Annotated in this window: 82 protein-coding genes and 1 pseudogene (2 of these 83 cut by a window edge); 43 read left to right on the forward strand and 40 right to left on the reverse strand. The window is 45.5% G+C overall.

Going from position 1 to position 115,343, the window contains the following annotated elements; genetic code table 11:
- The 8 genes from rplE to rnr form a co-directional block, all read right to left on the reverse strand.
- A protein-coding gene (rplE, locus tag F0261_RS05280) for a 50S ribosomal protein L5 (RefSeq protein ID WP_014950911.1) crosses the window boundary here: on the reverse strand, positions 1-428 show its 5' portion. It extends 112 nt beyond the left edge of the window; 428 of the gene's 540 nt are visible here — the first part of the coding sequence; the start codon lies at positions 426-428; the stop codon falls past the left edge of the window.
- Between the two features lie 17 nt (positions 429-445).
- Positions 446-760 (reverse strand): 50S ribosomal protein L24, encoded by a 315-nt coding sequence (rplX, locus tag F0261_RS05285; protein ID WP_014950912.1) that lies wholly within the window; start codon positions 758-760, stop codon positions 446-448.
- A gap of 12 nt (positions 761-772) precedes the next feature.
- Positions 773-1,141 (reverse strand): 50S ribosomal protein L14, encoded by a 369-nt coding sequence (rplN, locus tag F0261_RS05290; RefSeq protein WP_012519228.1) that lies wholly within the window; start codon positions 1,139-1,141, stop codon positions 773-775.
- A 221-nt stretch (positions 1,142-1,362) separates the two neighbouring features.
- Positions 1,363-3,471: a GAF domain-containing hybrid sensor histidine kinase/response regulator gene (locus F0261_RS05295; protein ID WP_171337398.1), complete on the reverse strand. Its 2,109-nt coding sequence runs from the start codon at positions 3,469-3,471 to the stop codon at positions 1,363-1,365.
- Positions 3,472-3,603: 132 nt separating this feature from the next.
- The gene (locus tag F0261_RS05300) at positions 3,604-4,998 is read right to left on the reverse strand and encodes a DUF4397 domain-containing protein (protein ID WP_171337399.1); all 1,395 of its coding nucleotides are present in this window, start codon (positions 4,996-4,998) and stop codon (positions 3,604-3,606) included.
- A 373-nt stretch (positions 4,999-5,371) separates the two neighbouring features.
- Positions 5,372-7,042 (reverse strand): S8 family serine peptidase, encoded by a 1,671-nt coding sequence (locus F0261_RS05305; protein WP_014999710.1) that lies wholly within the window; start codon positions 7,040-7,042, stop codon positions 5,372-5,374.
- A 515-nt stretch (positions 7,043-7,557) separates the two neighbouring features.
- Positions 7,558-8,298 carry a 23S rRNA (guanosine(2251)-2'-O)-methyltransferase RlmB gene (rlmB, locus tag F0261_RS05310; RefSeq protein WP_014950916.1) on the reverse strand — a complete coding sequence of 247 codons (741 nt, stop codon included), beginning with the start codon at positions 8,296-8,298 and terminating at the stop codon, positions 7,558-7,560.
- The gene (gene rnr, locus F0261_RS05315) at positions 8,299-10,716 is read right to left on the reverse strand and encodes a ribonuclease R (RefSeq protein WP_171337400.1); all 2,418 of its coding nucleotides are present in this window, start codon (positions 10,714-10,716) and stop codon (positions 8,299-8,301) included. It abuts the gene before it with no gap.
- 307 nt (positions 10,717-11,023) lie between these two features.
- Between rnr and F0261_RS05320 the strand changes: the two genes are divergently transcribed.
- Positions 11,024-12,742, forward strand: a complete 1,719-nt coding sequence (locus F0261_RS05320; protein WP_171337401.1) for an alkaline phosphatase — start codon at positions 11,024-11,026, stop codon at positions 12,740-12,742.
- A 121-nt stretch (positions 12,743-12,863) separates the two neighbouring features.
- Here the strand turns inward: F0261_RS05320 and F0261_RS05325 are convergent, their stop codons facing one another.
- On the reverse strand, positions 12,864-15,227 hold the full coding sequence (locus F0261_RS05325) for a TonB-dependent receptor (protein ID WP_171337402.1): 2,364 nt from the start codon (positions 15,225-15,227) through the stop codon (positions 12,864-12,866).
- A 318-nt stretch (positions 15,228-15,545) separates the two neighbouring features.
- Here F0261_RS05325 and F0261_RS05330 point away from each other — a divergent pair, with 318 nt between their 5' ends.
- Positions 15,546-15,827: a PepSY domain-containing protein gene (locus tag F0261_RS05330; protein WP_014950922.1), complete on the forward strand. Its 282-nt coding sequence runs from the start codon at positions 15,546-15,548 to the stop codon at positions 15,825-15,827.
- Positions 15,828-15,928: 101 nt separating this feature from the next.
- Positions 15,929-16,492 (forward strand): cytochrome b/b6 domain-containing protein, encoded by a 564-nt coding sequence (locus tag F0261_RS05335; RefSeq protein ID WP_014980447.1) that lies wholly within the window; start codon positions 15,929-15,931, stop codon positions 16,490-16,492.
- Positions 16,493-16,629: 137 nt separating this feature from the next.
- Here the strand turns inward: F0261_RS05335 and F0261_RS05340 are convergent, their stop codons facing one another.
- Positions 16,630-17,274 (reverse strand): tetratricopeptide repeat protein, encoded by a 645-nt coding sequence (locus tag F0261_RS05340; protein ID WP_014950924.1) that lies wholly within the window; start codon positions 17,272-17,274, stop codon positions 16,630-16,632.
- A 178-nt stretch (positions 17,275-17,452) separates the two neighbouring features.
- The gene (locus F0261_RS05345; RefSeq protein WP_014950925.1) at positions 17,453-17,704 is read right to left on the reverse strand and encodes a TIGR02647 family protein; all 252 of its coding nucleotides are present in this window, start codon (positions 17,702-17,704) and stop codon (positions 17,453-17,455) included.
- A 294-nt stretch (positions 17,705-17,998) separates the two neighbouring features.
- On the opposite strand from F0261_RS05345, the gene ubiD reads away from it, so the two are divergent.
- From ubiD to F0261_RS05365, 4 genes are all read left to right on the forward strand, one after another.
- Positions 17,999-19,465 carry a 4-hydroxy-3-polyprenylbenzoate decarboxylase gene (gene ubiD / locus F0261_RS05350; protein ID WP_014950926.1) on the forward strand — a complete coding sequence of 489 codons (1,467 nt, stop codon included), beginning with the start codon at positions 17,999-18,001 and terminating at the stop codon, positions 19,463-19,465.
- 98 nt (positions 19,466-19,563) lie between these two features.
- Positions 19,564-20,259, forward strand: coding sequence for an NAD(P)H-flavin reductase (gene fre, locus F0261_RS05355; protein ID WP_014977536.1), 696 nt, complete (start codon positions 19,564-19,566; stop codon positions 20,257-20,259).
- A 197-nt stretch (positions 20,260-20,456) separates the two neighbouring features.
- Positions 20,457-21,875, forward strand: a complete 1,419-nt coding sequence (locus F0261_RS05360; protein WP_171337403.1) for a M28 family metallopeptidase — start codon at positions 20,457-20,459, stop codon at positions 21,873-21,875.
- 255 nt (positions 21,876-22,130) lie between these two features.
- Complete coding sequence (locus F0261_RS05365; protein ID WP_075177825.1) at positions 22,131-23,156, forward strand: ABC transporter substrate-binding protein; 1,026 nt, start codon at positions 22,131-22,133, stop codon at positions 23,154-23,156.
- Positions 23,157-23,390: 234 nt separating this feature from the next.
- Here the strand turns inward: F0261_RS05365 and F0261_RS05370 are convergent, their stop codons facing one another.
- From F0261_RS05370 to F0261_RS05380, 3 genes are all read right to left on the reverse strand, one after another.
- Positions 23,391-26,117: an ATP-binding protein gene (locus F0261_RS05370; protein WP_171337404.1), complete on the reverse strand. Its 2,727-nt coding sequence runs from the start codon at positions 26,115-26,117 to the stop codon at positions 23,391-23,393.
- Between the two features lie 181 nt (positions 26,118-26,298).
- The gene (locus tag F0261_RS05375; protein ID WP_171337405.1) at positions 26,299-27,069 is read right to left on the reverse strand and encodes an outer membrane beta-barrel protein; all 771 of its coding nucleotides are present in this window, start codon (positions 27,067-27,069) and stop codon (positions 26,299-26,301) included.
- The gene (locus tag F0261_RS05380) at positions 27,066-44,321 is read right to left on the reverse strand and encodes a tandem-95 repeat protein (RefSeq protein WP_171337406.1); all 17,256 of its coding nucleotides are present in this window, start codon (positions 44,319-44,321) and stop codon (positions 27,066-27,068) included. Before F0261_RS05380 ends, F0261_RS05375 begins: the two co-directional genes overlap by 4 nt.
- 768 nt (positions 44,322-45,089) lie before the next feature.
- On the opposite strand from F0261_RS05380, the gene F0261_RS05385 reads away from it, so the two are divergent.
- The 4 genes from F0261_RS05385 (at position 45,090) to F0261_RS05400 (ending at position 48,608) form a co-directional block, all read left to right on the forward strand.
- Positions 45,090-45,647 (forward strand): GbsR/MarR family transcriptional regulator, encoded by a 558-nt coding sequence (locus F0261_RS05385; RefSeq protein WP_014999724.1) that lies wholly within the window; start codon positions 45,090-45,092, stop codon positions 45,645-45,647.
- 11 nt (positions 45,648-45,658) lie between these two features.
- Entirely contained in the window at positions 45,659-47,032 is a 1,374-nt protein-coding gene (locus tag F0261_RS05390; protein WP_014980453.1) for a cytochrome ubiquinol oxidase subunit I, read from the forward strand.
- 11 nt (positions 47,033-47,043) lie between these two features.
- Positions 47,044-48,051: a cytochrome d ubiquinol oxidase subunit II gene (locus tag F0261_RS05395; protein ID WP_101566066.1), complete on the forward strand. Its 1,008-nt coding sequence runs from the start codon at positions 47,044-47,046 to the stop codon at positions 48,049-48,051.
- 392 nt (positions 48,052-48,443) lie between these two features.
- Entirely contained in the window at positions 48,444-48,608 is a 165-nt protein-coding gene (locus F0261_RS05400) for a hypothetical protein (RefSeq protein WP_014950935.1), read from the forward strand.
- Positions 48,609-48,642: 34 nt separating this feature from the next.
- Here the strand turns inward: F0261_RS05400 and F0261_RS05405 are convergent, their stop codons facing one another.
- The 9 genes from F0261_RS05405 to prlC form a co-directional block, all read right to left on the reverse strand.
- The gene (locus F0261_RS05405) at positions 48,643-50,238 is read right to left on the reverse strand and encodes a methyl-accepting chemotaxis protein (RefSeq protein ID WP_171337407.1); all 1,596 of its coding nucleotides are present in this window, start codon (positions 50,236-50,238) and stop codon (positions 48,643-48,645) included.
- A gap of 416 nt (positions 50,239-50,654) precedes the next feature.
- Positions 50,655-51,137, reverse strand: coding sequence for an Lrp/AsnC family transcriptional regulator (locus F0261_RS05410; protein ID WP_014950937.1), 483 nt, complete (start codon positions 51,135-51,137; stop codon positions 50,655-50,657).
- Between the two features lie 79 nt (positions 51,138-51,216).
- A complete protein-coding gene (locus F0261_RS05415; RefSeq protein ID WP_171337408.1) occupies positions 51,217-51,861 on the reverse strand; it encodes a hypothetical protein in 645 nt (214 codons plus the stop codon).
- A gap of 425 nt (positions 51,862-52,286) precedes the next feature.
- Entirely contained in the window at positions 52,287-52,496 is a 210-nt protein-coding gene (locus F0261_RS05420) for a cold-shock protein (RefSeq protein WP_012519905.1), read from the reverse strand.
- Between the two features lie 293 nt (positions 52,497-52,789).
- Positions 52,790-54,418 carry a ubiquinone biosynthesis regulatory protein kinase UbiB gene (gene ubiB / locus F0261_RS05425; RefSeq protein ID WP_171337409.1) on the reverse strand — a complete coding sequence of 543 codons (1,629 nt, stop codon included), beginning with the start codon at positions 54,416-54,418 and terminating at the stop codon, positions 52,790-52,792.
- Positions 54,419-54,441: 23 nt separating this feature from the next.
- Positions 54,442-55,077, reverse strand: coding sequence for an SCP2 domain-containing protein (locus F0261_RS05430; protein WP_171337410.1), 636 nt, complete (start codon positions 55,075-55,077; stop codon positions 54,442-54,444).
- Entirely contained in the window at positions 55,077-55,874 is a 798-nt protein-coding gene (gene ubiE, locus F0261_RS05435) for a bifunctional demethylmenaquinone methyltransferase/2-methoxy-6-polyprenyl-1,4-benzoquinol methylase UbiE (RefSeq protein WP_156086995.1), read from the reverse strand. Before ubiE ends, F0261_RS05430 begins: the two co-directional genes overlap by 1 nt.
- A 172-nt stretch (positions 55,875-56,046) precedes the next feature.
- The gene (locus F0261_RS05440) at positions 56,047-56,748 is read right to left on the reverse strand and encodes a DNA-3-methyladenine glycosylase I (protein WP_014977550.1); all 702 of its coding nucleotides are present in this window, start codon (positions 56,746-56,748) and stop codon (positions 56,047-56,049) included.
- Between the two features lie 6 nt (positions 56,749-56,754).
- On the reverse strand, positions 56,755-58,791 hold the full coding sequence (gene prlC, locus F0261_RS05445) for an oligopeptidase A (RefSeq protein WP_039233979.1): 2,037 nt from the start codon (positions 58,789-58,791) through the stop codon (positions 56,755-56,757).
- A gap of 316 nt (positions 58,792-59,107) precedes the next feature.
- Between prlC and F0261_RS05450 the strand changes: the two genes are divergently transcribed.
- The 5 genes from F0261_RS05450 (at position 59,108) to gorA (ending at position 65,166) form a co-directional block, all read left to right on the forward strand.
- On the forward strand, positions 59,108-59,668 hold the full coding sequence (locus F0261_RS05450; RefSeq protein WP_014977552.1) for a response regulator: 561 nt from the start codon (positions 59,108-59,110) through the stop codon (positions 59,666-59,668).
- A gap of 23 nt (positions 59,669-59,691) precedes the next feature.
- Positions 59,692-60,516 carry a phosphate/phosphite/phosphonate ABC transporter substrate-binding protein gene (locus F0261_RS05455; RefSeq protein WP_171337411.1) on the forward strand — a complete coding sequence of 275 codons (825 nt, stop codon included), beginning with the start codon at positions 59,692-59,694 and terminating at the stop codon, positions 60,514-60,516.
- A gap of 10 nt (positions 60,517-60,526) precedes the next feature.
- Complete coding sequence (locus tag F0261_RS05460; RefSeq protein ID WP_049586758.1) at positions 60,527-62,194, forward strand: ATP-binding protein; 1,668 nt, start codon at positions 60,527-60,529, stop codon at positions 62,192-62,194.
- A 70-nt stretch (positions 62,195-62,264) separates the two neighbouring features.
- Positions 62,265-63,572, forward strand: coding sequence for a response regulator (locus tag F0261_RS05465; protein WP_014977555.1), 1,308 nt, complete (start codon positions 62,265-62,267; stop codon positions 63,570-63,572).
- A 244-nt stretch (positions 63,573-63,816) separates the two neighbouring features.
- The gene (gorA, locus tag F0261_RS05470) at positions 63,817-65,166 is read left to right on the forward strand and encodes a glutathione-disulfide reductase (RefSeq protein WP_171337412.1); all 1,350 of its coding nucleotides are present in this window, start codon (positions 63,817-63,819) and stop codon (positions 65,164-65,166) included.
- A 76-nt stretch (positions 65,167-65,242) separates the two neighbouring features.
- On the opposite strand, the gene F0261_RS05475 is transcribed toward gorA, so the two are convergent.
- The 3 genes from F0261_RS05475 to F0261_RS05485 form a co-directional block, all read right to left on the reverse strand.
- Positions 65,243-67,489: a molybdopterin-dependent oxidoreductase gene (locus F0261_RS05475; protein ID WP_171337413.1), complete on the reverse strand. Its 2,247-nt coding sequence runs from the start codon at positions 67,487-67,489 to the stop codon at positions 65,243-65,245.
- Between the two features lie 130 nt (positions 67,490-67,619).
- Entirely contained in the window at positions 67,620-69,737 is a 2,118-nt protein-coding gene (locus F0261_RS05480) for a TonB-dependent receptor (protein ID WP_171337414.1), read from the reverse strand.
- 89 nt (positions 69,738-69,826) lie between these two features.
- Positions 69,827-70,957 (reverse strand): PepSY domain-containing protein, encoded by a 1,131-nt coding sequence (locus F0261_RS05485; protein WP_171337415.1) that lies wholly within the window; start codon positions 70,955-70,957, stop codon positions 69,827-69,829.
- 170 nt (positions 70,958-71,127) lie between these two features.
- Here F0261_RS05485 and F0261_RS05490 point away from each other — a divergent pair, with 170 nt between their 5' ends.
- The 8 genes from F0261_RS05490 to F0261_RS05525 all read left to right on the forward strand — a co-directional run bounded on the left by F0261_RS05490 (position 71,128) and on the right by F0261_RS05525 (position 82,965).
- The gene (locus tag F0261_RS05490; RefSeq protein ID WP_171337416.1) at positions 71,128-74,463 is read left to right on the forward strand and encodes an amidohydrolase family protein; all 3,336 of its coding nucleotides are present in this window, start codon (positions 71,128-71,130) and stop codon (positions 74,461-74,463) included.
- A gap of 237 nt (positions 74,464-74,700) precedes the next feature.
- Positions 74,701-75,246, forward strand: coding sequence for a hypothetical protein (locus F0261_RS05495; RefSeq protein WP_014977561.1), 546 nt, complete (start codon positions 74,701-74,703; stop codon positions 75,244-75,246).
- Positions 75,247-75,268: 22 nt separating this feature from the next.
- Complete coding sequence (locus F0261_RS05500) at positions 75,269-76,525, forward strand: hypothetical protein (RefSeq protein WP_014950954.1); 1,257 nt, start codon at positions 75,269-75,271, stop codon at positions 76,523-76,525.
- A gap of 77 nt (positions 76,526-76,602) precedes the next feature.
- Positions 76,603-78,051, forward strand: coding sequence for a hypothetical protein (locus tag F0261_RS05505; RefSeq protein WP_171337417.1), 1,449 nt, complete (start codon positions 76,603-76,605; stop codon positions 78,049-78,051).
- A gap of 11 nt (positions 78,052-78,062) precedes the next feature.
- Entirely contained in the window at positions 78,063-80,045 is a 1,983-nt protein-coding gene (locus F0261_RS05510) for an SUMF1/EgtB/PvdO family nonheme iron enzyme (protein WP_171337418.1), read from the forward strand.
- 125 nt (positions 80,046-80,170) lie between these two features.
- Positions 80,171-80,941: a MotA/TolQ/ExbB proton channel family protein gene (locus F0261_RS05515; protein WP_014977564.1), complete on the forward strand. Its 771-nt coding sequence runs from the start codon at positions 80,171-80,173 to the stop codon at positions 80,939-80,941.
- Positions 80,942-80,956: 15 nt separating this feature from the next.
- Positions 80,957-82,015: a vWA domain-containing protein gene (locus F0261_RS05520; protein ID WP_171337419.1), complete on the forward strand. Its 1,059-nt coding sequence runs from the start codon at positions 80,957-80,959 to the stop codon at positions 82,013-82,015.
- Positions 82,015-82,965 (forward strand): VWA domain-containing protein, encoded by a 951-nt coding sequence (locus F0261_RS05525; RefSeq protein WP_014977566.1) that lies wholly within the window; start codon positions 82,015-82,017, stop codon positions 82,963-82,965. Before F0261_RS05520 ends, F0261_RS05525 begins: the two co-directional genes overlap by 1 nt.
- A 38-nt stretch (positions 82,966-83,003) precedes the next feature.
- On the opposite strand, the gene F0261_RS05530 is transcribed toward F0261_RS05525, so the two are convergent.
- Positions 83,004-84,548, reverse strand: a complete 1,545-nt coding sequence (locus tag F0261_RS05530) for a hydroxymethylglutaryl-CoA reductase (RefSeq protein ID WP_171337420.1) — start codon at positions 84,546-84,548, stop codon at positions 83,004-83,006.
- A gap of 418 nt (positions 84,549-84,966) precedes the next feature.
- Between F0261_RS05530 and F0261_RS05535 the strand changes: the two genes are divergently transcribed.
- The 7 genes from F0261_RS05535 to F0261_RS05565 all read left to right on the forward strand — a co-directional run bounded on the left by F0261_RS05535 (position 84,967) and on the right by F0261_RS05565 (position 91,090).
- The gene (locus F0261_RS05535) at positions 84,967-86,220 is read left to right on the forward strand and encodes an HlyD family secretion protein (RefSeq protein WP_014977568.1); all 1,254 of its coding nucleotides are present in this window, start codon (positions 84,967-84,969) and stop codon (positions 86,218-86,220) included.
- A 2-nt stretch (positions 86,221-86,222) separates the two neighbouring features.
- Positions 86,223-88,490: a peptidase domain-containing ABC transporter gene (locus tag F0261_RS05540; RefSeq protein WP_171337421.1), complete on the forward strand. Its 2,268-nt coding sequence runs from the start codon at positions 86,223-86,225 to the stop codon at positions 88,488-88,490.
- Complete coding sequence (locus F0261_RS05545; protein ID WP_014950963.1) at positions 88,487-88,798, forward strand: helix-turn-helix transcriptional regulator; 312 nt, start codon at positions 88,487-88,489, stop codon at positions 88,796-88,798. Before F0261_RS05540 ends, F0261_RS05545 begins: the two co-directional genes overlap by 4 nt.
- 47 nt (positions 88,799-88,845) lie before the next feature.
- Complete coding sequence (locus F0261_RS05550) at positions 88,846-89,052, forward strand: hypothetical protein (RefSeq protein WP_171337422.1); 207 nt, start codon at positions 88,846-88,848, stop codon at positions 89,050-89,052.
- A 110-nt stretch (positions 89,053-89,162) separates the two neighbouring features.
- A complete protein-coding gene (locus tag F0261_RS05555; protein WP_171337423.1) occupies positions 89,163-90,164 on the forward strand; it encodes a RimK family alpha-L-glutamate ligase in 1,002 nt (333 codons plus the stop codon).
- A gap of 131 nt (positions 90,165-90,295) precedes the next feature.
- On the forward strand, positions 90,296-90,637 hold the full coding sequence (locus F0261_RS05560; protein WP_061096005.1) for a DUF4258 domain-containing protein: 342 nt from the start codon (positions 90,296-90,298) through the stop codon (positions 90,635-90,637).
- A 9-nt stretch (positions 90,638-90,646) separates the two neighbouring features.
- Complete coding sequence (locus tag F0261_RS05565; RefSeq protein ID WP_014950967.1) at positions 90,647-91,090, forward strand: DNA-binding transcriptional regulator; 444 nt, start codon at positions 90,647-90,649, stop codon at positions 91,088-91,090.
- 95 nt (positions 91,091-91,185) lie between these two features.
- Here the strand turns inward: F0261_RS05565 and hslU are convergent, their stop codons facing one another.
- Positions 91,186-92,514: an HslU--HslV peptidase ATPase subunit gene (gene hslU, locus F0261_RS05570; RefSeq protein ID WP_014950968.1), complete on the reverse strand. Its 1,329-nt coding sequence runs from the start codon at positions 92,512-92,514 to the stop codon at positions 91,186-91,188.
- An 82-nt stretch (positions 92,515-92,596) separates the two neighbouring features.
- Positions 92,597-93,121, reverse strand: coding sequence for an ATP-dependent protease subunit HslV (hslV, locus tag F0261_RS05575; protein WP_014950969.1), 525 nt, complete (start codon positions 93,119-93,121; stop codon positions 92,597-92,599).
- A 774-nt stretch (positions 93,122-93,895) separates the two neighbouring features.
- Between hslV and F0261_RS19880 the strand changes: the two genes are divergently transcribed.
- Together F0261_RS19880 and F0261_RS05585 are read left to right on the forward strand one after the other, a co-directional pair.
- Positions 93,896-94,084: a DUF1294 domain-containing protein gene (locus tag F0261_RS19880; protein ID WP_253819193.1), complete on the forward strand. Its 189-nt coding sequence runs from the start codon at positions 93,896-93,898 to the stop codon at positions 94,082-94,084.
- A 20-nt stretch (positions 94,085-94,104) separates the two neighbouring features.
- Positions 94,105-94,287: a hypothetical protein gene (locus F0261_RS05585; protein ID WP_171337424.1), complete on the forward strand. Its 183-nt coding sequence runs from the start codon at positions 94,105-94,107 to the stop codon at positions 94,285-94,287.
- On the opposite strand, the gene F0261_RS05590 is transcribed toward F0261_RS05585, so the two are convergent.
- The 3 genes from F0261_RS05590 to priA form a co-directional block, all read right to left on the reverse strand.
- Complete coding sequence (locus tag F0261_RS05590; RefSeq protein ID WP_171337425.1) at positions 94,284-95,024, reverse strand: hypothetical protein; 741 nt, start codon at positions 95,022-95,024, stop codon at positions 94,284-94,286. The genes F0261_RS05585 and F0261_RS05590 overlap by 4 nt on opposite strands.
- Before the next feature lie 85 nt (positions 95,025-95,109).
- Positions 95,110-95,700, reverse strand: coding sequence for a cbb3-type cytochrome oxidase assembly protein (locus F0261_RS05595; RefSeq protein WP_014977575.1), 591 nt, complete (start codon positions 95,698-95,700; stop codon positions 95,110-95,112).
- A 131-nt stretch (positions 95,701-95,831) separates the two neighbouring features.
- Positions 95,832-98,021: a primosomal protein N' gene (gene priA / locus F0261_RS05600; RefSeq protein WP_171337426.1), complete on the reverse strand. Its 2,190-nt coding sequence runs from the start codon at positions 98,019-98,021 to the stop codon at positions 95,832-95,834.
- Positions 98,022-98,472: 451 nt separating this feature from the next.
- On the opposite strand from priA, the gene rpmE reads away from it, so the two are divergent.
- Positions 98,473-98,685, forward strand: a complete 213-nt coding sequence (gene rpmE, locus F0261_RS05605) for a 50S ribosomal protein L31 (RefSeq protein WP_014977577.1) — start codon at positions 98,473-98,475, stop codon at positions 98,683-98,685.
- Between the two features lie 205 nt (positions 98,686-98,890).
- Here the strand turns inward: rpmE and F0261_RS05610 are convergent, their stop codons facing one another.
- Positions 98,891-99,208, reverse strand: coding sequence for a hypothetical protein (locus F0261_RS05610; protein WP_216600723.1), 318 nt, complete (start codon positions 99,206-99,208; stop codon positions 98,891-98,893).
- A gap of 678 nt (positions 99,209-99,886) precedes the next feature.
- Here F0261_RS05610 and F0261_RS05615 point away from each other — a divergent pair.
- Positions 99,887-101,122: a malic enzyme-like NAD(P)-binding protein gene (locus F0261_RS05615; protein ID WP_171337428.1), complete on the forward strand. Its 1,236-nt coding sequence runs from the start codon at positions 99,887-99,889 to the stop codon at positions 101,120-101,122.
- Between the two features lie 163 nt (positions 101,123-101,285).
- Here the strand turns inward: F0261_RS05615 and metJ are convergent, their stop codons facing one another.
- Positions 101,286-101,618, reverse strand: coding sequence for a met regulon transcriptional regulator MetJ (gene metJ, locus F0261_RS05620; RefSeq protein ID WP_014950979.1), 333 nt, complete (start codon positions 101,616-101,618; stop codon positions 101,286-101,288).
- 161 nt (positions 101,619-101,779) lie between these two features.
- Between metJ and metF the strand changes: the two genes are divergently transcribed.
- Together metF and F0261_RS05630 are read left to right on the forward strand one after the other, a co-directional pair.
- The gene (gene metF, locus F0261_RS05625) at positions 101,780-102,667 is read left to right on the forward strand and encodes a methylenetetrahydrofolate reductase (protein WP_171337429.1); all 888 of its coding nucleotides are present in this window, start codon (positions 101,780-101,782) and stop codon (positions 102,665-102,667) included.
- 225 nt (positions 102,668-102,892) lie between these two features.
- A complete protein-coding gene (locus F0261_RS05630) occupies positions 102,893-103,777 on the forward strand; it encodes a virulence factor BrkB family protein (protein ID WP_171337430.1) in 885 nt (294 codons plus the stop codon).
- 67 nt (positions 103,778-103,844) lie between these two features.
- On the opposite strand, the gene F0261_RS05635 is transcribed toward F0261_RS05630, so the two are convergent.
- Together F0261_RS05635 and F0261_RS05640 are read right to left on the reverse strand one after the other, a co-directional pair.
- A complete protein-coding gene (locus F0261_RS05635; RefSeq protein WP_014950982.1) occupies positions 103,845-104,483 on the reverse strand; it encodes a DUF2959 domain-containing protein in 639 nt (212 codons plus the stop codon).
- Positions 104,480-104,722: a hypothetical protein gene (locus F0261_RS05640; protein WP_014950983.1), complete on the reverse strand. Its 243-nt coding sequence runs from the start codon at positions 104,720-104,722 to the stop codon at positions 104,480-104,482. Before F0261_RS05640 ends, F0261_RS05635 begins: the two co-directional genes overlap by 4 nt.
- A gap of 188 nt (positions 104,723-104,910) precedes the next feature.
- Here F0261_RS05640 and pip point away from each other — a divergent pair, with 188 nt between their 5' ends.
- From pip to F0261_RS05655, 3 genes are all read left to right on the forward strand, one after another.
- Entirely contained in the window at positions 104,911-105,888 is a 978-nt protein-coding gene (pip, locus tag F0261_RS05645; protein ID WP_014950984.1) for a prolyl aminopeptidase, read from the forward strand.
- Positions 105,885-106,322: a D-aminoacyl-tRNA deacylase gene (gene dtd, locus F0261_RS05650; RefSeq protein WP_014977582.1), complete on the forward strand. Its 438-nt coding sequence runs from the start codon at positions 105,885-105,887 to the stop codon at positions 106,320-106,322. The genes pip and dtd overlap by 4 nt, the downstream gene beginning before the upstream one ends.
- A gap of 115 nt (positions 106,323-106,437) precedes the next feature.
- The gene (locus tag F0261_RS05655; RefSeq protein ID WP_014950986.1) at positions 106,438-107,352 is read left to right on the forward strand and encodes a bifunctional GNAT family N-acetyltransferase/hotdog fold thioesterase; all 915 of its coding nucleotides are present in this window, start codon (positions 106,438-106,440) and stop codon (positions 107,350-107,352) included.
- A 129-nt stretch (positions 107,353-107,481) separates the two neighbouring features.
- On the opposite strand, the gene rpoH is transcribed toward F0261_RS05655, so the two are convergent.
- Positions 107,482-108,336, reverse strand: coding sequence for an RNA polymerase sigma factor RpoH (gene rpoH, locus F0261_RS05660; RefSeq protein WP_014950987.1), 855 nt, complete (start codon positions 108,334-108,336; stop codon positions 107,482-107,484).
- A gap of 604 nt (positions 108,337-108,940) precedes the next feature.
- Between rpoH and F0261_RS05665 the strand changes: the two are divergent.
- Both F0261_RS05665 and F0261_RS05670 read left to right on the forward strand, forming a co-directional pair.
- Positions 108,941-110,166 (forward strand): annotated as a pseudogene (locus F0261_RS05665) (EAL and HDOD domain-containing protein).
- A 196-nt stretch (positions 110,167-110,362) separates the two neighbouring features.
- Positions 110,363-111,598 carry an EAL and HDOD domain-containing protein gene (locus F0261_RS05670; RefSeq protein ID WP_014977583.1) on the forward strand — a complete coding sequence of 412 codons (1,236 nt, stop codon included), beginning with the start codon at positions 110,363-110,365 and terminating at the stop codon, positions 111,596-111,598.
- Between the two features lie 98 nt (positions 111,599-111,696).
- Here F0261_RS05670 and ftsX read toward each other — a convergent pair whose 3' ends face one another.
- From ftsX to ftsY, 3 genes are read right to left on the reverse strand one after another with little or no spacing between them, the layout of a single operon-like run.
- A complete protein-coding gene (gene ftsX / locus F0261_RS05675; RefSeq protein ID WP_014950990.1) occupies positions 111,697-112,677 on the reverse strand; it encodes a permease-like cell division protein FtsX in 981 nt (326 codons plus the stop codon).
- A complete protein-coding gene (gene ftsE, locus F0261_RS05680) occupies positions 112,674-113,387 on the reverse strand; it encodes a cell division ATP-binding protein FtsE (protein WP_014950991.1) in 714 nt (237 codons plus the stop codon). The genes ftsX and ftsE overlap by 4 nt, the downstream gene beginning before the upstream one ends.
- Positions 113,388-113,413: 26 nt before the next feature.
- A complete protein-coding gene (gene ftsY, locus F0261_RS05685; protein ID WP_171337431.1) occupies positions 113,414-115,087 on the reverse strand; it encodes a signal recognition particle-docking protein FtsY in 1,674 nt (557 codons plus the stop codon).
- A 66-nt stretch (positions 115,088-115,153) separates the two neighbouring features.
- Between ftsY and rsmD the strand changes: the two genes are divergently transcribed.
- Positions 115,154-115,343: the 5' portion of a 16S rRNA (guanine(966)-N(2))-methyltransferase RsmD gene (gene rsmD, locus F0261_RS05690; protein ID WP_171337432.1), read on the forward strand. It continues 494 nt past the right edge of the window; the window shows 190 of its 684 coding nt (coding positions 1-190); it begins with the start codon at positions 115,154-115,156; its stop codon lies off the right edge, out of view.

Below are 115,343 nucleotides of genomic sequence, written 5' to 3' on the forward strand. Positions count from 1 at the left end.
AAATCGATTTCAGGGAAAATGATTTGCTCACGCACGCCCATGCTGTAGTTACCACGTCCGTCGAATGATTTAGGATTCAAACCACGGAAGTCGCGAACACGTGGGATAGCGATTGAAATCAAACGCTCTAGGAATTCCCACATACGCTCGCCGCGTAGGGTTACTTTACAGCCAATCGGATAACCTTCACGGATTTTAAAACCCGCTACTGATTTTCTAGCAACTGTAACAACAGGCTTCTGACCGGCGATAGCCGTCATGTCAGCTTGAGCATTCTCAAGTACCTTTTTGTCAGCAACTGCTTCACCTAAACCCATGTTTAGAGTGATTTTTTCAATCCGAGGGACTTGCATGACGCTTTTGTATCCGAACTGCTTAGCAAGTTCAGCTACTACTGTTTCTTTATAGAAATCATGCAGTTTCGCCATCGTACTCTCCAATATAATTAAACAAGTTCGCCGTTAGACTTGAAGAAACGTACTTTCTTCTCATCTTCGAAACGGAAACCAACGCGATCTGCTTTGCCCGTTGCCGGGTTAACAATCGCAACATTAGAAACGTGAATAGAAGCTTCTTTCTCAACGATGCCACCAGCTACGCCCAATTGTGGGTTTGGCTTAGTGTGCTTCTTGACAAGATTTACACCTTCTACAATTACACGGTTATCAGCAATAAGCACTTTAAGGACTTTGCCTTGTTTGCCTTTGTCTTTACCCGCTAATACGACTACTTCATCATCACGACGAATTTTATTAGCCATTATCGTGACTCCTTATAGTACCTCTGGGGCCAATGAGATGATTTTCATGAAGTTTTCACTTCTCAACTCACGGGTAACCGGGCCAAAGATACGCGTACCAATTGGTTGCTTGTTTGCATTAAGCATAACAGCCGCGTTACCGTCAAAACGGATGGTAGAACCATCTGCACGACGAACGCCTTTTCTAGTACGCACCACCACTGCGTTCAGTACGTCACCTTTTTTAACTTTACCGCGAGGAATTGCTTCCTTAACAGTAACTTTGATGATGTCACCGATACCTGCATAACGGCGATGCGAGCCACCAAGAACCTTAATACACTGAACCCTGCGAGCGCCGCTGTTATCTGCAACGTCCAGGTTAGTTTGCATTTGGATCATGTTAGTGCTCCGCTCTTAAATTAAGACTCTCCCGAGTCGTTAGTGCTGCTAAAAAACAACTGGATATCGTTGCTTTTATGTACATACCCCCATAAAAAGGGCGCGAAATAATAACAGAAAACTTTTCGAAGTGATAGCGGTAAATTGAATTATTTTTAAACTATGTGGGCAATAAAAAAGCCCCGACTAAAAGCCGGGGCTGATAACCACGTCATAGGTTATCAAGCAGGATCTTTTAGGCGATTTTCATTGCTAACAAGCTGCTTACTCAAATGCTTATAAATACATTCTTTCAACCGACTTACACCAACAGGTTTTGATATGAAGTCGTCCATGCCCGATTTCAAGCATTTTTCTTTGTCACCAGTTAATGCGTTGGCGGTTAACGCTATAATGGGGACGTCGCGAGTCTCTTCTCCCATTGCTCTTATATGTCGCGTCGCCTCCAGCCCGTCCATAACAGGCATATGACAGTCCATTAAAATAATAGCGTAGGGCGAATTTTCTTTTAAAGAAGCTTTAACTTTATTTACCGCCTCTTCGCCGTTTTCGGCTAAGTCGGCAGATAGCCCCACCTCTTTTAGCTGCTCTTTAATTACCAGCTGGTTTATTTCATTGTCTTCTACGATTAGTGCTTTAAATGCACTCAACTCTTTTCTTGAAGGAATGTAGACAGGGTCAAAACCACAAGCTTTTTCAGCGACCGCCCCCGCATTTGCATTGTCTAGCATTAAACTAACAATGAATCGCGACCCCACACCAATTTCGCTGCTAACTTCTATCTTGCCGTCATAGTGCTTAACAATCTGACTAACAATTGCTAAACCTAAGCCTGTGCCACCGTATCTACGCTGTATTGAACTCTCCGCTTGAACAAACGGCGAAAAGATTAACTGTTGTTGTTGCTTGCTGATGCCAACACCTGTGTCAGTAACAATTAATTTAACTTTAAACCGCCCTTTACCATACGGTGTACATTGAGTATCTACCGTTACCTTACCCTCTTTCGTAAATTTAATCGCATTGTTCAATAAATTGATAAAGATTTGTCCAATTCTTAGTTTGTCCGCAATAAACGTCTTTCCTTCAATTCCCTTTGTGCTCACGAAAAGTTCGAGACCTTTTTCTAGAGCCAGCCTACTAAACATAGGCACTTGCTCTTCTATTGTGTCAGCAAGGTTGGTAGGTGATTCTTCAAAAGACATATCGCCAGAGTCTATTTTAGAGAAATCGAGGATATCGTTAACAATGTTGAGCAATGACTCAGCGCTTCGCATTGCAATACTCGCATGCTCGAACTGCTTGGAGTTAAGAGATGTACTCATCAGTGCCTCAAGCATGCCTTGCACGCCATGAATAGGCGTTCTAATCTCATGGCTCATATTGGCGAGAAATTCACTTCGTGCCTTCAAGGCACTTTCTGCCAAATCGGTTTTTTGTTGTAACACGGCTTTATCTAAGTACAGCTGCGTAATATCAACGGTGGCACCAATGACCTTAACGCAACGGTCATTTTCCATCACGGGATGAGCTCTACTTTGTAACCAACGGGTTTCTCCTGCATCGGTGCGAACTTCCAGTTCATAGGAAAAGTCTTCACCCGTTTTAATTATTTGATTAAATCGTTCTACATAGGCGGCGCGCTGTTCGTCATCTACGATGAATCTGATCACGTCTTCTGGCTTAACCACCTTTTCCCCGTGTATATGCAACATGCGCTTTAAGGCACCTGACCAAATTAATGCTCCGGTATCTAAGTTCAGCTCCCATGTACCCACTCCAGCTAGATTGGTTACCTGGTGCAGTAATGAATTTCTTTCTTCTAATATCGCTTTTTGCGCATTGAGATTATTTATCGCTTGTTGTCGCTCTAACTCGTTGCCGATCCAGGAAGCGACCAACAGTAGATAATCCATTTCTAAGGGCGTGAAAGGCGCCTCTCGTGGCTTGAGAGATGAGAAGTTGACTGTTCCGAAGAATTCACCATGCACTCTTACTGGGGAAGCGAGGTAGCTTTTCAACGTATATTTTTCAAAGCATGGATGGGACGCCCCCGGTGATGTGTTTATATTGTGATACGCCACCACAGCATCATTTTTAACGACATCTGCACAATAGGTATCAGGCAGTGCAAATGTGGCTTCTAGTGATATGTCATTGTCAGGTGTAACAACACTAAGAACACGGTAACTATCGCCCTGAACATTACTTACAATCCCTGTTTCCAACCCGAGTATCTCCGTGCCTATGCTTAGCAAGCTCTCGAGCTTTTTATCAAATGGAAGAGCTTTATCATTTGATATGGTTTGTAAATCTTTAATGATACTCATGAGGATTTTCGGCCTCCCAGACAGCAAGTAAAAAGGCCAACGTTATTAACGTTGACCTTTTAAACTTAAGTGAAATATTCGCAGATGGAAGTTTTCACTCTTATCAATTAGTCTAATAGATAGACTAAGCGATTAATAAAGCACATTAATTTCATAACCTGTTGGTGTATCTGCCGGTTCAACCGTAACTATGTAGTTTTCTTCCTCTGTAAAACCGAATAACGCCGTTCTATCAAGCAGCACTTGTTCCTCGTTATCATCTTCGTATACGGCTATCACTTCATAGTAATCCGAAGGCAATACTTCACTGGTACTTTCAGCAAATTCTAGGTTCTGCACATCGTACTCTGCGGTATCGATAGTTTCGTCATTTCTAACTAAATAGAAGTCCACATCATCGAAATCACTAACCAGGTTAATGAAGTTAACCGTTTTATCGTAGGCCTGAGGCAAACCGCTTTCCACGAAGGTCGCGGCACCAAGTTTATTGTTGGTGTTGTATATGAGAATAGCCTTGCTCTCGCCCTGATTAAGCGTAATTAGCTTGTTGCTTAGTGACGTCACTGTTCCTGATGGGTCCGTTACCGTTACGCGATAATCGCCATAGCGGATAGTGCTGAATTGCGATAATTCACCGGCAGCGAGGGTAAAACTTACGTCTTCTTCGTTAGTATTTCCGCCAAAGGTAACCTGAAGTTCTGCGTCAAGGTTGGTTGAGTTATAAATACGATATTGAGAATCTGCTTCCACATCGGTAAGCGCCGTTACTGAAGAGGAGTTTAAGATTGTGTCTACCACCAGCCCATCTTGGATTGCCCCACTTACGTCACGAAGTGTCATCAAGTATTCAGTTTCGTACACAAAATCGATAGTTTGTGACTCGAACACAACTTCGTCACTTCCAGGTTCGGTCAGGTAAATGGTGTACTCACCTTCATCGAAATAGTCACTGTCGTCATCCGCGTCCCAGTAATCAAATTCAATCATGTCTCCTGTTGTAACCGTGCCAAGGAAGTTGGCTGCTTCAAACGGGTCGCCAGACTCACTCATGTAGAAATCATAAGAAGATTCATCTACTGCTACCGACAAAGCGAATAGGCGGAAGTGATCTTCCAATGTTTCGCGCTTATAAGCATAGGTGGTAAACACGGGGTTACTAAAGTCACCACTCATAACAACAATGGTCTTATAACCGGTTTTTAAGTTAACGGTAATCTCGTCAATAAATACTTCTTGGTCGTCTGAATCAGTTCGAATGAACTCGAGTTCTAATTCTCCATCATCCATAGAGTACATTGACGTAGTGTCACCAAATTGAGCAGAGCCAAAGCTATCGCCATCAACTTCGCGCATTTCTACGTTGGCCCCGTTAGGTGAAGCGTTGTAAAACTGTATGTAAGCATATGAATAGTCTGAGCTACTGCTGTCTGAGCCACCACATGCGGTGAGCCCAAGCAGTGCAATAAGCCCTATTACTATTGCTCGAAACCCTGTTCCTTTAAGCAAAGATTGAGAGGTCAATTGCATAAATTGAATGTCCTTTGACGTTGTTTTTAGTTGGATAAAGCCTGCACTTAAGCTATTAGGCACATGTACAGTGTGCTGTCTTGGCACGCACAATACAGCGATATGGCTACGTGAATAGCGCTTAGTTCAGGGCTTTACGCCATCTTTGCAAAGCTGACCTTTCTTTATAGAAAATTGACATTCAAGGGAAGAAACGAAGCGGGTATAAATTGCTGCTGTGCGGTTGGCATAATCACGTTGGAGTACGTTTACTTGTTGATTGCATTACACTCTCCAAAATGAGTTTGAAACGTGCAACGTTATTTAGGATGGGTCACGGAAATAAAAAAAGCCTGCTTACGCAGGCTTTGACAATGTCTAAAGACGGGAGAACTTATTCATACGAATAAGACAATGTCACACCGCTGTAGGTCGAATATGCACGAATACCAATGTGCCATGTACCTGCCGCTGGCGCGTCAAATGTACATACTTCGTTGTTGCCATTTTGATAAGGGCGACAATCGTAGCTATTAGTCTGAGGTTGAGATCCAAACTTCACATAAAGGTCTGCGTCGCCTGAGCCACCCGCAGTACTGATGGTCATTTGCGTTACGCCCTCTGGAATAGTCCATGTGTAACGATCCCAGCTACCCCGAGAACCTGAAAGACCAGTTAGCTGACCTGATACTGGCTCTACGCCTGGCTCAGAACCGCCACCGCCACCAGTGCCACCACCCGCACATCCGTTGGTGTTAAGGTAGTTGTAAGCATCAGCCAGCTGCATTAAACCGTAGCCATAGAAGTTATCGCGACCTGCGCTACCTTTATCTTTAGCCGTTGCGTTAAGTGCACTACGAATTTGGTTATTTGAACACTGCGGGAAGTAGCTCCAGACCAGCGCTGCACCACCAGCAACGTGCGGAGTAGCCATTGAGGTACCGCTTAGCGATGCATAGGTGTTAGTCGGATAAGTAGACTGAACTGCACTACCTGGCGCCGCAATTTCAACTTGATCGTTGTACTGGCTGTAGCTTGCACGGTTTTCGCTTGAATCTACCGCTGCTACCGACATTACCGCATCGTATGAAGCTGGGTAGGATTTGGCGCTGTTACCGTCGTTACCAGCCGCCGCAACTAACAACATGCCTGCATCAGTGAAGCTTTGCATTGCATTACGCTCGGTGGTAGATGAACTGCCGCCACCTAAGCTCATGTTAACTACGTTTGAACCGGCGTCCTGACACTGCGTGATAGCATCGATAAGGTCAGACGCATAAGTCCACTGGCCGCTGTCGTTAAAGATTTTAACGATATGCATGTTCACACCGGGATATACACCAACAACCCCTTCGTTGTTATCGTATGCCGCAATAGTACCCGCTACGTGAGTACCGTGGCCGTTACCATCGTTATACCAGTTACCCACAGCGCTGTTGTTCGCTTGACCGGTAACGCCGTCGTTTGTGCCAGGCAGATCTGGGTGACCTAGGTTGTAACCAGTATCAATGATACATACTTTGCGAGCCGTGGTATCTGACTGTGCAAACTGATTCGCCTGAACCATGGTGTAGCCGTAAGGTGTAGTTTGCGCCATAGGCTTACGACGAACATCCACCTCGATGCTTTCTACGTTAGGGTTTTTGCGAAGTTTGTTTAGTGCAGACTTGCTCATGGTAGCGGCAACCATTTTGTGCTTTTTAAGCTCTTTCTTGATTGCACCGCCGGCTTTAATAACTTCAGATTTAGCAGATGCGATATCGAAAGGCTTTTTACCTTTTGAGTTAGCACTTGCGATTTGACCTTTCCCTTTCAATGCACTCACTTCAACCGTTTCAGTGGTCATCTCATCTTTAAATTTGATGATATAACGCTCTTGGTCAGCAGTAACAAGACGATCGACAGTCAATCGCTTACCTAGTGCTTGTTTAAGGGTTTGAGGTTTTTCTTCAACTTTAACCAGGCCTTCGCCCGCTGCCATTGCAGAATTACCCATTAAGCCAAGTGATACAGCTAGAGCAGCTGCTGTTAGACATGTGTGTTTCTTATTTAATTTTGAGTTCAAAATTTATTTCCTGTTTTATCTGTCTTATTAACTTCAACACTGTTTTATTCCGTGCTTTTGAAGCTATTTGTTATTAAGTGACATACAGGTATAACCATTACCTCATACGAAAAGCTCATCCATGACAACCGACGCAACTGCGTTGCAACGACCTACCCGTTTGTCAGGTATATAGACAAATGGTATTACCAAATTATCTACAAAGCTCATATTAGGCGGCGAATCAGGCAGTTGAGTATATTGCCCTAACCCTGGTGAGCATTTTTAATACCTTTAAAAATGCACAAAAAAGCAACACAACTTACGAAAGCCGCGCACAATGTATGCTATGAGCCAATTCATGGTAGGAATAAAAAACTATAATTAACATTAATTTTACAAACTCAAATGTAACAAAATATTAAGCGCTTTATAGCAATGCTTAAAAATAAAAAAGCGCGTACTAAATAGCACACGCTTTTTTAAAAACTAACTAGGGTTTACACGCTTAGCGCATCAACCCGAACAATATGAAATTACAAACTTCGTTGTCTCACAATCTCGTATAGGCAAACACCCGTAGCTACCGACACGTTCAAACTTGTCACGCTGCCAGCCATAGGAAGCTTCACCAACTCATCACACGTTTCTTTAGTAAGCCTACGCATGCCTTTACCTTCAGCCCCCATAACTAGCGCTGTTGGGCCTTTTAGATCTACATCGTAAAGGGTTTTGTCGGTTTCACCCGCGGTGCCTACAATCCATAGCCCTTTATCTTGAAGGTGCTTCAAGGTTCTGGCCAGGTTCGTGATTTGAATAAGTGGAACCACTTCAGCGGCACCACAGGCCACCTTTCTTACTGTGCCGTTTAAGCTTGCTGATTTATCCTTCGGTACTACTACCGCGTGCACCCCTGCTCCATCGGCAGTACGCAAGCACGCACCTAGATTATGCGGGTCGGTTACACCGTCTAATACCAAAATTAAAGGCTGCGCTTCGCTTTCTAAAATTTTGTCCAAATCGGCTTCATCTAGCACGCGTGCGGGTTTTGCTCTTGCTACCACGCCTTGGTGTTGTTCGCCGCTCACTTTGTCATCTAGCGCCTTGCGCTGACAAAACTGAACTGAAATACCGAAACGACGGGCTTGGTTAACAATGTTAGTTAGGCGCTCGTCATTGCGACCTTTTAACACTAACACTTCCATTACACGCTCGGGCTCTTTTTCAAGTACCGACTGCATGGCATGTAAACCGTATAACCATTCTTGCTGCGCCATTTAACGCTTACCTCTTTTATTCAATGACAGTGTTTTGCCGCTGCTACCGCCTTTTGCGCTGCCGCGACTTGACGATTTTCCACCGCTACGACTAGACGAGCTTGAGCCGCCTTTACCTTTGCTCCCTTTCTTGTCAGATCGCGAGCCTTTGCCTGTGCTTGGTTTGTTATCAAAGCGTGCAGGTTTGTCTGAAGCCTTTTTGGCAGACCTCACCTTTACCTTCTTACCCTTAGTGCCGCGCAGCATAGACTTATCGAGTAATAAATCAATCTTTCTTTCATCCAGATTTACTGCCGCTACAGTCACTTCTACCGTATCGCCAAGTCTAAACTGGCGATGACCCGACTCACCGACCAACGCTTGTTTAACGTCGTCATAGTGATAATAGTCATCATCTAGGGATGTTATATGCACTAAACCGTCGATGTGGTATTCGGTAAGACGTATAAATAAGCCAAAGTTTGTCACCGAGCTGACTACACCTTCAAAAGTATCGCCGACGTGGTCGAGCATAAACTCGCACTTAAGCCAGTCTGCCACGTCACGGGTTGCGTCGTCCGCGCGACGTTCTGTCATAGAACACTGTTCGCCTAACTGTTCAATTTCTTCAACGGTGTAATTTTTCGCGCCACTTACCGCTTTTTTGCCTTGCTGTTTGGCAATAATGCCTTTCAATGCACGGTGCACCACTAAGTCTGGATAACGACGTATCGGTGACGTGAAGTGCGCATAGGCTTCTAGCGCCAAACCAAAGTGACCTACGTTGTCACCATCGTACACCGCTTGTTTCATGGAGCGCAGCAGCATGGTTTGAATAAGCTCTTCGTCTACTCGACCGCGAGTTTTAAGCACCACATCGGTAAATGCGGCTGGCTCAGCATCTTCAACAATGCGATGAGGAATGCCAATCTCACTTAAGTAGCTGGTAAATGCAGTAAGCCTGTCGGCGTCTGGTTTGTCGTGCACACGATATAGCGCTGGCGCTTCATGCTTTTCTAACATCAACGCCGCACTCACGTTTGCCATGATCATGCACTCTTCAATAAGCTTATGCGCATCGTTACGCACCAGCGGCACAATATTTTCAATCTTGCGCTGGGCGTTGAATACGAACTTCACTTCTTGGGTTTCAAACTCAATGGCTCCGCGCTTGGCACGGGCTTTTTTAAGCGCACGGTACAAGTCGTGAAGATTGCGTAGATGAGGTACATGAGGCTCGTAACGCTGATGAAGTTCTTTATCGCCCTGCAGAATATTCCACACTTTGGTGTAGGTTAAACGGGCGTGCGAGTTCATTACCGCTTCGTAAAACTGGAATTCTTCTAGTTTACCATTTGCACTGATGGTCATTTCACACACCATACATAGGCGGTCGACTTCAGGGTTTAGTGAACACAAGCCGTTTGACAGTACTTCTGGCAACATAGGAATTACTTGGTCAGGGAAATAGACCGAGTTACCGCGCTGCTGTGCTTCATCATCAAGAGCGGAGCCTGTTCTTACATAGTGACTTACATCGGCAATGGCTACCCATAGCTGCCAGCCACCATCGTCGAGCGGTTCGCAATATACCGCGTCGTCGAAGTCGCGGGCGTCTTCACCGTCAATGGTAACAAGCGGAAGCTGGCGCAAGTCTATGCGACCTTCTTTGGCTTCTTCGGGCACTTGGTCAGTTAGCTTTTCCACTTGCTTGGTTACGCCTTTAGGCCACTGATGTGGAATATCAAACGTACGAAGCGCCATTTCTATTTCCATACCTGGTGCCATGTGCTCGCCAAGTACTTCAACAATTTTACCCACCGGGCTCATTTTACGGCGCGGACGCTGGGTAAGCTCTACCACGACCACTTGCCCCATTCGGGCACCGTGCGTGCTTTCTGGTGGAATGACAATTTCGTGCTGCAAACGGCTGTCATCTGGCACGACCATGCCAAAACCTTGTTCAACAAAGTAGCGTCCAACAATAGGCTCGCTGCGAGGCTCAATGACTTGTGTTACAAATGCTTCTTTTCTTCCTCGGCGATCGGTACCACTGATACGCGCTTCTACCACATCATCGTGAAGGAACAGATTCATTTGCCCTGCACTGATAAATAAGTCACCGCTTTTGTCTTCAGGACGCAAGAAGCCGTAACCGTCACGGTGACCAATAATTCGGCCTTGAATGAGCTCTTCACGGTTTTGAAGTATGTATTTTTTCTGTTTGGTGAATTGTACCTGCCCTTCGCGCTCCATAGCACGCAGTCGGCGCTGAATTCCAATTCGCGCTTCTTCGTCGAAGGCGTTCACCAAGTTGCAGATATCAAGAAACGACAACGGCTTGTCGTGTTCTTTTAATAAGCTCATCAAATATTCGCGGCTGGCTACCGGATTTTCGTACTTCTCTTTCTCGCGCTGATAATGCGGATCATCACTCATGTATTTTAAATTTACCTTTCGTATTTTGTTCACAATGTTTTCGTTCGTGGCTTAGTTACTCAAAGCGCTATAGAAAACTTGGATATGATTTCTTAGACACACAAACCATATTTGGTTCATGTGGTTATTTGCTGCACAGTATAACAGTATTTGCGGTAAAACATTGACTGTTATTACGGAATCTCAACCTGACATCTGTATGTCACAAACACTCAGTATAAAAATGGGTTTTCGTTTTTGTTGCATGTGCGTTCAACAAAACAACCACATAACGAATTACCTTACGAACTTTATAAAGAGCAGGCATATGGATAGAAGATCGTTTATAAAGCTGTCGTCATTCGCAGGCGCGAGCGTGGCAGTGTCTACAGGGCTAGCAGGCTGTACTGTTAGCGCTTCAGCAAACAGCCAACCGCAAACCAACGCTACCTTTACCCATGGTGTGGCGAGTGGAGACCCATTAAAAGACGCCGTGATTATTTGGACGCGCGCCGTGCCCACTGCAAATTTGGGCTCAAGTACGGGCTCAAAGTCAGGTTTAGCCAAGGCCGATATTTTATGGGAAATGGCAAGCGATGCTGATTTTGCCAATGTGATAAGTAGCGGTATTGTTGAAGCCAAAGCAATTCATGATTTTACCGTAAAAGTGGACGTAGCAGGTCTTAGTCCAGCTCGTCGTTATTTTTACCGCTTCAAAAGCGCTAATAATACAAGTCCTGTGGGAGAAACCCGTACGCTACCTGAAGTCGATGTGTCTAACGTCACGTTCGGCATATTTTCTTGTTCCAACTACCCCGCTGGCTTTTTCACGCCTTACATGGAAGCAGCGAAAGACGACAACATCGACTATGTATTACACCTTGGTGACTACATTTATGAGTACGATGGCGAAGGTTACGCAACTGAGCACGCCAAGGAAATTGGCAGGACCTATGCGCCTGATAACGACACCGAGCTTTACACTCTCACTGACTATCGCAACCGCTATGCGCTGTATCGTACGGATGAAGGCTTGCTGTCGTTACATCAAAATAAGCCGTTTATTGTTGTGTGGGATGACCATGAAATTACTAATGACACCTATAAAGATGGTGCCGAAAATCACCAAGCCGATGAAGGCGATTTTTATGAACGCCGCGCTGCGGCCGTACAAGCCTACTATGAGTGGCTACCTATACGCCCGCCGTTTGGCACTGAGCGTTTAGAGATTTATCGTCAGTTTACCTTTGGTAAGCTTCTTGACTTATACATGCTCGACACCCGCGTTCTTGCCCGCGACAAACAGCTTGAATACGCCAACTATCGCGATGCTGAAACTAATGCGTTTGACCAAGCACGCTTTATGAAAGACATCGGCAACCCGAACCGCGGTTTACTCGGTGAAACCCAACGCAACTGGCTACATTCGTCTATGCGGCAAAGCCAGGCTAAATGGCAGGTGTTAGGGCAACAGCTATTAATAGGCCGCATGCTTTTCCCTGTATCTATTTTTAACGGCGTTGAACGCAAAGCAATACCTGATCATGTACATAGGCTCGCGAATATCAAACGCAAACAAAAGCAAGGTGGTGCACTTAGTGAGCAAGAGCTTGCGCTTATCAATACCGTAATGCCTTACAACTTAGACGCATGGGATGGCTATCCTGTTGAGCGGGAACAGGTGCTGATGCAGCTTAAGTCCATCGGCAAGCCAGTTATTGCCCTTGCAGGTGATACACATAACGCTTGGCATAATAAATTAACCCTTAAAGACGGCACGGAGGTGGGAGTTGAACTTGCCACACCAGGCGTGACGTCACCCGGTATGGAACATTACCTAAGCATGGGGGATGAAAAAGCTAAAACCCTTGCAGACGACCTACCGCTTCTTATAGAAGATTTGCAGTACTGTAACCTCCACCAGCGTGGCTTTATGACATTGACCGTCAGCGAAGGCAGCGCAAAAGCCACGTGGCACTATGTGGATGCAATTTTAACCAAAGCTGGCAAAGTGGTTAATACGCATAGCTATGAGATAAACGCTTGATAAAGGCTATATATTAAGACGGAATAAGCCGCATGCTTGCGGCTTTACTTTATGAAGTCATTTTTTAATTAAATAGGTAAACGCGCTTAATTGAATGCAGCGCGTTTACTCCTTGCCAAGCTTAAAACTCGTAATAAACACGCACACCAGCAATGCGTGGCATCCCGCGTACGAAGGTAGGAATACCTAAACCGCCGCCTGTATTACCTGCATCAATTAAGAACTCTTTATCAAACAGGTTGTTCACGTAAAACTCGTAGGCAAACTTGCTGTTGTCTTGAAGCAGCTTCACCGATACATCAGTCAGTGAGTAAGTATCTTGAGAAAGACCAGGGTAATTGCTGCTTTCAAAAAACACTTCTGACTGGAAACTGGTAAGCCAGTTAACATCAATGTCAAAACTGTCCATATTGAATACTTTGTTGATGTTTATCGCGCCGCTAACTTCTGGCGCTAAGCGGAACTTATTGCCACCGTATTGGAACTCAGATCCATCAGCAGTATTGTCTGCAAATTCAGCATCAAGGAAACCAAGGCTTGCTGTTAGCGTCAGCGTCTCGCTGTAGTTATAGGTCGTCATGCCTTCAATACCCGACATGGTCGAGTCGCCTACCGTTACAGTAATAGACTGTAAGGTTTCTGCGTCGGTAAAGCTTTGCTGATAATCGCTGTATTCGTAGGTGAATATGGCACCTGAGAACAGGAAGTTCGAGCTTTGGTATTTAATACCTAAATCGTAACTGTCTACTATTTCAGGTTTAGTCACATTAACACCACCCGCGTTAGCATCCACAACTGGTGAACGTCGTCCCCTGGCGTAGTTCGCGTATACGTTCCAGTTGTTATTAACATCATAGCTTACGGCAAAGCGCGGCAGGGTATCGTCAAAATCGCGCTCGGCATCGAACGTAAATGCACCATCTGCAGTAGTATAAGTATTACGGGTATAACGTGTTTCGTCGATATAGCGCACGCCAGCAGTAATGTTGATGTCGTCGGTAACAAAATACGACACCTCAGCAACATAAGACGCTATATCAAGTTCAGCTTCAAATATAAACGGCCCTTGTATCATAATAGGCGGCAGTGCAGGGTTAGAAATAGGAGAGCCATCTTCATTAAACAGTTGCGACACTAACATCGCACGCAGTGCTTCTATTTCTTCTAACGATGCGCCGGTAGCGATATTCTGATTTAGCGGAATGTTTGAGGTGGCCTCAAGCTGTGCTTTTACCGCATCGAAGGTACCACGTACAAATGGGTCGACCATTACATAATAGGGCAAAATAGAATCGTCTTGAGTAATAGACGCACCTACAAACGCGGCCAATTTATCACCCGAGTCATACACTAAACGCATTGACGCACCTTTAAGCGTAGCGTCGTTATCGAAATAGGCATCTTGAATACGCAAAGCAGAACCGTCGGCGTCAAATCCCTCGCTTACCTCTACATCTTTATAGTATGCGTCGGCATGCAGACTGAGCATTTGGTTGAAATCGTAGTTTACGGTTAAGTCATAAGCTTGAAGCGTTCGTTCAATGCCTAGCTCACTGCCTAAACTAAATTCGGCATCAGTAAAAGGGCTAGTATCTCCGCCATTGGGGGCGATAGAGCCTGACTTGAAGGCAATGCCCGGCTGGTCGTTATACTCCATGGCTGCGCGCGCAATGATTTCAAGCTGATCGTAATTCGCTCGCCATGTTGCACGTAGTGCTTGTACTGAAACACCCTGAAGATCTTCGCTGTTGCAAGGCACTTCTTCACCAAGATGGTTGTACATATTTGCATTACCGTAATAGGAGTCAGCGCTACAGGCATTGTTTTCTACAATGCCGTCCATTTCGCGATAAAGACCTGCTATACGAAAACTGTGGTTATCGTTAATAGGCTGGTTATACATGAATTCAACTTCTTGGCCTTGCTCTGAGTTATAGCCAACCTGTACCTTGCCTTCTTGTTCGAAGGTGGGAAGATTAGAATGAATACTCACCGCACCATTGGCTGCCGCCACACCAAACAAGGTTGGCTGGGGGCCTTTTAAAACCTCTACGCGCGCAATATCAAAAAGCGCGACGCTGGCTACCGTCTTTTTACTGATATCAAAGCCATCTTGATATACAGAGATGCGAGGCGTTGCCGACACCGAAGATACGTCGTCAGTCACGCCTCGAATATTAAAGGACGGTAAGCTTACAGCCTGCTCTTGAATTTGAACGTTAGGTAAAATACGAGAAAGCTCATCAAGTTCCATGATATTGGTGCGCTCTAAGAACTCGCTACCTATTACATCCATAGTAACAGGCACATCCATAACGGACTGCTCACGCATTTGTGCGGTTACCGTAATCTCTTCTATATAGTTATGTTCGTTTTCTGTGTCGGGCGCTACTTCTTGTGCAATTGCGGCGCTTGATAGTGCAAATGCAATTGTTGTGGCAAGCAGAGAGCGTGGATAAACCGTTCGAGGGTACAGAGGACGCATCAAGTCATTCCTTTTGTGTGCTTATTGGGTGTTTTATGTATTTTTTAAACATTTCGCCGATAGATTGGCGACATTGCCTAGTGTTTAGAAATATCAAAGCCCAAAAATGTAGAATGCTTTTGAGACGGTTCGATGAACTATCCGTGACATGTCGGAGGCAATTTTATGACAAGTATTCTGTGCCCCGCTATAAAACCAAACAGAACTCAATTCTGTACAACAAAGTTGTGCAACCTCTATGCACAAAAGAACAATGTCAGTACAATATTTAAGTAGGATAGAAAGAACTTTTAAATAAAAAGCGAAACGGAGACTGCAATGAAAAAATTAATGATGGCTACTGCTATTGGCGCCGCGACCTTATTAAGTGCATGTAGTGCAGAGCACGGCACCACTCAGTGTACTACTGCGCCGGAAGCTGAATGGCAAAACCAAGATGCGTTTCAGGCTCAGCTGTTAGCGCAAGGCTACAAAATCAACGAATTTAAAGTGACAGGCGGTAACTGCTACGAAATCTACGGCTTCGATAAAGAAGAGAACAAAGTAGAGATTTACTTTAACCCTGTTGATGGCAGCATTGTTAAAAAAGAAATGCACTAAATTCTGTTTAGCAAACGGTTCATCGAACGCTTGCTTTAAAACTTGATAAAAACGCTGCAAACTATTGCAGCGTTTTTGTTTTACCCTGAGAAAGTCACGTAATGCACAAAGCTAAAGACACGGGTTCAGATATTTATGTTTGGGATTGGGTAGTGCGCGTATGCCACTGGGGCATTGTTGCAAGTTTTATCACCAACTACTTTATTGTAGAGCCAGGCCGGCTTTTTCATGAAATCGCGGGCTATGTGGGCGTAGCGCTTATATCTATACGCGTTGCTTGGGGCTTACGTTCAGCTAATCCCAACAAGAAGGGCTCCGCAGATTACGCTAGCTTCTCCACTATTTCGCTAAGCAAGCAGGCCTTTAGAGAACATCTTCAGCACTTAAAGCATAAACAAATCCCACGTACTCATGGCCACAATCCTTTTGGCTGGCTTATGGTGATGGCAGTTATTGCCCTTTTGCTTGGGTTAGGTATTACCGGTTTTATGATGGAAGAAATAGACGCACTGTTTGGAAATAGCACGCTGGAATGGATACACAGTATTATGGCTGATGTATTGTACGGCTGTGTGTTGGTGCATATTGCTTCCGTGTTTGCTGTACAACGTATGGGTAATATTCAGTTAGTTCGCCCTATGCTTACTGGCTGGCGTAAGCGTTAAGCCTACGTAAAGACATAGATGTGCTACGGACATAAATACACTTTTGCCGAAGCTGGCTTGTTGTGTTTGCCAGCCTTTCTGCCCTTAAGATTTTAGTTGCCTGCAGGTGTTCGTTATCACCTCGCCACTTGTGGCTTTTAACTATCCAAAGGCCGCTTTGCCTCTCGCACGGCTTTCGGGTGCATTAATTTTTCTAAGCGAGCGAGGTAAGACGCAATTTGCTGATGCTGCTTTTTATCGTTGGTCACCGAGTTATAAAGCCAGTGGTATGCGTCTTCATAATCGTAAGGACTGCCATAACCGTCCAAAAACAACTCAACCAAGTGAATTTGCGCTTTTAGGTTTTTAAGCGCAGCGGCTTCTCGTAAATACACCACGGCGCGAGATTTATCCTGCTGTACGAGTGTGCCTTTGGCATAGTAACGCCCAAGTTGCTCTAGTGCTGCTGGCAAACCTTGATTCGCGGCATCTTCCATGTAGCCAATACCACGGGCAGGTTCAGCGTCTACGCACACGCCCCATGCCAGCATATCTCCCCATAAAAACTGGTAGGCCGGTACTTTCAACACGTTTGCACGCGCTTCAATGTCTTGCACTAATTGGCATCGATCAGCCACGACTTTGTCTAAATGCGTATTGGCATTAATCATATCGATTAAGGCATCTTGGCTGTAAAGCTGAACTGCGCGAAGCTCTTCAATCGTTTCCCCTTCAAGAGCATGAGCGCAAAAACCCGTGACAGTCGCGCAGATAAATAAGGCTGTGTGTAGAATACGTTTCATAGCAAAAGAGTATGTGTTGATTACAATGTCTTAGTTAAGGTATCGACTAATTATAGATTATCTTAACCAAGACATGCTTTTCTTTACGAATGGACACATGAGCGTTTGCGGCCAGCTAATATCTGCTTTCAACTTTATGCTGACCACATGCATTTAACCGTACGCCAGCATCTTGCTTTTAGTGGCTACTTTTTCGTGGGCACATGGCCGATTGGATATGGCGGGCGTGATCGGCTAGGTCAATACCTAAATCAGTTAGGTAACCACCGTCTGGCTGGGTAATTAGGCCTTTGGAGTATAGCCTAGATGCTGCGTTCACCATGCTTTGGCTGGCATCGTGATGAATTTTTAAACCTTGAAGTAGGCTGTCTGTTGGAAACTTCAGTAACAAATTTAATTCGTCTAACATGTCCTGATCGAATGAACTCATGTAACCACCTTAGGCAAAAGGGTTAGTAGGGATTTAGCACGCTGGCCACTGTAAAACACCTCAGCAAAGCACTATGTTAACAACCTATACCGAAGCGCACACACCAAAGCACTATTAGCCCTAGATTTGTTAATATTTTTAACGCTTTCTTATATCACACCCAAATGGCACCTCTGTAAAGCGTAATTTATCTGTAAAACGTTTAATCGTGTAAACACAGCGCTTACTGATCGGACTTTGGCGCTAAATAGTATATTCTTGCCTTAAATTGAGTTTGTGGATGCACCTGCACTGATGAAGTACAAAGATTTACGCGACTTTATTCGCCAGCTAGAAGCTAAAGGTGAATTGGTACGCATTACCCAGCCCATTGATACCGACCTTGAAATGACAGAAATTGCCGACAGGACGTTGCGTGCCGGCGGCCCTGCACTGTTATTTGAAAACCCTAAAAATCACGACATGCCCGTATTGGCAAATTTATTTGGTACACCAGAGCGCGTAGCTATGGGCATGGGTCAAGAGTCTGTTGAAGCACTGCGTGAAGTAGGCAAGCTACTGGCTTATTTGAAAGAGCCTGAGCCGCCTAAAGGGCTGAAAGATCTTTGGGAGAAGCTGCCAGTATTTAAGCAGGTGCTTAATATGCCAGCCAAAGTCCTTAAAAAAGCCCCTTGTCAGGAAGTGGTGCTTACCGGTGACGACGTAGACTTATCAAAAATTCCGGTACAGCGCTGCTGGCCCGGTGACGCTGCGCCTTTGGTAACATGGGGTTTGAGTGTTACTAAAGGGCCGCATAAGAAGCGTCAGAATCTGGGCATTTACCGTCAGCAGGTTATCGGCAAAAACAAACTTATTATGCGCTGGTTGTCACACCGTGGGGGCGCCCTTGATTTTCGAGAGTGGTGTCAAACACACCCGGGCGAACCCTACCCGGTATCTGTGGCACTTGGCGCAGACCCCGCTACTATTCTAGGTGCGGTTACCCCTGTACCAGACACCCTTTCCGAGTATGCTTTTGCAGGTTTACTACGTGGTGATAAAACCGAAGTAGTTAAGTCTATTAGTAACGACTTACAAGTACCTGCCAGTGCCGAGATTGTGCTTGAAGGTTATATTGCACAAGATGAAACAGCGCCTGAAGGTCCATACGGCGATCACACCGGGTATTACAATGAAGTCGATGACTTCCCTGTGTTTACGGTAACGCATATTACCCATCGTAAAGATCCTATCTATCATTCAACCTATACAGGCCGTCCACCAGATGAGCCAGCTATTTTAGGTGTTGCGCTAAACGAAGTGTTTGTGCCTATTTTGCAAAAGCAGTTCCCTGAAATTGTCGACTTCTACTTACCGCCTGAAGGATGCTCTTATCGTATGGCAGTAGTGACGATGAAGAAACAATACCCTGGGCATGCGAAACGGGTGATGATGGGTGTGTGGTCGTTCTTGCGCCAGTTCATGTACACCAAATTTGTGATAGTGTGCGATGACGACGTCAACGCGCGTGACTGGAACGATGTTATTTGGGCCATCACTACCCGTATGGACCCAGCCCGCGACACGGTAATGATAGAAAATACGCCTATCGACTACTTGGATTTTGCATCACCGGTTTCAGGGCTAGGCTCTAAAATGGGCATGGATGCAACAAACAAGATGCCGGGCGAAACCGACCGAGAATGGGGCGTACCTATTGTGATGGACGAAGACGTTAAAAAACGCGTTGATGATATTTGGGACAGTCTTGGTATTATGTAGCGACTATTTTTAGCGCTATTTATTTTGTATAGAAGCAAGCGCTTTTCTTAAGCGCATGAAAAGGCGACACGCTAAGCAAGAAGGTTAGAAGAGAATACATGTCAGAAATTAAGTGTAAGGTTGCAAGCATCACGCCTTTAACCGAAGTGGTTCAAAAAGTCGAATTAACGCCAGAAAGCCCTGTTGAGTTTAAAGCGGGTCAGTACGCCATGGTGGTAATGGGCGAAAAAGATATGCGTCCATTTTCTATTGCCAATGCCGCATTTGATAATAGCCGCATTGAATTACACATTGGCGCAGAGCCTGGCAACAGCTACGCTGGTGAAGTGCTAGAGCGCATGCGTGCGGATGGCGAAATTACCGTAAACGTAGGTAATGGCAATGCCTTTTTGCAAAGTAATGGCCTGCCTATGGTGCTTATTGCTGGTGGTACTGGCTTCTCATATACCTACTCTATTCTGCAAGAGCATCTTAACAGCGGTGATAAGACACCACTTACCCTTTATTGGGGTGGAAAACACGCGGCTGATTTGTACTTAGCTGACAAGCTAACTGAGCTCGCTGAAACTAACGATCACTTCACTTTTGTGCCGGTTGTAGAGTTTGCATGCGACGAATGGAAAGGCAGAACGGGCTGGGTACACCATGCGGTAATGGCAGACCACGCTGACTTTGCCAATATTCAGGTTTACGTTGCAGGTCGTTTTGAAATGGCCAAAGTTGTACGCGATGATTTTACACAACGCGGCTTAAAAGTTGAGAACCTGTTTGGCGACGCGTTTGCGTTTATTTAAGCGCTAGCGTAAACCCATATTCTGAAAGCCGGCGAATGCCGGCTTTTTTGTTTTTTTAAAGTCATTTTTCATTCCCAGCGTCTTACTCCGTTTTTCAATCGCGATGCCTTGCGATGACCAACCATTAAACACGTTTACTCTAATTGTAGCTTTGCCACGTATTCGTTATGGTGAAAAAATAAAAACAGGAGATAACAATGATAAAAAACCGACCCGCACTAGCCAGTATAAGTGCAAAAATAAGAACTGAATTAACGAAAGTACTGGCATCAGCTGTATTGGTAAGTAGCACAGCGTCATTCTCTACTCACGCACAAAGCGAGCAGCAGCAAGCACTTTACGATATTGCCAAAAATGTCTCTGCTGAAAACATTGAAAAAGACATTACTACGCTGGTGAACTTTGGTACACGCCATACCCTTTCTGAAACCGAGTCCGATACTCGTGGTATTGGTGCTGCGCGACGTTGGATTAAATCTGAATTTGATAAAATTTCCGCCGAGTGTGGTGGCTGCTTAGAAGTGTACTACCAGTCGGAAGTCATCAGCGGAGAAAAACGTATTCCCGACCCAGTAGAAGTGGTTAGCGTTATCGCGATACAACGCGGTACCACCGATCCAGACCGTTACGTCATCATGTCAGGCGACATCGATTCACGGGTGTCTGATGTAATGGACTTCACCTCTGACTCACCAGGGGCAAACGACAACGCCTCTGGTGTTGCCGGTACCCTTGAAGCTGCGCGAGTACTATCCAAATACAAGTTTAACGGCAGTATCGTGTATGCTGCTTTATCTGGTGAAGAGCAAGGGCTTTTCGGCGGGCGTATTATGGCAAACCAAGCCAAGGAAGACGGCTGGCGAATTAAAGCCGTGCTCAATAATGACATGATAGGCAATATCGAAGGGGTTAACGGTGTGATTAACAACACCACCGCTCGCTTGTTTGCTGAAGGTACACGCGTAACCGAAACGGATAAGGAAGCGCGCATGCGACGTTTCACCGGGGGTGAAGTTGACTCACCAAGCCGTAACCTTGCCCGTTACATCGATAAAATTGCCGATCAGTATATTGAGAACTTAGACACGATGGTGATTTATCGTTTGGACCGTTTTGGTCGTGGCGGCCATCACCGCCCGTTCAACGACTTGGGCTATCCGGGTATTCGTATTATGGAAACTAACGAAAACTACACCCGCCAGCATCAAGATCTTCGCGTAGAAGACGGTATTGCCTATGGTGACACCTTGGATGGCGTCGACTTTGATTACGCTGCCAAACTTACTGGCCTTAATGCTGTTTCACTTGCTGCAATGGCGTGGGCACCGAATCCACCTGCAAATGTAGAAATTGCCGGTGCAGTTCAACCTTCAACATTTTTAAAGTGGGATGCACTAGACGCTGAAGAGAACCCTCAACTTAAAGGGTACAAAGTATACTGGCGTCATACTGATGCTCCGCAATGGGAATACAGTAAATATGTGGGTAACGTCACCGAGGCCATGCTTGAGAACGTTGTTATCGACAACTACTTCTTTGGCGTAGCCAGCGTTAACAAGGACGGTGTTGAAAGCGTAGTGGTTTATCCAGGTCCTGCGGGAAGCTTTGGAGAATAAACGTTTTTATTGAGCGCCTATGTTAAGCGTGCGTATATGCATGCAATCAAGTTCGTGACGTTAAGCTGGTAATGAAACCGGCTTATCGTCACGAATGACTTTACTCAATAAAAGCTAGTATAAACGTGGACACTACACTCAATATATTGATGTCGCTTACATTTTGTTAATTTAAGCCAGTACGTGTTTATTGGAATTAAGCGACTAACTGCATTACAGTGTAGTAAATGTATGACGGCAGTTCGGAGTTCACCTTTGGTAAGATTCAGCGCGTTCTCGCTCTCTATTTTCACTCAACGTCTTTCTTTATTAGGCATAAGCCTAGTCCTTTGTTGTTTTAATGTTTCGCAATTACATGCCGCCCCTACCAAATTAGGTGCAGCTTCCTTCGAGACCTACATAAGCGACGATGGGGAGCCTGCTCGAGTTAATACACTGCTCGAAAAGGTGTTTCAGAAGGCGGAGCTGGATATCCAACTTCAGGTTATGCGACAAGCTTTTTTGGGCAGTTCTGTACTGACAGGTAAGCTAGACGGTGAATTTGCCTACGTTAATTTGGGCGAGGACAGCAGCAACTATGTTCTATCCGATATCTACTTACCCATTTACCTTTACGCGGTAAGTAAAGAGGCGGACGTTGAGGCAATAAAGCTTTTTCCTCATTTAAAAGACAACCGGGTCGCTATTGAAAATCGCTTTGCGAATACGCCATCATTCAGACTGCTGAAAGATATAAAGTGGTCACGCAACCCCACTACGTTTGATGCATTTCGCCAACTTGCCGACGATAGAGCGCCTTACTTAATTACCACCCAGCTGCTTGCGCGCGAGCTAAACATACTGCTGGCTAACGATAATGAAGAAACCCTGCACTTTTCAGCAAAACCATTAGCAAAAACCGGATTTCAAATAGCTATCAGCAAAAATGTTGCTAACGCTGAAAGGATTATTGCGCAATTCAACCAGGCTGTGTCGACAATGCAGAATTCGGGGGAATTGAATCAGCCACTTGATTTAGCTTGGCTCACCAAAGATGTGAATGGCGATGGCGTTGCCGACTTTATCGGGCACAGCAACATAACTACCACGTCAGACTTGTTAAACACCGCCTATTCCCTTGACGGTAAACCTACATCTGAAGCTAGCGCGTTTTATATTGACGGGGATAGATATGCATCGCTTGAGGAAGCGCGTGCTGCCCTTCCTGATAAAGAAAGTTCGTCGCCTCGCGAGTCGCTGTTAGATAAAACCACCTACCAGCTATTACTTCGCCGCTGGTAGATGAATTTTGACTTCAGTGAACTTTGAAAGCAATGAGCGTTGAAAGGCATTAAATTAGGTAGAGAAGCACGAAGTCGACTACGCGACTTCTACACTACAAAGCATACCTGTCGTTGCTTAAACTAAACGACCTATTCAAAGATATGCGTCAGCTTTGTTAACGCTCTATCTTCGCGCTCTATCCTCGTAATACTGCTGATCAAAGGTTGCAAAAAAGACTGGGAGTCATCTGCGTTAGTGTGTCGTTTCTGGCAAGTACATTTCCAAAATTGTCAGCAATTCTTCGCCATCTACCGGTTTTGACACATAGTTATTAAAGCCAGCTTTAAGAGCTTTAACGCGATCAGAGGTATAGGCATAAGCAGTAAGCGCCACAGCGTTGAGCTTTGCAATCTCTGGGATTTCGCTTGCCCTCATTTTCAATACTAGGCCTAACCCGTCCATTTCCGGCATGCCAATATCCGACAGTAATAGATCGAAAGCTTCGGGCATATCGTTTAGCTCTTTCCATGCGAGTAGCCCGTTTTTAACTACGTTGACCCGGGCACCGTTAGACTCTAAAAACAGCTTTATAAAGTCACGGGCGTCTTGCTCGTCTTCTGCTACCAAAATTCGTAAACCGCTTAGACGCAAAGACTCGGTCAAATCACTGATTTCACTATTCTTGGTTTCGATAATGTCATCGTGCAAACTAAGAGGAGCAATAGGCAAAGACACAAAGAACGTAGTCCCGGAATTTGGCCCATCACTTTCGGCACGAATTTCCCCGCCGTGCATTTCAACCAAGCTCTTTACAATAGATAAACCCAGCCCCAAGCCGAGTTTGTTATGAGAGTCTTTACCTTGGTAAAAGCGTTCAAAAACCCGTGCTATCTGATCTTGGGTCATTCCTTTACCGTTGTCTTTTACACGAAACAAGTAATTTGAATGTTCTCTTCGCCCCCGCACATGTACGGTTCCGCCTTTTGCTGTAAATTTAAGAGCGTTACTGAGCAGATTGTTTATCACCTGCTTAATACGCAAATTATCACCCAGAATTTGAGTATGTTCGTCTTCGCAATTGATTGAAAGTTGAATATTTTTACTGGCAAAGCCCGCTTCGAATGATTTAGCGACTTCAAATATAGACCCAGCGATATTTAATGAATGCGTACTCAATTTCATAGTGCCGGAGATAATGCGCGACAAATCTAAAATGTCATTTATTAAGGCAGCCTGTGTAGACGCAGCGCGTTTGATAACGCCTAATGCGTCAGACATTCTATCGACATTCGTCACATCCATCAGAGCTAAGTCGGTCCAACCTACAATAGAATTAAGGGGCGAACGAAGTTCATGGGAAATACTCGCCAAAAACTGATCTTTAGCTTTATCTAACTCTTCTAATTTACTAATTTGCTTGTCGAGCGACGCTTTCAGGCTTAGCGCGTAAGGTATAAATAGATGATCAAAACCTTCTATAATAAGCTGATCATCCTCGCTCCACTCTACCGACTCATCAGCAACACTTTGTAAGTACATATCAAAGGAATTACGAGGTGTTAGTACCTTACCAACATCTTTGTTCGCGGCTTCGCGGCCCGCCCATCGTATAGTTTTGTCTTTTTGCTCTCTAAACCAAACCGTGTAGTAACCAAGCTTGGCAGATACACAGGAAATATACATGCCGCGAATGCCATTAAGGTCACATTGTTCGGACACTTCTTCCGCCAGCTTGCTAATAGCAATTGACTCTTCAGAGTTTGGAATAACGAATTTGTCGAGAAGGCGAGTTAATGTTTGTTCAGAGGGCGTTTTACCTACTAAATATTTATCTACAGGGGTAATAACGGCCATACCACATGCATTGGCTACATCCAAAAGGCCTTTTTCTTTTTGGGTTATCGCCTCAAGCGGGTTAGCAAAGCCAGTAAGCTGATGAATAATAGTGTTTAGCTTACGTTGGCGAATTTGAAACTGTTCTTTCTTTTCATGCAAGGCTTTAGTGTGTAGCTGCCACGCATAGAGATGACCGAGGGATTCGCATACCAAACGCTTTTTTTGGTCGATATATTTAGGCTCGTTATTGTGACAAGCAAGTAACCCCCAAAGTTTACCTTCAAACACAAGGGACACGGAAAACGATGAACGTATGCCCATATTTTTAAGATAAGTGATATGAACCGGCGACACTGAACGAACCATAGACATGGATAAATCCATTGGCGGTCGCTCTGCTTCTTGCACAGTTGGTATTAAAGCAATAGGGGGTTGTTCTACGTCAAATACACAACGTACGCGATTTTTTAAGTACAGCGCCCGGGCTTGGCTAGGAATATCAGATGCGGGAAATTTCAAACCTTTGAAAGAGCGAGACCCTGGGAATTTTGCTTCGCCAATTACTTCTCCGCTATAGGTTTTATCGAACTGATAAACCATCACCGAATCAAACCCTATGTAGCGCTTAAATACGCCCGCAATGGCGTCTGCAACATCACTGATAGACTCGCACCCATCCACATCGGGAAGCAATGTGCGAATATTTACGTCCATCGGTACCCATTGTTGGGCGGCTTCATAACTAAGCTGAGGGGTAGGCTCTAGTTCAATAACGAGTAAGCCGTTTGAATCGAACGCGACACCACTGCCCTCTTTTTCCCAATTGTCTAAACAAAGTGCGTTTTCGGCAAATTTCCATTGATACGCTCGGCGTGTATTCCCGCCTTTAACGCTTTGATAGATACTTTGAAAGGTTGGTGCATCTTCGGAAGGCGTATCGATGAGCTCAGTAATAAGAGTTTCACCCGCAGTGATACTGACTTTAAATAGCTCATTGATGTTTTCACTAACCACCTGAATTTTTTTAGTTTCAGGGTCTACCGCTATAACGTAACCAAAGCTTTGAACACTTTCGATTAGGTGAATAGCTTCATCTTCGCAGTTTTGAAGCGTCTTTATCTTTTTATCTGTAACGTGCTGCATTGCCTTGGCCGAGAAATTTTGAAAGCGAACTTTCATGAGGGGAAATATTATTTTTGACACGATAACAACTTATCGTGAAGAAAGCATGCTATATCCAAAAGTCTAACGCATAAAAAAGGAGGCTTATCGCCCCCCTCTATTGGTTTTGCTCGTATATTACTTGTTGAAAATTTACATTTCTCTAGAAGAGATAATTAACACCTATTGATATGAGGTCAGTAGAGTTATCTTCTATGTCATAGCGTTCATATTCAATCATTGCAACCCAATCATGGTGAATACGCCAGTTAGCGCCAATGCCATAGAACAAATCCGTGCCTTCATCATCAACGTCTTGAAGTAGGGCTGTATCCTCAAAAACATCTAACGAATCGTAGTTACCTTGCCAAAAATATAAGCCCACATGCGCATGTAAAAACCAGTCCTCATGACGTAAAAACTGATAGGCTACACTTAATGTATAGCCATCTACTGATGTTGGGCGAATACGCGATGTCTCGCTGAAAAAGCGAGATGGCTCGTTGGTCGTGGTTGAAAATGCTGCCGATACATCACCTAAATCGGTATAACCGACTTGAATAAAGCTGTTTTCGGTAATATTGGTACCTACTACCGCTTTCCACGCACTGCGGGTGTCATCAATATCTATGTCGAAGACATCAAAGCCTAGCTCTGCGGCTTCTTGTTGTACATCCCTTTCCTTGAAATCTCCTGATGCGCTCCCCCAACTCCCGCTTATGAAAAACTGTTTAGCCGTGCACTTTTCATATCCTTTAGAAAGTTTTGAGGCATCCTCTTCAGATAAGCATTGAGTTTTGCTAGCTAAAAAAGGGGAAGCATCCCTTTCTTTATTAGATTGCTGAGCCATGGCTGGAAATGAAAACATTGCTCCCATTGCAACAGCGCTAACAATCCCATACCTAAAAGTTCTATTCATCTTAGCTACGCTCACGCTTTTACTCCCTTTCTTTGCGCCGCTAATAAGCGGCGCAGTGTCATAACAAATACCAGTAACATCAGCAGCATAGCGTTCATGCTACCACCGCCTCCGCCAGAGTTTTCAATTCTAACGGTCACGGGTTGAACAGTAATGGTTAGTCTACCCTCGCTCGTTCCGCCCTGTGTATCTTCAATAATATAGGTGACTACAGCATTGCCCGTAAATGCAGCAGGCGGCGTAAAGGTCAATGTATCGTCAGGGTTAACAGATACGCTACCGATTGATGCCTGGGCACTTACAACACGAATACTATCGCCATCTTCGTCGAAGTCGTTGGCAAGCACGTTAACGGTTACAGATTGGTCAACGTCTATCGTTACAGTATCGTCTACAGCCTGTGGAGGATTGTTACCAATAATGGTTACCGTAATTACACCCAGGTCTGAACCTCCGTTTCCATCACTGATACCATAATTAACAATCACTTCGCCAATAAAGCCAAGTGGAGGCGTGTATTCGATGGTATCCCCCGCTATCACAGCTGTGCCGAACGTGGTTGTAGCAGAGGTAATACGCAAGTCATCGCCATCAGGGTCTGCATCGTTACTTAAGGCTTCAATAGTTACAGACTCATCAACAATGATAGTTACTGCATCGTCATTTGCCACGGGTTGTGTATTGCCATTAAACATGACACTTACACCACCTGGGTCAACAATCGTACCGTTCACCAAACCGTCGTCATCATCAACGCCACCATCTAGAATTTCGAGCTGCACACACCAGTGCCCTTCGGTTAGCCCTTCGGTCCAATAGTCGCCGCCCGGCGGAGGACAGTAGCCCGGCTCACCTTGAACTGACCATAAACGGTTGTTTGCGTTTTCCGTAAACGTTACCCAACCGTTTTCAGGCGTAAACTTACGATAGACCGCATTCGCAGGAATTGGCTTAAGCTGCGGCATAACAATGTTCAGCGTTTGTCCGGCCTCAGGTAGACCATAGGCGATGAAATCGAAAATGCCGCCAATGTTTGTCGCTTCTGGGTCAGGGACAATGTCATCATCGCCCGCAATATCACCATCTATGATTTTCGCGCCACCGAGCTCGCTACTTACAGAGAAGTTACCTAAGCGCAAGCAAACACCTGGGTCGCCTTCTACCATGTAGCCGTCAACAAACGCCACTTCTTGCGGAAGCACATTACATTCAGGCGTTGGATCTAGGTAATCTAAAATACCGTCTCTATCGCTATCGGCAAGACCATCCACAACATCCGGTACACCGTCACCATCACTATCAAGTTCAGTAGGCGATGGTAGTGCATCCACTACTTGAATATACAAAGTATCCGAGTCTGTGAAGGCTGTGTCATCTGCGTCGGTGACCGTTGCACGGATTCGGTACACACCAATCTCTAGACCACTTGGGTCAAACGTAAAGGTGTCATCAACGCTATCGGTATCTGCAAGATCTGCATCCAGTGATGTCCACACAAACTCGTACTCGTTGGTTGGGTCTGGGTGGTCAACTCGAGAGGTTACCAACACGTCAGAGCCTGTAGGAATAACCCGAATTCTTGACTCGCCGTCCTGCTCGGTAAACAGGTCAACATCTGGGTTCACGTTATCTTCACGGATAGTTATTTCGTGAATGTATTTGTTACCTATGTTCAACACATCTGAAAGCTCGATAATAATGGTTTCAGTCCCTTCAATATCCGCATCAGGGAAAACATTGAAGCTCACCGTTTTATCACTACCCGACTCCATCACAATGATGCCATCGACTAAGTCATGATCGCCGCTGTCTGCCGTACCGCTTACCGTAAATGGAATTTCTAGCGGATAAACCGGTGACGTGCCGTTTAAGTGAATACCAAATTCTACTTCGTGGCCTTCCAGTACAACTTGATCTTTAGTGATGGAAACAAGAGGACGTACGCGTACGGCCTGACTTGCCACAGAGGTTAAGCCGTCTTCGTCAGTCGCTTGCCAGTAAGCCGTATTATTACCCGGCTCATAGAAGATTAGCCCATCAACCAATGACACAGGCAATGGATTACCAAATTTATCGACCGCCGAGGCTACGCCAAGGTCAATTTTGGTAAATAGCGCATTGGCATCTACGAACACGTCTTCTGGCACTTCAATAACGGGGCGGTCGGCCAAGTCATCAGGCATAACATCTACAATCACTGACGCTCGAGCCACCTCGCTTTGAGGGTCGGTGATGGTGTAGTCAATTACTATTTCACCGACAAACCCTTCAAGCGGCGTATAGGTAAGTGAATCATCTGCCCAAGAAACCTCGCCTAATTCAACACGGGCACCGATAATGCGTAATGTATCGCCATCAGCATCAGAATCGTTAGCCAGTACATCAATTGCAACTGGGTTGTAGTTACCCAAGGTTATCGCATCATCACGGGCAACCGGCGCATCGTTCACGGGGTTCACGTTGATGGTTACGGTACCTACGTTGGAGGTTTCCTCCCCATCATTTGCGGTATAAGTAAAGCTTGTTGTGCCACTAAAGTCAGCTTCAGGTGCATACAATACGCTAGGCAAGCGACCCACAAGCTCACCGTCTGGTGATGTTACCAGCTGGTAAGTTAGCGCGTCGCCATCTGCGTCACTACCCAACAATTGAATTGGCAGTGTTGCGTCTTCTTCCATTGTGAACGTTAAGTCCATTACCGTTGGCGCATCGTTGGTGTCGATAACGGTTACCGTGTAGGTCGCACACGCTTGTGCGCCCGACGGGTCAGCAACGCATACCGTAATGGTGGCAGTGCCGTGGAAACCATCTGCAGGCGTAAATGTCACCACGCCATTGACGATTTCTACAGTGCCGTTAGTCGCTTCGGCACTAGCAATAGTGAGCGTATCACCGTCGATATCGTTTGCATTGGACAATACGTTGATACTAAGCGGCGTGTCTTGATTAGTAGATACTTCCCCTCCTTCAAGGGTAGGTGCATCATTCACGTTTTCAACTGTCACGGTTATTTGTGCAGTCGCTACACCGCCATTACCATCTGAAATGGTGTAGGTGATGATCGCCGTTCCAACAAAGTTAGGCAGCGGCGTGTAAACGATGTTTCCATCGCTACTAATGGTTACCGTGCCCGAGTTAGCCGTTGCATCTGTGATGATTAACGTATCGCCGTCAATGTCAGCGTCGTTGGCAAGTGCATTAATAATGACACTGCTGTCTTCACTTACATTAGCTTGGTCATTATTTGCTACTGGCGCGTCGTTAATAGAAACAATAACTACAGTAACCGTTGCGGTATCAGTACCACCGGAGCCATCACTGATAGTGTAGGTAAATGTTGCCTCACCATTTACATTGGCAACAGGTGTGTAGGTAACGGTAGTGCCGTTATTAACCACCACACTTCCGTTCTCAGTACTTGCCATGGTTACTGTTAGTACATCGCCGTCGATGTCGCTATCGTTTGTTAGTACGGTTACTGTAACACTGCCATCTTCGGTAACACTTGCTGTGTCATCAACGGCAACAGGGGCATCGTTCACTGCAGTGATAGTTAGGGTTACCTGCGCTGTATCAGTTCCACCATGACCATCTGAAATGGTGTATTCAATAGTGACCACGCCGTTGTAGTTGGCAGGCGCTTGATAGCTTAACTCACCGCTTGGCAACAATATCACCGTGCCAGTAGACGCTGTTACTTCGGTAATGGATAACGTATCGCCGTCTTCATCAGTATCGTTAGACAGCACATCTAAGGTTACCGATTCGTCTTCTTGTGACGTAAAGCTGTCATCATTCGCAACAGGGATATTGTTTTCGGCAACAGTTAGCACCAAGGTACCTGTTACCGTGCCGCCCATACCGTCTGATACGGTGTAGGTAACCGTTACTGTGCCTACGAAACCTTCAGGTGGCGTGTATGACACTAATCCATCAATAATAGTCGCCGTTCCAAAATCAGCCGATACTGAGGTAAGCGTAAGTGCATCGCCATCTGCATCTGTGTCATTAGCCAGTACGTCGACCTCTACCGCTTCGTTGAGCTTAATAGCCAGCTGATCGTCTTGAACGTCAGGAAGAGTATTGCCATTAACAAATGTGCCTACTCCACCAACAAAGCTAACCGCTCCATTAGTTGTACCGTCAGCATCAAAACTTCCGCCATCGGTTAGCGTCAGCTTCACACACCAGCTACCTGCAATTAGACCTTCTTGCCAAGCGCCACTATTAACAGTAGGACAGAAACCTGGCGTACCTGGTGCTGAGTAAATCACGGCGTCGCCGTCTGCAATGACATCGAACCAACCTAGCTCAGCAGTCCAGCTACGCATAAATGCGTCTTCTGGTACGGCATTGCGCTGCGGAATAACCACATCAAACTGTGCTTGATTAGACTGATTATTCACCACGTCGAAGTTAAACAACCCACCAACATTGTTAGTTTCCGTATCTGTCGGAATGCGACTGGTTACTACGCTGTCATCAGCAAGTAGCAATACGCCAGCATTTGAAGTGCCACGGGTGTACTCACCCGCACTTACACATGCACCAGCGTTTGATTCAACAAGATATTGCGCGCTTTCACCTGCAATTTCTGGCGCAACCGAACAAAGCGCAATGCTATCTAAGTAGTTAGGCACACCGTCTAAGTCGGCATCACCTGTGCCTTCAATGTTGTCTGGTAGGCCATCACCGTCGGTGTCTGCACCAGTAAGTTCAGGTAAAGTTTCTACTACCTCAATATAAATTGTGCGTGAACTTACAAGCGCGGGGTTTTCACTGTCTGCCACAAGTAGCGTAACCGCATAAACACCTGGCGCTACTGAAGTAGGGTCGAAAGTAAATACACCGTCATCATTTGAAACATTAGTGAGTTCTGGTGCTGAATTACTCCAGTCGTAGATAAAATCAGCGGCAGGATTGGTATGACTGATAGCCGCAAGTACATCAACTAAACCATCATTTTGGCCAACAGTTAACGTTGTAGTGTTATCTTGCTCAACTGACAGCGCTACAACTGGTGCCACAGGTGCTTCTGCAATAGTGGTGGTTTGCGACGCTTTTTCTCCGACATTTACGTTTTCATTTAGCGTTACGATTACCGTTTCGCCGTCATCAATAATCGTGTCAGGGATAATATTGAATTTAACGGTTGCCTGTGTGCCACTCTCAATAGTGACAGTGCCAGAGATAAGGTCGTGATCGCTAGTATCTGCAGTACCTGAAACCGTGTAGCTCACTGTTACTGGGTAACTAGGTGCATTACCGCTTAGCAGTACATCAAAGCTTGCTGCGCCACCTTCGGTGACAACCACATCATCACTTAGTGACACCTGAGGGTTAACGCGGATAGTCTGACTAACCGTTGTCGTATTGCCTTCATCATCAGTTGCCTGCCAGTAAACGGTATGTAGCCCTGGCGCAAAGCGAGTTTGACCGTTCAATAAGGTTACAGGGATTGCATTACCACTTGCGTCAACAGCTGTTGCATTACCTAATACAACCTCCGTTAGATAGCCTATGGCATCAAGTTCAATATCCGCTGGTGCTTCGACAACTGGGAAGGTTTGAGCAGTTTGCTCAGAGGCACTAACAGTAACGATGACACTTGCTTGCGATGTGGCGCCACTTGCATCGGTAATAGTATACGTAATTTGAACATCGCCTTGTGTTCCAAGCGCAGGCGTATAGACAAGCACCCCACTTTCAACTTCGACACTGCCGCTATCCGCTGTTGCGCCAAGTATCGATAATGCATCGCCTTCTACGTCAAGGTCGTTGCTTAGTACGTCAATTTCAACAGCTGTGTCGTCTAATGTAGAAGCCGTATCCGCAACCGCCACAGGCGCATCGTTCACGGCCACCACATTCACTGTGATATTGGCGGTGTTCGAATCTTCTTGACCGTCGTTCGCTTTATAGCTGAACAGTACCGTACCGTTGTAATTTTCTGGGGTAACGTACAGCAAAGAAGGAGCAGAACCTAACACTTCACCTGTTGGCAACGTTACTAATTCAAACGTTAAAACGTCTTCGTCTGCGTCGGTACCCGTTAGCGTGATGGGTAGGCTATCTCCTTCTTGAATAGTGAATTCAAGATCTTCAACTACTGGGCCTATGTTTGTATACACCACTGTAACGGTAATACGCGCACAAGCCTCTTCGCCCTCAGCATCTTGAATACAAACGTCGATGGTTACTTCGCCGGAATAATCTTCAGACGGCGTATAAACCAGTTTGCCGTCAACAATATCAACCGTGCCGTCTGAAGATGTGGCGCTAACGATAGTATGCGTATCATCTGTATCTACATCTTCAACATTGGCGATAACATCGATAGTTAACGCTTCATTCTGGTTCGTTGCAGCAGTGAAATCAGCAAGTGTAGGTGCATCGTTAACAGCGGTAACCGTTACAACAAGCGTACCTGTTGCTGTTGCTCCATTGCCATCAGAAACCGTGTAGGTAATGGTTGCTGTACCATTGAAGTTCTCATCTGGTGTGTAGCTTACTTGCCCACCTTGAATAGCGACTGAACCTTCGTCAACGGTTACGTCTGAAATAGTCAGTACGTCTTCGTCAATGTCAGAATCATTCGCGAGCACATCGACAACAACAGAGCCATCTTCCTCGACTGTGGCCGTATCATCCACCGTTACCGGTGTATCGTTAACTGGGTTAACGGTAACAGTAATCGTTGCTGTATCAGTGGCACCATTACCATCGCTTACCGTATATGATACTGTCGCTTCGCCATTAAAATCAGCATTAGGCGAGAAAGTAACCTGGCTATCTGCCGTGATCACTGCGCTACCCTGCGCTGATGAGGCGGCTGAGACTGAAAGCACATCTTCATCTATATCAGAGTCATTGGCGAGAACAGCTACCGTTACTGAAGCGTCCTCATCAACAACAGCGGTGTCATCCAAAGCGATAGGAGCATCGTTCACCCCTTCTACTGTAAAGCTAATGCTGGCAGTGGCGGTACCGCCATTTCCATCTGAAATAGTGTAGGTGGCCGTTGCTGCCCCATCAAAATCAGCTGGTGGTGTATAGGTCACACTGTTATTTGCATTAACTGTGATAGTCCCCTCAGATGCGCTAGCAGATGTCACGCTTAATTCATCGTTGTCAACATCTGTATCATTGTCTAATACAGCAAGCGTAGTGCTTGAATCTTCGGTAACTCTTCCGGCATCATCATTAGCTACTGGTGCGTCGTTAACAGGCGCCACCGTTACTGTGACTGTCGATGAGGCGCTACCACCAGCACCATCCGATACACTGTAAGTTATCGCGGCTGTACCGTTGAAGTCGGCACTTGGCGTAAAGCTAAGCGTATTATCGCCGGTAATAGTTGCAGTGCCTTGACTGCTGCTTGCAGCCGACAGCTGCAACGTGTCACCGTCGATGTCACTGTCGTTTGAAAGCGCATTAATAATTACCGTTTCGTCTTCCTGTACACTCGCCGTATCTGCCACAGCCACCGGATTGTCATTTACTGGGTTTACCGTAATTGACACTGTTGCTGAATCAGAGCCGCTGTTTCCATCAGAAACGGTATACGTCACTGTTGCAGCACCGTTATAGTCGGCATCCGGCGTATACAAAAGATTACCATCGCTATTAATGGTTGCCGTACCAGTACTAGCATTAACCGCAGTTAACTCAAGGGTATCGTTGTCTACATCTGTATCGTTAGCAATAACGTTAACCACAACGCTGCTGTCTTCATCAACGCTAGCTGTATCATTATTCGCAACGGGGGCATCGTTAACGTTTACAACCGTCACTGCCACCGTTGAGTTAGCGCTGCCGCCAGCACCATCTTCAATGGTGTAAGTAATAGTGGCGCTGCCGTTGAAGTCAGCTTCTGGCGTGTAGTTCACCTGGTTACCTACAACCTGCACGCTGCCGGTTGTAACAGAGGCGCTCGCCACACTTAAGGTGTCGCCGTCAACGTCGGTATCGTTAGCAAGTACATTAATGCTAACCGACTCGTCTTCATTGACACTTGCGGTATCTGGATTAGCGATTGGGTTGTCGTTAACCGCTGCAATAGCTACAGACACCGACGCATTGTCACTGCCGCCGTTACCGTCTGTTACCGTATAAGCTACTGTGGCACTACCGTTGTAATCTGCCGCTGGGGTAAACACCACATTGCCGTCACCATTAACTATTGCACTTCCATTGGTTGCCGATACATTTGAAACGCTTAATGCATCGTTATCAATGTCGGTATCGTTAGCCAATACATTAATAACTACCGCTGTGTCTTCGTTAGTGCTGGCCGTGTCGTCGCTTGCCACTGGTGCATCGTTGACGTTAGTAACATTAATCGTCACCGTACCTGATGCCGTACCACCTGCACCGTCACTTACTGTATAAGTTACGGTTGTTGCGCCATTAAAGTCGGCCGTAGGTGTAAAGGTAATATTGTTTCCGCTAAAGGTTACTGAACCATTTGGCGATGTTGCATTGGTGATCGACAACGCATCGCCATCTACGTCAGTATCGTTAGTCAAAACATCAATAATTACGCTGCTGTCTTCGTTCACCGTCCCTGAATCAGGGTTAGCTATTGGCGCGTCATTTACTGCATTAACCGTTACCGATACAGAAGCTGAATCGGTTCCGCCATTTCCATCAGAAACCGTGTAATTAAGTGTAACAGGGCCATTGAAATCGGCCGGTGGCGTATAAAGAACATCGCCATTTGAATTTACGGAGGCCGCACCAGCGCTTGCCGACACCGCAGTAACACTTAGGGCATCGCCATCTACGTCACTGTCGTTAGCTAACACATCAATAATTACGTCATTATCTTCGTTAGTATTCGCACTGTCGTTTGTGGCAACCGGTGCATCGTTATCTGCTTGCACGTCTACCGTTAGATTCGCGCTATCACTGTTCCCATTTCCATCAGAAATGGTATAGGTCACAAGTGCTGGACCGTTAAAGTCTTGTACAGGCGTGAAGGTGATGTTGCTTCCCGCAAACGAAACCGCACCGTTGCTAGAATTAACCGCCGTGATAGACAATGTATCGCCATCCACATCGGAATCATTTGCCAATACATTTACTACCACTTGTGTGTCTTCAGTGGTAGTGGCTGAGTCGGCCTGCGCTACAGGTGCATCTTGAACATTGTTAACCGTAAATGTTGCCGTGGCAGTGTCGCTACCACCTGCGCTATCGGTAAGGGTGTATTGCACGGTCTCGGTGCCGAAGAAATCAGCCGCTGGCGTATAAATCAAGTTCGCGCCATCTGTAGTTACCGTACCGCCGTTACTTGGCGTAGCAACAGAGGTAATGCTAATGCTTTGGCCATTATCTGTATCACTATCGTTACTACGGGCCGCTAACGTATTGCTGGTTGTATCTTCATCTACCGTGAAGCTATCGTCATTCGCAGCGGGTACACGGTTGAGCAAGGTTACCGTCACGTCGTTAGCATTTAATGACTGAGGCTGAGCTGCCCCATCAACGTAGCTAAGCGCAGAAGAAATGGTTAAATCCTGGGTAGCCGCACTAGGCACTAGCGCGCTGGTGTCTAGTTCAACGCTAAACACATAGGTTTCAGTGTCACCATCATTATCGCTATTTACAATACTGCCTAAATCAAGCGTTAGCGTATTGTTAGACACACTAATATTGCCGTTCACATTAACTGCTGTGCCGCTAGCAGTGCTGTTAATACTTGCTGGGTTGACGCCTGAAGAAAGGCCAGTATTAAAGGTACGAGCAAGTTCCCCCGCCCCTGCGAGCAATGAAACATTAGCAGGTAACGTAACGCTTAAGCTTAAATCGTCTGTTGTCCCCTTAGGTACAGTAACAGTTTGTGTAAGGGTTAGTGTTTCGCCCTGCACAAAATTGTTACCAGATGTGCCACCATCACTGGTATCGGTAAGGGCAAAGGTTGGCGCAGATACGGTTTGCGCTTGTGATGTAACCGGAATAAGCAGCGCATTCTCACCATCAGTAGCGTTACTGTCGTTGTCACTTAACTGGTTGGCACCTAGATTATCACCACTAAAAAGAGCTTGCGTTGAGAATACGGTGTTGTCAGCCGCATTTGCATCTAGCGTTAGCACCACAGACGCGGTTACCGTTTCACTTGGCGCAATTCCGCCCACGTTTACGTCAAACGGCGTTTCGCTTACTACAACGCCTTGGCTGGTAACAGCTGTATTAGCTACTACGCTCAAGCCCGCATTGACCGGCTGAGTAAACGACACGTTTTCTGCAGTCGCTGAACCTTGATTGGTTGCCACGGTGTAAACGCGTACGCTGTCACCAGGGTCAACAACCCCATCACCGTCTACATCGTCAACAAGTTCAAAGTACTGAATAATTTCTAGTTCAGGCGTGCCTGCGCCCGTTGATGCACTGAAGGTAAGTGGCTGGAAGCCATCACTATCTGCACGGTTATTGTCGGCATAGACAGTATCAGTTTCATCGCTGGTAGCTTCACCTTGTAGCGAGAAGCTCTCGTTTGCGGCATTGCCGTTGAAATCAACCAGCGGTGAGTCGATGGTAACTTCAAGAGAAACCGTTTCGCTGGCGCCAGCTGCTAGCGTGATAAAATCTGCGCTCAATGAGCTACCAATTACACTAACCGTATGCCCACCGCTTACCGTCGCCGAATTAGCAACGTAAGTAAAACCTGTGGGAATAGCGTCGCTTAGGGCAATGTTTGATAGCGCTTGGCTACCTGTATTTTCAAGTAAATACGTAATGGTTAGCGTATCGTTAGGGCTAATGACATCATTGGTGTCAGCATCGGTTGATAAACTTACTAGCTGAGTAATATCTAAATCTGCTGTGTTTGCAGGTGTGCCCACTCTGAAAGTGTTTGCCTGGTCGCCGTTTACATCGTTACCATCAGCATCAGTTGGCTCTGCTACTGTGTCAGATGAATCTACGCTACCTTGTAGCGAGACTAACGTGTTGTTAGCCACATTGGCATCAACAAGCAACTCGAATGTAATGGTTTCAGATTCACCAAAAGCCATATCGCCAACATTTACCGTAATGCCAGCACTATCATCAAGGGTGCCTTTCGTGGTTGTCGCGGACCCTGCTACATAGTTTGTATTCGCAGGAATCCCATGAGTAAATACAACGTCAGTGGCTGTGGCACTATCGCTTTCATTAGTTAGCGTTGAAGTGACTAATACGGTATCACCAGCATCAATGAAACCATTACCATTGACATCATCAGATAGCACAACTGATTGGGTTGCACCGATGAATGCGGCGATATCACCTGTTACGTTAATTGAATCGGCAAAGCTGTAGTCTCGCTCGTCAGCAGTGTCGCCGCTCATTGAGCTATATGCACCATTGGTCAACCCAATAGATAGCGCGTTACCCACATCAGCATCACTATCGACGGTGAACTGAAGGGTTACTTGTTTGCTGCCATCTACCAACGTAATACCGCCCATATCTACAACAAGTAGCGTAGGCGACGTGTCATCAATCGTACCTTGCCCCATGAAGCTATTTGCCACATAAGTTAGACCGCTAGGAACTGAAACGTTAAACGTGGTCTCAAACGCGTCGGCAAAACTAGAGTTGTGGCCTACGTTAATAGTTAGGGTAAAGGTATCCTCCAACGATACCGAGGTTTTATCGAGCGTCATTGTTGAGTCTAAATTTGGCTCAACGATATCGATCTCGAGAGTAGATGGACCTGCGCTTTCGCCGCCACCTGATGCATTCACACTATTAGTAAGTGTTGTACCCTGCGCGTTGCCTACTTCGTTTTCTACAACACCGGTAAACGTAACCGTTATGTAATCATTTGCGCTATTGCCATCTGCGGTGTTGCTCACAGTTCCAAAGTCAACCGTGACATCATTGCCAGACACCGAAGCGGTTGCAGCGCCGTCATAGCTAATTTGCGCTGGGCTGTTAATACTAATACTGTCAAAGCGAATGTCCGCTGGCAGCGTATTTACAATAGAAACACCGTCAATTGTGCCTTCCACTAAATCGATACGCGCATCAATAGAAACCGACTCACCCACTGCGAAATCATTATCGCTATGTGTAGCATTAAGTGCAGATTGAATAGCCAGTGTGTTATCTACCGTTACATTACTGCTAGCTGTTTCACGGTAGTTATTTAACGTAGCGTTATTGTCGTCATCTCCACCATCGGCGCTGCTACGTCCGCTGCCGTCTAGCTGACTGTTATAGGTTGCTTCAACTGCATTAGTTAGCGTTTCACCAGCGCTTGCTTCGTTGGCCATTACAACGCTGTATTCGACGGTAACGCTTGCAAGTGCTGGTAGGTCGAATGCTGCAACCGACAGCGTATCGCCAGTGTTGGTCGTAGTAGTCTCACTAACATCACTTGCGGTCAGTGCTGTGTTCGTGCCTGTTAATACAGCTTCATCACTTGGGTTGGTCAGGGTTATTGCAGAGAAGGTAACACCAGAACCGCTGCCGTCAGGCCCACCCAATAACTCAGCAGGCATTACATCTTCAAAGGTCACTGCATACGCAGTTGCTGTATTCCCCGTGTTGGTTACCACGGTACGGTACGTTACCGTATCGCCACTATCACTTGCTGTTGCACCTGCAATGATGGTTTGCGTAATAGATAAATTGGGTTCGATAACATCCACGTCAACATTCGCAGAAGGTGCTGGCGTGCTTACGTCTTGGTAGCTAAGTGAACCAGTACTAGTTAGCGTTGTTCCAGCTTGGTTACTTAAGATATTGGCGACTTCAACAGGCACAGCGATGGTAACTTGTTGAGACGTTGAAGCGCTGTTGGTGATGGTACCAAAATCTAATACTACTGGGTCGGTTCCCTGAGCCGGAGTGGTATTAGGTATATTAGTGCTGGTGAAATCTGACACTGGCGTTGTAATAGTGATGGCGTCGCCGGTATACGTTAAGCCAGAAGGAAGATCTAACGTATAAACAAAGTTGTCTGTCGTGCCGGTTGGAATAGAGAAACTTGCGGTTAAATCAACCACAGTTCCAATAGCAGCATCGGCTGCAGTAGTCGTTAACGTAAGCGTGGGCGCATTGGCGGTCACTGATGCCATAGCAGAATCAGCGATATCGTTAACGTTTTGGCCTGAGTCGTTATTCGCGCCGCTACCAGTACGTTCACCGGTATCTGAACCGGCTGCGCCTGGCGTCGCATTTCCAGTACCTGATGCGCCTGGCAAAGACGTTGCTGAGGTTGAAACGGTATTGGTTACGGTTTCTTCAAAAGCAATATCAAAATTGACCTGAGCAGTGTACACAACGGTGACGCTTTCGCCCGCTTCCAGGTAATCAATGTCGCTAACCGCGCAGCTATCAGACTCAACCGTTAGCTCGTTGCCGCTGATGCTTGCACAGGCTGCTACATCAATGCCTGCCCCTCTTGAATGCGTCGCGCTTACCAAGCTAACCGTATTAAATCGTGCAGGTACGTTATCGTTGATGTACCAATCGTAAGCGCGAGAAACTCGAGAGCCCGCAGTATTTGTTAACGTGACGGTGAATGTTACTTCGCTTCCACCATCAACGGTTGACGGCGATGCTGCCTTTGTTGCTGTTAAATTAGGCTCTGCAATTCGAATATTCTGCGTCGCACTGTTGCTCTGGTTAGCACTGCTTTCATTTAAATAGTTTACTTCACCTGTTACCGTTTTATTGTTTGTACGGTTATTGTTACTGGTGTTTAAGGTAAGCACATCAAGTGTAACGGTGATACTTTCATCACCTGCATCGTCGTCATTATTTGTAACATCACCCAAATCGAAGATAACAGACTGACCACTAACAACCGGGGTAATAGTTGTATCTGACGCAGTAATTGACACGCCGTTTGCAGTCGTAAAGCCCGTATCAAATGTTCCGCGAATTTTTGCGGTGCCGGTTTGATAAGACATCCCAGCAGGTAAAATAACTTCAATAATGTCTTCACTAGCGGTCTCTTTTGTTTGACCTTCGGGCACGACAGTAGTGAACGAATAGGTTAACACCTCACCGATAGCCGCTTCTCTCGTGCCGGTGTCACTAGTAAAGGCTTCAGATGAAGCATTTAGCGTTATGTTATTAGCGGAAATGGCTTTGGTTGCCGTGGTATCTGTACTTTCTGACTGTGAATCTCGCTCAACGGTTTGATCGCCGGTTTGGCTGTCACCAGTAGCTTGCGCGGTAATATCAAATGACGAACCCGTTTGTGCACCTGCTTTCACTTCAGCAGTATAAGTAAACTGCACGCTAGCACCAGCAGCAAGTTCTGAACCTGAATAGGTTACTCTGTCTGGTGAAGTTTGAAGTGCATACGTAAACCCAGATGGGGTTGTTCCTTCGGTTACGTTAGTGAAAATATCAGTATTAACATTGCTGACCACTTCAACATCGTAAGCGGTAGCTGTGCCCGTATTTTCAACATCAATAGTTACGGTTACCGTATCACCTGCTTCTACGCCAGAGCTAGGCGCCACGCTTGTTGTTGCACTTAACACATGTTCAGCAAACTGATTAGTTGACGTAGCTGAAGCGTTGTTGGTGGTATTGTTGGTTCCCGCATTTACCTGCAGCTGCTTGCTTTGCGTTGACGTTGTAGCGGCATTTTGCGCGATATCTTGCACCAAGGCTTCAAGCGTGATTGAAAATGTATTATCGCTTGGATCGTTATCATTATTAGTGGTTGTACTGCCGTTAAACACGGCTCTAACCGTTTGCCCACTAGCGACAGTGCCAGACGATGTCACGGTTGGGCTGGCACTGACCGTTCCATCAAACCCAGTAGAGTCTACTGTTAACGTATTGCTGTATTCAAAGCCAGCAGGAAGCGTCATATCTACCGTTAAGTCATTCGTTGTACCCTCTGGCAAAGTCACGTCTACCCGATACTGTACGGTATCACCTACCACAACATTCCCCGTGGGACTTACTATTGTTGAAGCAATAGCAATATCTGAAACGGTGACAAATGCGTCATCTGACTGCGGATCAAAGGTCGCAGCCTGCCCCTGTGCAGAAGCCCAATCAATCGTCGCTTCAGACGTGATGACATCGTTAGGCTCTGCAGTTTGTGCAATATCTTGTGTGAAAGTAAGCACGTAAACCTCACCCGCGGCGAGGTTCTGTATGCTGTAAGTACCATCTGCTAGTGAGCCGCTGCCCAAGGCTACACCATTCCCATCGACTGTTGCAGATACAAGGCTCTGCGAAGCCACGCCAGAAACGATAGGAACACTGGCGGTGGTGTCAAATGATGTGGCGCCACCTTCGTTAGTTACTGTTAAGGTGTACTGAACGGTATCACCGGCATCTACGTTTCCTGCAGAAGTAGCAAGTGAAACGGTCAATTCTGGAGCACGAACAAGAATTTTAGCTGACTTAAGATCGGCAGTGATTGCATCAGGCGTATTGGTCGAAGTACCTTGGAATAAGTTCGCCAATTCCAACCCATCAGCATAGGGCTTATCGGTTACCTCAACGGTAAAATCAACTTCTAGTACTTCAGCTTGGGTTGTTGAGATACTGCCCCAATCTAATGTTACGCTGTTTTCAGCGGATGATACCGTGATTGTAGGTGTGAGGGTTGTTACGGTATTCTCAGCGGTATAAGAGAAGCTGGTGTTGCTCGCAATATTTGAATTTGTATCGACAGTCGTTTCTGGGATTAAGAAAACGGGCAAAGGAAGAAAATCTACAAATACAATGTCGTTAGTATCGCCAGAAGGAATATCCATGCGCAAACGATAGATAACGCTTTCACCCGGTGCGTACTGTAATAGTTGTGTGGTTGTATCGCCGTTACCGTCAACAAGAAATTTAGAGGTACGAATACCTTCAATAGAGACCGAAGCACTTGAGCCTTCCAAGCAGCTCGACGCACCACTTGCTACGTTATATTGTGCGCTTTGAGAAAACGACAGTGAATCGTTAGCAACGACAGGGGCATTACTATCAACCCCTGTGTAACCACCAACGTAATTTTGCTGAATATCTACGGTGTAAGAAACCGTCAAAACGCTTCCCCCCGGAAGCGTGCCTGTTGCGTTAGTAACGTTGTAAGTGATGGCCTCATTTTGACTGGCATCAGTACTTGAAGCAGGCCTCGTTATGTTAAACGTACTTCCACCATAGTTAACCGTGATATCAGATGAAAAATCGACGCCATCGGCTATGGTGTCGTTAAGAATTAAAGAGTCTACCGATACGTAATCAGAAATTTGGATTGAGTTAGTAACGGTAAGTGTGTTGCCGGGACTTGACTCTCCTGTATTTACACCTTGCTGTATTGCAACATGCTTTGCCGTAACCGTGTCACTGCTAGAAACCTGGGTAAGCCCATTGCCGTTAAAACTCGCATTAAAGTCAAGCGGATGCACAATACTTGACGCACTGCACTGCTGCGCATTCAGGACATTAATAAAATGCATGGGGTAGCTCACGCGCACATCATTTGCACTGCTTGTTCCCGTAGCAGAAGCACACGAAACATCTAAAATGCCACCGGGGTTTGACGTAGAGGGTTGACTATTTATAGAGCACCCAGTTCCACCAGTTATCGTAGCTTGATTGCTATACTGAACACCGTTGTCTAAAACATCTGTGAACTGTAAGCTGTCTATCGTAGGGCCATTTGCAACATCTAACGTATGTGTAACGGTTGCTGAAAAACTTGGGCCCGCAGCAAGCTCGTTTTCCGCAGCAGAGCTTTGCGTAGTTACTTGGTAGAGGGCTGCCTCAACCGACGCACTTTGCGTTGTTCCCACTATTGGGCCGTTATCACCTGTTGCTGTGTCACCAAATTCATAAACAGGCGTTACCTCGATAGCAAACGCTTCCGCTGGCGTTGCATTGCTGTCTATAGTGAAACAAACATTTGTAGTTAGATCAGGGCCATTGGTTACAACCGAGCCCACTGGGATATCTACCGTTGAAAAACTGAACCCTTCAGTGCCCGCAACGGTTTGCGCAATGATAGGATCTTCGAGCTCATTGTTGTTCGCAACGGTGTCAAACGTGCCTACATTAACCGTAGCGCTGTTACTTCCTATAAACGTCGCACCGTTAAATGTTAAGTCAGCATCATGAATAACGCGAAGATAAGGGCCATACCCTGTTGTACCTGAGTTAATTAACGGTATGTCGTAACAAAATGACTCCCCTATAAACGCGCTTTGCGGCGGTGAGTTTGTGATGACAGGGGTTGCTGCTTGCGCGCTTTGCAATGCGCCTAAGAGCAATGAAGTACCGATGATGGCTTTGGACAATGTGCGGATCATGCCTTTCCTTTCATTCGTTTTTTTCTTTTTAAAACAGTTAGCTATCGGGTTCAGTTGTAATCACTTCATGCTTGTTTTCATCGAACTCAACGTAAAAAACCATTGAATACATTCAAATGATAAAACCTGAAAACTAGTACAAGATTTAACTTCTCGCCAGATAGAAAGCAGTAACTATTAATAAACAAAAACTAATATCTCTTTATTTTATATAGAGTTACTGAGCAAAGCAGACCATAACGCGTTGAAAAGTGTAAAGACAGTAGACATAAGGATAAGACAACAAGGATAGGGGTAAACCCCTATAGCAATTACTAAACCCCCAAATTTAGTTAGCTGTATGAATCATTAGATTTATTATCGAGCGATATTATTTAAAACCCACACCTTCATATTGGTATAAAAATCAATACTCACGTATTGAACCACATCTCAGAGTTAAGCTTTATAATTAACCAAGAGGTCAAAAATCCATGTTTTGAGTAAACTCAGTTCCTATTAAAGGCCGTGCTCCCTCATCACGAACAAAACATAAAGATGGAAAGAAAACAAACCTCCATCAGACGTTATCACTTAGCACTCTTTTGGATTTGAAACGTTTTTTTACTCAAATACATCAAGCATTCGTTGCGTTATTTTGGGTCATCCTAAATTCGGGTAATTAGCTCCTCGCCATTAAATTTTTCTTATTTTTATTCTCTTTCTATTGATCTTGATCAAACTAATAACTAAACTTTCAGTAATTTCTGAAACTTCTGGAAGGTAAAAATGAAAATGACGCCTTTAATTACATCTGCGGTAATGCACTTTGGCGAAATGGGAAGTCGTTGGGGTTTCAACAGAACAGTAGGGCAAATTCTTGCGCTTATTGTTTTAAACGAAGAGCCCATTTCGGCGCAGGAAATTGCAGATGCGCTCAACATATCCAGAGGCAATACCAGCATGGGTTTAAAAGAGCTTCAGTCATGGCGCTTAGTTAAACAGCATCTTGTTCCTGGTGAGAGAAAAGAGTTCTTTATTCCGGCTGGCGATATTTGGACATTGGCCAATAGAGTATTTGAAGAACGAAGAAAGCGCGAGATAGACCCAACCATGAGTCTACTGCGTGATTTGTTGCTTGACGCACCTGCCAATGAAAAAGAGGCAAATGCACAACATAAACTGAACGAAATTCACGATTTACTCGAATCAATTACGGCATGGTCTGAAGAGCTTCAAAATCTTGGGCCTGAAAAGTTAAACACGTTGATGAAGTTGGGTTCTGGCGTGGGCCGTATGCTTGAGCTTAAGGACAAGCTACTTCCGGGGAAAAACAGCGTTAACTAAGGGGGCCTTCTGTGGATGCATTCTTGCTGTCTCGTTTACAATTTGCGTTAAATATTAGTTTTCATATTTTGTTTCCAACCATCACCATGGCGATGGGCTGGTTTCTATTTTACTTTAAGCTGCGCTCTAATATTTCAGGTCACCCTGTGTGGATGCGTATGTATCGCTTTTGGGTACGTGTCTTTGCCCTAAGCTTCGCCTTGGGTGTAGTAAGCGGCGTCACCATGTCATTTCAGTTTGGTACTAACTGGCCTGGATTTATGGAGAAAGTAGGTAATGTGGCGGGGCCACTACTCGGTTATGAGGTACTTACCGCCTTTTTCTTAGAAGCCACGTTTTTAGGCATCATGCTGTTTGGCATACGCCGTGTTCCGAACTGGCTGCATACGGCTTCAACCCTTATTGTTGCACTTGGCACCACTACTTCTGCGTTCTGGATATTAGCCTTAAATAGCTGGATGCAAACCCCACAGGGCTTTGAAGTGGTCGACGGTGTGGTGTACGCCACAAACTGGAAAGAAATTATCTTTAACCCGTCTTTCCCTTACCGCTTTGTACATATGATGTTAGCGTCTGGACTGACGGCCAGCTTCCTGATTGCTGGGCTTTCAGCCTACCGCATGCTTAAAGGCGACGACAAGCTTGCGCCTAAGCTCGCGCTTAAAACCGCCACCTATACGGCGGCAGTGTTAATCCCGCTACAAATTTTTGCTGGCGACATGCATGGTTTAAATACGCTTGAACATCAGCCTCAGAAAGTAGCGGCGATGGAAGGACTTTGGGAAACCACTGAAGGTGCACCTTTGTTACTTTTTGCAATTCCTGACGAAGAAAGCAAAGAGAATCATTTTGAAATTCCCATTCCCTATGGCGCAAGTTTAATTCTTACTCACGAACTTAAGGGCGAGATTAAAGGGTTAAATGAGTTTGAAGGAGAGCATCCGCCTGTTGCTCCTGTTTTCTTCGGTTTTAGGGTTATGGTGGGTATGGGCATGTTGATGCTCGCTGTGTCATGGCTTGGCAGTCTTTATCTTATGCGTAACAAAGACTTCCCAATTTGGCTTAAACGCACGTTTGCAGGCATGGCGTTTAGCGGCTGGATTGCTACGTTAGCAGGCTGGTACGTAACGGAAATAGGCCGTCAGCCCTATTTGGTAAGCGGTGTGTTAAGAACCGCTGATGCCGTTACCCAATTGCCACCGGCGAATATTGCTCTGTCTTTCACGCTTTATCTTGTTATCTATACAGTGCTTCTAATCGCATACATGGGAACACTTATGTTGATGTGCAGAAGAGCCGTTGAAATTGAAGAGATAACGACGGAAGAGCGCGAAGTTGCCAAGGCAAAAATGCAACCTACTGACCCAGACCCAAGCACGGTTTAAGGAGAGCAAACATGTTTGAAAGTGTATCAGCAGAAATGCTCGGAAATATTTATGTGGGTTTACTTGGTTTATCTGTATTGCTGTACGCCATTTTAGATGGCTACGACTTGGGTGTGGGTGTACTTATTCCGCCAAGAACAGAAGCGTTTCGCGATGACATGATAGCCTCCATAGGCCCTTACTGGGATGCTAATGAGACGTGGCTTGTGCTCGCCATAGGTCTACTGCTTATTGCTTTCCCTGAAGCCCATAGTGAGTTTTTACAAACCTTGTACTTGCCTGCAACCTTCATGTTATTAGGGCTTATTTTGCGCGGCGTAGCGTTCGATTTTCGCGCCAAGGTTGTGCAGGTGAAAAAGCGTAAGTGGGACATGGTATTCAAATACGGTTCGCTTTTAACCACATTAGCTCAAGGGTATATGTTAGGTATATACGTGACGGGGCTTCGCACAGATATTTGGGCGCAAGGCTTTGCACTTCTCGCTGCATTTGGTGTTACGGCTGCCTATGCGTTTATTGGCTCGTGCTGGTTAATACTTAAAGGCGAAGGTGAGCTTCAACAAAAAGCGTATTACTGGGCCAGAAGAGGTTTAGGGGTACTGGCAGTAGGGATTGTCGCGGTAAGTATCGCAAACCTAACCTTACACGATGACGTGCGAGATTTATGGTTGTCTGCTCCTTGGGGCTATGTGCTTTTCGCTATTCCAGTAGCGTGTTTTGCGCTCTTAGCACTATGTGGTGTGTTGCTTAAAAAACTGCCTGATGCACAAGGGAAAGGCGAATGGCTTCCGTTCTTTATTGCCCTTCTAGTATTTTTACTTTGTTTCACCGCATTTGGCATAAGCTACTATCCGTTTATCATCCCTGGACAGATGACGGTGATGGATGCGCTTAGTGATGCAAGCTCTCTGCGCTTCTTGCTTGTTGGCGTAGTTATTGTAGTACCTATTATTTTGGCTTATACGGCCATGGTATATAAGATATTCTCCGGTAAATCAGAGAAGCTTTCTTACTACTAGCCTTTGTTAATGGGATCGCAGCAGATCCCAATTACTTGAAACAATAGTGAACATCATTGAAATTCAATGGTGTTCACTTTCTATTCAGCGCTATACTAAACGCTGTACATTGCGAGTTTCTTGCGGTTCCCGACGCCTTTCCTGTGCTTGGGGCATTTGCGGCGACCAGTATCCCCAATCCACGAACTCGATCTGAAAACCTGCGATCAAAATATGATCCTTTCCCTCGAACAATGTATACCAATGACTAGGGGATGTTTAGCGTTAGCTAGTCTACCCTTAAGGTGTGATCAAAATTTAAACGTTACTTACCGTTAAATATTTTGTTGACATCAAACTGTAATATTACTATATTTTATTTGGGGCAATTTTTAATAGAAGGAGCCAATACCATGGAAAATGTATTCCATTCGTTCTCACGGTTCTTCAAGCGCGCGCACCCCTACACAGTCGCTCACTATATCGGCCGTAAAAATGCGCAGCGTATCTTAGGATGTAAAATCAAAAAGAAATCCAAGATATTTGCCGACCAGCACGTTGAAGACCAAAATCATTAATTTATATGGGGCCCGTCAAACCGGCCCCATTTTTTTAGCTCAATTTAAATCTATTAACGTTTTCCTGAAGGTTCTCAGCCAGGCTGAATAAGCTTTTCGCTTCACTATTCACATTGGTATTCGCGGCTTTTACTTGATCGCCCAGCATTTGAAAATCTAGTGCCCCTTCGCGTGCAACTTGCACCTGATCTTTAGCGTGTTGTACAAGAGCCGAAGCCTCATTGCTCACCTCAACTAACGATAAAACACTTTTGCGTCCGTCTTCCAACGTAATCACCAGCTCATTGGCAAGCCCCAATGCGTTGTGTGCCTTGTCTTTATTCGAAGTCATAGTTTGTACAGAATCACGAATTGACTGCACTATTTTTTCTAACATGGCATTAATTTCAACTGTCGATTGATGAGTTCTTGATGCTAGCGTACGCACTTCATCCGCCACCACCGCGAAACCTCTACCCGACTCTCCTGCTCTTGCCGCTTCTATTGCAGCATTAAGTGCCAATAAGTTAGTTTGATCAGCAATCTCAGCAATGGTTTTCACCACACTCGATACGTTTTTTCCATCGCTTTGCAGCTTATCTAACGTAGTAGCAGTTTTATCAATGTTCAGGGTTAAATCAGAGATGGCGCGCGCTGTGGTTTCCACATCCACCTTACCTTGCGCTATCTGGTGGGCACTACCTTTCGCTTGTTCCGCAGCCTTTATAGATAGAGTAAGGCTATGTTCCATTTCATCAGACAGATTATCCATGACTGACACTAGCTGCTTGATGTCTCCTTGAAAGCTTAAGATAGCGGTTGAAGAATGTGATGTTGCACTGTTAAGTGTTTGTGATGAGTGGTTCAGGTCATTCACTGCATGTTGAAGGTCAGTCATTCCCTTGTGAAATACGGCTAGTAGACCTTGAACGCTATGCGTTATCGCGTGGAGTTCTTGTAAATTTTGAGTAGGTAGACGTGACTGTAAATTGCGTGTTTTTGCAATATCGTCAAGCCTCTTAGCCATCTCTTCGATAGGATTTGCGATATTCCGCTTAGCAAGTATGTAGCCCATTATCGATACAGCCAGTAGCAATATGATTAGGCTGTAGATAGTGAACTGGCTCACACTGAGTTCAGCAGAAATAGCCATGGTTCGAGAGTTTGCAGCACGCTCAACACCCGAGCGTACCCCGGTTAAAAGTGCATTTAGTTCAGATGCTGCTTGGGTAATGACTTGAAGATTTTCCCGTGCAGTATCCCAATCTATAGATGTTGCTGACATCGTTTGCTGTAAAGACGCAGCTGACGCAACCAGTACATCAAACTTTTCTTGAGCGGCATCGCTTCCCATATAGCTGAATTGGGAAAATTTGGCGATGGTATCGTTGACGAGCCGGTCTTTCTGCCCGTTATATTCGCGACTATTTATTGTGGTTCCGTATAAGGAATACGCGATAAGCACCAGCTCTTTACTTTGAGTTTGTATATCATCGATAGCGCTTAACGAGGGTAATGTTTCATCCACGTAGGCTTCTACTAAGTTTTCGACATTGGCGTTGTTCTTAGTCAATACAATTGCCGCGATGAGCGACACAATTACAACGAGAAGATAACCGAGCAAGATTCTTTGCTTGATGGTTTTAAACATATAACCCCCATATTATTTAGGGGCACGCCTATACTTGTCGCACGTCTCTGCACCCTTTTCTATTCGTGGTAGGACAAAATATATACTTTTCCTACAATTGAACAAAAATAGACCGCTACGGTTGCTTTTTTCTTTCAGATTTTTAATCGGGAAGTTATCGAATTTGTGTTGTACCAATCCGCTCAGATAATTGCCCACTCAGAAGACGCTGGCAAGTTTAAAATGTTCGTACTCTTTGTTGTGTCACCTTGATGTAGAACCACTATACCTGCGGTAACACGCCGCGATTACGAACATTTTAACTCTCGTTGAGTGGGTAATTATCTATGCGGACTGGTATTACTTAGTGTCTTCAACTGCAAATTGCCTCATCTATCACCGAAGGTATTGAGAAAACCAATGCTAATTATGAGGGGTTAAATATGGTTAAGCGGTACCGAGGTTGTGTACTTAATCTGCTCCATTGCAAAGCTTGAAGTGACGTCGGAAAACTCTATACCGTTAACCAATCGCTTATAAAAATGATCAAAGCAATCCATATCGGTAACGAGGACTTTTAGCAGGTAATCGTATTCGCCAGACATACGATAACATTCAACAACTTCATCAAACGACGCGGCGTGCTTGGCGAAACTTGCCAGCCACTTTCCATCATGTCTGCCCGCTTTTACTTGCACGAAAACGGTCATGGCCAGCCCTAGGTGTTTTGCTTGCAACAGCGCTACTCGCCTAGAGATTATGCCCTTCTCTTCTAGCTTTTGAATACGCCGCCAGCAGGGCGTTACCGTAAGCCCAACTTGCTCAGCGATTTCTGCGACAGGCGTGTCAGCGTTATTCTGTAGCATGGCCAAAATGGCTTTATCTATTGTGTCTATACCGCTTGTTTTTTCACTACGCATAGTGAGATGTTGCCCTTTATTTCCATGTTCTCAGTTTTTCAGCGAATTACGTCAGGCGCTTTACTTTTATGGAGGCTATTTACAGCCACCAAGGCTGATTAAAGTCGACATTTTCTGGTGCAATTTCGTACTGAAAGGGAGGCGTGAATACATCCCAAAATGCATCCCGCAAGACCTCGTCTATTATGCTAAGTTTACCTGCATCGCGATAGCGAGATAGCAGTGTATTGTAAGCGTCAATCGGCATTTGCGGGTTAGACTGGCGAAAGATAACACGCCCTCCAAACTCTTCATACATCGCTTTTTCTGTTTGAAACTGTATAACCTGCTTGGCCGCTATCTCTTTAATGGGTTTCGTTGCCGTTTCACTTGAAACCTGACCTTCAAACTTCTCGATAAACTTGCTTACCAGTGTTTGGTTAACAGTTATGCCTTTTTGTTTTGCGTAGTCCTCTAAAACAAGCTCATAAATTCTGTTAGACGCATTTACACGGACCACATAATCAAGCATACCTGCGTAATTGTCTTTCGCTTGCAGCTTCAAGTTTTTACGTTCTTCTTCACTGGGCACGACGTCTGCCATACGGATTTCGGTATTAAGCACCATTGCTAAAACACCCTGCTCATCGACTTGTCCATTTGCCTGAGCAGCATAAGCAAGGTTTGAACTTAGAATAAGTAGCGCGGTGGCCAATGAAGATCGAATAGTTGATGTCATGCGCATTAAGCACTCCCTGTAGACGTATTTATACCTGCGGTAACAGGCCGTAATTACGAACACATTGCGTCTTGCTGAGTGGGTAATTAACTGTACGGACCGGTGTTACCTAAATGGTCGTTGAGATGAGTAAAGCATTAAACGCTATGACTACGCAATACCGTGGCGTACTGATATTAGGAATATGCTGCGAGCTTTAAATTTATTGGGTTGAACGAGTGCTTATGTGGTGTAGGCGAGAGAGGATGACGATAGCGACGCAGTAGACTAGCTATTGATGAAAAGCGTTATACGTTAAAAATGATATATACCAAAGCGATATGGACTAAAAGCTTTATGCACTAAAAGCTTTGGCGCGCGTTTAGCGTGAGTGCGGAAATACAGACATTAGAAAGAAAAACGGCGGTCAAATGACCGCCGTTTTTGAATTCTTAGATAGCTTGCACGTTAGCAGCTTGAAGACCTTTTTGACCTTCTTCAACTTCAAATTCTACTCGCTGACCTTCTGGAAGCGTTTTGTAACCGTCAGAGATGATCGCACGGAAATGAACGAAAACGTCCTTACCGCCGTTATCTTGAGTTAGAAAACCGTAACCTTTATCAGCGTTGAACCACTTAACTGTGCCTGTAACTTTAGACATGTCGTATAGACCTCAAATATCGTATTAAATTGCGCATAAGCGCGTGTAACAAAGTTCTTTAGAGTCTTTAAATTGGCGGAGTATTGGGTCTTACTTACGAATGGACAAACAACTTACAACAAATTACCGGGTAACTCGAGTGGTTTTACATATAGCAAATAATACAAAATCGCGTCTATTTAAAGACTTTGGCTTAGAGCCGTATCCACTATAACACTCTTCGGGACGATTACTATACAAATTAATTAATTAACTACGGAATTCATAAATATTTCACCGCAGCGTAACAAAAATCACAGCCCTTTTCGCCACGCTAAATACCAACAAATTGCGCCAATTACACCCGTACTTGCTGGGAAATACCAAGATAATGGGTACATTGGCAGTATTGCTGTCATTAACACAAAGGTGGCGCCCACTACGCTTAAATGAGTGGTCTGAGTTGTTTTCTTTTGCTCTTGAAGCAGTGCCAAATGTGCCCTTTGTTGTTGCAATGGCAAGCGCTTCATTTGCTGTAAACTGTCGTACAACAAATCTGGCATTTCAGGTAGTTTTTCAGACCAGAAAGGTAAGTTGTCTTTCACCTTTCCCATCATGGCGGTAAAGCCAATCTGCTCTTTCATCCAGTTTTCAAGAAACGGCTTAGCGGTTTTCCAAAGGTCGAGCTGAGGATACAACTGACGGCCTAAACCTTCGATATACAGCAATGTTTTTTGCAGTAGCACAAGCTGTGGCTGCACAACCATATTGAAACGTCGTGCCGTATTAAATAGCTGCAGCAGCACGTTACCAAAGGAAATTTCAGCCAGTGGCTTTTGGAATATAGGTTCGCATACCGTGCGGATGGCCATCTCGAATTCATCGATATTGGTATCCTGCGGTACCCAACCTGAGTCGGCGTGAAGCTGGGCAACCTTGCGATAGTCGCGGTTGAAGAAGGCAATAAAGTTCTCAGCCAGATAGCGCTTATCTTCACGATTGAGCGTACCCACAATGCCAAAATCGATGGCGATATATTTGGGGTTTTCAGGGTGTTCGGTAGAAACAAAGATATTGCCCGGGTGCATGTCTGCATGGAAAAAACTGTCGCGAAATACCTGAGTGAAGAATACTTCCACACCGCGCTCGGCCAATTTTTTCATGTTGGTATTTTGGGTAAGTAATGCGTCGATATTCGAGATTGGCAGACCGTAAATACGCTCCATAACCAACACATTGCTGCGACAGTAGTCACTGTAAATTTTAGGTACGTATAAGGCGTCTGAGCCTTCAAAGTTCCGCCCTAACTGAATACCATTTGCAGATTCACGCAGTAAATCAAGCTCATCAACAATGGTCTTGCGGTATTCCACAACCACTTCGACAGGACGCAGACGTTTGCCGTCAGGAAGCCAGCGTTGAAGCACGTTAGCCAAGCTAAATAAAAGCTCCATGTCCGCCACGATGGTATCGCGAATATCTGGGCGCAATACCTTTACCACGACGTCTTCGTTGTTATGCTTCAACTTTGCCGCGTGAACTTGGGCTATAGAGGCAGACGCCAGCGGCGCTTTTTCAAATTCACTGAATAATTCGCTTAAATCAGAAAGCCCTAGCGCTTGCTTGATAATGTCTTGTGCAGCGTCAGATGAAAACGGCGGAACTTTGTCTTGTAAACGGGCAAGTTCGTTAGCAATGGCAGGGGGAAGCAAGTCTCGGCGGGTAGAGAGCATCTGGCCGAATTTAATAAAAACAGGCCCAAGGTTTTGTAGTGCAAGGGTAATACGCTCGCCGGCTGACTTGCCCTTGTGCTTGTTTCGCACCCAAAAAATGGTATGACGCATAGCCCGCGCGTACCAGGGTAACCACTTTGCTGGAATAAGTTCGTCTAAGCCGTGTTCCAACAATACCTTGTTAATTCGGTATAACCTAACAATACGCATTTATGAGCCTGTTTCTCTCAATCTTACTTAAATTTTTCTTCTAGGCGGCGCAGTCTCGCATCGGCACTTTCTGCTCGATCGCGAAGCGCATTAACTTCGTCACTAAAGTGCATAACCGCCAGCTTGTGTGCAGCAAGCTGCTTTTCTTCTACTACGGCGTTGCCGAATACCTTCGCCATGGACGCTAGCGCTGACATCGACTTCTCATGCACGGTTTTCACCGTTTTCACGGTCTGATGGGCAATAACATCGTTGGTCTTTTGTGCCAGCAACTCTTCAATGTCGATATCGAGCTGCTGAAACAAGGCACTGACCTGCTGAGCAACATTGAGCTCTCCTTCCAAAAAGAGGGCCTTTTGCTGAATAAGACGAGTCAATTGACTGGTTTCTTTTAACTCTGGCAAGGTTTGTAGCGACGCTTTAATACAACAGTCTTTCGGCCCAAGGGACGCGACGGCGTCTTCAAACGAGCCTTGTTCGCTGAGTACGTCAATACGGTCAGAAAACGACAGCGTAATACCATAAGGAAGCGGCGAAATGAACGCGGTAAACCTGGCGCCAGCAAGCGCTTTTAGCCTTACTTCGCTGTCTTCGTCTAAAGACAGCAACTTGTTTAAAACCGATTCAGCCGTTGCGGTAACCAGCGCAGAAGTAGGCATTAAAACTTATAACCTCTATGTAGCGCTACAATACCGCCAGTCAGGTTTTGGTAATCACATTGCTCGAAGCCAGCCTGCTCGAACATCCCCTTCAAGGTTTCTTGATCTGGGTGCATACGTATGCTTTCCGCAAGGTATTGGTAGCTTTCTGCATCGTTCGCCACTAGCTGACCCATTTTTGGCAAAATGTGAAACGAGTACATATCGTAAAGTTTGCTGAGCTGCTCTGACGTAGGCTTAGAAAATTCTAATACCAGTAAACGGCCGCCTGGTTTTAACACGCGAAAAATAGAATTAAGCGCGTTTTGCTTTTCCGTTACGTTGCGAAGGCCGAATGCCATGGTCACCACATCAAAATGGTTGTCGGGGAAAGGCAGTGCTTCCGCGTCAGCTTGCACATAATCGATGTTGCTTACCAAGCCGCGATCGCGAAGCTTATCACGGCCTACTTTCAGCATAGACAAGTTGATATCGGCAAGGGTTACGCGCCCTGTAGGACCTACCAAACGTGAAAACTTAGCGGTTAAATCGCCAGTACCACCGGCAATATCCAATACTTTATTGCCCGTGCGAATACCGCTGCAGTCTATTGTGAAACGCTTCCATAAACGATGCACTCCCATCGACATAAGATCGTTCATTACGTCGTACTTTGCTGCAACAGAGTCAAAAACATTAGCAACTAAAGAGGCTTTTTGCCCTTTATCCACCTGTTTGAAACCAAAGTGCGTTGTGTGCTCAGTAGCATTGTCGATTGCAGAGTCTGCTTGCGTAGCGGGAGTTTGATTGTCGCTCATGACAGTCCTGTAATTTGAATATTTTTATTAATGCCGAAGTGTATAGGATTGTGTGCTCAAGCAAAAGCTTTATGCCTGACTGTCTCCTGATGTAAATCAAGCCTTTGACCTTTACAAAAGCGGAGCCTGCAAGGCACAAGCTCGCTTGTTTAGAAGACTAGAGCAGCTTGCTCTACGCTACCTGATTGTTTGTGCCCCAACTATAGGCAACAATCGCACTGATCTCTTGCAAAGAACGGCCACTTTCCTCATGCCATTGCGCAAATGCCGCATTGGCCGCCGACAGCGACTTTTTCGAGGTTAAGCCACCGTCGATAATTTCATTCTTTCGCAAGTAATCTTCCACGTCACGAGAGAATAAAAACGTGTCTATGCCTAGTGCACGAAGCATGTAGGGGCCGGTGTTACCGCCTAATCGCGCACCGCGTTTTTTCAAAAACGCCCAAAGCTCAGTGATATTGTCTTTTTCAAAGCCTGCTACGAACTTACCAAAGCTACCGTGCTCCAGGGCTACGTCTTTGATCATCATGGCATTGTCACGCACTGTCATCACTTTTTTATAGTTGCGAACAATGCGCTTATCTGACGCTTTTTGCTCTAACATTTCATCGGGCATCAACAACACTTTATCAATGTCGAACCCGAAAAACACGGTTTCAAAGTCGGGCCACTTTTGCTCAATAACTCGCCACACGAAGCCTGACTGGAACACTTTTTTGGTCATCGCCGCTAAAAAACGGTCGTCAGGAATTGCTTCAATTTGCGCTTTAGAAAGCGGTGCTTGGAGCATGGCTTCAAGCACCCTTTCACCGCCTTTGCGCTCGCACGCTCGGCGGTAGATAGATTGAAAAGACTCTAACTTAGACTCTTTCATGTGTGCCTAGCCTTTAATACCGCTGTGACGAAGCAAAGCGTCAACTTGGGGCTCGCGCCCTCTAAAAGCAACAAACAAGTCCATAGGAGGCTTACTGCCGCCCATTTCTAAAATGTTTTCTAAGAACGCCTTGCCCGTATCGCGGTTAAAAATGCCATCCTCTTCAAACTTGCTGTACGCGTCGGCAGAAAGCACCTCGGCCCACTTATAGCTGTAATAGCCCGCTGCGTATCCACCAGCAAATATGTGACCAAAGCCGTTTTGGAAACGGTTAAACGATGGAGGAATGACCACGGCCACCTCTTCACGCACTTTATCCAATGTGCCCTGTACGTCTACCTCACTGCCCTTTTCGCTATGCAGTAAGAAGTCGAAAAGACTGAATTCAAGCTGGCGTACCATCTGCATCGCTGACTGGTAATCCCGTGCAGCAAGCATACGCTCCAATAAATCAGCAGGAAGCGGTTCGCCAGTTTCATAGTGACCAGAGATAAAGTTAAGCGCGTCCTCTTCCCAGCACCAGTTTTCTAAAAACTGACTTGGCAGTTCAACCGCATCCCATGGCACACCGTTAATACCAGATACACCGGCTACGCGCATTTTAGTAAGCATGTGATGGATCCCATGACCAAACTCATGAAACATGGTCACCACTTCATCGTGGGTAAATAGCGCTGGCTTATCCCCTACAGGTGCGTTGAAGTTACAGGTAAGGTACGCAACGGGTAGCTGCAATTCGCCATTCATTTTTTCACGACGTACGCGACATTCATCCATCCACGCGCCGCCACGCTTTTTAGCTCGTGCGTACAAGTCTAGGTAAAAGCTGCCGCGCATCACATCGGCATCGTCAGTAATGGTGAAGTAACGTACATCTTTATGCCACGTATCGATGCCAGGCTGCTCAATAATTTTTAAGCCATACAGGCGATGTACAACTTCGAATAAACCAGACAGCACTTTATCTTCGGGGAAATAAGGGCGAAGCATTTCATCAGAAATCGTGTACTTTTCCTGTTTCAGTTTCTCGCTGTAATACGGTAAATCCCATGCCGCTAGCTCGCTGACACCATGCTTGTCTTTCGCGTACGCTCGTACTTCTTCAAGCTCTTTCTCTGCCTGAGGCTTAGACTTAGCCGCCAAATCACGCAAGAAACCGATGACCTGATCGGTAGAATCCGCCATTTTAGTCGCCAGTGAACGCTCTGCATAACTTGAAAAACCTAACAATTCAGCCAGTTCAGTACGCAGCGTTAAGGTTTCTTTGATTATATCGGTGTTATCCCACTTACCCGCATTAGGGCCTTGATCAGACGCTTTTGTTGCATAGGCGCGATACATTTCTTCGCGAAGTTCGCGATTATCGGCGTAAAGCATGACTGGCAAATAAGACGGAATGTCTAACGTAAACAACCAGCCTTGTAAGTCTTTTTGGTGCGCAGCTTGCGCCGCTGCTTCAAGGGCTGACTCTGGCATACCGGCAAGTTCAGCTTCATCGGTAATGTGTTTAGTCCAGCCCATAGTGGCGTCCATCACATTATTGGAAAAGGTTGATGATAGCTCGCTAAGCTTTGCCTGAATCTCTGCAAAACGCTTCTTTTGCTCTGCGGGAAGCGCTACACCTGACAAGGTGAAATCGCGAACGGCGTTTTCAATCACTTTTTGTTGTTCTTCGCTTAGAGTCGCAAATTCGTCAGACGCTTTGAGGGAAGCATAAGCATTGTAAAGGCCTTCGTGCTGGCCTACCCAAGTTCCATACTCAGATAGTAATGGCAAACACGCATCGTGAGCTTCACGCAATTCATCGCTGCTCACCACGCTATTCATATGAGAAACCGGCGAGAACATTTTGCTTAAACGATCATCGACCTCTTCAAGGCGCAGCACTAGATTTTTGTAAGAGTAATCTTTCGACGCCACGACCTCATCTATTTCGCTTTTGCACGCCGCAATGGCTTTTTCAATTGCAGGCTTAATAGAGGCAGGTTCAATAGCAGAAAAAATTGGTAGACCATCTACCATTTCAATTGCAGGGGTTGTCATAATCTTTTTCACTCTTAACACTTTGATAGAATAATGATGGGGCTTCGCTGATTAAAAGCAAGCTATTGTTTTAGCCACTGTTGACCTATTTTGAACTTACTAGCCGTTAACGTGCATGGATCATGATTATTGCCTATATTTACGAATTCAATGAATGCCGCTGCACCGTTTTTCTTAATGCCCCTCATAAAAGCTGAACAACACAGCCACCTCTACTAAGCGCTGTCACAAATGTCACATTTCATCCTTTTGTCTACTTTGTCCCTTCGCTGTTCAGCGTCTATAATTTCGATTAATAAATCTACAAGGCATAGATATGAAAACGTTGACCTCAGGCGAAATAGCCTCGTATTGCGATGTAAATCTGCGCACCGTAATTCGATGGATTGAAAGCGGCAAGCTGAAAGGCTTCAAACTTCCTGGGCGTGGAAACAACAGAGTATTAGTAGAAGATTTTGTCGCCTTTCTTGAACGACACGACATGCCAATTCCCGATTCATTGAAAGGCATTGCCACGCCCTCAATATTAATTGTTGACGATGAAATGCCAGTTGCCAAGTCTATTCAGCGCGTGGCCAGACGGGCGGGTTATGAGTCGTATATCGCTACAGGCGGCTTCCAAGCGGGGATTATGCTAAGCCAATACGAGCCCAAAGTCATGACCCTCGATTTAAGTATGCCAGGCATGGACGGTTACAGCGTTATCGAATTCACGCGAGATCAAAGTAAATATAAAGATCTCAAAATTGTGGTCATATCGGCACTCGATGAAATTAGCCTGGAGCGCGCGCTTGAGATAGGGGCTGATGCCACCTTACAAAAGCCGTTCTCAAACCATGACTTAACAATGGTCCTTGAGCAGTTTATGTCGATGTAAATCGATTTAAAGGGAGTGACATTATGGCTTGGTTATCGCGATTCGCTCTTTTAAGTTTGCTTGTAGGTGTTTGCGCATTACCGACAAATGCTAAACCCCTTACTTTTGCTGTTGTACCTCAACAGTCTGCCAAGAAAATGGCTGAAACATGGCAACCCTTAATCGACTATGTGAGCAATTACACCGGTTTTGAGATTGATTTTAAAACCGCAAAAGACATTCCTACTTTTGAGGCGAATCTCGCCGACGGCAAATATGATATTGCCTATATGAACCCCTACCACTTTGTGGTTTTTAATGAATCTGCAGACTACCGCGCGCTTGCGCGCCAGCGCGATAAAGAAATTCGCGGCTTACTTGTTGTACGTAAAGACAGCCCCATACGCTCTCTGGAAGACTTAAGCGGTACTGAAGTAGCCTTCCCAGCGCCAGCTGCGTTTGCTGCCACAATTATCACAAGCGCTCACTTGCGGATGAAAAGCATTGCTTTTGTACCGCGCTACGTCAATTCTCATGACTCTGTGTACCTCGCAGTACAACGGGGCTTTTTCAATGCTGGGGGGGGCATTGTCCGTACGCTTAACAGTTCACCTGACGACGTTAAACAAGAATTACGTGTCCTTTGGAAGAGCAAGGGTTATACGCCTCATGCTATCGCAACCCATCCAAATATGGCGCTCGCTGACAGACAAGCTATTCTTAATGCATTACTTGCTTTGTCGAACGACACAAGTAAGTCTTGGATTTTAAAAGGTATTGGTTTTAACGGCTTTATAGCGTCAAACGACAGTGATTGGGACGACGTGAGAGCATTGGGAATAGCGTCGCTATCGAGGCCGCATTTATGAGTAGACTCGTATGAAACTGTCGTTGCGTATAAAAACAATAACAGGCATCGCATCAATAGCAGCGCTTTTGCTGCTAGTGCTCATTGTGACGGTGTTTCAGCTACTTAATGACCTTGTCGACAGTAACATAAAGAAGTCAGCCGACACCACGGTTGCCCTTTTTGTTTCGACGACAAAAAATGCCTTTTTAAGCTACGACCTTGCAGCTCTTGATGCCGACGTTTCAGAAATCCTTACCAACCCCAATATTGCTTACGTCAAAGTTAAAGACAAATTAGGCAGAGTTTTCGTAGAAAAGGGGAACACCAACGCACTAAACCGCCCTTTTACTGCCGACACAAGTGTTTCAGACGCTGATGATGGTATTTACGACACCCGAGCCCCCATCATGGTGAACAGGACTTTGTACGGCTATGTAGAGATTGGACTTAACATTGCTTCAGTAACTGAATCTGTGTCAAGGGTGAGAAACTGGACAGTTACACTGGCTTTTCTAGAATTTATTTTGGTCGGATTGTGCTCTTACTTACTCGGTTCTTACCTGATGTCGCAACTTCATCAATTACACGAAGGCGCTAAACGTTTAGGTGATGCAGTGAAAAACAACAGCTATCAAGATGTTTTTGTTCCCGTGCGCGGCACTGATGAGTTAAGCGAACTGGCAGAGGCATTTAATCAACTGGTTGAGCGTTTGAAAGAAGAACATGCGCAGCGTCAATACGCGCAAGATGAGCTTAAAGAGCTTAACACGCTACTTGAAGAAAAGGTTCAGGATAGAACCGCATTGCTGCATCAGAAAAACTATCAACTCCAAGAGGCCAATAAAGATCTAAAAGAGACCCAGGTACAACTACTTCAAGCTGAGAAGATGGCGTCAGTTGGCCAGCTCGCAGCGGGTGTCGCCCATGAAATTAACAATCCTGTCGGTTTTGTCAGCAGCAACATATCCACCTTAAGTGAGTACGTTGCTACCTACCAAATGATATTTTCACAAATTAACGCGGTCCTTAATGAGCAAGACGAGGGTAAGCGTGCTTCTGCCTTGTCAGAACTAGAAAAAATGTTAGCTAATCAGGATATGGCGTTTATCAATGAAGATATCACCGACCTTCTCAGCGATTCGAGAGACGGTTTAAGTCGGGTTGCTGAAATTGTAAAAGGGTTAAAGCTATTCTCTCGTGTAGACAGTGACCACATGCAGCAGCACAACATTAATGATTGTGTACGCACTACCCTTGCCATGGTGAACAACCAATTAAAGTATATTTGTACTGTTGAAACGCATTTAGGCAAAGTCCCTGACGTTGCCATGAATGTAGGCAAGGTTTCTCAAGTTGTTACCAACTTACTCATTAACGCGGGACAAGCGATAGAGAGCACGGGTAAGAACGGTAAGGTAACTATTACCACCTGTACTGCGGGCAAGTTTGTCGAGCTTCGTGTAGAAGACACTGGCTGCGGTATTCCATCAAGTCATTTAGACAAACTCTTCAATCCATTTTTTACAACTAAACCTGAAGGGCAAGGCACTGGCTTAGGTCTTTCAATTTCGTTTGGCATTGCTCAGGAGCATGGCGGCACGCTCTCAGCCACCAGCAAAGAGGGAGAAGGAAGCATATTTACGTTAGCGCTCCCCCTTGTTTCACACTCAGACAAAACATTAGAGAGCGAAGGATGAAGCAACTAATAGTGTTATCAAGCAGCATTGCGTGTAATAGTTGTAACGTCGCTTATAAGGATAATAATTTATGACAGAGCCTACTACAGAACAAGCCACGACCTACACGGTTCTATTTGTCGACGACGAGCCGAATATCCTTCGCGCTATTAAGCGTGCGCTGTTCACTATGGACATCACCTTACTGCTTGCTGATAGTGGTGCCAAAGCGTTAGATTTAATGAGTAAACACGATGTTCATGTAGTTATTTCTGACATGAAAATGCCGCAGATGTCAGGTGCGGAATTACTCGAACAGGTCGCTATCAATTATCCCGAGACTTTTAGAGTTGTGCTCACCGGCTATGCCGACATTGAGTCAACAATTAAAGCTGTAAACCAAGGCAAGATACACCGTTACCTGCAAAAGCCATGGGACAACCAAGAGCTTATCGCTGTTGTAGAAGAAGGCTTAGAGCGAGTTAAGTTAAAGGCGGAAAACCTTCGTCTACAAAAACTAACACGACTGCAAAATAAAAAGCTACGCGACGTAAATGCCTCACTAGAACAAGTGGTTCAAAAGCGCACGCGCCAAATAAAAGCGGCGCTAAATAAAATCGAAAAACACAACCTTGCAATGGAGCAGGTGCTGTTCAACGTGATAAGCATTAACCCTGACATTAATGGTAAGTTTGCCATTGAGGTTAGCGAGTTGGCATCAAAACTGGCGCGTATTGCTCGGTTAGAGAAAGAAGAAATCAAACAGGTGCGTTATGCGGGGCTTATCTGCGAGCTTGGGTTACTAGGGCTTGAAAGCGAAGATTTTAAGGCGCCTTTTTCAAAACTTAAATATCAACAGCAGCAAAACTATCTATCGCAAACCAAGCAGGCTGCGTTAATACTTGCTCCGGCGCACGAACTACATCAAGTTTCTGACATTATTGAATTTCAGTTCGAGCACTATAATGGCTCAGGCTTGTATAACAAAGTTGCAAAAGAAATACCTGCTGGCGCGCGTATCTTGGCCATAGCCCGAGATTACTGGCGCTTAGTAACTGGCAGAATGAGCGGCATCGAAATGAGCCCTCGCGATGCCAAACTAGAAATGAAAAAGCACAGAAACACCCGCTATGACGGTGAATTTTTGGACCTGTTGCTCGAAGCAGAAGATGTAACGACATCTAAACTGCTTTCTACATCATTGAAAGCCTCGCAGCTCAAAGCAGGCATGGTACTAGCCCAAAATTTGTATAACGATAGTCACATCCTTATCCTTCCCGAGGGACATGTGTTTAGTGATGCCACCATTCAAAAACTCGTACACTTTGAAGAAGAACGTGGAAAAGCGTTTAGTATTCAAATAGAACCAGAAGAGCTTTCTGCTACTATAAGTGAATAAGCTTTAAAGATTACGTGCTGAAAGCAGGATGAGCGATGCATGAATATGCTTCGCTTTGTCTTAGCCTTTTAATTAGGCTGCACTGTCCCCATTGATAAACTAAATGAAATTCCCTAAAGCAAATCTCGGTCTTTTGATTACTCTTTATGACAAGACCGATAGAGAATGATTTGCTGTGCGAACCTTCCGAAGGCATTTATGCTTATCGTTTACGTTCGCCTAACCGACAAAGAAGGCTTTTTGAATGACACATTTTGATTATATATGTATTGGCGGTGGCAGCGGTGGTATCGCATCTGCAAACCGTGCAGCTAAACATGGAAAGAAGGCCGCCATCATTGAAGCGAAAGATATTGGCGGTACTTGCGTGAACGTTGGCTGCGTGCCTAAAAAAGCCATGTGGTACGGAGCACAGGTGGCTGAAGCGATACATCGCTATGCACCTGAATACGGGTTCGATTTGTCGGTAAATCACTTTAGCTGGGACAGCCTAATTGCCAGCCGCCAGGCTTATATTGAGCGTATTCATGCTTCTTACGACCGCGCTCTTACCGCAAATGACGTTACCTTAATTCGCGGTTTCGCGAAGTTTATCGATAACAACACGGTAGAAGTCAACGGCGAAAAGTACACGGCTGGTCATATTACGATTGCTGTAGGCGGCCGCCCAATCATCCCAGATATTGAAGGTGCTGAGTACGGTATTGATTCTGATGGTTTCTTTGCCTTAAAAGAGCAGCCGAAACGCGCTGTCGTGGTTGGCGCAGGCTACATTGGAGTGGAATTAGCCGGCGTTCTTCACGCCCTTGGTACAGAATCGCATTTGGTAGTTCGCAAACACGCTCCGCTTAGAAATTTCGACCCTATTATTCACGAAACTTTGGTTGACATGATCCACGCTGAAGGTTGCAAATTGCACGACCATGCTAGCGTAGAGAAAGTGGAAAAAGCTGACGATGGCGAGCTATCAGTACACTTAACCAATGGCGAAGTGTTAAAAGCTGACTGCTTGATTTGGGCGATTGGCCGTAAACCCTCTACCGACAAAATTGATATTGAAAATACCGACGTTGAACTGAACGACAACGGCACGGTTAAGGTCGACAAATATCAAAACACCACGGCAAAGAATGTCTACGCGGTTGGTGATATTACCGGTGAAGCAGAGCTTACTCCGGTGGCAGTTAAAGCGGGTCGCTTGCTAAGCGAACGCTTATTCAACGGCCAAAAAAACGCTCACATGGATTACTCGCTTATTCCAACCGTTGTGTTTAGTCATCCACCCATTGGCACTATTGGCCTAACTGAGCCAGAAGCTATTGAAGAATACGGTGAAGACAACGTTAAAGTGTACACCTCTAGTTTTGCGTCTATGTACACCGCGGTAACCCGCCACCGTCAGATGACCAAGATGAAACTTGTATGCGCGGGTGAAGACGAAAAAGTGGTAGGCCTTCACGGTATTGGGCACGGCATGGACGAAATTCTGCAAGGCTTCGCCGTTGCCATAAAAATGGGCGCGACCAAAGCTGATTTTGATGCGTGTGTAGCTATTCACCCCACCAGTGCAGAAGAGTTTGTAACGATGACCTAGAGAGACGCACTCAATTGAGCGCTTTCTCACAAAAGCCGGCATTAGCTTATTAGTTAATGCCGGCTTTTTTATGTGTTTAACTTACCTTTTCTAGCTCAACGGGCACGCCATTTAGCACCGCATTTCCCGATAGTTCGTCCACCTGTAAATCGTCAGTAAGAATATTGGTGTTTACCCCAGGGTGCTGACTTGCCACAGACAACTTTATGCCTTTTTTGTTGTGCCCCCATCCATGGGGAATAGATACCACGCCGGGCATAATTGCATCTGTGATTTCAGCCTCTATGGTTAGCCGGCCAACCCGCGATTTCACACTTACTTCATCGCCATCTGTAATGCCATATTTAGCCCCGTCATCTGGATGAAGCTGCAGCGTACACCGATTGTTGCCTTTCACCATACGGGGGCTGTTATGCAGCCACGAATTATTGGTTTTAATATGCCGGCGCCCTATCAAAACGACGGACTGATTTTGCGGCGTACCATGGTTCGCTTTCCCAAAGAAATGCGCGTTAACCCTGTCTAAGTCAGACATGAAATAATCAAAGTCTAAGTGAATTTTCTTATCTTCATGGAACAAGGCATGAGGCAAAGACGGCTGTAGCGGCCCCAAGTCGATACCGTGTGGGTGTGCTTTAAGCGTATCAATCGACAACCCGCCTTCCGGGATAGCGGTTGAAGTTTCGCTTAAGTTAGCATCAGCGCCCTCTTTTTTACTTGCTGCTCGACCATAAAGACCTGCTTGCAACAAATCATCGACCACACCTTTAGGCTGCTTGTCCCAAAGCGCAGCATAGTGTGCGGTGTTTTTTCCGTTTAGCGCATCGAGCCTTTCTGCTAACGAAAGGTATATTTGCCAGTCGCTAAGCTGGTATTCGTCAATGTCCACCACCGCTTCCGAATACTTAGCGAAATTTCGCACGGCAAAGTTGTGAAAAACAATGTCGTAGTGGTCGCGTTCTAGCGCGGTTACCGGAGGAAGGATCACATCTGCATGTCGGGAGGTTTCGGTAACGTAAAAATCCACCGCAACCATAAAATCGAGTTGAGGAAATGCTTTATCAAGCTGTTCTGCATTTGGCGTAGTGACCACGGGATTACCTGCACCAATTACCATGGCCTTAATTTGTCCTTCTCCCGGGGTTAAGATTTCCTCGGCTAAACACGCCACCGGATACTCACCAGCAAACGCCGGAAGCCCTCTTACGCGAGAGGTAAATCCGCCCATGCTGCCCTTGCCTGATACAGGTAATACGTCGGCGGCTGGCTGAGTAAACATCATGCCACCCCGCTTATCTAGGTTTCCGGTGAGCATATTAAACAGCATGATGAGATACTGAGTGAGCGTACCAAACGCTTGTACGCTAGCCCCCATCCTTCCATAACAAACTGCAGACTCAGCATTGCAGAAGTCCAAAACAAGCTGAGTGATTTGTGAAGCTGTAATACCGGTGAGCTCGCTCACCTTTTGTGGTGAATAATCGCGAACGTATTTTTCGACCGCTTTTATATCCTCGGCATAAGGTAAAATTTCATCCGCCTTGTATAACTGCTTTTCAAACAATACATGCAGCATAGCTAGCAGTAACAGCGCGTCACTGCCTGGACGAATAAAGTGATGTTCACAGCTGATATCGGCAGTTTCGCTGCGTTTAGGGTCGATAACGACGACCTTCCCTCCACGTTTTTGAATGCCCTTTAAACGCTTTTTCACGTTTGGCACGGTCATAATGCTGCCATTAGAGGCCAGCGGATTCCCGCCGATGATCATAAAGTGCTGCGTGTGATCAATGTCAGGAATGGGAATTTGGGAGATATGACCAAACAGTCGTCGACTAACAATATGATGGGGCAACTGGTCAACGGAGGTAGCGGAATAGCGGTTGTGCGACTTGAGGGCACGATAGAAATACGGTCCGAATAATATTGAGCCCATATTGTGCGCATTGGGATTTCCTAAATACACACCTACCGCATTATTGCCGTGTGCCTGCTGGATGTGGTGTAAATTGTTTGCGACCAAATCAAAGGCTTCATCCCACGAAATCTCTTCCCAGGTGCAGTCTTCCAATGCACTGTCTTCCGATGCACTCGCCTCGCCGTCAATTCGTACCCTTTTTACCGGGCGCTTCAAGCGGTCAGGATCGTCGTACAAGTCTTTTAACGCACTCGCTTTCGGGCAGATATGACCTTGGCTAAATGGGTTTTCTTTATCCCCTTTTATTGACAGTATTTGACGGCCTTTCGTCGCTACCTCAATACCACACATTGCTTCACAAAGCGTACAAGTAGAATAATGCAATTGTTGTTCAGCGTTGCTCACGGTAATTCCTACACAATTCATTGTTAATGAGTTGTTACGAAATTAGCGATTATTGCTGTAATAGACAAGCATCACTGAAAGTGATGGTAGAGAGAAGGCACCTCGCCACAATTAGACGAGGTGCTATTGGTTAGAAAGAGTAAGTCACACCAAGGGTTGCTGTGGTGCCTAATCCTTTAATATTGTAGCCACCGTAGGTGTATGACTGAGCGCGCGCAGGATAGTAGTCGCTGTTAAACAGGTTTTCGACACCCATAAACGCGTTCCAGTTTTCAGCGAACTGGTACTGTCCACTTAGGTTAACAATATTATAGCTCGATATAGGTCCTTGATCGCCCACATAGTCGCCGTCAGCATTTGGCGAGAAGCGTTTACGATCACCCACATACAGATAGCTAACTGTTAACGATAAAGTGTCTGATGGCTTCCAGTTTACGTTTGCCGTTGCTTTGGGTGGACTAATTTGGCGAGAGCCAAGGTACACATCAGCTTCGGTATTTTTCCCTTCAACGTAACTATATGTGGCTATCACATTGAGCGTTTCAGAGATTCGATAGTCTACTAAGCCTTCATAACCCCAAATTTCCTGTGGTGCGCGTACAGGCTCATACACACCTGTCACTTCGTTGAAACTATTGGTCGTACCAAGTTCAGATGTACTTCTGTAAGCCGCAACTTCAAGGCGTACCTGGTCGAAAAGAGAAGTGAAACCCACTTCGTAGTTATCGATGATAGAAGCTTCCGTTTGAATAAGACCAATATCATCTACCGTTGCAGCGCGCAGTAGGCGGCCAATGTCAGCGATATCTGAACCTTGCGAGTAATTGAAAAACGGGCTAAAGCTGTCGCTCCAGTTATACTTAATTGCAATGTTATAAGTGGTTGCGTCGTAATCTATAGTGTCCCCCTTAACTTGAAGAGGAACAGAGCATTGAGTTTCAGAGCGACACAGCTTCAGTGTTTCGTAGTCATCAACCGATAAATCGATACTCTCCCTTCTCACACCTGCCTTTACAATAACGTCGTCGTGAATTACCCATTTTGTTTGTAAAAAGCCAGCTAAGCTGTCCATTTCCATTTCAGGAACCCACACGCGCCCATCAACCAGCGGTTGTGAGGTAGTGTCTTTCAGTGCGTCGATACCATAGATAAACGTGGCTTCTACGCCATCGAAATCAATGGCAGTATTAAACGTCGCGCGAGCGCCGCGCTTTTCAGAGCGAATAATAGACTGGCCGCCGTCGTAGCCTTCATCGGGGTTAGCTAAGTTAGGCGAAAAGAAGAATACGTTCTCAATATCTTGCGAGTACACATCAAGCGTCATTTCACTGTTTGCAAAGATATTGCTGTCTGTGTATTTCAAGGTGATGTTCTCATTTCCGTCAGGCCCCTGAGGTTTACCGCGTTTTTGCAGAGCTTCAGGTACGTGAATAGCGTAGGTTTTCACGCCTTCGTTGATGTCTCCGGGAACATCTCCCAAATCAGTTTTTTGTTGAGAGCTAAAGTAGTTGTAGCTAAATTGAAGGCGTTTCTCTTGATCGAAATCGTAACCAAATTTGGTAAAGTAGTTCTGTGTTTCAGCGTCTGACAGGCCGTACTGCAAACCTAAGATGTCGCCTTCTGCATCGCGCTGAACGCCGTTTTCCTCGTAACTGGCGGTAACAAGGTAATCGAAATTCTCCACCTTGCCGTTAATCGCAGCTGAAATACGCGCACCGGCTGACTCTTCAAGCTTCACTGCGCTAAAACGTGAAGACAAACTCACTTGGCCCTCATGCGTGTCTTGCGCTGTTGCTTGTTTGGTAATGTAGTTGATAATACCGCCTGACGCTCCATTGCCATAAACAGACGTAGCGCCCTTAATTACCTCAATTCTAGCAAGCGCGCTAGGGTCAATCGTTTTCACACCTAACGAGCCATTTCTAAGCGGCGTGGACTGAGGCACACCGTCAATCATCACAAGCGGAGCTCGTCCGCGCAAAGACTGGCCAGTATTGCTCGAACTACCTGTATCTGGAGCTAAGCCCGGCACCATCTGCGCTAACAAGCTCTGTAACTCGGGATTTACCTTTAGGTGATCTTCAATCTGCTTTCTTGAAATAACGGTGATTGACGCTGGTACTTCATCAATACTTTCAATAACACGACTTCCAGAAACGATAATACGTTCCATATCCTTTTGGGCATCATTAGCAAAAGAAGGCGCACTAACGGCTAAGGCAATGAGCGTAAGCGATGGTCTAAACATGAAAACTCTTTTAAGAAAATAAGGTTACGAAAGGCGCGTTATACTAAAGGTGTAGAAGAACAATGTAAAGATAATGAAAATTATTCTCATTATCTAAAGTGGCGTTTATACCAAAAGTAAAACCCTGTTATCGTAAAAAACGCAGGGAGTAATGCGATTAATAACCAGATAAATTCAAGCAATGGGCCCGCGAAATCACCAATGTGAAACTTGTATTTGAAGTTCCAAACCTGCGTCGCTACATTCGCTTTTGATGCATCGTAATAACCCGTTATTTCTCCATTTTGAGGGTTTGTCCAAACCCAGCTGTAGGCGTGAGACTCGCCGGGGTTTTGCATTCTGAAACCTATGTGTTCGCCTGAATTTTTTGGGAAGTAAATGCGAAATAGTGACGCATTGGGAAACACCGCTATGGCGTTTTGATAAGATGTATCGATAGCCACTGAAGCACTACTAGCATCGTGGGATAACGGTTCAGGTACTGGCCTTTTCTCAACTTTTGAAAAAGTAACGGTTTCCACCACCTGCTGCGTAGCGCTTTTCCAATTAAACGCCATGCCACTAAAAGCGATGAGTATTAGTGGTATAGCCAAATAAACGCCCAGCACTGTATGAAGTTGATACATGAGAATTCGAAACTTGGCGCGGCGTTTAATCGCAAGGCGTTTTATTCTATTTTTTGGCTTTACCCAAAGGTAAAAACCCACAATTACTTCAAGAAGTAGAACTAAGGCACTAACAGACACCCAATTTCTAAGTGGCCTTTCGTTGTCACCATCTTGATACAACAGCCATCGATGGATAGCCATGGTGAACCCATAAAACGTGCTGTAATAATCGTATCTATGAAGTATTTCGGTAGAGTTGGGGTTTACACTTACGTATTCGCCATTGTTGAGCTTCCCTTGCCAAGCGAGTTCAGGGTCTGACTCGGGCATTAAAAGCTCGACTTTCTGACCCGTCTCGTCTTCCAGCGCATTCACTATGTAAGAAAGGGGTAAGGGCGATTCGTGAGATTCTATGGTCCACTTCTCTGGTTGGACAAAGGTTTGGATATCTTTTGCATAAATTAGCAATGCACCGGTGATGCTAAGGCAAATAATAAATAACCCACATACCAGCGCTAATAGAAGGTGCAGTCGTCGTACCCAAAGTTTCAAAACAGCGCTCACAAATTGCGAAATAAACGCGAATAGTAACGATTCTCGAAAATTGGTCAATGAAAGTTAAACGCTAAAATCGTGCTTACAATCGCATAAGCTAAATGAATCTATCCTACTTTGCAGTAAGATTAACCTTAGTTTTACAATTCAAGAGTACGTATCTTCATGTTAAGTCATGTACTCTGATGTAGACAGAAAATAAATAACAAGCGGTTGGAAACACAATTATGATAACGACAAAGAAAAGTTTACTGGCCATCACGCTAGTAAGCGCCCTGGGCTTGGGCGTCGCACCTACTTTATACGCCCAAAACGACAGTGAAGAAAAAACAGAATCCGAGCTTGAAACGTGGGAAGTCAGCAACCCACCTTATGCATTAAACGAAGTCACTATCAAAACAAACGAAACCACGTGGTCTAGCTTAGACGTTGCACCAAACGGCGAGTTTATGGTTTTTGACATGCTGGGCGACTTGTACAAAGTGAGCATGAGTGGTGGCGATGCGACCCCGCTGACCCAAGACTTCGCATGGAATATTCACCCTTCAATTTCTCCAGACGGTAAACACATCGCATTTATCTCGGATAAAGATGGGTTAAGTAACGTATGGGTTATGGACATTGACGGTAGTAATCTTCGTCAGGTAACCAAAGAGAAAAGCAATCTTATCCACTCTCCTAAATGGAGCCCAGACGGCGAATACCTAGTGGTAACCAAAGGCATTATGTCGAGCCGCAGTATTCCGGCTGGCGAGATTTGGATGTACCACAAATCAGGTGGTGACGGCCTACAAATTAAAGCTCGTAACAGCGGAAAGCGCGACCAACAAAACATTGCTGACCCTGTATTCTCTCATGACGGCAAGTATATTTACTTTACCGAAAATACGGTTCCGGGCGCCCGCTTTGAATATAACCGCGACCCGTTAGAAGGCATTTTTGCTATCACTCGCTACGACCGCGAAACCGGCGAAGAGAGCCGCTATATTAGCGGTACGGGCGGCGCTGTGGTTCCTACGCCTTCACCTGACGGTAAATACATCGCTTTTGTGCGTCGCGTTAAAGATAGAACTGCGCTTTTCATTAAAGACATCAAGACAGGTGTAGAAACACCACTGACGTTAGAACTAGAGCGAGATATGCAGGAAGGCTTTGGTTCGGAAGGTTACTTTGCCTACTTCGACTGGATGCCAGACAGCAGCGAAATCGTATATTGGACAGGCGGTAAGTTCCACACTATCAACGTGAAAGATAAATCCACCAGCACCATGGACGTGACCGTTGAAGGCACGGTGAAATTTGCCGATGCGTTACGCTTTGACGTAGATGTCGCGCCTGATGAATTTGACGTTCGCATGATCCGCTGGTCTCAAATGTCGCCCAACGGTAAATCCGTACTCTTCCAAGCGTTAGGTAAACTTTATGTGCGCGACGTTAAATCTGGCAAAATTAAGCGTTTAACGAAACAAAACGACCATGACGAATACTATCCGCGCTTTTCTAACGACGGAAAGTCGATTGTTTATACGACATGGAATGACCAAGACCTAGGCTCCGTTCGCGTGGTTTCTGCTCGCGGTGGTAAAGGAAAGGTTATTACCCAGCAGCCAGGTCACTACATTGAGCCGTCGTTCTCTGCCGATGGCGAGAAAGTGGTTTTCCGCAAGTTTACCGGCGGCTACTTACTAGACCCAAAATACTCGGTTGAGCCAGGAATTTATGTAGCGGACCTTGAAGACGACACGGAAGAAAAAGTCTCTGAAGGCGGCTATAACGCGCATTTCGCAGGTAACGATGACCGGGTGTACTTCACCGAATCAGCGGGCGGCGAAGCTTACTACGAAACCCAGCTTTCAAGCGTTAACCTTAAAGGCAACGACAAGCGAACTCACCTTTACGGTGCAGATAAGGTAAGTGAGTACAAACTTTCACATGATAAGAAATGGGTTGCGTTTGTTTACCAGTTCAAAACGTACGTGGCGCCGTTTGTTGAAAATGGCAAGCGCATTACCATAGGCCCGAACATGACCTCACTGCCGGTAACGCAGCTTTCAAGCCGCGCGGGTGAATATTTAACGTGGTCGCCTGACAATAAAACCCTAAGCTGGTTTAACGGCCCTACGCTATTTAGCCGTTCACTTGATGAAGCCTTTGCCTTTGTTGATGGCGCTGCAGAAACCTTACCTGAGCCAGTAGCTGAAGGTATAGATTTGTCGTTCACCACTAAAGCTGATAAGCCATCTGGTTACAAAGCCTTGGTTGGCGGAAAAGTGGTAACCATGCGCGATGCCGACAATACCCAAGAGGTGATTGAAGATGGCGTTGTGCTGATTAAAGACAACCGCATTGAAGCAGTGGGTAAACGTGGCGATGTGACCATTCCTGATGATGCCATGCAAATAGACACCACGGGGAAAACCATTATCCCAGGGCTTGTTGATGCGCACGCGCACGGCTCGCAGGGCCGCAATGAGATTATCCCTCAGCAAAACTGGAGTCAGTACTCGAATGTGTCGTTCGGCGTAACAACCATTCATGACCCTTCAAACGACACGACAGAAATTTTTGCTGCGGCAGAATTACAGCGTAAAGGCGATATTGTTGCGCCACGTATCTACTCCACCGGCACGATTTTATACGGTGCAGAAGGGCTAGGTTACAAAGCGATTATCAACAATTATGAAGATGCCTATTTCCACGTAGAGCGCTTGAAAGAAGCCGGTGCTATTTCAGTGAAAAGCTACAACCAGCCCCGTCGCGATCAGCGCCAGCAAGTGCTGTGGGCAGCAAAAAATCAAGAGATGATGGTTGTGCCTGAAGGAGGCGGTAAGCTTCAGCAGAATCTGACTATGTTGGTAGATGGCCATACGGGTCTTGAGCACAGCATTCCTGTGGAAAAAGGCTACAGCGACGTCACTCAACTATGGAAAGCCACAGAGTTTGGCTATACGCCGACCTTTGTTGTGTCCTACGGCGGCATGATGGGTGAAGAGTACTGGTACGACAAAACTGAAGTGTGGAAGAACCCGCGTCTTCTTCGCTATACCCCGTCGACTATTCTAGATAGCCGTGCGATCCGCAGACCTACTGCGCCAGAAAATCAGTACAACCACCAAAACGTTGCAAGCTACGCCAAAGAGCTTCGAGATAATGGGGTCAGTGTACATATTGGTGCTCACGGACAGCGTGAAGGCTTAGCTGCTCACTGGGAGCTGTGGATCATGGAACAAGGCGGCTTTACGCCTTGGGAAGCGCTACGCGGCGGTACTATTGATGGCGCGAAACACCTAGGTATGGGCAAAGATCTTGGCAGTATCGAAAAAGGTAAACTTGCTGACCTAGTGGTGATTGATGGCGACGTATTAAGCGACATTAGAAAGAGTGAATTCGTAGAATACACTGTACTAAATGGACGCGTATACGAGTCGGCCACCATGAACGAAGTGGGCAGTAAGAAAAAACGCAAACCGTTCTTCTTTGAACAAGACAATGCCACCTTTATGCCGCAACAAACGGCAGATGATGTGGAAGCGAAAGCGCACCACTATCATTGGGAGCATTAATTCTGCGTCCAAAGGCCTGTAGCAATAAATAACATAAACTAGTAGGCCTTAATTAACCCAACGCTAAAGCCGACGAAAGCTTCCTGTTTCGTCGGCTTTTTATTTTCTGAATATGAAAACTTACCTGTGCATGTTTAAAACTGAGTTTAGTCTTAAGTAAAAGAGTGGTATAACTGCTTTAAGGATGGAGGGTAATATATGAACCACGCCAAATCAGATTAAAAGGACTTATTCGCCATGCAGTATTATTTGCCACTAGCATTACTGCTTAACGCACTCATTTTTGCTTCAGCTGGCGCTCAAACGAGCGAAGCCCCTACCTATTATCAAGATTGCGCCGTTCTCGATTTTGGCGAACAAGATCTATCTACGATGACAGAAGCGGAGAAAATACAAGCGTTAGACGACTCCTTATTTGGCGCGCTAAACCAAAGCGAAGAATGCATGAACTCAGCGGCGCAATCGAGCGCACAAAGCGTAGCTAGCGCGGCGGGTCAAGGTACAGGGCAAGGCGCTGGTGCGGGTAATACCTCGAGCACATCATCTTCGGGGGCAGGCGCTGGGCAGTCTAGCTCACAAAGCAGCACTGCGTCTCAAGAATCATCGACGAATACACAAACAACCACTTCAAGTTCTGATCCTTCAAAACAGTCTGTTGGAGGACAAGCGAAAGGTGGAAGTTCAGCGGTATGTGACGCCGTAATTGCCGGCTTGCAAGGAGCAACAACTGAGTCTGAAAAGGCGCATTTCCAAGCATTAAAAGAGCAATACGGTTGTAAATAAAAAATCAGAGGAAGGAAAGGATATGTCTTCATTTAAACCCAAGGCCCTGTTTACCGTGGTCGCAACAGCATCGTTTATACTCTTGAGCGGATGTGGCTCAACGCAGACTAATGTCACCAGTGTAGGACCATCTATGGTAGGCCCAGGGGGCGGTCAGGCGTTAGGCGCGCAAAAAAATACCTACAACTACAACTCCGAAATTTATATGGATGTTGCCATACCTGTGTTTGACCCGGGCTTTCCTACAGAACGTGATGGCACTATCGATTACGATGAAATAGAAGAGGAAGGGATTTGGCCTCAAGTGCGTCGCTTAGAAGCTAACCGCTTTGCGATAGCAACCAAAGAAGCCCTAGGTGAAACCAAATCTTTCGGCAGCATTAACGTAACGCCAGATGCTTCTGCACTTGCCGATGTTTACGTGCTGGGCAAAATTAATTACTCAGATACTGAAACTGTAGAAATTGGCGTGAAAGTGATGGACGCTAAAAACACAGTATGGGGTGAAGAAGAATTTGAATACCGCGTAAGTGAAGGCTGGTATCGCGATGCCATGTCTCGCGGCGAAAACCCTAACGGCCCAGTTTTCGAGCAAATTGCAAAATTCGTTTATGATTTGCTTATAAAGAAATCCGATGCCTACAAGCAAGAAGTGCAAATGGTGTCAGACCTGCGCTACGCACAAATGTATAGCCCTGAGTCGTTTAGCCAATACCTTACTCAAGGCAGAAGAGGTGAGATTGAGCTAGTAAGTGCGCCTTCAGATAGCGATCCAATGCTTCGTCGCGTGCGCGCCATACAGGCAAAAGATGAACAATTTATTGATAGCCTTCAAGAAACCTATGATTCTTTTTGGGTAACCACTGAAGAGCCATACCGTAAGTACCAGAAAGAGACACTTCCTGAAGCCAAGAAAATCAGAGAACTTGAAGCAGAGCGCACCACACAACAAGTCACGGCAGGGTTATTCGCAGTCGCGTCAGTGCTTTTAGGCTCTAACTCTAGCTCAACGGCTGGTCAAGTAGCCGCGGCAGGTGCTGGTATCGCTGCAATTGGCACACTGAGTGAAGCAATCAAAACTAACAAAGAGCTTCACGCCCAACGGGATCTATTCGATGAAATGGGGCAAAACCTTGATATTCAGGTAGCCGATCAAATTGTTGAAATAGACAATCAACGAATTGAGCTTCAAGGCACAGCAAGCGAACAATACTACCAGCTTCGCGCTCGCCTTAAAGATATCTATGACATGGAATCCACACCAATGACTGCGCTATAAGCCCAGTCGTTGGTGTTATCAAAACCATTAAATAAAATATCTATTCTATTGTTAAGTTAGAGAGTAAAGGGTTACGCATGCCAAGCGTTGAGCAACAAATAGAGCAAAGCAGAGCAAAGAAAAAGGCACTCATAAAAAAGTCACTGCTCGGTTTTTCACTGGTCATGTTGATAGGCGTTGCAGGCGTGCTCCTTATCTCATATATGCCTACTGTCACATCGAACGTTACGGACGCCACGGATGACACAACAGCAGTACCCCAAACCGCAAAAGCTACACCCGTTGTGGAAGTTAATGAAGAAGAACGAAAAGCCCTTCAAATGGCGCTTAGCGAGTCAAAACAAAGTGTAAACGACTTGGTTAGTCGCGTTTCGCACTCCCAGATGTTCCTAGAAAAAGCGAGTGAAGTTGAGCGCAAGTTAAATACTGCGTTTAATGAATATGGCGCATCCAACTACGGCGCAGTTATAAATGCACTGGATGATATAAAGAGCTCAGTTGACACACTAAATACTGACTACGAAAACGCCTACACTCAACCTTATGAAGACGCCCTCCTTGCCTTCAATAACGGGAATGTTTCAAGCGCGTTTAACCTAAATAAAACGTCGTTAACGATAAACCCTGATTTCGAAAAAGCTAACATTTTGCAGCAACGCATTGATGTATTTGACGAGGTGCAAGACGCCTACGAGCAGGCACGCATTGGTAAGGTCGAAAACAACATCAGCAAACAGCGCGAAGCGTACGCAAAAATAGTACAGTTAGATCCTGCCCGTAAGGACGCACAGCAAGCACTTGATGCTATTAACCGGCAATTGCAAGACAGCCGATTTGATACGCTGCTAGCTCAGGCAAATCGAGCTATCGAGCAAGGTGACTACCCTGCTGCCGCAGAATTCCTCAATGACGCCAAAAGTCTAAAAGCTTCAAGCACTGAGCTTGCCACCATTAGTAAAAAGCTCGCGTCTTTAGTTGCTTCACAAGAGCAGCAGAAAATTGAAAATCAAGTCGCCTTGTTTGTCAGCGCAGATGAATGGCAAACCGTAAAGCTGCTAGCTAATAAAGGCCTCGCTAGCTTTCCAGCCAGCCCTGCTTTACTTGAGGCAAAACAAAATGCCGAAGCCATACTCGATGCAGAAAAAAGCTTGAGCGCTTACCAAAGACGGCCAGAACGTTTATCGGATAACAACGTCAGAAATCTAGCCCTTAAAGACATTGCGCGAGCAGGTTCACATGCAGAAAAGAGCGCAAAACTGCGTGCCCAAGTATCTTCACTTGAGCAAGTGATCGACAATATCAATCAGCCCCGTTCCGTAACAATAACGTCGGATAACGATACCTATATTAAGGTACTTGGAGTAGGCCTCGTGGGGGAAGTAAAAACAAAAACCATTCAGCTGAAACCTGGTACATATCGCATTGAAGGGAGCCGCGAGGGTTATCGCTCAACCATTCAAGAGATTGTTGTTTCACCGTCAGACACCAACCTATCAGTACATGTTGTATGTACTGAAAAAGTATAAGGACCTATCTAGTGAGCAGTATTGATGACGCCATAGCCAAAGGAAAGAAGCGAAGAAAAGGCGTTGCTATAGCTTCATTAATAGGACTGGCCGCCGTTCTCGTTGTTTATTTTGGCTGGCTGTTTCTTACCAAAGGTTATGCCTTTGCAGTTTCCCCAGAACGTGCAGCACAAAATCCGCAATTTGCTGTTTTAAGTGGTAGTGCGATGTTCATCAGTGACAAGCTTTACGTATTTGGTAGCCATGCTGAAGTCCAGGTTTCGGCCCCAAAATATCAAGACGCCACGGTTGTTATTAACGACAACTCGCCAAGCACTATTAATGTTACGCTCGTTCCTTTACCGGCAAAAGTCACCCTATCAACCTCCCCTTCGTTGAGTGAAATAACCTGGCATTTAAACGCTGAGAAAGTAGCGGTATCGAGAACCTACGTAACGGAATTAAAAAAGGGCAGCTACAGAGCAAGCGCCAGTCATCCGCATTATGAAACGGGTGAGATCCAATTTGATGCAGATATCGCGCAGGAAATTGAACAAGTTATTTCACTTTCTCCAGTTAAGGGCGCAATTAGCATAAACTCAAGCCCTTCTGGTGCCAATGTTTCCCTTGACGGTAAAGATATGGGTGTCACGCCACTTTCTATTAATATGAATGGCGGTAAGTACGAAATTGTCGTGACGAAGTCAGGGCTAGAGCCATTGGAAGACACCATTGAAGTCACTAGCCAACGCCCTAACCCGACAAGAAACTATAACCTTCAACCCCTTCAAGCACAGATAACAGTTTCGACAGACCCTCAGGGCGGCGTACTTACAGTAAATAATAAACCGACTGATACAAGATCTCGTGTGGATGCGAATACGCCACATATCGTCAAGTATGAAAAAACCGGATTTATTTCACAAAGCCAGCGGATCACGCTAGCTCCCGGCGAGAACAAAGCGCTTACCTTCAACCTTCAAGAAGAGCGAGGACAAGTGAATATAAGCGCGTCGTTAAGTGCAAAAGTTTTCATCGACGGTTCATCTAAAGGTCAAACGCCGCTTAATCTAACGCTTCAAGCTTTACCGCACACAGTAACATTCGAACGTGAAGGATATCGCAGTGTTACCAAGACTATTACACCTAGTGCAAACAAGCCGGTGAAAGTACACGCTGATATGCTTACAGAGTTTGAAGCAAGACGGCGTGAAGGTAAGCCGCTTTTTGCAAATACACTGGGTATTCAACTTTCGCTTGTTACACCCAAAGCCTTCACTATGGGCTCCCCTGCAAACGAAAAGGATCGCCAGCGCAATGAAACACAAAGAGACGTATCTTTTTCGCGTAAATTCTGGATGTCTAATCACGAGATTACTCAGGCGCAGTTCGCCGCGTTCGCAGGGAAAGGCGCTAGCAGCAAGCTACCGATCACGAATGTTTCGTGGAGTGATGCGGTTGCGTTTACAAATTGGCTAAGCGAGAAGGAAGGTTTAACACCGTTTTATGTTGTTCAAAATGGCAGAGTAACCGGTATTGATAAAACCTCGAAAGGCTATCGTTTACCTACGGAAGCCGAGTGGGAATTCGTTGCAAAAATGAATCGCCGAGCATCACCAACAATCTTTGTTTGGGGTAATCAGTTTAGGCTTCGCGATAAGCAAGGCAACTTCGCTGATGCGTCGCTAAGTGGGAAACAGACCTTCATTTTAAAAGATTACGATGACGGATTTGTCGACAAAGCCCCTGTTGGTTCGTTCAAAGCTGAACGTGGTGGATTCTACGATTTAGATGGCAATGTGCGTGAGTGGGTCCACGATGTTTACCAGAATTCACCATCAAACCAGTCTGGTACTTTTGCCGACTACCTAGGCCCTGTTGGACAAGGTAAACACGTAGTAAAAGGCGCGTCGTTTCAAACGGGTCGGCTTAAAAATATTCGCGCAAGCGTGCGCAGCGGTGAGACTGAACCTGCTGACGATATAGGCTTTCGCATAGCGAGATACGAGAATTAATATGAAAAAGAAACTGATCATTGCTGCAGTATTGTTGGCCATTGCGGGCACGGCAAGTGCGTACTTTGTATCGTTAGATTCGCCGCAAGACTTTCCAACTAACATTTAACTATCAAGGAATGATGATGAATAAAGAGAATACGTTGTCAATGAACCCCAGCTTTCTTGTAAGTGGCGGGGTCTTTCTATTTATATTTGCCTTGGTACATTTCCTATTTGCCGGTGTCATTCGCCCCGCGGCCGAAAAAGTCATGGCAACGGCTGGCACAGCGTCCCTATCCTCTTTCTGGGTTATTCTTAAAGATATCGAGCAACAGGTTTGTATCTCACTGATGCTGTTTTGCATTTTCCTAATGGTTTACAAGCTTTGGAAGCTGCTGGACGAAGAAGAGATTTACTCACGAGATTTACTGCCTGAGCACAACAAAGATACGCCACTAAATGTAGATAAAGCGTTAGATGAGCTTTCGTCTTCATCTTATAGCGACACCCCCGCATACAGCACGTGGATAAACTGCATTAGACGCTTTAAAAACACACAGAACGTGCAGCATGCTGCCGATGCAATCCACGCTTCGGTAGAAAATATTGCTGCCCAGCTTGAAAGTGGTAATAACGTGATTCGCTACATAATCTGGGCTATTCCTTCGATTGGTTTCGTTGGCACTGTTCGCGGTATTGGCGCAGCCCTTGCGCAAGCAGACGCAGCTCTGGATGGTGATATAGCGGGAATGACGGCTTCGCTGGGCGTTGCGTTCAACTCTACGCTCGTGGCGCTTTTTATATCGCTTATATTAATGTTGTTAATGCACCTGTTAAATGGTCGCCAAGACACTATGGTAATTCGCACACAAGAGTCTTGTGAACACCACCTTCTGTCACACCTTCACAACTAATTAGGCGAGACAGTAATGCCTAAAGTGCGTAAAGCCGAAGACGGATTTAACCTGGCGTTTTTAGACGTTATGGCCTGTGGCCTTGGCGCGGTTATTCTTATTTTCATTCTGGTCGACTTTAAAGCGTTTACACCTACACCAACTGAAGAGAAAGAAAAATTAGAGCAAGAACTCGCCGCCGCAGAGCAAGAACAACAAAAACTCAAAAAGTCGATTGACGAGTTAAACGATAAAATTGCCCTTGAGTCAGCGAAGCAAGACGATGCTCAGCAAGCGCAAGCAGATACAACGCAAGACCAGTCAAAACTACTGCAAGATATGTCTACTGAAATGGCAGTAGTGGCTGATCTTGAAAACCAGCTAGCCGCATTGTCTAAAGAAGTAGAAAAGTCAGCCAACATTCAAATGCAAGGTACCGGCGAACAGAACTACATCACTGGCATGAAAATAGAAGGCCCGGAAATAGGTCTGCTAATTGACAAAAGTGCGTCAATGATGGGCGATAACTTGGTGGATATTTTAGGCAAGTTAGCGTTGAGTGATAGCCAGAAGGTCTCTACGCCGAAGTGGATACGCACCAAACGGGTAGCCCAATGGATGCTCGCGCGTGTTCCTTTAGAATCAAGAGTCACCGTAGTGACTTTTTCAGACACCGCTACCACACTAGGCCTTCGTGATGTAAATAGTGCCAAAGTCAGCGGTTCGATGAACGCAATAGTTAAAGACCTCGGTGCCGTCGTCCCCAATGGAGGAACAAACCTTCAAGAAGGTTTAAGCATTTTATTTAAGGCTAACCCAAACATCACCGATGTGTATATTGTCACTGATGGCCTTCCTACCTTGGGTGACGGACTACCTATGAGCTGCAAAAGCTTCATTAGTAGTAAAAAGTCAATTTCATCAGGTTGCCGTAAGACCTTATTTGTTGAAACCGTTAAGCGCGCTAAGAAAGGCGTGCATTACAATGTAATTTTGCTGCCCATTGAGGGCGATCCTTTTGCTTCACCTATGTACTGGGAATGGACCCGCGCAACAAGCGGCACTTTCCTATCACCTGCTCCGGAGTGGCCTTAATGCGCAAAATTCAACGAGCCCCCGTTGAGGTATTCAACATTGCCTTTCTCGACATAATTTCCTGTGCTTTCGGCGCCGTAGTTATGCTGGTGCTTCTGGCCAAAAACGGTACTGAAGACACCGAGCGCGGCCCTAGTAACGTAAGCGTTCTTATTGACCAGGTATTACAGGCTCAAGTTGATGTGGAAACGCTCAAAGGCGCACTGTCAGATAAGCAACAAGAACTGAAAGCAGCACAAAGCAAAACGGCTTCCGTCACGGAACAGAAAGACAATTTAGACTCATCGATACCACGCGCACAACAAACCATTAATCAACTGAAAGACAAAGCTTCGTCGCTGCGTAACGAAATACGCCAAGCAACCGCTATGTTAAATACGCCGAATCCGACAGATACCCCTGACGATGATGTTGGTGGAATTCCCACCGATGCTGAGTACGTTATTTTTGCTATCGATAACTCGGGTTCCATGTCCTCTGGCAGTGGTTGGAATCGCGTGATCACCATCGTAAACGACATTTTAAAAAACCATCCTAAAATGAAAGGTTTTCAGATTATGTCTGCTGACGGAAGCTTTATGTTTTCCAGTAGAGCTGGGCAATGGCTAGATGACAGACAAACAATGAGAGATACCGCGATGAGCCAAATGAAGAGCTTTAAAGGAGGGGCGAGTCAGCCTGAAGCGGGGATCCTTAAAGCCATCAAGCTGTATAAAAACACCAAGGGGCGCGTGAGTCTTTACGTGTTTGGTGATGATTATCAAAGGCCGAATTTAGATCAGATTGTAAGTCAGATTACCCAAGCTAACCAGGGTGCCAATGGACAGCCTGTTATTCGTATACACGGCGTAGGCTTTAGCCGAAGTAATGGAAACGCACAGCGCTTCAGTGCATTTATGCAGGCGGTGGCGAAGCGAAACCGCGGCGCTTTCATCGGCCAATATTTTTAGTCTCTATTGGCCGATGAATCGCCTCGTTGGCCAAGGTTTTATCTGTTTCGGCCATACTGTTCGTGTGACGACACCCAGTCTGACGAACTAATGGCTGATGCTAGTGATATCTCTCCAGCCAACACCACAGACGCCACAATTTCTGCAAATTTATACACGCGATCTCGCCCGTAGCAATCCAGCAACTCTAAGCACTCGCGCTGTGTACCTATTCCTGTACCACCGCCATACGTCGCTACGATGAGCGATGGAATGGTAATAGACACGTACAGGTCACCGTCGTCTGTTAATTCTGAATACATCATTGCCGCCGACGATTCAGATACGTTTGCAACATCCTGCCCTGTGGCGATAAACATAGCAGTAATACCGTTTGGTGAATGCAGACCCGTGTTATTCACACCAGACAAGAAAGATCCTACGCCAGCTACACGGCCGTGATAATCTATCTGTTTGGGGTCTACGCGCATTACTTCTAATAAATGTTCGCGTTTAATAGTGGCTTCAGCTGTCACCCGTTTACCACGGGTACGCATAATATTTATTTGAGAGGCCTTTTTGTCTGTAGCAAAGTTAGACTCAAGGTAGAAATTCTCTATCCCCTCATAATGATCAAGTATCCACCCGCATGCTGCGAAGGTAGCACGGCCAACCATGTTTTGACCCGCTGCGTCACCGGTCTTAAAGTTAAAACGCAAAAACGCAAATTTGTTCGATAGGAAATGGTCGATATACGTCAGCTTAGCAATACTTGAGGTCGCTTCTGCTTCTTCCTTAATCTTTTCAAAGTTTGCTTTAATCCATTTAACGAAATCTCTGGCACCTCGTGCATTTTCAAAAATAAATACAGGGGCTCGCTGCATAGCATCGTCGACGACCGTTGCCGTTACGCCACCGCTCATGTTAAGCAGCTTCATGCCTCGGTTGTACGATGCCACCAGCGTACCTTCGGTAGTCGCTAACGGCACGACAAACTCCCCTTGTGCATGCTCTCCGTTTATCTTCAACGGCCCTGCAATACCAATAGGAACCTGCGCCACGCCAATAAAATGCTCAATATTCCCCTTAAGCGCTTGTGGGTCGATTGAGTACTTACCTACGTGATCAATTTTCTTTCCGGTGGCGCTTTCGAAATATTCTTGGCGTGTTTTTATAATACTTTCGCCGTAGTCATCCATGTCGTCACGAGGAATAAAAGCGCTGCGTTGTCCTGGCGCAGTAATATTGTCTTCCACTTCAAATTTAAGCTTTCCAAAAGGCGAAGCAGAAAAGCAAATACCCAGTTTTCGCTTTTCTGGGCACGGCGCTTCATCAATATCTAAATGCACGGTAATGGTTTGACGCAAGCCAAAGGGCTCTCCGTCTGATTTATTTAATGCTTCTACGGAAATAGTGGAGTCGGGAGTTAACTGGAGTGAAATTTTATGCTCTGGAATTTTTTCGCCATCAAGAGATATCCACTTTACTTCTTTAATGGTTGCGTCTTTCAATCTGTTTTTCAGAGAAAAAGATAAGCCTTTATCTGTCTTCGTAAGACTTGCGCGTGTATAGAGTTGCTTTAAAAGTATGCTGGGCACAAACATGAGGCTTCCTTCTGTGTGTTTTTACCGTGTTATTTTCATATTCCTTTGTTTTTTATAGCACATTCTTTATACAGCTCTATGACTTCTTTGTATTTTACTGGCAATTATTTGTGTCTGAATCACTTCTAAATTTGAGCCAGCCGCTTTCAAAAATGCGCCAACACCAGTGAAACCGTGTGCTACTGAAATATAGACCTTAGCAGTAATTCATCAAGTTCCCAACCCACCTAAAGTGAACACCGTCACCGCAGTAATGTTGACCACAAGGTATCTGGTAGTAACAAAACGGAGGCGTCAAGGACTGTGATGCCAAGGAGAAAAAGCCTAAACGGAAGTGGCGGCCAGATACCTTTAACGTGACCCAAACAAAGTTAGATAAGCACTGCAACGCAAATGCATAAACAAAAAAGGAATGGAGATGAGAACAGGACTGTTTAGAAAGGAAGTCATTGATGAGCAATCAAATGCTGTTGATGGACGTTTTTTAATGACCCCAAAACCTGTTTATTCTGCAATAGCTGGCCTGCTTGTGGTCTGGATTTTGGCAGTGATTATTTATCTAAATACGGGAAGCTACGCACGAAAGGCATCAGTGAGTGGATGGCTGGAACCCAGTCATGGCGTTTTTAAGCTCTATGCCGATGCAAGGCGCGGCAAAGTGCTTGATGTATTGGTCAGTGAAGGTCAATTAGTGAGTAAGGGCGCGCCGCTAATTAAGATCAACTACAGTAGCGATGATGCATCAGGTAATAAAGTTAGCACGCAGTTGCTCGCTGAGCTTGAAGCAAAGCAGCATCGAACACGTCAAAGTATTCAACGTCTTGATGTGTTGCATAGAGCGCAGCGACAAGGCTTAGAAGAACAACTAAGCCAAGCCAAACGGGCATTAACGGCTTTAGACGCCATCGTTGAATTGTCGCAAACCCAGTGGGCACTAGCACTAAAGCAGTGGGAGAAAGCGCAAACCTTACTTAATCAAGGGCACATTAGCCAAGCAGACTATGAAAACCATACGCTACAAAGATTGACCGCCGAACAACAGCTTACGTTGGCCCAAAAAGACCAAAATGACGAAAAGGCGAATATCGCTGCTCTCCACCATGAACTTGCCACTTTGCCTCAACAGCAGGCCAATGAAATGGCAAACGTGGAGAACACCTTGAGCGATCTCACGCAGCAAATAGTAAGTCACAAGAGTAACGCAGAAGAAACGATTTATGCGCCTCACAATGGCGTGATATCCGGCCTTCAAGTAAAGGCGGGATATACCATCGATAGCTCTCGCCCGCTTCTTACCTTACTGCCTAAAAATGCCGACATTCAAGCGCGTATTGCAGTTCCCGTGCGGTCTGCTGGATTTTTACGCAAAGGCCAAGCCCTGCATATTCGATACGACGCATTTCCTTATCAAAAATTTGGTGTGCAGTCAGGCGAGATAGTGAACATTTCACCTTCGTTGGTGCTACCTGGTGAGCTTACCGACATCCCTATTTCTATTAGTGAACCCGCTTATCTTGTTACTGCAACGCTAAATACAAAAGAAATATTGGCTTATGGAAACAATATTTCACTGAAAGCTGGGATGACATTTTCTGCAGACGTAGATTTAAGTCAACGTACGTTGATGGAGTGGTTAATGGAACCACTGTATAGCATTACTGGGAAGCTGTAATCATGATGAACATTACACACCCACTTTCAACGCAAATCCTTTATACAAAAAAGCGTGTGCCCGTTGTACTGCAAAGCGAAGCAGCTGAGTGTGGACTTGCTTGTATGACTATGATTGCGCAGTACTATTCTGATAAACGTGATCTAAATGCTCTACGTCAGTCTGTGTCTGTGTCGCTACGAGGCACTACGTTAAAAGACGTAATGCGCATTGCCAGTGATTTGGGTTTCCAAACCCGCGCCATCAAGATAGAAATGGAGCACTTGGCGCAATTATCTTGCCCTGCAATTCTACATTGGAACATGAATCACTTTGTTGTGTTAACTAAAGTGAAGGGAAAAACTCTTACCATTCACGACCCCGCGCTTGGAGAAAGAAAACTCACTTATTCTGAGGCGTCGAAGTACATTACTGGTATTGCACTTGAAGTCACGCCTAGCGACACATTTAGTCCCAAGAAGTCCGCGCCACGTTTGGGTCTTAGTCAATTCTTCACTCGAACAACAGGGTTTAAGCGCAATCTTCTAACCCTTTTTGCGTTATCGATTGTGTTGCAGTTATTTGCACTTGCTTCACCCTATTACATGCAAACAGTCGTAGATGATGTATTGATTTATAACAACGATGCATTACTGAAAGCGCTGGCAATAGGGTTTGCCCTGCTACTAATAATAGAAACTTTTACTAGCGGGATAAGAAAGTTCGTTATTCTGTCGGTGTCGTCTCGCCTTCAACTTCAAATGTCGGCGTCGGTATTTAAGCACTTATTATCGCTTCCCTTGGACTACTTCGACAAGCGACATATTGGCGATGTGGTATCCCGCTTTGGCTCACTGGCGAGTATTCGTGAGTTCCTAACCACTGGCCTGGTTACTGCGCTGTTAGACGGGCTTATGGCAGTGATCACGCTAGCAGTAATGATTTTATATTCGCCCAAACTCACGCTGGTTGTAGTGGCAATCATGCTTGCCTACCTCGCCGTTCGTCTTGGACTGCTGCCGTTTATTAAACGTCTTACCACTGAACGCATTGCGCTTGCAGCATTAGAACAAAGTCACTTTATGGAAAGCGTACGCGCTATCCTACCTATTCGCGTATACAGCCAAGAAGTACAGCGCCACGGGCAGTGGCAAAACAAGCTTGTCGCCACGCTAAACAAAGACATCACTCTTGGAAAGATCAACATAGGCAGCGCACTGACCAATCAGCTATTGTTTGGCGCTGAAAATTTGGTCGTTGTGTATATTGGTGCCAGCCTGGTTATGGAAGGAACCCTTTCGATAGGGATGCTGCTGGCATTTATGGCGTACAAAGCTCGCTTTGTCAGCGCATTAGATGGCGTAGTTAACAAGCTGATTGAGCTTAGTATGTTAGGTGTTCATTTCAACCGCTTAAGCGACATTTTACTCACACCATCACAGCAGAAGCCTCTGTCGTTAAAAACTAAGGACGATACATTTGAAAAACAAAACGTTCATTTTAGTAATGCAGACGTCCCCAACTCATCCACGTCCAACTCACTTGCACCTAACGTTTTAACGCCTGATGGCGCAAGTACGCCCTCGCTTCTTGATGCCAAAACTCGCCCTGTAGCGCTTAAAGCGACGGCGCTCAGTTATCGCTACAGTGAGACCAATGCGTGGGTGTTTAAAAATCTAATGTTCTCGGTACATAGCGGAGAGATCGTCGCAATCACAGGCGATAGCGGCTGTGGAAAAAGCACAATGCTTAAGTGCCTGATGGGACTGTACCCTGTTTCAGAAGGCAATATCGAACACCCAAGCTCTACAAACCCAGTCATCGCGTCAGTGCTCCAGGAGGATACCTGTTTAAGCGGCACCATCGCGCAAAATATCTGTTGTTTTGAAGAAGCTCCCGACCTCAAGAAAATGGTTTACGTCGCTCAGCTTGCCTGTATCCATGAAGACATCATGCAAATGCCTATGCAATACCACTCCTTGGTCGGTGATATGGGTAGCAGCTTAAGTGGTGGTCAAAAACAGCGTCTGCTTCTTGCAAGAGCGCTTTACCAAGAGCCAGACATTTTATTTTTAGACGAAGCAAGCAGTCACCTAGATATGGAAAACGAGGCTCAGATAAATCATCACCTTAAGTCTCTAAATATGACGCGAATTATTGTGGCACATCGCCCTCAATCAATTGCCATGGCAGACAAGGTTTATCGTCTGGAAAACGGCAACTTACATCTATGCCCTCCCACTGAAGTAACAGGAAGCGCAACATCAGGTAAACACGGAGAAACACTATGAAAACACATGAAATCAGAGAACCCGCAGTATTGATGACAGCAGCTGAACGCATGCAAATAGATGCGAACGGCATTACCGCTCGGAACAGCGTTATCCCCATTGACTGTTTATCAAAACGCGAACTACAAGTTGCACACAAAATAATGGAAGGACGCTCGAATAAGGTTATTGCCTCAGAGCTATTCATCAGTGAAAGGACCGTCAAATTTCACTGCGCCAACATTTACAAAAAGCTCAACATTAGCAACCGTTCTGTGCTTATTGCCTGCTGTTTTAGAACCCTTTACCAAGAAGTGGCTTCGCTGTAAGCGTGTCCACTTCATTACTCACCACGCCACTACAAGGAGCGTACATTATGAAAAACCATCCATTAACTCAGAACCAACCAGCGAATACTAAGCTTGCTACCGTTGCTGAATCTCAGCTATTTGAGGTATCCGGCGGCCTACGAGCTCGCCTAAGTGAAAGTGTGCCGGTAGTCGCTCCAACACCTAAAGAGCCCGTTTACATAACCCTGGCTATTGGTGAAGGCGGCGGCAAACTACCTGATATTTTGTCGTAACCTACCGCCTATCAAAGTCAACACATGGATACGGTTTAGGCAGTATCCCATGTGTTGATTTAAGGGCTACTAGATTCTTTGAACACTTACAACGCTAGCAAGGAATGCAAATGCACGTCGCACTACTAGGCAGTGAACAAGACCCACAAATTCAACATATAGCCAAAGCACTTCACCAAAATAACACGCCCTTTTATTTTGCCAATACACAACATTTTGGTTCTACGTGGAAGATCAGCTATGACCCTGACTTCGATGACGGGCTAATTCATTTCAACTCGCCTTCGCTTTGCGACCAACCTAGAGTTACGTTCTCGAATACCCAAGCCGCTTATTGGCATGAGTACCTACCTGGCATACCGCTAAAAGTCCCAAGTGATAATGCTAAAAACGATGCCAGTGCAGATGCTCAAACACAAGGTGATAGACCTCATGATAGTGAATCTACTTTGCAAAAAAATGCAGGGTGGGTTGAGCAAGAGCGAGCAAGTACGCTACTTTGCTGGTTCAGCTATAGCGACATTAAATGGGTGAACTCTATCGACGCTGTTCGAAGCCACCAGTGTAAACCTTATCAATCGCGTATTGCTGGCAAACTAGGAGCACATATTCCCTACACCTTTGTTGGCAATGCACCCGAGGTTGCTTCGCAGTTTTGTAGCAATATGCGAGACGTTATTTACAAGCCCGTACGCGGCGGTCGAACTGCGCAGTTTGTGAATAAACAACCAAACATGCGCCCGTTACTCAATGCGCTTTTAGGTGAACGCCCTGTTACCTTTCAAAAATATATTGCAGGCGTGAATGTACGAAGCTATGTGCTTGGCAATGACGTACTCAGCGTACAAATCGACTCAAGTGAATTAGATTACAGGAATGACGACAATGCGAGCGTATCGGTGATCCTAGTCCCCAGCGACGTTAAGCAGTTAGCTATCAAAATATGCAAAGCATTAGGTATGCACTGGTGTGCTATCGACTGGCGTAAAAGTGCGAAGGGAAAATACTTTTTTCTAGAGGCAAACCCCAGCCCTTATTTTTTGAAAATAGAAAACGATACTGGCTTGGATATCACAGAAAAATTGGTAGCACTGCTGGTAAAGACTTCGTAGTAACAAGCAGGACGTTTAGAGGCTAATTGGGTTTCCACAACGAATTTGCGATTGTTTAGAAGCCTTTAAGCAATCATTGACAATACCCCAACAACCTATCAATATGATAGGATGAATTTCAAAAGGCATTCATGGCTAATCACAATCCCCAAGGAATTAATGAATTCCCTCTTACAGAGGAAACTGCCAGAAAAATAATGAATGACCTCGCAGAAAACTATACTCACCGGATTCGGTGGACTAAACATGTTAAACAGCGCATGCATGAGCGAGGAATCACTACAGGTCAGGTGATCACTTTATTAAAAAGTAAGCACTCAGTATTTAGAGAGGGGCCATATCTTGATATTTCTGGAGACTGGAAATTTAATTTGAAAGGTTTAGCTGCAGGCAAAGTTATCGAACTCACTGTTGCACTTAAAAATCATCATGATAGTCCAATGTCATTTCTAATTACTGTATGGATAAGTTGAGAGGGTAAAATGTACCATTACACTGAAAGCGGGTTATCAAATGTATACCTGAAAAACGGTGTTACCGTTGAAGTTGTAGACGGTGAAGAATATACAAGCATTGACGATATGAACGGTCTTCATAGTGCGATAGCACAAACAATTGTTAATACCAACAAGCCTCTTGCTCATGATGAGTTTAAATTCTTACGTGTAGAACTAAATGTTTCTCAAAAAATGCTGGCGAATCGTTTTGGTGTTGATGAACAGACCATTGCGCGTTATGAGAAAGGTCAAACAAAAATTCCTCGGACAACAGATGCTGCCTTAAGAGCCTTATACATGGAAAGCCAAGAGAAGAATAATCCCGTAAGTTACTTTCTTGATTTACTAGCAAATACCCAAGCGGAAGAAGCTGCAAAAATAATTCGTCTTGAAGAAGTCGAAGACCATTGGGAAAAAGTAGAATGGTAAAAAAGCCGACTTAACGTCGGCTTTTTAATTCTTGTTCATGTAGAAGGGTTAGTTGAACATATCAACTAACGGGGAAACTTCTACTTAGCGCTAAATTACAAGATAAAGCGCGACAGATCTTCGTTATCTACCAAGGTTTCTAGGTGGCTGTTAACGTAATCTGCATCAATCACGAACGACTCACCGCTCTTTTCAGAGGCGTCAAACGAGATGTCTTCCATAAGGCGCTCTAGGACGGTGTGCAAACGGCGGGCACCAATATTTTCAGTGCGCTCATTCACCTGCCATGCCGCTTCGGCTATACGCTGAATACCAGAATCGTCGAAACTAATATCCACGCCTTCTGTCTTCATTAGCGCAATGTACTGGTGAGTTAATGACGCATTCGGCTCGGTAAGAATGCGCTTGAAGTCACCGACTTTAAGGGCAGATAGCTCAACGCGAATTGGAAGACGCCCCTGAAGCTCTGGAATAAGGTCAGACGGCTTGCTCATTTGGAATGCGCCCGAAGCGATAAACAAGATATGGTCAGTTTTAACCATGCCGTGTTTTGTCGATACCGTTGAACCTTCCACAAGTGGAAGCAAGTCACGCTGAACACCTTCGCGAGACACATCGGCCGACGAGTTGCCCTCACGCTTACAGATTTTGTCAATTTCGTCGATAAACACAATACCGTGCTGCTCTACCGACTCAATGGCTTTTTCTTTCAAATCTTCTTGATTCACAAGGCGTGCAGCCTCTTCTTCAATAAGTAGTTTGAACGCTTCTTTAATTTTCAGCTTCTTCTTTTTCTTTTGCGAACCCGACAAGTTCTGGAACATGCCCTGAAGCTGATTGGTCATTTCTTCCATACCTGGAGGCGCCATAATTTCTACGCCCACCTGCGGAAGTGCCACATCAATTTCAATTTCTTTGTCGTCTAAGTCGCCCTGACGAAGCTTTTTACGAAATGCTTGGCGCGTACCGCGATCTTCAACGTTTTCCTTATTACCCCATGCATCTTCTGGTGGAGGCAGCAAAACGTCTAAAATGCGCTCTTCCGCTGCTTCTTCTGCGCGGAATTTCACCTTTTTCATTTCATTTTCTTTCGTCATCTTCACCGCAATATCAGCAAGATCACGAATGATGGTCTCAACTTCTTTACCTACATAGCCCACTTCAGTGAACTTAGTCGCTTCAACTTTAATGAACGGCGCGTTAGCAAGTTTTGCTAAACGGCGGGCTATTTCAGTTTTACCCACACCCGTAGGGCCAATCATCAAAATATTTTTTGGCGTAACTTCTTGGCGCAGCTCAGGTTCAAGCTGCATACGACGCCAGCGATTTCGAAGTGCAATAGATACAGCGCGCTTGGCATCTTGTTGACCAATAATATGTCGGTCTAACTCGTGAACAATTTCTCTTGGTGTCATTTCAGACATGAATAAACCCTTTTCTAACAGCGCTTGCTGTACTCAAATTCATACGAGCGACAGCAAGCCGATAACAGCACTCAGCTATTACTTAGTAATCTAGTACATCAACCGTTTGGCTATGGTTAGTGAATACGCAAATATCACCCGCTATGGTCAACGCTTTTTCGGCAATTTCTTTTGCGCTTAGCTCTGTATTTTCAAGTAGTGCAGTAGCTGCGGCTTGCGCGTAGTTACCACCAGAGCCAATCGCGATAAGATCTTGTTCTGGCTGCACCACATCACCGTTACCGGTAATAATAAACGATGCGGTTTCGTCGGCTACGGCAAGCAGTGCCTCTAGTTTGCGAAGCGCCCTGTCAGTCCGCCAATCTTTGGCGAGCTCTACTGCCGCTTTGGTCAAATGGCCTTGGTGGGCTTCAAGCTTTGCTTCAAAGCGCTCAAACAGCGTAAATGCGTCGGCCGTGCCACCAGCAAAGCCCGCTAAAATCTTGTCGTGGTATAAACGGCGCACTTTGCGCGCATTACCTTTCATTACGGTATTGCCCAGTGATACCTGTCCGTCACCGGCCATTACCACTTGATTCCCACGTCGTACAGATACAATCGTTGTCACGTTAATTCCCCGTTTAGCTGGGCGCCGCTGCGTTTTTCGTCTAGCAAAGGCAGCAGCGTTCAAATTCAATAACAAATAAGTGGGGGAAGGCTTTGTAATTTCAAGGGTAGGACAAAAGAATGTGCGCTCAGAGCTGCCTACTATATGGGCTTAGCGTGTTCGCTAGTGTATTGAATACACCATTTATTGAGTGCATACTCTCGCCAACACACTCTATGGCCAAGTGAAATAATGCCTAGGTGATAGAGCACAGATAAAGTAGCAAAAATGAAGACGCTACATAATGGTTTTAAAGGAGTGGTAGTGAAGTATCAGGGAAGAATTCAACAGTGGGATGATGCTAAAGGTTATGGTTTTGTAGAGCTTAATACCAATCCGCATAGATAATTACCCACTCAGAAGGCGCTGGCAAGTTTCCTAGCGAAGCGTGGGAATGCAGGAATGGTGTTCCCTTTCAAATTCCCAGAATGAAGCTAGGAAGCTTGCCAGACCTTCCCGTTTACTCATATCAAAGCGTTTAAACAACGCTCTAGGCGCCCTGTTAATGGCGACATTATTGTTTATGAAGTTGAGCAGGATAGAAATGGTAATCACCGCGCCTGCAACATCAGCTTACTCAAGGATCACAAAGTAAAACGTTTACGCGCCAATAAGCCAACCTCGCAAAGAAAACGTAACGTTATCGTACTGAGTATTTTCTCCGGTGCACTTGCGTTATTTACATTGTCAGGTCGGCTACCGTTTATAGTACCTATCGTTTATGGCGCGGTAAGTTTGCTTACCATACTGTTTTACGGCATAGACAAATCGGCTGCAAAAAAGGAAAAACGGCGAGTTTCAGAAGCAAAACTGCATATATTAAGCCTATTGGGAGGTTGGCCTGGCGCATTGCTTGCCCAACAGATGTCAATACCAATCCGCATAGATAATTGCCCACTCAGAAGGCGCTGGCAAGTTTCCTAGCAAAGCGTGGGAATGCAGGAATGGCTGTTCCCTTTCAAATTCCCAGAATGAAGCTAGGAAGCTTGCCAGACTGGTATGAGCATAAGCGTAGTAAATCGGCATTCATGAGGGTTTATTGGGTAACGGTTTTGGTTAATCTCATTTTGCTTGGGCTAATTGCATTTGAAGTGATTAATACGCAGGCATTCATGGTTGAAATTTAGCGAAATCGATACCCTTCAATGTCAAAACCAAAACCACTTTCGTAGCCCTTAACATACACCCATCCTTTATTCGGTAGGCGTTTGTGCTCACTTTCCCTTAAGCATAAGCGCCCATCAGACAGGGGACCGTTCTCTTTTAGCAAAAGTGGATGTCGACAGTGCTTAGAGCCGCTTCCTTTTTCATAAGCAAATTTTCTTTCTGTTTCTTGTTTATCGGACGCTAAGTGAAGCGTGTAGGGCAATGCCGTATCAACAAAACTAAACCACAAGAAAAAGGCTAATAGCGGCATGCCAAATAACGTCATTTTTCCACGCAAATCTTTAGTTACATACTGCGCGTATCGTTTATCAACAAAAATAGTGAGGTAATAAAAGGCGCTATAAACAACAGTGAGAAGTACGATGGCCCAATTCGAATTGTCTAGCCAAGAATTGATCACAATAAAATCGGTTAAAACAATTACGAACATTGCGCCAATGAGTACTAAAAAAGCGCCGTTACTGATACGTGTTATTGGATGAAGCTCAGACCACTTAGGTCGAGTAAAATGCTCGTCTTGATGGGCGCTATCCGTATCATTCTCAGGTGGCAGCGTTGCCCGCTTAGCAGCGAGCTCATTTTTTGCGGCCTGATAGCGTTTTGGAAAGGCCTGCTTATCAATATTTTCCAGAACGTCCTCAAGCTCTTCTACGCTATAAGCGGCGTAATTTGGTTGTTCGGTGATGGCAATACTCATTGATACTTCCTTGTAAACGCATTCTTTCTCTACGCGCTATTTCAGCGCCATATGCACCGCATTAAGTGTTACCTACAATAAACTGCTACAAATTCCAGTACCAAATTTGGCATGTCGCAATGTTCACTTTACGCAGACTGTGCTTGGCTTTTTCTGCATCACGCTTAGACTCGTAAGGGCCCAGAATAACGCGGAACCAATCGCCGTTGCTGCCAGTGCTGTGTCTGATAAGCGCCTCTAAACCTTGGAATGCAATTTTGGCTTTCATCTCTTCAGCCTGCGCGCGGGTTCTAAACGAGGCGCACTGCATTAAATAGCGTTTGTCAGATTTTTCTTGCTCTTTGACCTCAACTTCTACTTCATATCCTGGAAGGGTCTTAATGTACTCCCATTCTTCTTCAGGAAGCTCAGGTAACGTCTCTTCTGTAGGAGCCACAGGTCGTGAAGCTTGTGTATCCACGTCGTCTTCTACATTGTCTTTTATTGACCACAAAAATGCACCAAAGCCAATCACCAATGCGAATACGCCAACAAGGCGCACAATAGGAAGTTTTCCAGAAACCGGGGCATTAGATTGCGCATTTGATTGCGCGCTTCTGGCTGGTTTTCTACCTTTACCAGCCGGCTTCTTTTTTTGAGGAGAGCGTCCACGAGAGACATAATCGCGTTGAGCCATAGTCGGCAATATTCCTACTTGTTATCGTTGTTTGTATGCGTAAGAAAACGTCATATACCAAATCTTTATGAAGCAGCAGCTTTCCTGCACTTCAATCCTGCGGAAATTTTAACGTATTGCTACCCAACAAGCTAACTGAAATCGGTAGGATCAATATCTATCGACCACCTTACCTTCATTGCCTGTGGCAACGCCTGTAAAAATGGCAGCGCCAAACGCAGCGCATTGTGAAGCGGCGCACGCTTTTCATGGCTACATATCAGCATAAACCGGAACCTACCTTGCCGCTTTTCAATTAGACAAGGAAACGGGCCATTTAGCTCAATGGCATGCTGCTGGAGAAATACTTGCTTGCTGTCTTGTAAAAAACGATAGGCCAAACTGCTGTCGGTCGCTTCTGCGCGAATGACAAACTGGCTAATAAAAGGGGGCAGCCCCGCCGCTTTACGCTCCATTAAAGCGTGTCTGGCGAAATGCCCATAGCCATTGTGCACTAAATCTTGTAGCAAAGGGTGATGGGGGTTGTGAGTTTGAAGCCACATCTCACCAGGTTTACTGGCGCGCCCTGCTCTTCCAGCAAGCTGAGTTACAAGCTGAGCGAGCTTTTCTGGTGCTCTAAAATCGGCACTAAAAAGTGCGCCATCACAATCTAGCACCGCCACTAAGGTTACATGCGGGAAATGATGACCTTTTGATAGTATTTGGGTACCTACCAGCAGCTGGTACTCTTGGCGGTTTATTGCATCTAGCGTCTGGTGCAGTTTATCTTTGCCCCGCACGGTATCGCTGTCTATTCGTACCTGTTTAACACCGGGAAATAAGCTTGCAAGCCCTTGCTCGACTTGCTCGGTGCCCGTACCCGCCGTAACTAATTCATTGTGATGGCACGCTTCGCAGTTTGATGGCATTGAACGCATACCGCCGCAGTGATGACACTGCAAACGGTTCTGCGCTTTATGCACCGTATACGGGCGGTCACAACGCTTACACATGACGGTTTCGCCGCAGTGATGGCAAAGCAGCGCTGGCGCATAACCTCTGCGATTCACAAACACCAATACCTGATTTCCCGCGTTGATATGCTGGCGCATTATCGTTAGCAAGCCTTGCGAAATACCGTAGTGAATGGGTTGGTCACGCGCGTCCAACACATGCTGATGCGTGCTTTTCGCCCCTCCCGCTCGCTTAGTTAACTGCAAATGGGCATAGCGACCGCTTAGCGCATTATTAAGTGTTTCGAGTGCGGGCGTGGCGCTGCCTAATAAAAGAGGAATATTGTGCTGCTTAGCCCGCATAGCTGCCAAGTCACGGGCGTGGTAGCGAAGTCCATCTTGTTGTTTAAAAGACTCGTCGTGCTCTTCATCCACAATCAGCATGCCGGGGTTGTGCAGCGGGGTGAAAATAGCCGAGCGAGTACCGATGATTATCCCAAGTTCACCAGCTCTTGCTCGCTGCCACACCTGTAGCCGTTCTTTATCAGAAAGCTGAGAGTGTAAAACGCCCACTGCAATACCAAAGCGCTTTTCAAAGCGTGACACCGTTTGCGGCGTCAGCCCAATTTCTGGCACAAGTATAAGCACTTGTTTTCCGTCGCACAGTAAGGGTTCGATGGCTTGAAGGTACACTTCCGTTTTACCGCTACCGGTAACCCCTTCAAGCAAACTTACCGCAAAGTTGCCCTGCTGACGATTAAGTGCGGCAATGGCAACCGACTGCTCAGTATCTGGAATTGGCTTTTCAGACACCGATAACGAGGCAAGCCAACTGCCTGACTTAAATTCAGGCGCGACTTCTTCAATGCTTATCAATGACTTTTCGACGAGCGCTTTGACCGCAGGTGCGCCATACTGCTTGCGCGCTTGGGATGCTAATAAGGCACCACCAGCCATTGCAGTAAAACAGGCTTGTTGTTTAGGCGCCCGCGATAACGTGTCTGCAGTCGTTTGCTTACCTTCTTCGGTAAGCATTAGCATGTCTTGAGGTGTTGGCGCTGCTGACTCGCCTTTGCGCAATAAAACAGGCAGCATGGCGTGTAGCACTTCACCCGGCGCATGATGATAGTACTGCCACAGCCATTGGGCCATTTTCAGCAACACCTCTTCTATAATGGGGGTATCGTCCAGTACCGACTCAATGGCTTTTAGCTTGTTGGAGTTTTCAATGTCGCTTTCAGGTTTGTGTAGGGTTTCAACAACTACACCCACAAGTTTGCGCGGACCGAAAGGCACAACCACTCTTACACCCGCACTTAGTGCGTTATCGTGGGTATACGTGAAAAGTTGGCGCAGCGGCACTGGCACGGCAACTTGGATAAAGGCCATTGCGAAGGTTCTACCTTATTTGACGATTGTTACAGCGCGTAATGCGCTTACTAAGCTTCTTATGTTGAAACTAATTATACTGAGGCTTCTTGCAGACCTATACGTTACAGCAGTTTGCGCTGCTAACAGCTAGCTACACATTTTGCTATTGGCGCATGATTTTGCCACTAGAGCATCTGGCCCAGCCTTGAAAGACAAATATTTAAACATACTTTACAGGTAAGCATAAAAGGAATGTTTTTTGTTTGGCCTTTTTATACGGCTGCCTTGTCTAGCTCTCTTGTTTAGCATTTGGCCAAAAACCGCTTGATCAAGGCCCTGCCATCCTTTATTATGCGCCGCTCTTTTGCGATAGGCTGTTCTTTGAACGACTTATCATTTGAATTAAGTAACGTATGGTGTGCGACTTCGGGTTGTATAGCGATACGGCCTTATTATGTGAGGTAACCCAATGAAACAAGATATCCACCCAAAATACGAAGCAATCACAGCAACTTGCTCATGTGGTAACGTAATGAACATTCGCTCTACGCTTGGTAAAGACATCAACCTAGACGTATGTTCTTCATGTCACCCATTCTACACTGGTAAGCAACGTAACGTTGACACTGGTGGTCGTGTTGATCGCTTCAAGAAGCGTTTCGGTGCATTGGGCAAAAAGTAAGCCTGATATCCAGTTCAAAAAAAGCGCCTTTATGGCGCTTTTTTATTGCTTAAAATTCACGCTTCACACAAACAAGGTGTGCCAAACAGCGCTTTACCGCCGTTATCCTACGTCAGGCCTGTACCTAGCCAGTGTAACAAGCCCTGCAACTCGCCTTTCTGAAAACGTTTTTAGCTTAATTTACAACATCCAGCGTAACCTGAACTCAGTGAAGGTTTTTAACATTAGATAAATGCCTATCCCAATTGCCGCCACTCACTTTCTTACACTGTTCTTCGCTATCAAAATAAATACCAACGGGTGCTGACTTAATTGACGCCAAAGCAATATTCACTTGGTTTATGAAGTCTATATCCCAACCATTAGTTAACGCCCGCTGCTTCTCCTGCTCAGTATTAAACACGGCAATCACTTGCGGCGCTCTCCAATGTCCTACGTGAGTTAGCCAAACAAATCCATTATTGGTAGATTTTACGCTTTCACACACATCGGTTAACACGGTTATTAGTTTTCTTTCTGTCATATCCTCGCCTTCAGCGCGAATTTTGAGTGGGCTTTCACAGGATTTTATCAGAAATATTGGATGGAGAATTAACGAGGTGTCTCCCTGCATTCTATTTTCCTGATTTGGGTTTCTGTCCAATGCATTTATGAGAACGTAGATCCCTTTGATAGCTTTATTTTCCCCCTCCACACAATAGACCTACAGAATGTTATAACAAGTCAAAATAAATAGCATGAATGGCAATTATAGCCCCATTTTACTGGTCTAATTAGTATGCCTAACCTACATTGGTATATGAGAATTCTGATCAGATATGTACACAGTGATTGGCTGTGTTAGAGTTGCGATCGGCACTTTGATAGTGAGCATTAATTCTGTGAATAATGCATTACTTTCAAGACTTGTGGCGCTTTTGGGTACATAAACCAGAGGCTTGTATCCATTAAGGTATGTGAACAAAATCAGTAAAGGTTAACGCCTAGTCTGCTTTTCCACATGCCACCTTGGGGCCTATTGATGATTGCTGTAAAACAAAGATCAACAAACCCTAGTGCTAACAACTATTTATAATCACTTTGTCATTATTTGGTTGTAACGCGCTTACGTTTATCTACCTATAACTATAACGACAATAAAATAGCTACAGAGCGTGAACGAAAACACCGATGAACCCTACATCTAAGGATACCTTTTTACATGTCAGATTTTAGACAACACGCACTCGACTATCACGCCAAACCCACACCTGGAAAAATCCGCGTAGAGTTATCTAAGCCAGCAGACAGCGTCGATGACCTTGCTCTTGCCTATAGCCCAGGCGTTGCCGAACCGGTCAGAGAAATTGCCGAAGACGCAGATAACGCCTATAAATACACGGGTAAAGGAAACCTGGTTGCCGTTATCAGTAACGGAACTGCGATTTTAGGATTGGGTAACCTAGGCCCACTGGCATCGAAACCTGTTATGGAAGGTAAAGCCCTTCTGTTTAAACGCTTTGCTGGCTTGGATGCCATTGACATTGAAGTGAAGCATCGTACGACCGAAGAGTTCATTAATACGGTAGCGAATATCGCTGACACATTTGGCGGCATTAACTTAGAAGACATTAAAGCGCCTGAATGCTTTGAGATTGAACAAGAGCTAATTAAGCGCTGTAAAATTCCGGTATTTCATGATGATCAGCACGGTACCGCTATTGTAACTGCAGCGGGCATGCTTAATGCTCTGGAAATTCAGGGTAAAAGCATAGAGAGCGCTAAAATTGTGTGTATGGGTGCCGGTGCAGCAGCGGTCGCTTGTATGGAACTGCTTATAAAGTGTGGTGCCCAGCGTGAGCGTATTTATATGCTAGACAGAAAAGGCGTTATCCATACTCGTCGCGAAGACTTAACTGAGCACAAAAAGCTATTTGCTAACAATACTGACAAGCGTACGCTTGAAGATGTAATGGAAGGCGCGGATATTTTTGTTGGTGTGTCAGGACCGGATGTTTTACCACCAGAAACACTGGCCTTGATGGCTGAAAACCCAATTGTATTTGCATGTTCTAACCCAGACCCTGAGATAAAGCCTGAACTTGCTCACGAAGTACGTAAAGATCTTATTATGGCTACCGGACGCTCGGACTACCCTAACCAGGTTAACAACGTACTGTGTTTCCCGTTTATTTTCCGTGGAGCACTAGATGTTCGTGCAACGGCCATTAACGATGAAATGAAAGTAGCGGCAGTAGAAGCCCTTCGTGCTATCACGAAGGAGCCTGTACCAGAAGAAGTACTAGCTGCCAGTAAGAGTACTAGTCTGACATTTGGTAAGGAGTACATTATTCCTAAACCTATGGACCCGCGTTTATGCGAGCGTATTGCTACCGCGGTATCTAAGGCTGCGATTGAATCTGGCGTTGCACGCGTGCCTGAAAGCCCAGAAGAATAAAATTCTGGTACATAAGGCAAAAAAATGAAGGGGCTAGTGCTCAACCTTTATTTGCTAAAAAGTGCGCTCAGAGAATACAAGTACATAAAAAACGGCGCCGTGTTGTGGGTTATCAACTAGCAATAACTTACAACAAAGCGCCGTTTCTCTTTAATACCAAATATCAGTCGTCTTCCGACACATCGTTTTCGAAGCTTGGATCAATGCCCATTTCTTCCATAATGCGTCTTGCTTCAGCCGGTACGCGATTAGGATTGTCTTTGCGCAGGTCATCATCGTTAGGCAATGGTTGACCGGTAAACGCATGTAAAAATGCTTCACACAACAGTTCTGAATTAGTGGCGTGACGCAAATTATTGATTTGGCGGCGAGTACGCTCATCAGTAAGCGCCTTAAGCACATTAATAGGTATAGAGACAGTGACTTTCTTTACCTGTTCGCTCTTCTTGCCATGCTCTGCGTAGGGGTGAATATATTTACCGTTCCATTCTGCCATTGTACTAACTCGGTCTACTCTTTTTTATGTTATGAAGAGAAATTCTAAACAAGTTCACGAAAAGGTCAATTGAGCAGTGTAAACCTCTTGACGTCTAGACATATATTCTTTAATTTAGACGTCTAAACGTCTATAAGAATACATTTTTGAGAGAAAAAGCCATGGTTTCTTACGCACAAGGTATCGATGCATTAAACCAGTCCCTGTCGGAACTGCGTGATATTGATGTATCTTTTGAATTCTTTCCGCCTAAAACGGAAGCCATGGAACAGACCCTGTGGAAGTCAGTTGAACGTCTAGCGCCACTAAAGCCAAGCTACATGTCGGTAACCTACGGCGCGAATAGCGGTGAGCGTGACAGAACCCACGACGTTGTAAAACGCATTCAGCAGCAAACCGGTGTCGCGGCGGTTCCTCACTTGACCTGTGTTGATGCTAGCCGTGATGAGCTTAAGCAAATTGCAAAAGACTACTGGGACTCAGGTATTCGCCGTATTGTTGCGCTTCGTGGCGATTTACCGCCAGGAGTAGAGAAAACAGAGATGTATGCCTCTGATCTTGTTGCCTTGCTAAAAGACGTTGCCGATTTTGATATTTCTGTTGCTGCCTATCCAGAGAAGCACCCTGAAGCACCAAATGCGCAGTTTGATTTACTAAACCTCAAGCGCAAAGCAGAAGCAGGTGCCACAGAAGCGATAACCCAGTTCTTTTTCGATACGAGTGTGTACCTTCGATTTAGAGACCGTGCAGCCGCAGCGGGTGTCGACTTAGATATCGTTCCGGGTATTTTGCCGGTAACCAACTACCAAACACTGGTGAAATTTGCGGGGTTCACAAATGTTCATGTGCCGGGATGGTTACACAAAATGTTCGACGGCCTTGATGCCGACGACCAAGCCACACGTAACCTAATAGGTGCTAACATCGCCATGGATCAGGTAAAGGTATTGGCTAAAGAAGGGGTAAAACACTTCCATTTCTATACGTTGAACCGCAGTGAATTAAGCTACGCCATCTGTCACATGCTAGGTGTGCGCTCAGGCACTTAATACATACAACAATCAGGATCGTGCTGACATTTTTGAATGAAGCACTCCTCAATAGGCGCAGTCAATGCGCCTTTGTTGTATAAAGCCTGCATTAAACTTTGCCACCAAGGCCGCCCGCAGTTACCATCTGATATAACATGTAATGAACTATCGATGCTTTATAACAGTCCGCATAGATAAGACCGCGCTGTTTACCATTTACACGGTATCGTCAGGAGAAATTGAGTGGATTTAGACAAGGTTAAAGCCTTATATAACAATGTTACTCCTCAGGTTAGAGATCTCTTTAGCATCTTCATAAAGCGCTGTAGAGAAGACAATATTACTATCTCTGCTGGGCACTTAGCCTATGTAACGTTGTTATCTTTAGTACCATTTATCATGGTGACCTTTACCATTATGTCGGCTTTTCCTGCCTTCGCGTCTGTAAGAAGTAAGCTAGAGCATTTTGTTTTTAGCAACTTTGTTCCTACCGCCAGTGATGTGGTACATAAATACATGACCGATTTTGTGGGCAATGCCTCACAAATGAGTGCCATTGGTATTTTGTCGCTTCTTGTCGTTGCGTTAATGCTCATATCAAACGTAGATAAAACCTTAAATAGAATTTGGCGCACGCAAAGTGACAGACCTATTGTGTATACCTTTGCTATTTACTGGATGGTAATCACGCTTGGCCCTATGTTGATTGGCTCTAGTGTGGTGGTCAGTTCTTATTTGACGGGATTAGCGGCGTTCACTGAAGAATACACACCAGGTCTTGGTACTTTCTTACTCAGCCTTGTACCCAGCGGTGCAGCCATGCTTGCATTCACCATTTTATACATGGTGGTGCCGAATAGACGAGTGTTTGCTCGTCATGCTTTCGTAGGTGCCATTGTAGCCACTATTGCTTTTGAAATTACTAAGTCAGGTTTTGCACTTTATGTTACAAACTTCCCCTCGTACGAACTTATTTATGGCGCGCTTGCAGTGGTGCCTATTCTGTTTTTATGGGTGTACTTGTCGTGGATAATTGTGCTGTTTGGTGCAGAGTTTACGTGCAGTCTAGGCGAAGCTTTCGAAAACCGTAAAGCAGAAAACGAACCGCGCAAAGTCCCTCAAGAATAATTAGCCCACATGTTTAAAATAAAAAAGGGAGCTTCTCGCTCCCTCTCTATATATTACTGCTTAAAAGCTAGTTTTTCATTGAAGAAATAAACGCATCAGACTCTGCAATAGCAGAATTCATTTGTCTGATAAGCTGAGCGACGTTGTTCTCGATAGTAGAGAGCTCGCCCTGCAGCGCGCCTATCGCGCTGGCATTTAAATTGTGCTTCAAGTACAGCACATTATCTTGAAGCGCGCTTAATACCGGCGGCATTTTACTTTCCGCTTTGCGCATAGCCGTCATTAGTGAAGCGTAACGACGTTTAGTTTCGCGAAGCTTCGCCGCACTATCTCGCTTCAGCGATGCGTTCTCATACTTCTCTAGCTCTTCAGACCATTCATCGAATAAAGCCTCAGCTACACTTTCCACCTTGTCTATACGTGAACTCACTTCTTCCGAGGCGGCAACACTATCTTCGTACTGACCGTTTAATCGATTGTAAACATCTTCAAGTTCACCGCCATCAAATGCAACGGCCGCGCTGAATGCCTCCAGCGCCGAATTAAACTGCTCTTGAGCGTCTTCTTGTGATTCTTTCGCGTTTTCAACGCGGTCTACTAAGATATCACGCTTTTCAACGCCCACCTTTTCCCATGCTGCGTAATATGCAGACTGACACCCACTAAGGGCAAGCATAGCAACAAATGCTGATGCAAGTAGCTTCATGCGGTTACTCCACCTCTAAAGCGCGCTGCGCTTATAATACTGATTAGATGCAAAATGGCACCTAATGGCCAGAATACGATAGCAAGAACGACGGTCGCAGCCAGGGCATAGCACACACCTACGGTAATGAAATAGAACAGCGCGCCCAGTATTCTGCCTTGAACCAAATGACCTAAACCAGGAATAAAGAAGTTACAAATTGCGGCGATTACATTACCGCCCGATCCTTGACCTGCCATATAAACATCCTCGCATTTATGACTATAATATGATTAGCTAGCACGTAATGACACTTGTTCTATAGTATACACTTAAGATTTATCGCTTATTTTACAAGCATAAAAAGCGTTGAAGCAGTCAGCACGCAACCGTTTGTATAACAATAAACTAAACTAAAACAGGCACTCACACAACGCGCAGAAACAAAATGAAACGACTTTACCCCGATGTTACCTACTATGAAAATGGATTTATCGAAGTGGGAAGTGGGCATTCGCTTTACTTCGAGCAAAGTGGTAATCCAAATGGCATCCCCGTGCTCTTTATTCACGGAGGCCCAGGTGCAGGCTTACCCCCTAATTACAAATGCTTTTTTGACAGCAATAAGTATCGCATTGTCGGCTATGAGCAACGTGGTTGCGGCCGCTCTACGCCTATAGCTGACACGCTAAATAACGACACCTGGTCGAATGTTGAAGATATTGAAGCATTACGTACACACCTTTCAATTCCAAAATTTCTCTTGTTTGGCGGTTCGTGGGGTTCGACACTCGCCCTGCTCTACGCGTTAAAGTACACACCGCGAGTGACAGGACTCATTCTACGTGGCGTATTTTTAGCTCGACAGGAAGACAGGGATTGGTTTTTATCGCCAAATGGCTGTGCAGCTCAGTTATTTCCCGAGTATTACCGGAAATTTACAAAAGATGTGCCTAAGCCTGTGACCTCTAATTCAGTGTGTGATTTCTATAGCGCAATGGTGCGTTCTAGCAATGATGTACTAAGACATTCAGCGCTTAAAAGATGGTACCAATGGGAAGAGAGACTTTCTCGTATAACTCTACCACCTGGTGTGGGTGACTCGACAACTAATTACCCTATGCAGCTGGTCACCTGTTTAGCCACTTTGGAATGCCATTTCCTATCTAATCAATGTTTCCTAGATGAAAACTATATTCTTGAAAACATTAGCAAAATAAGCCATATTCCTGGGACAATTGTACATGGTCGTTACGACATGATCTGCAAAACAGAAGCGGCAGAGGCACTTCACAAAGCGTGGCCTCAAAGTCAGCTACAAATTATCCCCGACGCGGGGCACAGTACTTCCGAGCCTAGTATAGGTTACGCGCTCTGCCGTGCTACCCGCGACATGTCTCGCTTTATTCAGGAGTCGTCGAAGTGATAGGACTAATTCAACGCGTATCGGAAGCCAATGTCACCGTTGCCGGTAATCTTATTGGCGAAATTGGTAAAGGCATGCTGGTGCTCTTGGGTGTTGAGAAAGAAGACGGTGACGCGGAGATAGAGAAGTTAGCAAATAAGCTCTGTCGATATCGCATGTTCAGTGACGAAGACGGAAAAATGAACCTAAATGTTGAACAAGTGGGAGGCGAAATACTGGTGGTCTCTCAGTTCACACTCGTAGCCGATACGCAGAAAGGTAATCGTCCTGGTTTTTCACGCGGTGCATCGCCAGAACACGGCCAAGCCATTTATGAAAAGTTCGTTCAGTCTTTAAAAGATAAAGGTATGGTAGTGGCCACCGGCGAGTTCGGCGCTGATATGCAAGTAGGCCTAATTAATGACGGCCCCGTCACCTTTCAATTTAGCGTTTAGCGGGTAAAATCGTGCGCTTCGTCAGCATCCCAAACTTGCTTACATAATTAAGCTTGTACCGCATGTATTCTTACGTTTAAATACTCGTTCATTCATTTAAGAAGGCCGGTTTATTGTGTACAAGGTAGTCACACCAAAAAGCGATGCCGAGTTTGAAGCCTATTTTCATTTTCGGTGGGAACACTTACGCCAGCCATGGAATTTCCCTCCAGGCTCTGAAAAAGACGAATATGAGCAAGTCGCAGAGCACCGTATTATTACTAACCGAAATGGCGAAATTGTAGCTTGCGGCCGTGTTCATTTGAACACAGCCGAAGAGGCACAAATTCGTCACATTGCGGTTCACCCAGGCCATCAACGCAAGGGCTTAGGCCAAATGATCATGGCCGCACTAGAAAACGTTGCGAAAGACTTGGGCGCCGAGCGCGCTGTAACGAACAGCCGCGAAATATCTATCGACTTTTTTAGCGCATGTGGCTTTGAAGTTGAGCGTGAAGCGCCTAACGAGCTAGGCATGCTTAAACGTCAGCAAATGGTCAAGAAGTTCACTGAAAATAACACATTGGTACTTCACCCTAAGTGGTGTAAATCGCTGCAAGAGACATGGTCCGAGACCATTCCCATTACCGAGCACATGGGAATTAAGCTTTACCAGTACACAGGCCGCACACTTGAAACCCGTGCATCATTAAACAAAAACATCAATATTCACGGCACTATGTTTGCTGGCAGTATTTTTTCTCTAGCTACGCTAACTGGCTGGGGCATGATTTACTTGCAGCTTAAAGAGCGTGGATTAGACGGTGACATTGTATTGGGCGATGGTGATATTCATTACCACAAACCCATCACGATGAAACCAAGGGCAATCTGTAATATTGAAACCTTGTCTGGAAAATTCAAGCCGCTAGAGAACGACAACAAGGCAAGGTTTGAGCTGAGTGTGGCAATTTTAGATGGCGACACCCCTGTGGCGGAATTTGAAGGGGTATTCTACGTACTTCCTCCCTCTAAAAATGAAGAAGAGTAGCGTTACGGATTAGCGATCATCACTAATTCGTACGAGCCGTCACTGAGAACAAAAATCCACTCATAAAAAAAGCGCCGTTAAGGCGCTTTTTTCGTCGTTAAGCTATTTGTAAGCTATGCACTGCGTGTACTACGCGACCATAGCTGCTTGAAGCTTTTTCATCGCGTTCTTTTCAATTTGACGAACACGCTCTGCAGAAACCTGATATTTATCAGCTAAGTCTTGCAGAGTAATCTTGTTGTCTGCTAACCAACGAGTTTCGATGATATCTTGGCTACGCTCGTCTAGCGTTTTAATCGCTGAGTACAAGCGCTTGCTCGCCGCTGTATCCCAGTCGTTGTTGATTACGTCAGTTTCAACATCTGAAGATTTGTCTTCTAAATACTGAACTGGCGCAAAATTACCTGTTTCATCTTCATCCGCAGTTAAATCGAACGCTTGGTCTTGAGAGCTCATACGCGCTTCCATTTGAAGCACTTCTTTTGTACTCACACCCAATTCGTTCGCTACTGTTTGCACTTCGTCATGAGTAAACCAACCAAGACGCTTCTTCGCCTTACGAAGGTTAAAGAACAGTTTGCGCTGCGCTTTGGTTGTCGCAACTTTCACTATTCGCCAGTTTTTAAGTACAAACTCATGAATTTCTGCTTTGATCCAATGTACCGCGAAAGAAACCAAACGTACGCCCACCGTTGGGTCGAAACGCTTAACGGCTTTCATCAGACCGATGTTACCTTCTTGAATTAAGTCGGCTTGTGGTAAGCCATAACCTGAGTAAGATTTTGCAATGTGCACTACAAAACGAAGATGTGACATTACTAGCTTACGAGCGGCTTGTAAGTCTTCGTCTTCGCGAAGGCGCACTGCCAACTCGCGCTCTTCCTCAGCGCTAAGCATATCAATGCTGCTTACAGCTTGGATGTAGCCTTCAATGCTACCGCTGTGTGGCACTGACAGGGCCATAGATTGCAAATTGTTGCTCATTGTTCACCTCATTTATTGCCGCTTCATATTAGCAAAGTAACCGAAGCTGCGCGAGACCTAATTAAGATATGAAGTCTAACCGATATGTAGGTATAGTGACTATTTCTACAATATCAAGACCTAAATAAAGAAAAAAAGTTCAACTTTTAAGCTTGCGGTCCATTTACGAATGCATTCACCGCAAACACTAAGCCTAGACTATCGACTTCACATCGAATGACACGCTGCGCTTTTTGGCATCGTGCCTTTGGGTCGGTCATTTAACCACTACATCATTATACTTTAATTACACATACCAAAGTGAAGGCTAATCTCACTGGTATGAAATCCAACGCTTATTTATTACACGCTAGTTACCCAAAACATAAGATTTTCACTATATCTAAGATAAGTCAGCAAGGTGCCTACGCGTCAATACAGTGTATAAACCTTGTATATGTCATCTTATACCTTGCTTTTCTGGCTGGAAACTGAAAATAATAGATTGAATTAATCGATTTTGCACTACAACCGCTGTACAGCATTTTCCAGACAACAATTATAAAAGACTGGAAGGGAAATACTTAAGGAAAGGAGTAAGGCAAGTGAAGCAAAGAGGATCTTGATGTTTGCTTACGTCGCTAGACAGCCCATATTTAATGTAAACAGAGAAGTTTACGCCTATGAACTACTTTTTCGTGTTGGAGAAGATAACTGCTTTCCCGATATACCTCCTGACGAGGCTACCTCGAAAATTCTTACCTCTACCCATTTAAGCTTAGGTATTGAGGAGATAACCGGAGATAAGAAAGCCTTCATCAACTTTCACCGCGACACACTTATGTTTCGTTTTCCGACCTCTCTGGATGCAAGAAAGTGGTCATTGAGATTGTAGAAACCGTTGACGTTGATGATGCGCTGGTAGCCGCTTGCAAACATATTCGAGGTCTTGGCTATCCTATTGCTCTTGACGACTATGACATGAAAGGGAAGTGGGAAGCATTCATTCCATTTACCAGCATAGTCAAAATTGACATTACAGAGATCCCCCACGAAAAAATTCCCGCCCTTGTCGAACGCTTCAAGTCGAACAAAATACAGTTGGTTGCAGAAAAAATTGAGACCTATGAAGAATTCAATAAATTCAAAGACATGGGTTTCGACTATTTCCAAGGATACTTTCTAGCTAAACCCGAAATCGTAAGGCACAGAAAGTTAGGGCCCAGCAGCCTAACTATGATGGAGTTACTTACGCTAAGTAGCCAAGCAAAGCTTAATTTCGATGAAGTAAACAAAATCATTGAACGAGATCCCTCGCTTACCTACTTGCTACTGCGGTTTATCAACAATCCTCTGGTCAACAAGCGACATAAAATAACGTCACTTAAACACGCGTTAACCTTTATGGGCGAAGTAGAAGTGAAGAAGTTCATATCACTGCTGGCTCTTGCAAACCTAAGCGATGGTCAGCCTACTGAGCTAATGCAAATGGCGCTTGTTCGCGCAAAGTTTTGTGAACTGGTCTACACGCAGCTCAAAGGTGCCGATGACCCGTTAAAAGGTTTTCTTACTGGCCTGCTTTCTTTGCTTGATGCCATGATGGAACAGCGAATTGACGATTTGGTCAGCAAGGTTCCAATTAGTGACGACGTTAAAGATGCCCTGTGCGGAAGCCCTGGTGTGCTTCGCAACTGCCTGACGCTGTCACAATTCTTTGAAAGAGCTAAATGGACGGGCATTCAGCAATTTGCAACAAAGTATGGTGTTAAACAGAGTCTTCTGCATAGTTATTACAACGAAGCGATAAAGTGGGCTAAACACATTCATAAGGCCGCTTTGAACGACAACTAAACCTTCGATTACGCCAGTTGATGTGAAATTAATCGTTGAATAGTTGTTAGATTGCGCTTACATATCATAGACTAGGGTCAGTTCTTTTGGATTACACATTGAAGAACACCTAACCTTAGCGTGTGACGTAGCGCTAGCTAAGCCTCTAAATATAACAATAAAAATAACCTTAACCGTGTTGTATCAGGAATAGATTATGTTCGCGTTTATAGCTCGCCAGCCTATTTTAGATAAAAGCAAAAGTGTTTTCGCCTATGAGCTTCTGTTCAGAGATGGCAAGTCTGGTGCTTATCCGGAACATAACGAAGAGAAAGCTAAGTATATTTCTGAGCACTTCCATCCACTTGGGCTTGATGATATCAGCGGCGAAAAAACGTCTTTTATCACGTTCTCGTCAGATACAATTATTTCCCGCTTTCCTACATCGCTTAACCCTGAGTCGGTAGTGGTTGAACTAGCTGATCCAACCGACAACACCAGCGGCCTATTCGAAGCATGCCAGCACATAAAGCAACTTGGCTTCAAGCTAGCTATCGATGACCCTATGATGGTGGGTTCAAAACACGACATATTTCCTCTTATCGATATTGTGAAAGTCGATGTGACAAAAACCCGCTTTGAAACCATTGAAAAGCACATTCCGCGCTATCACGATGCGAACGTGCAATTAGTGGCGGAACAGGTTGATACGCAAGATAATTTTTCAACGTGCGTAGATTTGGGTTTCGACTTCTTCCAAGGTTATTTTTTCTCGCAACCGGAAGCGCGTATTCTACGACAGCTTCCTGCGTCTAAAATGAACATTGTTGATTTGATGGGCGAAAGCTCTAGCAGCGACTTTGACATAGACCGTATCAGCCAAATTATAGAGAGAGACGCCACCTTAAGCTTCTTATTGCTGAAGTTTATCAATAACCCCACTATTAATAAGCGTTTCAAAATTACATCACTAAAGCACGCGCTTAATTACATGGGTGAAGTAGAGATTAAGAAATTCATCGCTTTGTTAAGTTTAACTAACTTAGGCGACGAAAAGCCCCTTGAAATCATTCATATGTCGTTAGTTCGCGCTAAGTTTTTCGACTTACTTGCTGAGCGTAGAGGTCTTAGAAATAATCCGCCCATCTCCTTTTTGGTTGGTTTATTTTCGCTTCTTGAAGGGTTACTTGATCAGTCTATGACAGACATTGTAAAGCAGCTGCCGCTTTCCGATGAGGTTAACGATGCACTACTTGGCAAGAACTTAGAAATGAACAGCTATATGACTTTGGTTCGCGCCTTTGAAAGCGCCCTTTGGATGAATGTCATAAAACAAGCTAAAGTGCTTAATATTGACCAGAAGCAGCTGCATATGCTGTATAACCAAGCCATCATTTGGGGCAATGGAGTGCGCAGCGCTATCTCCTCACACTATCCCCGTGCGATAGCTTAAGTACAAAACTAAGAACACGCCTACTTACCGCCAATAACGTCATACAGTGCACCTATATATTTCGCACTGTAGGCGTGTGAGTATACTCACGTCTACGATTACTTGGGCTCTATTTCCCTTACATGACGCTGCACAGAGATAAGTGAGCCCAGTAAACCAAGCAGCACTGATAGTCCCAGCATTGTCAGCAATGCAGAACCGGTTAACCCGGTGATATTGAAATCCTTCTGATACATAGCGGCAAACGTGGTGATGCTGCTATCCATCCACCATAGTATGATAATAACGGCAAACCACGCCATCAATCCGCCCAGTAGGCCATACCAGAAGCCTGTATATAAAAACGGGCGATGGATAAACGCATCGGTTGCGCCAACCAGCTTCATCACTACGATTTCGTCGTACTTGTTCAAAATATTCAGACGAATGGTGTTACCAATAATTAATACAACGGCGATGAAAAGTAGCAATCCTATTAGCGTAACCAAGTCTCTGGCAATATCGATAACGGCATATAAACGCTCTAACCATTCGATATCCAGTTTACCTATATCAACTTCACGCTGCTGTCGCAACTTATCTAGCAGTGCTTTGGCTGCCGTCGGCGACGCGTGTTTTTCGTTTGGCGTTACTAGCACTACATCAGGCAGTGGGTTTTTCTCTAGATAGGCGATAGCATCGCCCAATCCTGACAAGTGCTGAAATTCTTTAAGCGCATCATCCGCTGGAATATAAACAACGCTGTCTATTTCAGACCAGCTATTTAATCGTGCCACCAGCTGTTGCGAACTTGCCGCGTTGATATCTGGCTTTAAAAACAGAGATATTTCTGACGCCTGATCCCAGCCTGCTGTAATTTTCTCAGTATTTTTCACCATGATGTAAAGCGTACTAGGTAGCGTAATACTCAGGCCTAGTACCCCAATAGTCATTAAGGATGCCAGCGGCTGACGCCACAGCTCACCAAGACTCGCCAGCGCTTGGCGCACATGGCTGACAAAGAACATCACAATAGATTGGATAAAGCCCACTTTGGCAGAAGACGCCCCTTTTGCACGCCCTTTAAACAAAATACTCATGACCAGGCTCCTTCACTGCTGGCTGAACTTGTGCCATCAAGGTCGTCAGTAAGGCCATCGGTGATCATTTGACCATTTTTGAGGGTCAGCGTGCGATAACGCATGCGAGCAATCAACCCTAAATCATGGGTTGCAATAAGTACTGACACGCCTGCTTGATTGAAGTCTTCAAACAGGCGAATGATTTCCATGGAAAGCTTGGGGTCGAGGTTACCGGTCGGTTCGTCTGCCAGCAGTAACGGGGGTTTATTTACTACTGCTCGCGCGATCCCCACTCGCTGCTGCTCACCACCAGACAACGTAATAGGCAGGCAACGCGCTTTGTCTCTTAGTCCTACCATTTCAAGCGCAGCTTCTACGCGCTTGCGAATTTCTTTGTGGGTGTAACCCTCAATGACTAGCGGTAACGCCACGTTGTCAAAAACCGACTTGTCCATCAGCAGCTGGTGACTTTGGAAGATCATGCCGATATCGCGGCGTATATAGGCAATATCTCGACGGGTAATAGCGTTAAGGTCGTGGCCATTAATAAGAACGCGCCCTACTGTTGGGCGCTCCATTAGGCTGATAAGTTTAAGTAGCGTGCTTTTTCCTGCGCCAGAATGCCCTGTTAAAAAGGCCATTTCACCCGGCGCAATATGAAAATTCACCTTGCTTAGCGCACGTTGTCCGCCCGGATAGGTTTTGCTTACCTGCTCAAACTTTATCATTATTTTTCCCTACCGCTTCGCTGGTTTTAGCTTTCAGGTGTGTCCATTTCGCTAAACAACGCATCAATAAATTCTTGTCCGTCAAACTGGCGTAAATCATCAATGCTTTCGCCAACACCTATATACCTTATAGGAATTTTGAACTTATCGGCAATAGAGAATATAACACCGCCTTTGGCTGTGCCGTCTAACTTGGTTAGTGTGATACCTGTTAAGCCCACGGCTTCATTAAACAACTTGGCTTGGCTAATGGCGTTTTGCCCTGTACCTGCATCCAATGTAAGCATAACTTCGTGAGGCGCATTCGGATTAATTTTCTTCATTACGCGAACCACTTTCTTAAGCTCTTCCATCAAGTTGTTCTTATTTTGCAAGCGCCCTGCCGTGTCGGCAATAAGGATATCTGTGCCGCGCGACTTCGCTGCTTCCAGTGCATCGTAAAGTACAGACGCACTGTCAGCGCCGGTGTGCTGTGCAATTACAGGAATATCGTTGCGTTCGCCCCATACTTGTAGCTGTTCAACCGCCGCTGCTCTGAAGGTATCACCCGCAGCAAGCATCACTTTCTTACCTTCTTGCTGGAACTGCTTAGCTAGCTTACCAATAGTTGTGGTTTTACCTACGCCATTTACGCCAACCATTAAGATAACGAATGGACCTTCACTGGAATCATGAGCCTGCATCACTTCTGACAGAGGCTGATTCACTTGAGACAACATGCCTGACATTTGTTGCTTCATGATGTCCAGCAAGGCTTCGGCATCTTTTAAATCTTTTCGAGAAGCACTGTCGGTGAGGTGATCGATGATTTTTTGCGTAGTGTCCATACCCACGTCAGCGACTAACAGCTGCGTTTCAAGGTCTTCATAGAGCTCATCATCAATGGTTTTGCCTTTAAACAGGCTTACTATGCCGCTACCTAAATTCTCTTTTGTACGAGATAGGCTCTCTTTTAAACGTGCAAATAACGACTTTTTCTCTTTCGGCTTTTCTTCGGCTTTGGCTTTAGCCTGTGCTTCAGCTTCTGCTTTAGCGCGCGCCTCTTCTTCCTCTTTAGCCTTCGCCTGTGCTTCAGCTTCTGCCTTTGCGCGAGCTTCTTCTTCCGCTTGCGCCTTCGCCTGTGCTTCAGCTTCTGCCTTTGCGCGAGCTTCTTCTTCCGCTTGCGCCTTCGCCTGTGCTTCAGCTTCTGCCTTTGCGCGGGCTTCTTCTTCCGCTAGCGCCTTCGCCTGTGCTTCAGCTTCTACCTTTGCGCGAGCTTCTTCTTCCGCTTTAGCCTTCGCCTGTGCTTCAGCTTCTGCCTTTGCGCGAGCTTCTTCTTCCGCTTTGGCCTTCGCCTGTGCTTCAGCCTCTGCCTTTGCGCGGGCTTCTTCTTCCGCTTGGGCCTTCGCCTGTGCTTCAGCTTCTGCCTTTGCGCGGGCTTCTTCTTCCGCTTGGGCCTTCGCCTGTGCTTCAGCTTCTGCCTTTGCGCGCGCCTCTTCTTCCGCTTGCGCCTTCGCCTGTGCTTCAGCCTCTGCCTTTGCGCGAGCCTCTTCTTCCGCTTGCGCCTTCGCCTGTGCTTCAGCCTCTGCCTTGGCGCGCGCCTCTTCTTCCGCTTGCGCCTTTGCTTCAGCTTCTGCCTGTAAGCGAGCTTCTTCTTCCGCTTGGGCTTTTTGTTTCTCTGCTTTTTTGTTCTTACTGAACCAGCCAAAAAGTTTCGACATCGTTAGGACAAATCCTTATAAATTCTTAGCAATTTCGGCTACACTTGCCGCCTAATGTATGAACGCATGATACCATTGTCAGCCACTATGAAGCGAGTTTCTCGCCCTACTCGGGCACCATCTTCTGCAAAAAAACCTTATTCATCCCAAAAAGGGAAAAAATCAGGGAAAACCCCAAGCGCAAATGGTCCTGGGCAAATACGCATTATCGGTGGCCAATGGCGTGGTAGAAAGTTACCCGTACTCAATGCAGAAG

This window comes from Alteromonas sp. 07-89-2 (genome assembly GCF_013113925.1).
Lineage (GTDB): Bacteria > Pseudomonadota > Gammaproteobacteria > Enterobacterales > Alteromonadaceae > Alteromonas > Alteromonas macleodii.

Coding starts and splice junctions, on each gene's coding strand:
- rplX (WP_014950912.1), bottom strand. CDS start 760: ATGGCTAATAAAATTCGTCGTGATGATGAAGTAGTCGTATTAGCGGGT.
- rplN (WP_012519228.1), bottom strand. CDS start 1,141: ATGATCCAAATGCAAACTAACCTGGACGTTGCAGATAACAGCGGCGCT.
- F0261_RS05295 (WP_171337398.1), bottom strand. CDS start 3,471: ATGAGTATCATTAAAGATTTACAAACCATATCAAATGATAAAGCTCTT.
- F0261_RS05300 (WP_171337399.1), bottom strand. CDS start 4,998: ATGCAATTGACCTCTCAATCTTTGCTTAAAGGAACAGGGTTTCGAGCA.
- rlmB (WP_014950916.1), bottom strand. CDS start 8,298: ATGGCGCAGCAAGAATGGTTATACGGTTTACATGCCATGCAGTCGGTA.
- rnr (WP_171337400.1), bottom strand. CDS start 10,716: ATGAGTGATGATCCGCATTATCAGCGCGAGAAAGAGAAGTACGAAAAT.
- F0261_RS05320 (WP_171337401.1), top strand. CDS start 11,024: ATGGATAGAAGATCGTTTATAAAGCTGTCGTCATTCGCAGGCGCGAGC.
- F0261_RS05325 (WP_171337402.1), bottom strand. CDS start 15,227: ATGCGTCCTCTGTACCCTCGAACGGTTTATCCACGCTCTCTGCTTGCC.
- F0261_RS05330 (WP_014950922.1), top strand. CDS start 15,546: ATGAAAAAATTAATGATGGCTACTGCTATTGGCGCCGCGACCTTATTA.
- F0261_RS05335 (WP_014980447.1), top strand. CDS start 15,929: ATGCACAAAGCTAAAGACACGGGTTCAGATATTTATGTTTGGGATTGG.
- F0261_RS05340 (WP_014950924.1), bottom strand. CDS start 17,274: ATGAAACGTATTCTACACACAGCCTTATTTATCTGCGCGACTGTCACG.
- F0261_RS05345 (WP_014950925.1), bottom strand. CDS start 17,704: ATGAGTTCATTCGATCAGGACATGTTAGACGAATTAAATTTGTTACTG.
- ubiD (WP_014950926.1), top strand. CDS start 17,999: ATGAAGTACAAAGATTTACGCGACTTTATTCGCCAGCTAGAAGCTAAA.
- fre (WP_014977536.1), top strand. CDS start 19,564: ATGTCAGAAATTAAGTGTAAGGTTGCAAGCATCACGCCTTTAACCGAA.
- F0261_RS05360 (WP_171337403.1), top strand. CDS start 20,457: ATGATAAAAAACCGACCCGCACTAGCCAGTATAAGTGCAAAAATAAGA.
- F0261_RS05370 (WP_171337404.1), bottom strand. CDS start 26,117: ATGCAGCACGTTACAGATAAAAAGATAAAGACGCTTCAAAACTGCGAA.
- F0261_RS05380 (WP_171337406.1), bottom strand. CDS start 44,321: ATGATCCGCACATTGTCCAAAGCCATCATCGGTACTTCATTGCTCTTA.
- F0261_RS05385 (WP_014999724.1), top strand. CDS start 45,090: ATGAAAATGACGCCTTTAATTACATCTGCGGTAATGCACTTTGGCGAA.
- F0261_RS05395 (WP_101566066.1), top strand. CDS start 47,044: ATGTTTGAAAGTGTATCAGCAGAAATGCTCGGAAATATTTATGTGGGT.
- F0261_RS05400 (WP_014950935.1), top strand. CDS start 48,444: ATGGAAAATGTATTCCATTCGTTCTCACGGTTCTTCAAGCGCGCGCAC.
- F0261_RS05405 (WP_171337407.1), bottom strand. CDS start 50,238: ATGTTTAAAACCATCAAGCAAAGAATCTTGCTCGGTTATCTTCTCGTT.
- F0261_RS05410 (WP_014950937.1), bottom strand. CDS start 51,137: ATGCGTAGTGAAAAAACAAGCGGTATAGACACAATAGATAAAGCCATT.
- F0261_RS05415 (WP_171337408.1), bottom strand. CDS start 51,861: ATGCGCATGACATCAACTATTCGATCTTCATTGGCCACCGCGCTACTT.
- F0261_RS05420 (WP_012519905.1), bottom strand. CDS start 52,496: ATGTCTAAAGTTACAGGCACAGTTAAGTGGTTCAACGCTGATAAAGGT.
- ubiB (WP_171337409.1), bottom strand. CDS start 54,418: ATGCGTATTGTTAGGTTATACCGAATTAACAAGGTATTGTTGGAACAC.
- F0261_RS05430 (WP_171337410.1), bottom strand. CDS start 55,077: ATGCCTACTTCTGCGCTGGTTACCGCAACGGCTGAATCGGTTTTAAAC.
- ubiE (WP_156086995.1), bottom strand. CDS start 55,874: ATGAGCGACAATCAAACTCCCGCTACGCAAGCAGACTCTGCAATCGAC.
- F0261_RS05440 (WP_014977550.1), bottom strand. CDS start 56,748: ATGAAAGAGTCTAAGTTAGAGTCTTTTCAATCTATCTACCGCCGAGCG.
- prlC (WP_039233979.1), bottom strand. CDS start 58,791: ATGACAACCCCTGCAATTGAAATGGTAGATGGTCTACCAATTTTTTCT.
- F0261_RS05450 (WP_014977552.1), top strand. CDS start 59,108: ATGAAAACGTTGACCTCAGGCGAAATAGCCTCGTATTGCGATGTAAAT.
- F0261_RS05455 (WP_171337411.1), top strand. CDS start 59,692: ATGGCTTGGTTATCGCGATTCGCTCTTTTAAGTTTGCTTGTAGGTGTT.
- F0261_RS05460 (WP_049586758.1), top strand. CDS start 60,527: ATGAAACTGTCGTTGCGTATAAAAACAATAACAGGCATCGCATCAATA.
- F0261_RS05465 (WP_014977555.1), top strand. CDS start 62,265: ATGACAGAGCCTACTACAGAACAAGCCACGACCTACACGGTTCTATTT.
- gorA (WP_171337412.1), top strand. CDS start 63,817: ATGACACATTTTGATTATATATGTATTGGCGGTGGCAGCGGTGGTATC.
- F0261_RS05480 (WP_171337414.1), bottom strand. CDS start 69,737: ATGTTTAGACCATCGCTTACGCTCATTGCCTTAGCCGTTAGTGCGCCT.
- F0261_RS05490 (WP_171337416.1), top strand. CDS start 71,128: ATGATAACGACAAAGAAAAGTTTACTGGCCATCACGCTAGTAAGCGCC.
- F0261_RS05495 (WP_014977561.1), top strand. CDS start 74,701: ATGCAGTATTATTTGCCACTAGCATTACTGCTTAACGCACTCATTTTT.
- F0261_RS05500 (WP_014950954.1), top strand. CDS start 75,269: ATGTCTTCATTTAAACCCAAGGCCCTGTTTACCGTGGTCGCAACAGCA.
- F0261_RS05505 (WP_171337417.1), top strand. CDS start 76,603: ATGCCAAGCGTTGAGCAACAAATAGAGCAAAGCAGAGCAAAGAAAAAG.
- F0261_RS05515 (WP_014977564.1), top strand. CDS start 80,171: ATGAATAAAGAGAATACGTTGTCAATGAACCCCAGCTTTCTTGTAAGT.
- F0261_RS05520 (WP_171337419.1), top strand. CDS start 80,957: ATGCCTAAAGTGCGTAAAGCCGAAGACGGATTTAACCTGGCGTTTTTA.
- F0261_RS05525 (WP_014977566.1), top strand. CDS start 82,015: ATGCGCAAAATTCAACGAGCCCCCGTTGAGGTATTCAACATTGCCTTT.
- F0261_RS05530 (WP_171337420.1), bottom strand. CDS start 84,548: ATGTTTGTGCCCAGCATACTTTTAAAGCAACTCTATACACGCGCAAGT.
- F0261_RS05535 (WP_014977568.1), top strand. CDS start 84,967: ATGAGAACAGGACTGTTTAGAAAGGAAGTCATTGATGAGCAATCAAAT.
- F0261_RS05540 (WP_171337421.1), top strand. CDS start 86,223: ATGATGAACATTACACACCCACTTTCAACGCAAATCCTTTATACAAAA.
- F0261_RS05545 (WP_014950963.1), top strand. CDS start 88,487: ATGAAAACACATGAAATCAGAGAACCCGCAGTATTGATGACAGCAGCT.
- F0261_RS05550 (WP_171337422.1), top strand. CDS start 88,846: ATGAAAAACCATCCATTAACTCAGAACCAACCAGCGAATACTAAGCTT.
- F0261_RS05555 (WP_171337423.1), top strand. CDS start 89,163: ATGCACGTCGCACTACTAGGCAGTGAACAAGACCCACAAATTCAACAT.
- F0261_RS05560 (WP_061096005.1), top strand. CDS start 90,296: ATGGCTAATCACAATCCCCAAGGAATTAATGAATTCCCTCTTACAGAG.
- F0261_RS05565 (WP_014950967.1), top strand. CDS start 90,647: ATGTACCATTACACTGAAAGCGGGTTATCAAATGTATACCTGAAAAAC.
- hslU (WP_014950968.1), bottom strand. CDS start 92,514: ATGTCTGAAATGACACCAAGAGAAATTGTTCACGAGTTAGACCGACAT.
- F0261_RS05585 (WP_171337424.1), top strand. CDS start 94,105: ATGGCTGTTCCCTTTCAAATTCCCAGAATGAAGCTAGGAAGCTTGCCA.
- F0261_RS05590 (WP_171337425.1), bottom strand. CDS start 95,024: ATGAGTATTGCCATCACCGAACAACCAAATTACGCCGCTTATAGCGTA.
- F0261_RS05595 (WP_014977575.1), bottom strand. CDS start 95,700: ATGGCTCAACGCGATTATGTCTCTCGTGGACGCTCTCCTCAAAAAAAG.
- priA (WP_171337426.1), bottom strand. CDS start 98,021: ATGGCCTTTATCCAAGTTGCCGTGCCAGTGCCGCTGCGCCAACTTTTC.
- rpmE (WP_014977577.1), top strand. CDS start 98,473: ATGAAACAAGATATCCACCCAAAATACGAAGCAATCACAGCAACTTGC.
- F0261_RS05610 (WP_216600723.1), bottom strand. CDS start 99,208: ATGACAGAAAGAAAACTAATAACCGTGTTAACCGATGTGTGTGAAAGC.
- F0261_RS05615 (WP_171337428.1), top strand. CDS start 99,887: ATGTCAGATTTTAGACAACACGCACTCGACTATCACGCCAAACCCACA.
- metJ (WP_014950979.1), bottom strand. CDS start 101,618: ATGGCAGAATGGAACGGTAAATATATTCACCCCTACGCAGAGCATGGC.
- metF (WP_171337429.1), top strand. CDS start 101,780: ATGGTTTCTTACGCACAAGGTATCGATGCATTAAACCAGTCCCTGTCG.
- F0261_RS05635 (WP_014950982.1), bottom strand. CDS start 104,483: ATGAAGCTACTTGCATCAGCATTTGTTGCTATGCTTGCCCTTAGTGGG.
- F0261_RS05640 (WP_014950983.1), bottom strand. CDS start 104,722: ATGGCAGGTCAAGGATCGGGCGGTAATGTAATCGCCGCAATTTGTAAC.
- pip (WP_014950984.1), top strand. CDS start 104,911: ATGAAACGACTTTACCCCGATGTTACCTACTATGAAAATGGATTTATC.
- rpoH (WP_014950987.1), bottom strand. CDS start 108,336: ATGAGCAACAATTTGCAATCTATGGCCCTGTCAGTGCCACACAGCGGT.
- F0261_RS05670 (WP_014977583.1), top strand. CDS start 110,363: ATGTTCGCGTTTATAGCTCGCCAGCCTATTTTAGATAAAAGCAAAAGT.
- ftsX (WP_014950990.1), bottom strand. CDS start 112,677: ATGAGTATTTTGTTTAAAGGGCGTGCAAAAGGGGCGTCTTCTGCCAAA.
- ftsE (WP_014950991.1), bottom strand. CDS start 113,387: ATGATAAAGTTTGAGCAGGTAAGCAAAACCTATCCGGGCGGACAACGT.
- ftsY (WP_171337431.1), bottom strand. CDS start 115,087: ATGTCGAAACTTTTTGGCTGGTTCAGTAAGAACAAAAAAGCAGAGAAA.